Here is a 115343-nt window from a genome sequence, read left to right as displayed (position 1 = left end):
AGAACTGAGGAGGTTGCGTTTAGAGGACGAGGCAAAAATGAGAGAACGGCACTCGTCATCAACAGCCTCCGAGGAGAATTCAAACTAAAAGACCTTCTCTCTTATATAGGCATGCCTAAGGCAACATATATGTATTGGCAAAAAAGAATTAATAGAGAAAATCCTGACAAAGAAATCGAGGAAAAGATACTTGAGATTCGAGAACTTAATAAGGATTATGGATATCGTCGAATGTTAGCAGAATTAAGAAATCAAGGCTATAGCATTAATAAAAAGAAAGTACAACGTATAATGCAGAAGCTAGGTTTACAGGTTACATCGTTCACTCGCAAAAGTCGGAAATACAGTTCTTACAAGGGAAAAGTCGGAACTGTTGCTCCTAATCGAATAAAGAGACGGTTTAACACACATATCCCACATCAGAAGATTACAACAGATACTACAGAGTTTAAGTACTATGAAGTAGATTCTAAAGGACATATGACAATGCATAAACTTTACTTGGATCCATTTATGGATATGTGCAATGGAGAAATCCTAAGTTATGGAATTGATAAACATCCTTCAGCTAAGAACATCATGGATGCCTTGGAACATGCAATTGCAATAACTTCTGATTGCCCATATCGAAGAACATTCCACTCTGATCAAGGTTGGGCATATCAGATGAAGGCATACTCGCATCGTCTTAATGAAGAAAGAATTTTCCAAAGTATGTCACGCAAAGGAAACTGTCGTGACAACTCTGTTATGGAAAACTTCTTTGGTCTCCTTAAGCAAGAAATCTATTATGGTGTTGTTTATTATAGTTATGAAGAATTAAAGTTAGAAATAAAACGATACATTAAGTATTACAACGAGCAAAGAATAAAAGAAAAACTAGGATGGATGAGTCCTGTACAATACAGGCAAAGTCTCTTAGCTGCATAAAAAATGCGTAACAGATATTAGAATCTGTTACGCAATAAAAGTCTAACTTTTTGGGGTCACATCACTTTTTTGATTATAGCAATATTTTTTTCTATAGCGCTTGTGATAGCAATAACAAAATTTTTCGGGCAACCATTAACACAGATTGTGTCAGATAGGAATTTAACAAGAATTATTATAATTATACCTGCTGTCGCCGTGATTATTTCATTAATCGTTATAGGAATAAAAAGAAAAAATAGTAAAGATGATGATAATTAAAACAGAATCACTTTATATGAAAGTTAGATAAATACACAGGATTTTATGCAGTACTTTAAAAAAGAAACGGTAGATAGTAGCTGACATTAAATCAAGATGTTGAACGATAAGATAATGGCGGACTATAGTTACCACGCCATTATTTTTATTATCTATAAGCTATCAGTGACTCTTGAACGAAAATAATAGGAACGAGCGAATATTTCTTATTTGCTTATCTATAATTTCATCTTCTTGTATTCCATTAAAGAGAGCTGAATTTGATAGAAATGAATAGTTCATGAAATCTCCTTTTGTTGTTTTAACAACGTAATATAGGTACTACGGTAATGTAATTAGAGTGAAAAGTCAAGGCAGATGTTAGAAACAAATAATGAGAGAAGAAGTAGTAATCAAAGATATGAAACCTTATACGAATATGCTATAATACCATCAACAAATTTTGGTGGAAATTTAATTTTAAAGCCGATAAGTCGAGGGAAAATATGAAAGTCAATATGAATGTTATTGTTGGAGGAATGGATAATGTGTTAGATAATATATTATCTGCTGCAAGAACAGTAAGAAAAGAATTGAAAGCTTCTTTTGAAAGCATTGAGATAGAGGCACTGCAGAAGATGGATATTTGCGTTTGTTTTAGCGGAAATGTATCGAAATATTATCCTGAGTCTGGAATTTATCAGGTAAGATATTATTCTAAAACTAAGAAGTTTATTGTATATGTTCATTTCAGCTCTAATGAGTGGAATTCCAATGAGAAAGAAAACGTAAGTAAGTTTATTAAATTGTATAACGACTATCTTTTACAGCTTTCGGATATCATCAAGATGAAGATGGCAAAATCTAAGTTGGGATTTGATAACAAGTCTTATGAAGAGATGGTTAAAAGAGCCTTTGAAAATTTGGAAGTATATGTTTGATATTTAAATCTTAAATTTTTGGAGGTGTGGGTATGGCTTCAAGTAAACAATATGAAGATAAAGGTTATGTAATATCAGAATTTATTATGAGTGGAACTCACGAAGGTGAGCTTATATGAATAACACCCACAAACAAAGTTATAGAAATAACAGGTATAAATAGTGATAAAATTATTGATGGTAAGATTGTTGAGCATAGTGGTGATTGGAGACAGCAAACCGGAGAATGCGTAACACTGCTTGTACGAGCAACGAAGTAGCGTAGTAGATGTAACCTCTCTTGTAAAGATTTCCTACAATCAGAGAGTGGCATGAAATAGTCTACTGAAAGCATAGAACATAGATAAAAAGCGAAATAGAGAAAATCCTTCATTTAAGCAGTGAAGAAATTTTATTTTTTGTAGAAGAAGGAGAAGTTGAGACGGTATGGGTAAAAAAGTAGTAATTATTGGAGCAGGTGTTTCGGGGTTGAGTGCTGGAATATATGCATTGCAGGCTGGATATTCAGTAGAAATATATGAAAAAAACAAAATGCCTGGAGGTGAGTGTACAGGGTGGAATAGGCAAGGATATCATATAGATAATTGTATAAATTTTCTTGTTGGATGCAATAAGGATGAACAACTATATAAAATGTGGGAAAATCTAGGAGTTATTTCTGATAGTTTGAAGATCTATCGTGAGCCATATTTTTATTGTATGAATATGGATGGAATAACACTACATTTGTGGAGAAATTTAGAGAAAGCAAGAAAAGAGTTTTTAGAGCTTGCTCCAGAAGATACCAAAGAATTAAATTTGTTTTTTGACTGTGTTAAAACCTTAGAGTGTATAAAGCCACCATGTGATATTTCAATTGCTCATATGAATTTAATACAGTTTATTAAACTAGGAATGAGCATGAAAGATGCTAATAAGGCTATAAAGGAATATGGAAAACAGCCGATGGAGGAGTTTGTCAATCGCTTTAAGAATCATTACATTAGAGCAATGTTTAAAAATTACTTTAATAGCAATTTTAACGCTCTTTCCTTTGTTGCATCATATGCTTTTTTTACAAGCAACACAGCAGCTATACCAGAAGGAGGTTCTGTTGGCTTGGTTGGTAGAATGCTTGCTAAATTTGAATCCTTAGGTGGGAAGTTGCATCTAGGTATTAATATTGTAAAAATAAATATTGTAGATAGTCAAGTTGTTAGTATTCTAGGTAATAATGGAGAGGTAATCAAATCAGATAACTATATTTGGTGTGCAGACCCACATTATCTTTTCTATGACTTAATTGATGAAAAATATTTAGATAAAAATCTTAGGTACATGTATGATAATCCACAGGGCTATGTTTCTAATACATGTTATCAGGTTGCATTTGGAATAGCTACTGAGAAAGATTTGAAATTACCTAAAGGAAGCATTATTTTCCCTTGTGATGAATATGATGTTGCAGGGGAAACACATAATTTTTGTGGAATGCGAGTTTTTGATTATGATGAGACACTATTTCCAATGGAAAAGAGAGTCATTCAATGTAATATTTTACAAAATGATGAAAATTATGCCTATTGGTCTGGACTAAAAAATAATATTAGCTTATACAATCAAGAAAAACAGCGTCTTGCAGATGACTTGAGATTAAGAATTGAAAAAAAGTATCCACAGCTTGAAGGGAAACTCATCGTACTTGGAACATATTCTCCAGTTACATTTACAACTTGGTGTAATGCATATAAAGGGGGTTACATGAGTTTTAATCCACAGAAAGGATATAAAAACAAGTATGTTAAGAGCACTATTAAAGGTTTAAATAATTTATACCTTGCCAGTCAATGGATTCAAACTAGTGGAGGACTTCCTATTGCTGCAGCAAGTGGAAAGTTTGCTATAGATATTATGAAATCTAGTAGATAAAGCGTAGTTTGTGTAATTGAATATAATAGTTTTAGCAACAGTAAATCAAAAAAGGTTTACTGTTTTTTGTTACTCAATTTTCAAAATACAAGCATCAATAAATCAAAAAAGGTACTTGACGAAACGCTCTCTGAGAGGACGAGCCCTATCTCGTGTACTCTATTGCCGGCATGGCAAATTACTTCACTCTTTGTATACGTCTTTCTACTGACGTTTAAGCAGGATATCAAATGTTCAATCTCGTCTTCTCGTATTCCATTAAAGAGAGCTGTCTTTGACGGAAAAATAATTCATAAAATCTCATTTTTGTTGTTTAAACAACATAAATATAGGTATTACAGTAATATAATACAAGTGAAAAGTCAAGAAAGAACTGTTAGAAAGGGGAATGCCTATGAAGGAAGTTGTCGGAAAGGTCTTTTCAATAGCAAAGGAAAACGCCTACATCCCAGGGTGCACGGTATCAAAGTCAATCTTTGATGGAGAAAATTACATAATTTACTTCTCCATGGCACCTGAGACAGACATAAGCGCTGAGATATTTCCGTATCACAAGCTGATAATCGTCGAGGAAGGAAGCCTCGAGGTTTACGGCACAGACGGATATCAAAGAGCACTTTGTGCAGGCGAAGCAGTTCTAACACAGACGGATAAACCTATTGGGATGCGTACCGAAGAGGGCGCGATATATACAGAAATATCTATTTCAAAGGAGGATAATATGAACAGTGCAATCAAAGCAGGTGAAGTTTTTAAGCTAGCCGATTTAATCCCTTACCAAGAGGGTAAAGTAATAAACATGGATATAGCTCACAATGACAAGATGAAGTTTATCATCATGTCTTTCGACAAAGGAACGGGTCTCTCAGAGCATGCAGCGCCTGGAGAAGCGCTCATCTTCGCACTAGATGGAGAAGGTGTTATAGGCTACGAGGGAACAGAGCACACAATCAAAGCGGGTGAAGAATTCCACTTTGCTAAGGGCGGAGCTCACTTTGTTAAGGCAACAGAAAAGTTCAAAATGGCACTCTTGCTAACGCTAGAGTAATCTAAGTATAAATAGAAAGTAGGGAAATCAAAATGAAATATGTTGTAAATGACAGCTGCATCGGATGCGGATTCTGTGCTGGAACATGTCCAGAAGTATTTTCAATGAACGACGAGGGTATCGCAGTAGCTATCGAAGCTGACGTACCTGATGATGCTCTAGACACTGCAGCAGAGGCAATGGACGGATGTCCTGTCGGCGCAATCGAAGAGGCATAAATCGACGGGCCGGCTAATAAAAATAGAAAGAGGATGATATATGAGTATGTTTTTGGGGCCAATTCACTATTGGCTATATAACAAAATCAACAATCAGGAAAAGCTCACTGCAGCAATCGCTGCTGAGGCGTCAAAGAATGGCTGGATTTCAAACGCTTCTGAGTACACAAAGGAGCTTCCTGCACTAGAGTCTGTAATCGATGAAAGCAACATCCACGGATGGCTCCAGTCACAGATTACAGATGCAGAGATGCGCTACGCATCGTTAATTGCTTTGCTAGGTGATAATTTTGATGAGGTCAAAGCACTTGCTTTTGACTTCGGAAAGAGCAACGCAGTAGATGCAAAGGCTGACGCTGAAGGAATCTACAAGTATTTTGAGGACTTCTTTGTAAACGGAATGCCATGCGATCACGTAAACTCGGTTGTGGCTCAGGGTGAGAATTCGCTGACATGGAAGATGTCTCAGGACATTCACGCGCAGTACTGGAACGGCGGAGATACATCAAAGTATTACGCAATCCGCAAAGCTGTAATGGACGGAATGCTCGAGGCTAGCGATTATGCTTTGACAGAGGGCGATACTTTTCAGTATACGATTGCGAAAAAGTAAGCATCCAAAAGCTATTTAAACCAAAGTATCAATACAATTCAATAAAAGGTGAAATCTATACGAAATGGACAGTCTAAGAGCTGTCCATTTTTGTTGTACTATTGAAAAAGTAAAAATTTTCATATAGAATCGATGTATAGGAATTTAACGAGGATGGGAACAGAGTATGAAACAAAAAAGCAAGTACCTGAATTTGAGGTCGATATACTATTTAGCTGCTATTATGACCGTTGCACTACCTATTTTGAGCTTCGTTATTAGTCAAAGTGGTATGTATCAGAGCTATGAGGCAAGTGGTGGAAGAATAGATCTTGACTATATAGGTCTTTTTATACCATACTGCCTTTCTTTTTGGTTAATTATAATAGGTATTTCATTTTTGAGAACTAGTAAGCTTGCTATCTCGATATGTTTTTTCTACATAATCGTTCATGCGATAGTAATTTATTGGCTTGTTGTTAACCTAATGGAGAATTTTTCACAGTTTGTATTCTGGTGCATGGCTGTTTTGACTTTTGGACTTTCAGGATATTTTTATCCGTATTAGACGAGAAAAAGCTGCGCTGTAAAAATGTAAGGATTAGGGTGTAAAGTATGAAATCGAAGAAAAAGTATCTTAACATGAGGTCAATATTTTACTTTTTGATAGTTTCAGCAGTAGCGCTGTTTTTGATAGGGCAGATTTTGTATCAATTGTATTTCTGGGACCTATACATGAACAACACGATAGATAACGAGAAGATGAATTTATATGACACAGTGACCAGCTTTATACCCTATTGCATTTCTCTTTGGGTATTGATAATAGGAATTTTCTTTGTAAAAAAGAATAAGCTTGTCGTAGCAATATGCATAGTTACAGGCATATTACATCTTGTATGGTTTTATGTAATTTGGTTCTATTCAGATAGAAGTTTATATCCTGTTTTTGACTGGCTTGTAGAGGCTTTGACCTTTGGACTTATAAAGTTGCCGGGAGGATGGAGATAAATAGGTAAAATTCATTTTGATATAGAGGATTATAGTATGGAAATCGAATCACAATCTAGCAACATAATATTGTTTCCTATGTACGAAGAATTGAAATCAGAGGTCGAGGAGCTTCGTGCCGATTTATCAAAGTTATATTTTGAATATGATGAGCTTCGCTTTGTCATATGTCCAAATATAGAAATGCAATATATGCTAGCGCTTGGGGCACTCGAATATAAGCTATATGAAACTCAGTGCAAGATGCTTAGACTTAAGAGAAAAATAGAGCTTATACAAGCAAAGCTTAACAGGCAGGAGAAGCCTGATGTCTCAGAAATAGAAGAGCAACTAGATGAGGAATTTGCCGAGTACCAGGACTTTCTTGAAATACAAATAGAGGCTATGAACGAGGCTTTAGATAGAAGCAAGGGTAAAGTTCTATCTGGTGAGGATAAAAAGAAACTAAAATCTTTATACAGAAAGATTGTAAAAGCTCTTCATCCTGATCTAAATCCTGACTTATCTAGGGCAGAAATTGACCTGTTTATGAATGCTGTTGAGGCATATAAAAACGCAGACCTAAATGCTATTAGAATCATCGCTGAAATGTTGGATGATGGTGAGCTTCCTGATGAATCGGACAATGCGCTAGCATATTTGGCGAAGGAGCGAGAGCGCCTGCAAGCTTTGATAGAGCATATTAAAGAGGAAATTTGCATTACCAAAAAATGCTTTCCATATAACAGGAGAGATATCGTAAAAGATAGTGCTAAAATTGAGGAAATGAAACAGGAGTTTAAACGCCTCCAAAAACTATATGAAGAAGAAATAGAATTATATAAAGCAAAAATAGCTGAAATGTTGGAGTAGAAAATGAGCAATCTTGTTAAGGTGGATGCATCGGGTCTGATGAGCCTTATGCATAACAATAAGGATATTGATATACCAAAGCCATTTGAAAGGGAAATTTATCTCTTTGATACACATGTTGCGGGAACGATGCATGTGGAAGGAATAGAGGAAATAGAGCCAAAGCTAGCTATAAATGACAAGCTTAGCTTTTACCGTGAACCCGAAAATGAATATGACAGCAAGGCCATTGTTATAAAGACAGCTGATGGCATCAAAATAGGATATGTCCCCCAAATGGATAATCTCATATTTTCGAGACTGATGGATGCAGGCAAACTTCTCTTTGCAAGAATTCAGATGAAGGAGCAAAGAGGAAAGTGGATTAAAATTAATATTAAGGTTTTCTTGCAAGATTAGCTGTATAGGACTCGCTCATAGTAGGAGAACGAATTGAGCGAGTTTTTTATGTGAAATATGGGTGTTTTAACAGGACCATTTGATTAGAGCTTATTTGACTTCTGATTACTCGTTTTATACCACCTATATCGCCATATTGACCACCTATCGATAATCGCTTGAAAAAGCATTTCGTTTTTCGTAAAATCAAATCAACCTAAGGGGAGGTTGAAAAAATGCAAGTAGAAATCAAAATTGACAAGGACTGCAAGGAGCCGAAGCTCATCATCATAACAGATGAGATGACGGAAGAGCTAGATGCAATCGTAAGGCAGGCTTCGAGCACAGGGCCAAAGCTAATAACGGGCTTTAGGGATGGCAATGCAAAAATTCTTGAGCCTAGCGAAATCTATCGCATCTATGCTGAGTCTGGCAGGGTAATAGCTGAATGCGAAGATGGAAGATATGCTCTTAGGCTAAGGCTCTACGAACTAGAAGAAATGCTAGGAAAACACTTTGCGCGTATATCAAACTCAGATATTGTGAATCTGAAGAAGGTCAAAGAGTTTAATCTCAGCATTGTCGGAACGATTTGCGTCAAGCTTTCAAACGGTACAGTAACCTATGTATCAAGGCGCTTTGTTAGCAAAATCAAGCAGATTTTAGGAATTTGAGGTGGTAAAGATGAATATTAATATTAAAAAAGAAGCATTTGTCCGCGGATTAGCTGGATTTCCAATAGGTGTAATGATTGGCTGCATACTTTCAATTGTATTTTCCTTCATGTATGCAGATGGAAGTTTTCATGCGGTTGTACCTAGTTTGACAGAGAAGATGGGAAATGAGCTGAATGCAGTTATTTTCCAAACTATTCTTTGTGGGGTTATCGGCTCAGCCTTTGCTGCAGGCTCAGTAATCTGGGAAATAGATTCATGGAGCATTGCAAAGCAGAGTGCGATATATTTCCTAGTCGGAGGTCTTGCGCTACTACCAATTGCGTATTTAACAGACTGGATGGAGCACTCAGTTAAAGGTGCGATAAGCTACTTTATCGTTTTCGTATTTATCTTCGCTGTAATCTGGATAGCTAAATACTTAATCTTAAGATCAAAGATAAAACGCCTAAACGGAGAGTTCAAAAAATAGATACCAAAAGGAAATCAAAATTAAATGCGGATTTATGGGAGCAGGATAGCCTGCTTCCTGTTTTTTGTTTGGGGAAAAATATATTTTGATTGTCAAATCGCAAGGGATTTGTTATTATATATGTAGAACATTTGTTCGTTGTGGACATCGCAGATAGGCGATGTTTATGATTGATATAACTGAGTTTGAGACAAACACCTAAGGAGGATGAGGATGAGCAAGACATATATTTCCATAGACCTAAAGTCATTCTATGCCTCCGTAGAATGCATGGAGAGAGGGCTAGATCCTCTTAATACCAACCTGGTAGTAGCTGATGCATCGCGCACCCAGAAGACTATTTGTCTTGCAGTGTCTCCCTCGCTTAAGGCCTACGGGATTCCAGGCAGAGCTAGACTTTTTGAGGTTGAACAGAAGGTCAAGGAGGCTAATGCGAGGAGGCAGACGAGGGCACCTAAGAATATCCTTGACGGCAAGTCTGTATTCGCTACTGAGCTAAACGAGAACCCCTGCCTTGCTATTGACTATATAGCGGCTAAACCTAGAATGGCTTTATACATGAGCAAAAGTACGCAGATTTACGATGTGTACCTTAGATTTATTGCTCCCGAGGATATCTATGCTTATTCAGTAGATGAGGTTTTCATTGATGCGAGTGGATATCTTAAGACCTATGGGTTAAACGCACATGATTTTGCAAGGCTTCTGGTTAGGGAGGTTTTTAAGGAGACTGGGATTACAGCAACTGCAGGCATAGGTCCTAATCTCTATCTGTGCAAGATAGCGATGGACATAGGAGCTAAGCATACAGAGGCAGATGCTGATAGTGTTAGAATTGCTGAACTAGACGAATACTCGTATAGGAGACTCCTTTGGGATCATAGGCCTATTACAGACTTTTGGAGAGTGGGCAGAGGCTATGCCAAGAAGCTCGCTAAGAAGAGCATATTTACTATGGGTGATATTGCAAGATGCTCACTAGGCACTAGCTCTGACTACTATAATGAGGATTTGCTTTATAAGATGTTCGGTGTCAACGCTGAGCTTTTGATTGACCATGCTTGGGGGTACGAGCCGTGTACTCTCGCCGAGGTTAAGTCCTATAGGCCGCAGCGTAAGAGTCTCGTTTCAGGACAGGTTTTACAGAATGCATATACCTATGAGAAGACTAGAATCGTAGTTAGAGAAATGATGGAGCTTCTAGCTCTTGATCTGGTAGATAAGGGACTTCTCACTAACCAGATAGTATTAACGGTAGGCTATGACATAGAGAATCTATCTGACCCTGAGAGACGAAAGGCTTATAAGGGTGAGATAACGGTGGATGGTTACGGAAGAGAGGTACCTAAGCATGCACACGGAACAGGTAATTTGCCATTCAGCACAGCATCTACTAAGCTCACAACAGACTGTGTTTTAGAAGTTTTTGATAGAGTTGTTGATGAGTCGCTTTTGACTAGGAGAATAAGCATAACGGCCAATAATCTTGTATTAGAGTCTGAGTACAAACGAGAGAGCGAAGTTGCTAGTGCAGAGCCTGAGCAGATAAGTATGTTTGATATGCTTGCAGGGGGAGGTGCGCCTCAAGAGAGAGAGCCTGCGTCCAGCAAAGACAATTCTTCATATTCGGAACGAGGAGAGGAAAAACCAAGGAATTCAGTGGTGGCTGAGTCTATTTCAGGCAGTGCAGCTAATGACAAAAGTGAAGATACACTAGAGAAGGAGAAGCAGGTTCAAGAGGCCATGCTCAAGATTAAGAAACGCTTCGGCAAGAACGCCATTCTAAAGGGCACCAATCTTCAGGAGGGCGCAACAGCAAAGGAACGTAACGCCCAAATTGGTGGGCACAAGGCTTAGAGTAGTCTAGATTTAAGAGGATAAGGAATTCATGGGTAAATACGACGATATAATAGATATGCCATACAAAAAGTCAACTAGGCATGCTCATATGTCAACGCATGATAGAGCAGCTCAGTTCGCACCATTTGCAGCTCTTACGGGTTACGGAGAGGCGGTTGAGGAGACAGCTAGATTTACTGATTCCAAAATTGAGCTTGCGGAGGATAAGATTGCCGAGATAAACGAAGTTCTCGCTGAACTAAAAATCGCCCTAGATAGGCCTTTGGACGAAGATGAGCTCCCAGAGGTTAAGCTTGACTATTTCGTCCAAGATAAGCTAAAACAGGGCGGTAAATACATAAGTTATAAAGGTGCTGTCTGTAAGATTGACGAGCATGAGAAAAAACTCAGGCTGAGTAAAGGCACTTGGATAAGGATAGAGGATATATTTGATATAAAGCTAAGGGAATAAGAGTATGGCAGTGATGTATTTATCTGTACTTCTTCATAATGTATTTCAATACCGGCATTTCGATTGTTTCATCAATTTCAAATCCAAGCCTATCATAAAGTTTCTTTGCTCTTTGATTAGAATTAAAAACCGTTAGAGAAATGCTTCGGATGTTCTTATCTCTAAAAATTAATTTAATAAATACTTTCATTGCCTCTGTACCAAGGCCAAATCCTGTTTTCCGGGGGTCTAAAATAAATCTTCCTATATGGATATTATCTTTGTCAATGCGAATTTCTTGTATCATTCCAATGAATTTGTTTTCATAAAAAATAGAAAATGTGTTTTCTAACTCTTTTATTTTGTCATAGTTCAATGGGTAAGAAATCATATGACCCATCCACTGTTCCTGAAATGATTTTCCTTTTGCATTTGACCATTCGCATAAAAGCAAAGCATTGAATTTATTTATCCCTTTTTCAAAGCGGATATACATATTAAACCCCATAACAGTTGTCTCAAAGTTTTAAATTTAATTTTAACTAATTGTATAAGTTCATGTCCCTTAACCAATATCTGTAATAATGGCTCTGCCATCTTCTGGTGGGAATAGCGCGCACAGCTTGTCAATGAGTACATCCAGTTCACCTAAATTTGTGCTTTTTAGTATAATAGTTCTGCCGTCCATCGCATTTATCTTATATCCGAAGTGTTTTCCAATAATAAATAGCGAGTGAACTAGTAGAGGCTCTATATCATATATCTCTGAGAATAGCATAGGGATTTCCTGATTTTTTCTTATTATGACGATACCGTTTTCGTGTAAATCAACCTGTGCCCAGATATTTTGATCCCACGGAAGCATAACCTTCTTTATTGTATTTGATGTAAATATGCGCTTACCGAGTTCACCTGTCTCGTTAATAACATTAGGGTCTATGTTAAACTGTATTAACTTAAGCCTGTAATGAGGTCCTCGTGGAGCGTTAAACTTCATATAGATGAAGAATAGCACAAGTGCTAAAAGTACAGCCAAAAAAATAAGTCTAGTTGTAATCATATTTAAAAATCTCCTTATGGGTAATTTTTGATGGTATATCTTTCAACATTATATCATCAAAAGCGTAAGAGTAAATTACTTTTATTTGCAAAGAGCAAGGGATTATGCTTAATTGTGCAAAAAGTGTGTAAATATAATATATATACTTTTAGTATAATATAATATAAATACGGCATATGCCAGCGATGTAAATGTCGAATTAGCTGGCACTTGAACATCGTAACTAAACGATGGGAATTGATCTGATGGAAAGGAGCCTATAATGGAGTACATGAGATTTTTTAGAGAAACGATTATGGAGAGACAGTCGTGCAGAAAGTTTTTGAATAAGGAGATTGAGATTGAGGAGCTAGTTGAGGTAAATCGTGTATATGATAACCTAGAGCGACTTGTTCCAGGTATTGAAACAGATATTAAGTTTACTGGTGCAGAGGCAGGCAAGAAGTTTGGAGATAGCGTAGGCTATAACGGATATTCAATAGAGGCACCTCAGTATATCATTTTGCTATCAGAGGTAAAAGAACACTATTTAGAGAACATTGCATATCTTGCTCAGGCAATGACGCTTAAGCTTACAGATCTCGGAATTGCTGCATGTTGGCTTACAGTGAATAATTCAGATAAAGTTAAGGCAGCAGCTGATCTAGATTCCAAACTAGAGGTTGCATGCGTTATCGGAATAGGATATCGCGACAAGGATACTAAGGAGACTAGACTTGATATTGTCAGTCCATCCAATGTTACAATGACTAAGACTGAGCTAAGAGCTGCTCCAAAGATTCATCTAGGATGCATGCTATTTGATAAGCAATACGGCAAGGCGTTCAATACAGATGAGCTATACACAGAGCTAGAAGATTCACTTCTTGCAATAAGCCATGCGCAGTCATTTTTCAACAGACAGCCATATAGAGTAATCGTTGGGGATAGCGAGATTTACCTAGTTGGAGTGCCTGATGAGATGACATGCGAAAACGACAGACATCTAAACTACGGTATTGCAATGTTTAACTTCGTTGCAGTAATTGGTTCGCTAAGAGCAGAGGCACCTAAGTGGAGCTTTGATGCACCTACAGTTGACCTAGCGCTTCCAGAAGATGTTTATTATGTAGGAAAGTGCAGAATTTAGTGAAGATACCATTAGGAAGCTAACGATTTTTAGTATATTCGAATAGCAAGAAATTTGTGGGAGGAAGTGCAAATGAAAGTAACTTTGAAAGTAGAAGGAATGTCATGTAGCATGTGTGAGGCACATATATGTGAAACTATTAGAAAGGTAGTTCCAGATGCAAAGAAGGTGAAGGCATCAAAGCGTAAAGGGACGGCGACCTTTGTAACGGATGACAGTCTGAACGAAGGTAATTTGGCCAAGGCTATCGAGGAAACCGGTTACACATGTACAGGCATGGATGTCGAGTAGACATCTAACAGTAAATATAAATATCGTTATAGATAAAGCCTACTACAGCTGAAAGGTTGCAGTAGGCTTTTTATTGAAGTGTTTAAATAGGTTTGATATTCTGTATATGAATATATTAAAAAGACTAAAACTAAATGTACCATTTTTGTCACATTGAAAGAATTAAATTTAAAATAGATTTGTTAGACCTGTGGATTTTTGAGAAAGAAAAGACACGAGTTCGATAATGGGGAATTTTGAGCCAAAGAAATTAGACCTAATAAGAATTTGGGAAATACTAGAGAAACTTAAGATTTCTTATTGCTGTGTTAACATTTTTGTTCTTATCATCAGACCCTGTTCCGCCGGTTGCTCCTGGAGTAGATCTAACGATAACCGGCTGTGTGTCATCATTAAAGAGATAATCGTTATTCTCTCTGATGGTTTTTAGCTGCTCATCAAGACCGACAATGCTGTCGCCATTAAGCTTAAGCCCTGCCTCATCAAGTAGTGCTCTTACTGCTTTGCTGTTCTTTGCACCTGTAGTTCTAAGCGCTCCGTCAAGAGCATATCCGAATTGCAGCCTTTCGATTTCGGCTTTGTTATTTGACTCTGCCTCGGCAGCTGCATCCTTGTACTTTTGCACTTCACCTTTAAGGAGATTTTCAATAACTTCTCTTTTCATGATGCTTTCCTTTCTCGGTACGCTTTTATACGAGGTTGCTTCTCCTCCGTGTACATGATTACGCCCTGTACTAAGCTAATTTTTTGTATAACAAAAGACAGCTATATAGCTGCCTTAAGTATCGTTATTTGTTTACTAAAAAACACACCCTGCCCGAGTGTGTTTATATCATAAATTTATTCGAAATATGGGCTAATATCAAAGTCGGATTCTATACATACTTCATCAAGGAAGAATGAATTCTTCAGAACCACCTTCCCTCTTTCATGTATCATAATACTGAATTTTGATTCATCTACATCTACCAACTCTTCTACAAACGTTAGCCCCGGAATATTTTTAAGTAATAATTGTCTTTGTTTTATGTATATTTCTTCGTCGGGGTGCCTACACACACCATATTCAAAAGCCTTCATACCTTTAATCCACTTTGAAAAATTTATCTACTAAGAGTTCAAATACTATCCTGAAATAATCATCCCTTGGCATTGTATGCTCATTTCTAATTCATATAGTAAATATTGTCATATATTTCCTGGAGCTTTTTACCCTCGTCATTATAAAATTCTAACTTATCATCAAAACCCACTTCAATTATTTTTTCATTTAGTGCGTCTAGAATATTCGCGTCGCTATTCAAAAAGTCAACATCAAAATATTTTTGTAGATACTTAAAATCTTCTGCTTTATATTTCCAAACACTTTCCATACATTTGTCTCCTATCTTTTAACGAGTTTTCTTGGGTTGCATTGAATCAATGTTTTTGTATCCGGATTAATTGCTATATTGCATTTATCATTTTTCAAAAGAATGCTACGTTCTCCCGCTTTGTTTACTTGTTCTTTTCCTACTCTTCCCGTTTTCAAACAATCAAGTAAATCTTCTATAGAAACGTCGGGTCTATTATATTTTCGGTTTAGTGCCGAATACCCAATCACTCTACTGACAAAATGAGATGTATATCCTTCTATCTGCAACCCCAACGGAGTGGGCACCCCCACCAAATTATTTTGCACTGCTCTACTATATGCATCATACACTTTATAACTTAGTAATGGGCTTATTTCTCCTTTACTTACTAAAAATCTATAATTTATTAAATTCTTATAGGCAGGAGAATTATTATATTTTGCAGCATAGTATTTGTCAAGCACTTTTAATTCGCTGCTTTCAGCTCCGATTGATTTTAACCAATCTATATGGTGCTTAATTGCTACATTCCTTGCTCCTTGTGCAGCACTTCTATCAAATCCTACAATCTTACCGGATGCATCCTTTATGGCATGAACTTGAGATCTAGTCGTATCAACGCGCCTATCAGTAGCTTTGCAGAAATGTTTTAGCTCTGCTTCCTTACGCTTTAAATTAACCACAGAGCTCTCCATCTCGTATTTTAGGCTCTGCCTTAAGGTATTGTCTTTTGTGTAGATAGTGAGGAATATGAAAAGCAACTGACATTTGAATAAACTGATAAACTTAAAGATAAGTGCAAAATAGTATTGGTGAGACTAGGTTTTTTAACAATCTACAAGGGCCACAAAATATGTGGCTCTTTTTGTGTCATGGATTCAGAGCGGCAAGGGGGTGACCGTATAGATTTAAGATATTTTTTATGCATTTTTTTGAAAGATTATGATAAAAATAAAACACGAACGTTTTTTGTTGCATGCGCATATAATGTTATGGGAATAACCACTTTTGATGTATATGCGACTAAGTTATTAGGTAAAATTACGTCTTAGTGTGTTGACGGTATTTTTAGCAGTATAGTATTGTTAACTTATCGAAGAAGATGAAAGGAAGTTGATTTATGGAAATGACAATTGAAAGACTTAAGGAGAGAGTTAAGGCTGGCAGAGGACTTGTACCTGCACATAAGGTTATCAAGGGCGGAATGCTAGTAAATGTAATGTCTGCAGAGGTTTATCCTGCTGATGTTGCTATATATAATGAAATGATTGCTGCTGTAGGAGATGTTAGCGACTACATTGGCGAGGATACAGAAATTATCGATGCTAAGGGACGCTACCTAGTTCCTGGAATGATTGACGGGCACATCCACAGCGAGTGTAGTAAGCTAAGTATCACAAGCTATGCTAAGGCTGTAGTTCCAAGGGGTACAACAAGCATGGTTTCAGGTCTTGATGAATATATATCCGTTTCAGGACTTGAGGGACTTCGTGAGATTTTTGAGGAAGTGAAGCAGAGCCCGCTTAAGGTTTTCTGGGGCGCTCCTTTTAAGACTCCATACACTATTCCTGAATCAACTGTTGCATATAACTTTACTAAGGAAACTCATGAAGAAGTTCAGAAGTGGGACGAGTGCTACGGCGTTTGGGAGACCGTTCGTGAATTTGTTCAGGAAGAAGATGAGAACACTCTAGGCGCAATTGCTACAGCGTATAACAATAGGCTTCCAGTATTCGGATGTGCGCCTATGGCTCGCGGAAACGACCTAAATGGATATCTTTGCGGAGGAGTTAGACTCGACCACGAAAGCTACGACCACGAAGAGGTTGTAGAGAAGATGCGTAAGGGCATGCATATGCTGATTAGAGAGTCTTCAGTAACTCACTTCCTTGAGGAAAATATCAAGGCAGTTACAGAGGTTAATCCTTACTTTGCTAGAAGAGTCAGCTTCTGTACAGATGATGTTACAGCAACTGACGTTTTGAACAAAGGTCACCTAGACAATGTCGTTAGACTTGCTATGAAGGCTGGAGTTGATGCTATGACAGCTATTCAGATGGCGACAATAAACAGCGCTGAAGCTTATCACATCGACCACCTTGTTGGCTCAATTTGTCCAGGAAGAATCGCAGATATTCTCTTTGTTGGATCACTAGATGACTTTGATGTAGATGAAGTTATGACAAACGGAAAGATGGTTGCTAAGGGTCACAAGCTAAGCTACGATCTAAAGGCTCCAGAGAGAAGCTCAGTTCTAAAGGGCAAGCTAAAGTGTGATTTGACAACAAAGGCTGATTTTGAATTCAAGGCTCCTATAGAAGAAGGCAAGGTAAAGGTGCTTTCTATGGACGTTAAGGGTCCTTTTGTAAGAAAGAGAAGAGATGTAGTTCTTGAGGTTAAGGACGGAATTGTTCAGCCAGATGCAGGTCAAGATGTGGTAATGGTATCAGTTCTTGAGCGCTTTGGCAGAAATGGAAATAAGTCACTTGCATTTGCTTCAGGATGGAAGCTTAAGAAGGGTGCTATGGCATCATCTGCTGCTCCAGATGACAATAATCTAGTGGTTATGGGTGCTAGTGCAGAGGATATGTCAATTGCTGCTAACTATTTGATTGAGCAGGGTGGCGGACAGGTCGTTGTTTGCGACGGAGAAATAATGGAATTCCTGCCACTTCCAGTTGGCGGAATCGTTACAGATCTTGAACCTGAAGAGGTTGCAGCTCGTGAAAAACTCATTGATAAGGCGGCTAGAGACCTAGGTTCTGACTTGCCAGACCCAATGATGTACATGTTCTTCCTTCCAATCACTGCAATTCCTGACTATGCGATAACAGATGCAGGTCCTGTGGATTACGTTAATTTGACAACCTTTGATCCAATTATCGAAGTGGTTAAGTAAGAAAATCAAAGTGCAAACGAAAGGCATATAAAATGACAAAAGAAAGTCTAAAGAATTTGATAGATGTAGCAGCTGGAAGAATTCCAGCGGACACCTTAATCAAAAATTGTAAGATAGTAAATGTTTTCTCAGGAGAAATTACTGAAGGAAATATCGCGCTGACAGATGGTATGATTGCGGGAATCGGTGATTACGAGGCGAAAAATATTGTAGATGCAGAGGGTGCATATGCTGCTCCAGGCTTTATTGATAGCCACATTCACATCGAATCATCCTATCTTTCACCAGAGGAGCTCGGCAAGCTTTTAGTTCCACACGGGGGAACGACAATAATCGCTGATCCTCACGAAATCGTAAATGTATGTGGACTAACAGGTCTAAGCTACATGATAGATGCAGCAAAGAATACGAAGCTTGATGTTAAGTACATGCTTCCTTCTTGCGTGCCAGCGACTGTTTTTGAGCATTCAGGCGCAGTTATCGATGCAGAGAAGATGAAGGAATTCATAGATAACGAGGCAATCCTTGGTATCGGTGAGTTCATGGATTTCCCTGGCGTAATCGGTGCTCTAGATGGAGATCTAGACAAGCTTATGCTATCAAAGGAAACCGGAAAACCAGTTGACGGTCACGCACCAGGCGTTTCAGGAAAGGCGCTAAATGCCTATTCTTCAACAAGAATTGTCGCAGATCACGAGTGTGCTTCAATAGAGGATATGCAAAACAAGATCGCTTGCGGAATGTACGTAATGCTCAGGGAGGGCTCTGCGTGCAAGGATCTTCAGAGACTGATAAAAGGGGTTACATCATATAATGCAAGGCGCTGCATCCTTTGTTCGGATGACAGGCAGCCTAAGACTATCCTCAAAGAAGGACATCTCGACAATCATCTGCGCATGTGCGTAGCTGAAGGACTAGATCCAATCGAAGTTCTCAGAATGGCGACAATAAACGCTTGTGAATGCTTTGGAATCAAAGATAGAGGAGCTATAGCTCCAGGCTACAGAGCCGATATTGTTTTGTTTGACAATCTAAAGGATTTCAATGTTGGCAAGGTTTGGGTAGAGGGTGAGCTTTGCGCGGATAATGGAGATTATTTACCAGAGATGAAGAAGCACTCCATAGACTCTGTAAAGGGCAGCGTACACCTAGCTGATTTTTCAAAGGATAAGCTCAAGATGAAGCTCAAGAGCAACAAGGTTAATGTAATTGAGATTCTTCCCGGTGGCGTAGTAACAAAGAAGGCTACAGCTGTCGTAAATGTAGATAAGGACGGCGACTTCATCAGAAATCCAGAGGTTGATATCGTAAAGGTCAGCGTTGCAGAAAGACATCACGCTCTCGGAAACGTTGCAAATGGCTTCCTCGCAGGATACGGAATCAAGCACGGAGCAATTGCAGTAACAATCGCTCACGATTCACACAATATAATCGCTGTTGGAGCAAGTGATGAAGATATGGAATTTGCAATCAATGCACTGGCAGAGCAGGAAGGCGGAATCGTTCTCGTCAAGGACGGTAAAGTCATAGAGAGCATGCCGATGCCGATTGCAGGACTTATGAGCGATCAAAGCGGTGAATGGGTCGATGAAAAGCTTTCAGCTATACATAAGCTCGCTCACGAGGAGCTTGGAGTCAATGAAAGCGTTGAGCCAGTCATGACTTTGACCTTCATGTCGCTTGCAGTAATTCCAGAGATAAAGCTCACAGATATGGGGCTGTTTGATGTAACAAAGTTCGAATTCATTGAGCTTGAGGCAGAATAATCAAAACGGAGGCAATAGCTCCACAAACAATCAGCATCGCGATATGCGATTAACAAAATGTCATAATGGAGAATAAAATGAACGACAAGAAAACTTTAGTACCATGGTTTAAAAGAGGAGATATCGGTGGAGTTACATACCTCGTAACAAATAACATCGTTAACTATCTTATTGTAATTGCAACGCTGTCAGGCGTTCTTAAATGGCCTGACAAAATTGTCTTTGGCGCGGTAATTCCTGGAATGTCTGTAGGTCTTATGCTAGGATGCCTATACTATGCTTTTATGGGACGCAGGCTATCAAAAAAGGAAGGCAGAGCCGATGTAACCGCTCTTCCTTCAGGTGTCTCAACACCTGCCATGTTCGTATTCCTATACGGCGTAATCATGCCACTTCACTTTGCACTCGGAAAACCTGAACTGGCTTGGTCAGCAGGTGTTGCAGCTTGTTTCATCGGCGGATTTGTTGAATTCTGCGGAGGTATCATCGGGCCTTGGCTAAAGAAGAGAATTCCAAGAGCTGCTCTACTTGGAACGGTTGCTGGTATCGGATTTATCTGGATGGCAACTCAGGGTGTGTTCGATATCCTCGGAGATCCAATGATTGGCCTTCCAGTTCTATTTGTAGCAATCCTTGGTCTATTCGGTGGCTATATGTTTCCAAAGCAGATTCCACCACTAGTCATCGCTATCGTGGGAGGAATAGTTTATGCGCTATGTCTTGGCCGTATACAGCCTGACTTCAGTGGTATCGGATTCTACATTCCAAATCCAGTAAACAGCATTGAGCACCTTATCGATGGATTTGCTATCGTAGCTCCTTACCTAACAATTATCATTCCAGTTGAAATTTATAACTTTATTGAAACACTAGATAATGTTGAAGCTTCAAATGCGGCAGGTGACAACTACAATGTTCGTGAAGCACAGTTTGCGGATGGAATTTGTACAATGCTCTCCGCACTTTGTGGTGGTGTTATCCCTAACACTGTATGGCTTGGTCATGCAGGACTTAAGAAGTCTGAGGCTGGCATCGGATACTCTTTGATTTCGGGAATTGTGCTTGGACTTTCTGGTATATTTGGACTATTCACCTTCCTCAACAGCGTTGTGCCACCAGCAGTTTGTGCAATCACCTTCCTATGGTGTGCAGTTGTAATGGTAGCTCAGGCATTTAAGGATAACGATAGAAAGCACTATGCGGCAATTGCCGTTGCAATGGTTCCTCCAGTAGCTGATTATCTTTACACTCAGGTTACAGGCGCTTTGAACCTTGCAAATTTGCAGACTGCAGTTCAAAACTCAGGACTAAACGAGTACGCAGCTGATGTTACACAGATGATAAAGGATGCTGGTGTAATGTGGAACGGTGTTCCAGCAACAAAATCAGGTGCCATAATAATTGGTATCTTGCTTGGAACCATGGTGACATTCGTCATAGATAAGAGATTAGATAAGGTTGGAATAACAGCATTAATGGGATATATTCTCTCTTGCTTTGGATTCATCCACAGCGCTTCGCTCGGATTTTATCCACTTTCACCTTTTGCAATAGGATATTTGATAATCGCAGTTTTATCTTTCATATTCCATGCAGGAAGAAATACATGGTTCAAGGGTCCTGATGATTTCGACTATGTATAAAGTCTAAAGATTGGAGTTTTATATGCCTAAAGAGGTAAAGAGGCCAGGCGAAAGCGCTTTGATGAAAGTAGCGCTTGTAGAATTCGATGATAATCAAAATGCGGTGATAATGCCTAGGCATGAGAAACTTGACATCGAGCTTCCTAAAAAACTTGTGTATGTATTTCTTGACGAGTGTATAGATAGATATGCTAATAAAATAGGTGCAAAGTGCGTTGCAAAGTATGATTCGCTAACAAAGAAATATCCCGTATACGTCACGGAGATTAGGGGCGAGAAAATTGCTTTCTGCCAAGCTCCGGTCGGTGCTCCTGCGGCCACAATGGTCATGGACTGGCTTATAGGCTACGGCTCTCAAACCATATTGGCTTCGGGTTGCTGTGGAGCGCTTGAGGATATAGACGAAAATGTTTTCCTGGTTCCATCAAAGGCGTTAAGGGATGAAGGAACATCATTTCACTATGCTCCTCCATCGCGATTTATCGAGCTTGATGATAAAATGAGAAACCTCATTAAAGAGGGTATGGAAAGACGTAACATAAACTATCGCGAGTGTATCACTTGGAGTACGGATGCTTTTTATCGAGAGACGCCTGCAAAGATCAAAGCGAGAAAAGCAGAGGGATGCTCTGTGGTGGATATGGAGTGCTCCGCACTTGCAGCCTGTGCAAAGTTCAGAGATGCAGATTATGGTCAGATAATATTTACGGCCGATTCGCTAGTTAATCTTGATAGTTATGATGTTAGAGGTTGGGGGAAGGACTCTTTTGTAAAGGCACTTGAGCTTTGTCTTGATTTGATAAGAGATTTTTAGGCTAACAAAATAAATTTAAAAAATCCACGGTTTATTCCGTGGATTTTTGTATGTCATTTATCTCTTTATATCAAACCCATCAAATGCTGCATAATTATGCTCACAACAGTGATTGCAGCCCAACAGCAGGCTCCGAGGATCAAAGGTTTTCCACCAGTCTTTACTAACTTTACGATGTTGCTATTAAGACCTATAGCCGCCATCGCCATTACAATGAAGAATTTACTTAGGGTTTTAAGCGGTGTGAAGAAGCCTGCACTTACGCCTAGATTTACAGCAATTGTGGTTACAACTGATGCGAGGACGAAGTAGAGGATGAACATTGGAAATGCTCGCTTTATGCTAAAGCTTGATTGTTTCTGCGAGCTATCAGCACCTGCCTGCTCTTTCTTTGCTCTATAGATTGCTAGAATCAAAGTGATAGGGATGATTGCTAGAGTTCTAGTCAGTTTAACTGTTACCGCCTTGTCTAGAGTCTGTGTGCCTAGATTCCACATACTGTCCCAGGTTGCAGCAGCTGCCGTTACTGAAGATGTGTCGTTTACTGCTGTTCCAGCAAAGATTCCAAAGGCGTCGCCTGACAGAGTATCAAAACCGAGTGCTTTACCGAGGATTGGAAATATTATAGCCGCTAGCACATTAAAGAAGAATATTACGGATATGGATTGCGCGACCTCTTCATCGTTTGCATCTATCACAGGTGCAGTGGCTGCTATAGCAGAGCCTCCGCATATCGATGAACCGACGCCTATGAGCACGGATGTGTTTTTGTGAATAGATAGGGCCTTATGAAGAAAAAAGGCAGTCACTAGCGATGTAGAAATCGTGCAGACTATTATAGGCAGCGACTGCTTTCCTGTTTGCATTATGACATTTAGATTAAGGCCGAAGCCGAGCAGAACGACTGCTAGCTGAAGTACAAACTTTGATGTGAACTTAATGCCTAGTGCAGCCTTGCCTTTTTCCTTCCAAAATGTTGCTATGACCATGCCAATCAAAATAGAAAAGATGGCGCCTCCGACTACGGGCACGAACTTGCCGAGCAGGTATGACGGAATTGCTATGGCTAGGCAGATTAATATGCCTGGCAACTTCTTATGTAATGATTCCATATTTCCTCCGAATCTTTAAAAACAAAATACAATTCCATTTTATATTAGTGAAAACAAAAAGTAAAATGCGTATTTAGGCGAGTTCGTTTTGACGAACCGAAGGCAACTCATAAAAATATCAATTTGACAATTTTGGTTCACTGAGGTTATAATACTAATGTTTGTTTTAACCTTTTTGGTGTATAATGACAAAGATATCATCTTATGATAAGATGATTTTACAGATATTATGAAGAGGAAAGTTTAGTAAATTTTACGAAAGACGAAAGATGATATACCCATATAAGACAAGAAAAGGCGGAGCAACGATAACGGTCTTCACGCCTTACGACTGTGGAAATCATTGCCCATTTTGTATTAACAAAGGAGAATACGCAGATACTACAGGCTTTGATGTAAATAAAATAGTAGAATCACTCAAGTTGATGAACGAAATCACCCCCAAATGCGACATCGTGTTTACAGGAGGGGAGCCTTTCGCTGATAGAGAGGCGCTTCAGACATTGCTCGATGCGGTTCCTAATACACATAGAGTATTCATAAACAGCACCCTGCCGGTTTTCGAGGGTCAGACTGAAGAGGACATAATTGCCTTCACTGAACATAACAAGGATAAGATTACTTGTATTAACGTTTCAAGACATTTGAGACACTATGTTACTGAGTCGAGCGACGAGCTTCTTTCTAAGCTTGCAGTCCCAACAAGGGTAAACTGCGTACTCTACGATGATTATCCAGCTGACAAGCTCGAGGACTATGTAGAGCGCTGGCTAAAGTACGGCATACCTGTCCAGTTCCGTTATGACTATACTGAGACAACGCTAGACAATCTCTACGATACGGAGAGCGATCCAATCATCGCTGACCTTGAGAAGTTCTCGGAGTACAAGGGGCTAGACGGATGCAGAATGCGCTGCGGATTCCACTATGAGTACAAGGGCCTTGAGCTCACATACCATAAGACGCTTCCATATAGCACAATCCTTGAGAAGGACGAGGAGGATGGCAAGACATACGCTATACTCTACGATCTGATCATCAAGCAGAACGGTGATATCCACTCGGATTGGGACGATAGAGTCATGGATTACAACCTTGATATCGAGGCATACAGAAATGTTAAGTATGAGCCATACGATATGCGCGTAATCGAAGGCGACATAAAGCTATAGAAATAGTAAGAAACCCCTTATCGGAATGATAAGGGGTTTTGTGGTTTTTAGGTTTATCTAAGGTCTTCTGTTAGATCAAAGGCAACTTGAGATGCTATTATCAGCCCAGCAGCTGAAGGTACAAAAGCTGTTGAGCCAGGAACTGACTTAGCTCTAGTCTGACCTGCTGCTGCGACCTGTGAACTAGTCATTATTTTTTGACCATCTTCATCAAAGTCCATAGGTTTTATAGGCTCCTCCGTCGAATAAACAACCTTGAGCTTTTTGATTCCACGTTTTTTTAGCTCCTTGCGCATCACCTTTGCGAGTGGATCCATCTCAGTTTTATAGATATCTGTTACTACAAGCTTTGTTGGATCAAAACGATTTCCGCAGCCCATGGCTGAAATAATGGGAACTCCGTGCTCATGCGCCTTCTCTATCAAATCAAGCTTTGCTGAAACAGTATCTATCGCATCGACTATATAGTCAAAGCTTGCAAAATCAAACTCATAGTCTGAATCCGGAAGATAGAATACATTGTGCTTATTTACTATTATTTCGGGGTTTATATCCTTTGCTCTCGCTTCGGCTACATCGACTTTATTCTCGCCGATGCTGCTGTGAGTTGCGATGATCTGGCGGTTCAGATTGCTGAGCGCTACAGTGTCATTATCCACGATATCTATACAGCCTATGCCTGAGCGAACAAGTGATTCCATGACATAGCCGCCGACACCTCCAACACCGAAGATTGCAACTCTGCTGGAAGAAAGCCTTTCGATAAATTCCCTGCCCAATATTCTTTCTGTACGTGAAAACTGTGTTTCCATAGTAATCTCCATTCTTTGATTGTATAAAAAAGTTAGCACTATTTCGCTTTGATGTCAAATGTGTATATTTTGATGGGCGGAGGTGATATAATATATTTATAAATTAATGAGTTAGGCAGTAGGAGGTTGTTATGCCACAGGTAACATCGTTAAACATTGAAAAGGACCCGGAAACAAGGCCCTATGTAGCTTGGGATTTAGTAGAGAATTTTATGATTGATGCGTTCAAGGCAGTTGGTGTGCCAGAGGAGGACGCTAGGATATGCGCAGATGTACTTCTTGAGAGTGATAGGCGCGGAATCGAAAGCCACGGATGCAATAGATTTAAGCCTATTTACATAGACAGAATCAATGCGGGTATTCAGAAACCTGTAACAGAGTATGAGGTGATCAAAGACACTCCAACGACTTTGGTTGTAGATGCTCACGATGGTATGGGCATGGTTGCTTCTTACAAGGCGATGAAGTCTATAATCGAAAAGGCTAAGACCTACGGCATGGGTATGGCGGCTATCAGAAACTCCACACACTATGGAATTTCAGGATATTGGACAGGTATGGCTGCTGATGAGGGAATGATTGGTATCTCGGGAACAAATGCTAGACCTTCTATTGCGCCTACATTTGGTGTAGAGAATATGCTTGGAACAAATCCTTTGACATTCTCACTACCTACAGACGAGGGATTCCCATTCTGTATTGACTGTGCAACTTCAATCACTCAGAGAGGTAAGATTGAGTATTTTGCACGCTGCGGCATGGATACGCCAGCTGGTATGGTTATCGGAAGAAACGGTGAGGCTATGACAGATAGCGAGGATATTCTAGAAGCTTTGACTAGCGGAAGAGCTGCACTTGCACCTCTTGGAGGAATAGGCGAGGAGCTTGCTGGATACAAGGGATATAGCTATGCGACTGTTGTCGAGGTTCTATCAGCTGCGCTTCAGGGAGGACACTTCCTAAAGGCGCTATCTGGTTTTGATGCAGATGGAAAACGCAGGCCTTATGGACTTGGTCACTTCTTCATGGTTATCAATCCTGATTTCTTCGTTGGCGAAAAGGAATTTCGCAAGACTTGTGGAGATATCTTAAGAGAGCTGAGAGCATCAGAGAAGGCTCCTGGACACGACAGAATCTACACTGCCGGCGAGAAAGCATATATGACTTCCGTATTTCGCAAGGACAAGGGAGTGCCTATCGGAGAGGCTGTTCAGAAGGAGTTTATCGAAGTTAGAGATAAATACAACTTGGATTACAAGTTCCCATTTGAGAAATAGAGCCTATCAAAGGCTTTACAAAAAAACCAAAAGGCCTCGGTCACCCGAAGCCCTTTGGCGCGATGTTATTATTAAGAAAGAACGTTCAAAAGAAACTGTTATTGGCGTATGCTCTTTTGACAATTATGAGTATACACGTCTTATGTGATAATTTTGTTAAGGTTTCTTATCACTATTGTGCATAGTTGTGGTTGAAACTGTCAAAGTTATGTATATTTATAGATGGTCAGTCAGGCATCAGGATTGAAAAATAAGTTGCGAGCGTCTTTGGGGAAATCTTCGATTTGATTGACCGGGGAAGAATCAAGTGATAATATGATATCGTAAAATAAGTGTAACGAAGAGGAGTAGTGCCCGTGGTGCTGCTCCTTTTTTCGTACCCAAAAAGGAGGTAATTTTGATAAGAACAAGGGTAAAGAGATTAAGAAGTTTGGTGATTGCAGTGCTGGTGATGTCAATTTTGATGGTTCAGCTAGCATTTTCACCTATTGCAAGTGCACAGACTGATGTGACAAGGAAATCTGGGAGCAACGAGTATCTGATTTCTACAGATAATGGGGCGTGGATAGGGCATGCTGCTCACGATTTTGTAAACGGTAATAATGAAGCTGTTTATTGCGTTCAGCCGTCGGTTCCATCAAAGGATTCTGTGAAGAATGTCGAGGATGCTCTAAACTACTTGCCACAGGATGTGATAACAAGGATTGCACTGGGGCTAGAGAGTATAAGAGGAGCAAGCATTGACGATTACACTAAGTCGGCTCTGCTTCAGGCATGGGTCTGGATGAATGTCAATGGTCACAAGGGATGTTTTACTGATAATAGAGTAGATGAAATGTACTCTATGAGAGGGGCTAGCCGCGAGACTCAGAGAGCTGTAATAGCAGAGGCAAGAAGGTATGCTGATGAAAATGCGGGAAGCTTTATTGGGAAAGGGCTATATTACAAAGGACCTAGCGCTGAGCAGTCGCAGGTTTTGTTTACGCTAAACGCACTTGAAGGAACTGCAGAGCTAAAGAAAGAAACTGGCGGAAGATCAAAGCTTTTCAGTGCATGTCCGAAGGTATATAGCCTTGCTGGGGCGATTTATCATGTGGTTGATTCTAGTGGAAAGCTTGTTGCAGAGCTAGTGACTGACGAAAACGGTAATACCGATACTAAGGCGCTCAAGCCTGGCAAGTACAAGGCTAGGGAGATTAGTGCACCTAATAATATGGACCTAGATCCTAATGAATACGAATTTGAGGTTAAGGCAAATGAGAACTTTGTCATTCGTTCAAATGACGAGCCACTTGCTGCAGAGCTTGATGTTTTGATCCAAAAGAAGTCCGCGGCTGGAAACCTTGATAAGTCACTTTCGCTAGCTGGCGCTGAATTTACTGTTGAGTATTTCGCTAGTCTAGAGGAGTCTAGTGAAGTAGAAAGGACATGGATATTTACTACAGATGAAGAAGGAAAGGTGAGGCTAGATGCTTCATATTTAAAGGATGGAAGTGATGAACTTTATACTAATGATGACGGCAAGGCTTTGCTACCTATAGGAACCTATAGAATTAGAGAAACCAAGGCTCCAAAGGGATTCTGGATTAATGGAGAAGTTAAGGTGGTTAAGCTAAAGCCTGTTAAAGATGAGAATGGAAAGCTATCTATCAGTGAGTATGAAGTTCCTAGCTTTGATGAGAAAGAGCAGACCGTCAGAGTTAGAGTTAGAAAATTTGGGGAAAGCGAAAATAAGGCTCTTGCTGGAGCTCATTTTGAACTAAAGAGAATTGCTGATGCAGACGGAAAATCGCTTAAGCAAGGAGAAGAAATACGTGTAGAAAAGATTGTTACAGATGAGAATGGAGTCGCAGAAAAGGGTGGTCTTCTTCCGGGAATTTACGAACTAAAGGAAACGAAATCTCCAGATGGTTACGCCCTTAGCAAGGAAGCATACAGAATTGAGGCTATGGGAGCTGAAGACGATACCATAGTTACTAGAGATGACGGCGAAAAGGAATTTTTATATGAATCGCAAATAGGCAATGCGTTGATAAAGCTTGAAATATCAAAGCTAACATTAAGCGATGGTAAGAAGCATTCTCTAAGCGGAGCAGAACTTTTGCTCAAGGATTCCAATGGGAAAATTGTAGATAGATGGATCAGTGATGGAAATCCACATAGAATTGAAGGAATAAAGGAGGGAAAGTACACTGTTGTTGAGGAGAGAGCGCCTCAGGGCTATGAAAAACTTCAAGATCCGGTAGAAATAAATGTTGAAAATACTGCAGAGCTTCAGCATTTTGAAATCAGAAATGAAAAAACTCCAGATAGACCAAATACGGGTGACGTTTCTAACATAGGAGGATACGCTCTCAGTTTTATTTCAGCATTTATACTGTTTTGGATTTTGACAGGATTCGCAGGCAAAAGGGACAGGCTATAATTATGAAGATAGACCAATTAAGTAGTGCTCTTAATGTAAGTATTATAGAGCATGTGCAAAAACAGTACTTGCAATTAATTTGAGGCTGAGATATAATATTCGTGCTTGTATTTTAAGCACGGTGGGCAGGATGTTAAGCGTCCGTCACTCACCACCTAAAGTTATTTTAGTAATGTCGAACAACTTGCAGAGCAAGCTAGTAGGCACAGCCGAAACAGATTTGTTGTGCAAATCCCAGTAGGTGGAAAAGGAGAAGGTATGAAGTCATACATTGCAAAGCCAGCAGAAGTAGAACGTAAATGGTACGTTGTAGATGCTGAAGGTAAGACTCTCGGAAGACTAGCATCAGAAGTTGCTATGGTACTGAGAGGAAAGAGAAAGCCAACTTACACACCACACGTTGACTGCGGTGACTACGTTATCGTAATCAATGCTGAGAAGGTAGAAGTTACTGGCAAGAAGAGAAAAGAGAAGATCTACAAGAGACACACAGGATATCCTGGTGGACTTCGTGAGGTCACATTTGAGAAGCTACAGGCACGTAAGCCAGAGGAAATCATCAGACATGCAGTTAAGGGCATGCTTCCAGATGGAAGACTTGGCAGACAGATGTTCAAGAAGCTAAAGGTTTATGCAGGACCTCAGCATGAACATGCAGCACAGAAGCCTGAAGAGTTGAATTTCTAAGGGAAGGGAGGAATAAACAATGGCAAAAATGCAGTACCTAGGAACAGGTAGAAGAAAAGCTTCAGTAGCTAGAGTTAGATTGATTCCCGGAACAGGAAAGATAACAATCAATAAGAGAACCCTAGATGAGTTCTTTGGCATGGAGATGGTTAAGAGAGAAATCGAAAGACCATTTGCAGTTGCAGGATGCGAAGGCAAGTACGATGTTGTCGCAACAGTTAGAGGTGGCGGCTTCACAGGACAGGCTGGCGCTCTTAGACACGGAATCTCAAGAGCTCTTTGTCAGGCAGACAAGGAAGCTTACAGACCCGCACTTAAGGCAGCTGGATTCTTGACAAGAGACCCAAGAATGAAGGAAAGAAAGAAGTATGGACTAAAGAAGGCAAGAAGAGCTTCACAGTTCAGCAAGAGATAATATATCTTATGTCTTTCAAAAGCTTACAAAACCCCAAGACTTATGTTTTGGGGTTTTTTCGTGCAAAATTTGCTCAAGGTGTAGAATGGCTTACTTTAAGTTATAATCCCAGCCTATATCTAAATATAAAAGTATAGTATTATACTAAATCTATTTTTAGTGATAATATTGGATTATCGAAAACAGAAAAACAAAATTTCAGATATAGGGGGAAATAATAATGAAGAAAATAAAGGCATTAATTTTGATCGGTGTGCTATCAATTACAGCAGTAGCACTTGTAGCTTGCGGAAGCAAGAAGGATAACGTAGTTACAATCGCAGTTCCTAATGACACAACAAACGAAGCGAGAGCGCTTTTGCTCTTACAGTCAAAGGGTTACATCAAGCTTAAGGATGGAGCTGGACTAGATGCAACTATCAGAGACATTGAAGACAAGAATGGAATCGAGTTCAAAGAAGTTGAAGCAGCTCAGGTTCCAAACACACTTAAGGATGTTGACTTTGCAGTTATCAACTCAAACTTTGCTATCGATGCTGGTCTAAATCCAGTTAAGGATTCTCTAATCATCGAGGACAACAGCGCAAAGTATGCAAACATCGTTGCAGTAAAAGAAGGACAGGAGAATACAGATAAGATTAAGGCTCTTGTTGCATCACTAGAGAGCAAGCAGGTTGCTGATTATATTAAGAAGAAATACAACGGTGGTGTTGTAAGCGTAGTAGAAAATCCTGGCGATGGATACGACAAGTCAGTTGATTACGATGCACTAAAGGGAACAACAATCACTGTTGCAGCATCACCTACACCGCACGCAGACGTACTAAAGGTTGCTAAGGAAATCCTAGCAAAGAAGGGCATCACTCTAGATATCAAGGAATTCACTGACTATGTTCAGCCAAACAAGGTTGTTGATAGCGGAGAAGTCGATGCAAACTACTTCCAGCACCTTCCATACCTAGAAGCTTTCAATAAGGAAAATGGAACAAAGGTTGTATCTGTTGGAGCAATCCACAATGAGCCAATGGGTCTATACGCTGGTAAGACAAAGTCACTAGATTCACTAAAGAAGCTAAAATAATCGAAGCTATGCGTGAATATGAAGTCGAGTAGTTAATATAATATGATTTTAATAGAGCGAGCAAATGAATGATTGAATTAAAGAATATATCAAAAACATTTGAGACAAAAGACGGAAAAGTAGAAGCACTAAAGGATATCGCCATCAAAATTAATGATGGCGATATTTATGGCATTATAGGAATGAGCGGAGCCGGAAAGAGTACGCTGGTGCGCTGTATCAATCTACTTGAAGTTCCAACATCAGGAGCTGTCCTAGTGGATGGCCAAGACCTGACTAAATTTACACCTAGGGAGCTTAGAGCGGCTAGGAAGAGAATCACGATGATCTTCCAGAGCTTTAATCTTTTGATGCAGAAAACATGTCTGCAAAATATATGCTTTCCACTATTGACGAGCAGGGTTAAGCGAAAAGTAGCGATAAAGAGGGGTAGAGAGCTGCTCAAGCTTGTAGGGCTTGCGGATAAAGAAAATGCTTACCCTGCTCAGCTTTCTGGTGGACAAAAACAGAGAATTGCAATAGCGAGGGCTCTTGCAACAGATCCTAAGGTATTGCTTTGCGATGAGGCGACAAGTGCGCTTGATCCAAAGACAACAAATCAGATTCTTGATTTGCTATCCAAGATTAACAGGGAACTTGGAATCACTGTAGTCATTATTACACATCAGATGTCTGTAGTCGAAAGAATTTGTAACAAAGTTACAATCCTAGATAATGGGCGCATAGCAGAGAGCGGTAGCGTTACAGAAATCTTTGCAAAGCCTGAATCCGAGGCGGGTAAGAGACTTGTATTTCCTGATAAGGCTGAACAGGGGCTAGCCACATATAGGGATGACAGGTCTGTTATATCCGTTTCATTTAATGACTCTGAGACAACGGAGTCGCCACTTATTGCTGACCTTGCGATTACGCTTGGTATTCCTGCAAGCATTCTCTATGCGTCGACAAGATCCCTAAATGGGAAGGCGTTTGGCAAGATGCTTTTAGGCGTAAAAAAAGAAGGGGATAATGTAGATAGAGTTCTCGAATTCTTAAACGAGCACGATGGTGTACTAGCTGAATTAGAGGATGTAAGCAAGCTAAGAAAGGAGGTGGACTCTGATGAGTGATTTAATTAACAGCATGGTTGCAGATGGGAAACTTCAAGAAGCACTAGAAATCATCAGGGATGAAATGCCTCTTGCCATTTGGGAAAGCTTTTACATGACAGTTATCGCAACGGCTGCAGCTATCGCAATAGGCTTACCACTAGGCATCATTCTGGTTACGGGTGAGAAGGATGGCATCATGCCGATTCCTACGATTCTGTACAAGGGCATAAATGCTTTGATAAACCTTTTGAGATCCGTACCATTTCTCATTTTGATTATCATGGTAACTCCAATTACAAGGTTCATAGTCGATACCGTAGTTGGTACAGGAGCTTCGGTTGTACCGCTTGTCGTTGCATCGTTTCCATTTGTAGCAAGACTTGTTGAAACTAGTATCAGAGAAGTGGATTCCAACGTTATTGAGGCTGCAGTTAGCATGGGTGCAACTCCAATGCAAATCGTAAAGAGGGTTCTAATCCCAGAGAGTCTTCCTTCACTGATTTCAAACTTTACAATTGCAATCACGACAATCCTAGGATACTCAGCAATGAGTGCAATACTCGGCGGAGGTGGTCTTGGTAAAATCGCAATCAACTATGGTTACTATAGACGTAAGACACTGGTTATGATCGTTGCAGTGGCACTTATTGTACTAATGGTTCAGCTATTTCAGACGATAGGGTCAAAGCTTGCTTCAATGTGCGACAAGAGATTATAACTTTGATGTAAAATAAAAACAAAATTAGTAAATATATGTGTTACAATGTTATCGATATAAAATTTTTAGGAGTGGCTGAATGAACTTCGAGTTTACATTTATAGAGATAATGGATATGATAGGTACAATTGCCTTTGCACTTTCAGGTGCTGCTGTTGCGGCGCGTAAGGGCATGGACATATTCGGTATCAATATCCTTGCACTAGTAACAGCAACTGGCGGGGGAGTTATACGCGATGTTATCGTAGGTATGAATCCTCCTCTTTCATTTCAAAATCCAATATATTTGGTTGCGTCGCTAGTTACTGCAAATATAGCTTTCATCATCATGAGTTTGAGAAAGGGAAAGACTGAGGACCACTTTGTGGTAGTACCTGAGAGGGCGCTATTCTGGTTTGATACAGTAGGTCTTGCCGCTTTTACTGTCGATGGTGCGATTGTGGGATATAGTTCACAAGAGGTAGCACATCTATTTTTGATAGTATTCCTTGGCGTTGTTACAGGTGTTGGTGGAGGCGTTCTAAGAGATATGATGGCTTGCGAAATGCCTTATGTATTCGTAAAGCACGTATACGCTTTTGCGTCAGTTCTTGGAGGAATCCTGACGGGATCGCTTTTGATTATGGATTTGACGAGCAAGAACATGGCGATAGCTGCTGGTTTTGCTCTTACAATTTTGATTAGAGTTCTCGCTGCACATTTCAGATGGAATTTGCCGCGTATTGAAGAAAGGGAATAATATGGCTAAAGTTTCACTAAAACCTGGAACTATGTTGAATCCACTTCCGGCAGTCATGGTTAGCTGTTCAGACGGAAAAGTTGATAATGTACTGACAATTGCCTGGACAGGCATCATTAATTCAGACCCGCCAATTACCTATGTTTCAGTAAGAAAATCGAGGTATTCACACCAGCTGATAGAAAAATCAGGAGAATTTGTTATAAATCTCGTAAACGAGGATCTCGCACGTTCAGCTGACTATTGCGGAGTGAGAAGTGGCCGAAATGAGGATAAGTTTGCTAAATGCAATCTAACAAAGAGTCCTGCTGACCATGTTAAGGCACCACTGATTGAAGAGTCTCCAGTCAACCTAGAGTGCAAGGTGCTCGAGGTTAAAGAGTATCCGACCCACGATATGTTTATCGCAGAAATTGTTGCGGTACATGCAAATGAGGAGCTTTTCGATGAGGACAACAAAATTCGCCTAGATCTTGCAAATATGGTAGCCTTTAACCACGGAGAATACTTTGGGATAAAGAGAAAACCTCTAGGAAGATTTGGCTTCTCGGTTATGAAAAAGAGCACCAAGAAGCGCTTAAATCGAGAGGCAAAGGAAAAACGCCAAAAGAGAAATGAGGGTAGAAAGCGCAAGGGTTAGACCCATCGCCTATTTACTATGGACATAGTCGTTATAAGAAGTGATAGAAGAAGCTTTGCAATAGAAATCGGCATGGACAAAAAAATCAAGGTCAGAGTCCCAAGGCGAGCGAGTAAAGCTCAGATTGAAGAAATGCTAAAGGCAAAGCATGACTGGATACTGAAAACTCTCGATAAAATAGAGCAAAGAAATACGGCTGAAGCTCGCGAGTATGAAGAGGCTGAACAGTTAAGCTCAGGAGAGGTAAAAAGGCTAAAGAAAAAGGCGAGAAATCATCTAACCAGCTTGACTGAATATTGGGCTGAGAAAATAGGGGTAAGCTATGGGCGTATTTCTATCAGAGGCCAAAAGACAAGATGGGGAAGCTGTTCATCAAAGGGAAACCTAAACTACAATTATCTACTCATGCTCTGTCCGGATGAGGTTGCTGAGTATGTAGTAATCCACGAGCTTTGTCATAGGGTGTACATGAATCACTCTAAGAGGTTTTGGGAAAAGATAGAGGAGTTTTGCCCAAATTATAGGCAGGCGCGAAAATGGCTTAAACAAAACGGAAACAGCCTTATAGCAAGACTTCCGCAAGGAGAAATTTAAAAGCACTGAATCAAATGATTTCAGTGCTTTTTAGATGCATATATTAGTTTGATGCAGCCTTGACTAGTTGCTCAAATATCCTGTTTTGCTCTTCTTTGCCCTTTCTCAGCGTTTCTGGGTGCCACTGGAAGCCATAGCAGAACTTCTTCTTAGGTACGTAAATCGCTTCGATAATTTCTTCTCCCTGCGAACGAGCTATTACCTCAACACCATCTGCGACCTTCTTCAAAACCTGATGATGGAATGAATTGACCTCAAGCTCAGTAAGCCCATCATACCAAGCTGAAAGAGGAGAGCCTTCTACTATATCGATCTTATGTGTTGGAATGTAGTTGGGTTCTCTCTGATCGTGATTCGTAATTCCTGGGAACTGGCTTGGCTGATCCTGCCATACAGAGCCACCAAGAAGTATGTTCATAAGCTGCATGCCTCGGCAAATTCCGATGATAGGCATATCCTTAGCGTAGGCATGTTTGAAATAAATGCTTTCGGTCACATCGCGTATTGGCGCAGTACTGCCTAGTTTAAGAATAGGTTTTTCTCCGTAAAGCGCAGGGTCGCTGTCGGGACCACCGGTGAATATGATGCCATCGAGCCTTTCTATATGCTCCTTAACAACATACTCATCGTCTGTAAAAGGAAGCATTACAGGAGCTCCGCCTGCGGCTATCACTGCGTCAAGATATCCTGGTATTATCCACCAGCTGTTGTAGTTATAGTCATAGAGTGGTGTCACTCCTATAAGTGGCTTTCTCATTCTTCCTCCTTAATTAAGCCCAGCGACGAAGGTGTCAAAGTCCGTCGTATTATAAACACCTATTCGCTTCAAAATCGTCGGATCATCACCCGGGTAGACCTTGCCTCGCTTTGTTGTAAAGCTACATAGAACGCCTGTCTCTCTCAAAGCACTCTGTGCATCAGCAGTGTAATCGCCATAAGGGTATGCAAATGCATGGTTGTTTCCGACTATATCTGTATTTGCCTTTAAATCGGCTATGATTTCTTCTTTTGATAGATTGCCTATCTGATGGTGCTTAGCGCCAGATGCTAAATCGTCTGGGAAATGCATGTTGTAGCTGTGCGACTGAAATGAAATATATGGACCTGCATAGGTGCACATCTTCGATAGAGCATCGTACTTTCCAATCATGAACTGAGTAGCGGGAATCTTGTATTTATTAAGTATAGGAAGGCCCTCCTGAAACATCGAAATTCCGCCATCATCAAAGGTCACAATCACGCTATTTGCTGGAAGTGAAATCTTACCGTCGATATAAGCCCTAAGCTCAGAAAAACTTGGGAAATAGAAACCCGAATCGTGAAGATACTTCATATGTGCGTCAAGCTGGCTGGCTGAAACGCACCACCTACTCCTAAGAGACACTGCATCGATATCTGGGGCAACATAGTGATACATCAAAACGGGAACACCATTTGTATCAGCCTCAAACTTATCGGCCTCAACAACCCTAACCGTCCTTGAAATACTACGCTTTGCACTTCCGACAACGAAGCTATACTTTATCTCGTAATCCCCAGGCTTTTGGGTATTTACCTTGCCAGTAATCTCGCACTTATGCACATAGCCGGATCTGTTATCCACGCAGTATGCGCCAGATTCAATATATGGCTCGCCCTGCTTGACCAAAGTAAGTGAACTTCCGAGAAGTCCCATCCTCATATGGCTAGCATCCTGAGCCTCGGTAACGCTCATAGCAAACTGTGATTTTGCCTTAGATGTAGTCACGTTAATCTGATTCTGTGTTATCTCCCTCTGCTTATCGGTCCTTATCTTGTAAACTAACGCAAGGAACGCGCCTATCAAAACTAGAATGATAAGTACAAGAAGAGCTATCTTTGTCTTCTTGGTCATTGCCTCTCCTAAATATTACTAATTACAGTTGATTCAGTTTTTACAATAACGCTTGTGTTCGGCTCTATCGAGCGTGTTACAAATGCGCTACCTCCGATTATGCTATCGTGTCCAATTACAGTGCTTCCGCCTAGAACTGTTGCACCCGCATAAAGCGTTACATTGTCCTCAATGGTCGGGTGCCTCTTGACCCCATGAAGGAGCTGTCCGTCCTTGGTGGAAAGCGCGCCTATGGTCACGCCCTGATAAACTTTGACATGTTCACCTATAATCGAAGTCTCACCGATTACGATGCCTGTTGCATGGTCGATAAAGAAGTACTTACCAATAGTTGCACCAGGGTGAATATCAACTCCGGTCTTGCTGTGAGCATGCTCAGACATAATCCTTGGGATATACGGGATATTCATCAAATATAGCTCGTGCGCTATACGGTGAACAGTAATTGCATAAAGACCAGGATATGCGAGAATTATCTCGGTTCTATCGCTAGCTGCAGGATCTCCATCAAAGGCTGCATCTATATCTGTATCAAGATGCTCTCTAATCTTTGGAATCTTGGAGAAAAAGTCGAGGCAGATGTCCTGCGCAACTTCCTTGCGATCAGCTCTATCGATGTCGCGGAATCGCTCGTCGTTTACGAGCACAATCTCAAGTTGTTTGCGAAGATTGTACATTACGTCCTCGATAAGAACTGCAACCCTATTCTTGGCTGTGTGAGTGCGATAAATCTCATCTCTATAAAAGCCTGGGTAGATTATCATCATGAGCTTCTTCAGTACATCTATAATAACGTCCTGATCTGGCTGTCCAAAGAACGCCATCTCGTCAATGGCTCTGTCATTATCGTAATCAGCCAAAATCTCGCATACTATGCAGTCAACCTTATTTGTTGGCTTATTGTGCTTGCAATCCATAATAGTTGCCTTTCTATATATTCAAAACTGATATTTACCTGCTAGCAGCATCTACAGCAGATGCTAAAAGCGATTACTAGCAAGGCATGGGCTCAGCTATCGAAAAACCGTTGAATTTTCGCCAAATATAGCTGTTTATATCATCTAAATATTATCATAATCAAGCGGTCTATTCAAGGAGTTGTATTAGAGGAACTCAGTATTTTTTGGATAAGCCCAAATAATAGTCATACTATTCGAAAATGCGTTGAACTATCTGCCTGCATTTGATATAATCTAATCAATTTAACCAAGGAGGTACACTAATGAAGGGCTATACAAGTGAAACTATCAGAAACGTTGCATTGTTAGGGCATGGAGGATGCGGTAAGACTACATTCTTGGAATCGGCTTTGTACGAGACTGGCGTAATCAAAAAGCTAGGTAAGGTCGAGGACGGAAACACTGTATCTGACTATGATAAGATGGAAGTAGAAAAAGGATATTCCATCAATACATCAGTAGTTCCAATCGAGTGGAAGGGTAGTAAGATCAACTTTATCGATACGCCAGGATACTTTGACTTTATTGGAGAAGTCAATGCAGCTCTTCGTGCTGCTGAAGCCGCAGTTATCATGGTTGACGCAGGATCAGGAATCCAGGTAGGTACCGAGGCGGCGTGGAATGCTTGCGAAAGATATAGCATGCCGAGATTTATTAGCATAACCAAGCGTGATAAGGATGAATTTGATTTCTATAAAACCTTTGATGAGCTAAAGGCAAAGTTCGGAAATAAGTTAGTGCCACTATCATGGCCACTTTCAGCTGAGATTGACGATGAGCTAAAGGAAGCTATTGCTGAGTCAGATGAAGAGCTCATGGAGAAGTATTTTGATGGTGAGGAATTCACTGACGAAGAGATCAAAAAGGGAATGGTAAAGGGTATTTCCGAAGGAAATATCGTACCAGTTTGCTCATCTGCGTTCCAGCTAGGACACGGAGTTGAGGGCCTTTTAGATCTTCTTCTAGAATACGTTCCTACGCCACTTCAGCATGGTCCATATAGAGGATTTAACGATAAGAACGAGCCGGTTGAGAGAATATCTGTAACCGATGCACCTATGTCAGCATTTGTATTTAAAACAATCGTTGACCCATTCGTAGGTAAGATTTCCGTTATGAAGGTTATCACCGGAAAAATTAATTCTGGAACAGAAGTATATAACGAGAGAATAGGTAAGACAGAAAAGCTAGGAAAGCTATTCTTCCTAAGAGGTAAGGAACAGCTAGAGCTTAACTATGCAGAAGCTGGGGATATCGTTGCTGTTGCAAAGCTACAGAACACCAAGTCAGGAGATACTCTCTGTGACAAAAGCGATGTAATAAGATATCTTCCACTAGACTTCCCATCACCAACATTCTATATTGCTATCGAAGCACTAGATAAGAACGATGATGAGAAGATGGGCGTTGGTCTTGCAAGACTAAGAGAAGAAGATCCATCTTTCGTAGTAGAGAGAAATAACGAAACTCACCAGACACTTCTAGGAGGTCAGGGAGATATTCAGCTTGGAATCATCCTAGCTAAGCTAAAGGACAGATTTGGCGTTTCCGTTAAGACAGTGCCTCAGAAAATCGCTTACAGAGAGACTATCAAAGGTAACTCAGACGTTCAAGGAAAGCACAAGAAGCAGTCAGGCGGTGCTGGTCAGTATGGTGACGTTCACATCAGATTTTCACCTTCAGATAAGGAATTTGAGTTCTCCGAGGAATTATTCGGTGGATCCATTCCAAAGAACTATGTTCCAGCGGTAGAGAAGGGCTTGATTGAAAGCTTGGAGAGAGGACCTCTCGCAGGATGCAAGGTAGTAAACATCAAAGCAGTTCTATACGATGGTTCGTACCACGATGTAGACTCAAATGAAGTGTCCTTTAAGATTGCAGCTTCACTAGCTTTCAAGAAGGGTATCGTTGAAGCTAACCCTTGCCTACTTGAGCCAATTATGCATGTTGAAATTACAGTTCCAGACGAATACATGGGAGATGTAATCGGTGACATGAATAAGCGTAGAGGTAAGATTCTAGGTATGGAACCACTTCAAAACGGCGGACAGAAGGTCGTTGCAGAAGCACCTCAGGCAGAGCTATTCGATTATGCACTTGGTCTACGTTCAATGACACAGGGTAGAGGTGTATTTGAGATGAAGTTCGAACGCTACGAAGAGCTGCCAAAGCACCTTGCAGAGAAGATTATCGCTCAGCATGCTGCTGAAAACGAAGCAAAATAGCTGCTTTAAGTACAACTAAATAAGATTCAAGCCTCCGTGTAGCTTTGCATATATAATGTGCATAACTGGCGGAGGTTTTTAGGTATTTATTGACATGTGTTTGGGGAAAAGATATACTCTAAATAAGAACAAATGTTTGGAGAGTGGATATGGCTAAGAAAGCAAAATCGGTATACGTTTGTCAAGAATGCGGATATGAGACGCCTAGATGGCTTGGACAGTGTATTTGTGGTGCATGGAATTCCTTTGTAGAAGAGAAGGTTGTAGATGTCAAGGAAGACGATGCGAGAAGGCGAAGTGGAATAACAAGTGCAGATGGGAGTAAGAGCAAGGCGTCCAAGCTCAATGTAATAGGAAGTGCCGAATACAGGAGAATAGATACTGGTATAGGTGAGCTAAATAGAGTTTTGGGTGGTGGAATAGTCAAGGGATCGTTGACTTTGATTTCAGGGGAACCTGGTATAGGTAAGTCAACCATCATAATTCAGGCTGCAAATCACATAGCTAAGACTGTGGGAAGAGTTCTTTATGTTTCTGGAGAGGAATCTGAGGAACAGATTAAGATGCGTGCAGATAGAGTCTGTGGTGAGATTGATGACAATCTATTTATCTTAGCTGAGACCAACATGGAGAACATAATGGCTGTGTGCGAGACTCTTAAGCCGGAATTTGTCATAATCGATTCCATTCAGACCATGTATACGGTAGATATAGATTCGGCCCCAGGCAGTGTATCTCAGGTGAGAAGCTGTGGCAATCTTTTAATGAAGATAGGAAAGAGCTGGAGCATACCTGTGTTTATAGTTGCACATGTAACTAAGAACGGAGAGCTTGCAGGACCTAAGATAGTAGAGCATCTCGTTGACTGCGTTCTTCACTTTATGGGTGAGAGGAACCATGAACTTCGTATCATGAGAGCTTTTAAGAATAGATTTGGTACGACAAGTGAGATTGGTGCATTCAGCATGGAGGAGGCAGGACTTAAGGAGATACATGATATTTCGGCTAGCTTCCTTGACAGCAAGGGCATTAAGCCTGAGGGCTCGGTAGTTTCTGCCATATATGAGGGCAGCAGGCCAGTGTTCATGGAGATTCAGGCGCTTACTGTTGCGTCCAATGTCGGCTTTGCAAGAAGAACCTCTATAGGTATAGATAACCAGAGGCTTGCTATGCTACTTGCCGTTCTTGATCGTAAGGCAGGGATAAACACAATTAGCCAGGATGTCTATGTTAATGTAGTTGGTGGTCTTAAGCCTGATAGCACATCAGTAGATCTAGGAGTTGCACTAGCTGTCTATTCTTCAGTTAAGAATATTAGATGCAGATACAGACTCATCGCCTTTGGAGAAATCGGACTTACGGGCGAACTCAGGTCTGTTTCTAACGCAGACAAGATTATAACAGAGGCTTCTCGTATGGGATATGAGAAGGTGATAATGCCTAGAAAGAATGCAGCAAAGCTAGGTGATAAGTTCAGCAATTGCAAAATTATAGGTGTTAATAATATCTATGAGGCAATAGAAGCTTTCAAAGAGGAATAGCCATAATCTAAAATATAAAATGAATAAAATTTAAAAAAAGGCTTGACAGAAGCATACTGATTGCGTACAATTACAATGTAAACAATAATAAATCACGCAATCTAATATACAAAGTTTAATTCGGAGGTAAGAAAATGGGATTTTACGATTATTCAGTTCTAAATAGAGCTGGTGAAGAAGTTTCAATGAAGAATTTTGAGGGTAAAGTAGTTCTGGTAGTTAATACAGCTACAGGATGTGGATTCACACCACATTATGAGCCGCTTCAGAAGATGTATGATAAGTACGCTGACAAAGGACTTGTAATTTTAGACATTCCTTGCAATCAGTTCTGGGATCAGGCTCCAGAGAGCGATGATGACATCCACAAGTTCTGCACACTTAACTACAACACAAAGTTTGATCAGATGAAGAAGTCAGATGTAAATGGCGAGAATGAACTAGCGCTTTACACATATCTAAAGAGCCAGAAGGGCTTTGAGGGATTTGGCGAGGGCGAGCTTGCTGAGAAGATGGATGAAATCCTAGAGAGTATCGACGCTGATTACAAGAACAACGCTAACATCAAGTGGAACTTCACTAAGTTCGTTGTTGATAGAAAGGGTGAGGTTGTAGCGAGATTTGAGCCTACAGCAAGCCTAGAAGATGTAGAAAAGTGCGTAGCATCACTTCTATAATAGGGCAATAATAGATTAGGAATAGAGAAAATGTAACACGTGGAATCTGCTAAATGCTGATTCGGCTAAAGGGGTATTGGGCTTAAGCAATTAGCAGATTCCGTTTACATAAATAAGCTGCAGCTTTAAGAGCTACAGTTTTTTTATAGGGACAAACGCATCTTATTTTCTTATACAAGATGTTTTTATATACACAAATGTTAATGTAAGTAAATTAAGCGAGGTAAAGAAATGGCTAGAAAAACAAAGTTACTTATGAAAAGAAGTCTAATGCTTATTATGAGTCTTGCAGTTGCGCTGACAATACTTCCTAAGGTGGGTCAGAATGTATACGCAGCAGAAGAGTCAAAGATGGAAAATGGTACAGTTGATGTAACAGTAAACGATGCTCCAGAAACTACTACGGTAGTAAACTATGGTGGGTATAGCTGGTATGTTATCAAGGACGAAAATGGTAGTCTTAAGTTGTTTTCTAAGGATGCTGATTTTGGCACAAGTCCATTCCGTGCTGGTCAGGAAAATCCAGGCCCTGGATATGCAAAGAATGTTCAACCTGATAGAGGAAACCCAGATTATCCAGGAGAGGTGTGGTATTTCGCAGTTAATCCAGGTAAATCAGACGAAGATCCCGGCTGGACAAGAGCAAATGAGTATGAAGGAAGCACTATAGAACAAAAGCTATCTGAAATACAAAGCGGAACAAACAGTACATTCGTTTCAAAGGAACAGAAAACTGCATCAAGGCTAGGCCTTCTGACTTGGGATGAAGCAGAGAATATTACAACGGCATTGAAGAACAATAGAAGCATAGATGGCGAAAATTTCTGGTGGGTTTCATCTCCATATACTGGTGAGCTAGGCGACACTGTATCAGTTTTTGGGTGGGGCGAAGGTGAGCAAGGCGCTGACCGCATAGACTTTGAGCATATTATTCGTCCTACTTTCAGCCTAAACAAAAGCTTGGTTCTATTTACATCTTCAGCAAACGGAGGAAAGGAATCAGCAACAGTAGGTGGCGGACTAGCAAGCATCAGAGCTATTGCTGGTACAAATGCAAATAGCCCTATTAAGTTCACATTTAAGGATGATGACAGAAGTGATTTTGCACTAAAGCCATCAAAAAAGAATGGAAATGTACTAAGCATTCGCTATGAGAATGCTAAGACGGGAGCTAATGAGTTTATCTCTGCAATCATTAAGGACAAGAATGGCAATCTAAAATATTACGGAAAGCTTGCAGTCGCAAATGCAAGTGGAATAGCTGAGCTTGTTCTTCCTGCTGATTTTGATGAAGCAAACGATAAGCTTTACATATTCAACGAGCAGGCAAATGGAGGAATGAATTCTGACTTTGCAAGTGAAATGAGAGAAGTTGAGATAGAAAATACTTCGGCTCAGAGCGTAAGTGCTAGTGGAGCTGCCGTTCCACAGAATAATGTAGCAAGTGTAAAAGCTAAAGCACCAAATACAGGTGATAACAGTGGACTTGATGCATGGCTTATGATTATGGGTCTAGCGAGCGTAAGCGCTATGGGAACCATGATATATAGAAGAAAGCTACAGAAATAATATAACAAAAGGGAGACTGTATAATCTCCCTTTTTCTGTGCATTGCAAAATAAAAACCACCCGGTAAGGGTGGTTCTGCTTGTTATTTCTTAGGGCTGTCTACCTCGAACTTAGATGCCTCGTAGATGTCAGGATGTTCATTCTTAGCATGCTCCTTGATAATCTCAAAGCTCTCCTTGCTGAGGGCGTGCTCAACTCTGCAAGCATCCTCTCTAGCAACCTTCTCGTCGACGCCGATTGAAATTAGCCAATTTGAAATTAGCACGTGTCTTTCGTATATCATTCTTGCCGTAGCAAAGCCTGACTCTGTCAAAGTTATATATCCCTCATCGGAAACCTCGATGTCGTTGTTCTCGCGAAGCTTCTTCATCGCTACGCTAACGCTGGACTTCTTAAAATCAAGGTAATCTGCAATATCAACAGAACGAACTACAGGATGTTCCTTGCTGAGAATCAATATGGCCTCGAGATAATTCTCAGTTGATTCGTTAGATTTCATATATTACCTCCATCCAATAGATAGTTTTAACTAACTTAGTTTATATAAAAACAAGTATACCATAGATGCGCATAATGTCAATACATAGAGGTTTTGGGTAAAAAGTATAAAAATTAAGTTAAAATAAGATGTGTATAAAAATGGGTGTAATATCCATTCAAGTTTATATTGCAGTAATAAATGTTAAAAATCCTAAAACCACACCTGCAGCGTTAGGGATTATTAGAATGTAATCCTTCTTAGGCTCCTTGGTCCAGCCGTATATTACCCAAATGAGGCAAGAAAAGGCGGCGGTTAATGGTTGCCATGGCTGGCCTTTAACACCATTTAGATTTGCTATAATCTGAGGTATATAGGTTATGAAAACAAATACTCCTATAAATGCGCCTATTGATCCGACTATCATGTTGATTTTCTTCTTCATAAAGATTACCTCCTAAAAATTTACTTACATAATATAACAAGTCTGTGCTGAAATCAAACAAAAAATATAGAAAAATAATTTTTAAAAAGGGGTTGACATTATGAGTTAGTTAGGTTAAACTAACCACAGATAAGCAAATACACATGCTGGACCAAGTAAGCAGGGTTCAGCGCGCAAGCCGTTATGCCGGCGGCGATAGCGTTTCTCCGGTGTTTTTGCATGATTTCTCTATATTTCATTTATTATTGCCCGCTTCCTAAAAAGAAGCGGGCTAATAACCCCATAAGGGTTAGACTGGACTAACTGATTAAAGTGAGTGCTTTATGAAATAGCTATGAGAATAGGCTAATACAAATAAATTCAACTAGGAGGGCATATGTGCGAAGAAGTCAAGAGAATGTTATTCAGACTTGATATGAATGACCTTATGACAAAGTTAGCTCTTCAGTGTTCACCAGTCATTGCCGGGGTAAAGATGTCAAACCTAATCGTTGTCAAAAAGGCGATGATTCCTCAGGTAAAGAAGATATTTGCAGGAACAGGATTAGAAATATTCGTGTTCTGTAGCTTTAATGAAAACAGCTACGCTTTGATATACAGAGAAGAAGAACTTATAGATTGGCTAAATCAGGATGATGTTCGCAAGCTCCTAGGGGACTTCGGATATTTTGATTTGGACATTAAAAATATTTTGAGTACAGTTAGCAAGCGTTACCGTCAGTATTGCCGTAAGGAAATTGATTTTCCGCATGAACTTGGTTTGCTTTTGGGTTTTCCAACTGAGGATGTTGTCGGTTTTATTGAAAACGATGGTAGAGACTTTCTGCTTTGCGGATACTGGAAGGTTTATAGCGATATAGAAAGAGCGAATAGACTGTTTAAAACCTTTGATAGAGCAAAGGAAGATGCGATAAGACTGATCTTCGGAAAACGAGACATACTTGAGCTTCTCGATTCCGCTTCAGATATTAAAAAACAAAACTTGAACAAGCTTCAAATTGTACAGTAGGAGGAAAATTATGAAGAAGTCAATGGTAGTATACTGGTCACAGACTGGAAACACAGAAGCAATGGCAAAGGCTATAGGCGAAGGTCTAAAGAGCACATGTGAAGATTCATGTGTAAAGACTGTTTCAGAGGTATCAGCTAGCGATCTTAAGGATCTAGAAGGATTCGCGCTTGGATGCCCTGCTATGGGAGATGAAGTTCTTGAAGAGACTGAGTTTGAGCCATTCATCGAAGAAGTTGAGCAGTTCGTAGGTGGAAAGAAGATTGTTATCTTCGGTTCATACGGCTGGGGAGACGGCCAGTGGATGCGTGACTGGAAAGACAGAATGGAAGCTGCAGGAGCACAGATTATAGGTGGAGAAGGCCTAATGATCAACGATGCTCCAGACGATGCAGGTCTTGAGACATGCAAGGAATTAGGCGCAAATCTTGGACTCGCTTAATCCTCTAATAAAATATCAAATCATATAAAATTCAATCTAGAGAAATCGCCTGTTCTGCAGGCGATTTTCTTGTGCTTTTTATTTTTTTGAGAGGAGCTGGTTAGGGTCTATCAAAAGGGGCAAATATCTTGTCAAATCGTCGCAATCAGAATTGCAAAAACACCCTATTTATAGTATAATAGAACAGAATATCTTTAGGAGGATAGCGCATGAATGCTATAGGAAAAATTGGCGCAATAATCATCAAGTATCAATACCAAATCGAGATAGCACTTCTATCACTTTTGGCATTGATTGTTTTGATTGGATTAATCAAGTTAATCATCAGCGCATTGAGGCGAAAGGATGTACTATCCGAGATTAAAGTAACTGTGACTGACATTGATAGCACAGTTAAGGAGATTAACCAGAAGCAAGAGGTTTTGATAGAGGGAAGTCTGGCTTCTAGTGGTGAGACGGCAAAGAAGGCTGAGCCTGATAATAGCTGTGATATGGTGAAGGTAGAAGATAAGACAGAGACAACTGACCTTAAGGCCGAGCAAGCGCCTGAGGTGGCTGTTGAGGAGACGGCTAATGAATCAGCTTTGATAGAGGCAGAAGCTTCTGAGGAGAAGCTGGAACTTGAGACTGGCTTTGGAGAGGATAAACGGTTCGAGAATGTACTTGAGAACCTTTTGATAAAGAATAGGGACGGAGATGTGCACTGCGCAGAGGACGGCGAAGTTTCCAAGAAATTCGCAAGCAGAGAATGTGGAACGGACAAGCATGGCAATGTGTATACCGAAGAGTTTTTGAGCAAGCAAATAAAGTAAACTGCCAAGGTGCGGGAGGTAATGATGTATTGCAAAAAGTGTGGAAAAAGATTAGCTGATGGAGATAAGTTCTGTGGAAATTGCGGAACCAAAATCGATGTCTCAGAGATAAACATAGGATTCGCAGAAGATGAACCTAAGCCGAAGAAGAACTTTGACTTCGGCGCTTTTAATTGGGATCTTGACGGATACCCAGATGAGGACAAGGCTAAGACTGAAGATGTTGACTTCAATTGGAACACTGTTCTAGAAGAGAAGAAGCGTAAGGACATCGAGGAGAAGTCATTCACAGAGACAATCATGACTGAGAATGAGCTTTTTGACAGAATTCAGAACGAAGACAATGCTAAGGATGCTTCTGAGATTTCATTCAACTGGGAACTAGGAAGCACTACGCGTGTAGAGAAGGCTGATAGATTCGAAAGCATTATTCCTAAGGTAGAGGAAAAAGCTGAGCTTGATATTCCTGTTGAGGTTTCAGAGGACCACGAGGAAGTCAAGGACTTAGTCGACATAGATGAGGCTCTTGCGGCTGGCATTGCTGCGGCATCATCGCCAAGAAAGAGCATAGATAAGTTCTACACTTTTAACCAAAAGAACGAAGAATTCCAGGCTCTTCTCGACCAAGAGTACGAGAGACTTCGTAACAGAATCCGTGAGGATAGCGAGGCTGAAGCTATAATCGCAAATAAGGAAGAAAAGCTAGAGCAGGCAAGAGCTACTTGGTCAAAGGAACCTCTTGAGGAACCAGTTGAGGAAGCTGAAGAAACAGTAGAAGTGACTGAAGAAACCGAAGCTCCTGTTGAAGTGGCAGTGGAATCAGAAGTTGAAGCAACTGAAGTTGAAGAAGCAGAAGCTGAAGCAGTTAATGATACAGAGAATACTGAAGAGGCTCAAGATACAGAAGTAGAAACCGAGGAAGCCCCTGAAACTGAAGAGACGGATGTAGAGACTGAATCAGAATTTGAAGAAGTAGAAGAGACCGAAGAAGCTACTGAAGAAGATGAGGAAGCTGTTCAAGAAGTAGAAGAGCCTGCTATTCAGGAAGAAGCATGCGCATGTGAAGCTGAAGATGAAGTAGCATGTGATATTTCTAGCGAAGATGCAGAAGAAGCATGTGTAGTTGAGACTCAAGCTCAAGCAGAAGAAGTTGAAAAAGCTGAAGAGGCTGAGGCTGAAGATACCTATGACGATACCGAAGAAGCAGAGGCTGAAGAAACTCCTAGCAAACCAGAAAGTGGGAATCCCCCCAGTGATGAGGAGAAGAAGGAGGAAGATGCAAGCGGAGATGAAGATAGTAAAGAAACTAAGCTTCATTACAGCGATATCTTTGCTAACGACGATGTCCATGATAGTGATTCAGGGAATGAACAGAAGACAGGACGATGGAAGATAATCGTTTTAGATATAATTATAGTTATACTTGCGATAGCTGTAATCTGCTCGGGCATTTTAGTATTTGCTAAGGGATCTGCACCTGCTAATAAGATTTCACAGGGAATCTCATGGGTGACAGAAAAGTTCTCAGGAAGCAGTGACAACTCCAAGGATGATAAGAAATCTGAAGAGAAAGCTGAGAAGACTAAGTCCATGGAGGATGTAGTTGCAGCGGCAAAGAAGAACTATGTGAACATAGGCAAGGTTCAGTATGACAGCAAGTTAAAGTTCGATACATCAAAGGACTACGGCATCAGTGAACTAAAGAATGCGAAGAAATTCAAGGATGGAGAGTTCTCTGGCGGAAAGCTATTCAGCGAAGCAATCGTTAACCTTTCACTTGGATATTATTCAGGGCTTACAGATAAGGTGAATAGTGGTTCTGACGATGTTCTAAAGCTTATCAATGAAGATTCAGAGCTTTATGGACATGTTAAGGCTATAGCTGAAGGTGATGAAGAACAGCAGATTAAAAATATCAAAATCGGCGAAATCAAGAATAGCGGCAGCAACTACTATGTAATTTTGCAGATTACTGAGGGAAAGGCTAATTCATCAGACACTAGCACAGAAACAAAGATCCTTTCAATCTTAAACAAGGGGAAAGAGCTTAAGGTTACTGCAGCTACTGATGCTGAGTAATCGCTTTTGATGAGCAACTAATTATTTTGATAAATTTGTGGGAGTAACTTTTGATGGCAGCAAAACCAAAGAACGTAGTAAATGTAAAGCCTAAGAAAGAGAGAAGAGCTAGGAATATAGCAATTTTAGTCGCAGTGTCTTTTATACTATGGGGCTTCTTTTCGCTTATTAACTTCTTCACTGACTGGATGTGGTTTGATGAACTAGGATACGTGAGTGTATTTCTGAAGAAGCTGACCACTCAGCTGAAGTTTGGCATACCTATGTTTGTGGTGCTCAGTGGCCTTATGTACCTGTATTTGACAGGACTTCGTAGAGGCTATTTCAAGAAGATAATCTCACACGAAGCAACTAACCAAAAGAGGCTTGGCATAATTACTTTGCTGGTTTCTGTTCTTTTCTCAGGATGGGTTACCAAGTATGTTGTGGGCGGACTTTGGTTTGAATTTCTCAAGTTCCTTAAGAGCACAAGCTTCGGCAAGAAGGATCCGCTCTTTGGGCTTGATATATCGTTTTACGTTTTTAAGTACGAGTTCCTAAATGGGCTTAACACCATGCTTTTAGGGATAGTCGTATTATTTGTAATTGCAACGATTTTTTACTATGCAGTTTTGATAATAATGCACAGCCCAGATGCTTTAGAAGAAGATGAGGCTGAGCCTATAGAAGATGGAAGATATTCGGGTGCGCAAGCTGGTGAGGATGCTGGTGCTGGAGCAGGATATTCGAGTAGACCTTTCGTTAATCCGTTTGGAGAGAATACACAGGCAGGCAAGATATTTGCAAATATCTTTGATCCTAACAAGCGAAATGCGAGAATGCAGAATGTAAGAAACAAGGCTGACCGCAGGGTTTCTAAGTCAAATATGGAACAGCTTCTCCACATCGCATCGGGCAAGCTATCTATTCTTGGAATCATTTTCTACGTAATGCTAGCTTTCCACTTCCTGCTAAAGCAGTTTGATTTACTCCATAAGCACACAGGCGTTGTGTATGGAGCAGGTTACACAGATGTAAATGTTACTCTTTGGATTTATAGAGTTTTGATTGTGCTTTGTGTTCTAGGCGCACTTACGATAGCCTTATTCATTGCAAAGAAGATGATGAAGCAGATTGTTTTGATTCCGATAATCATGCTCGTTGTGATTTTGATTGGAAGCGGTGCTGAGATTCTAGTTCAGAATGTAATCGTTGCACCTGACGAAATAAACAAGGAATCAAAGTATCTAGCAAGAAATATCGAGTTTACTCAGTATGCATATGCGACTGATAAGGTCGATGTCAGAGACTTTGCTGCATCAAATGATCTTGATGCTAGTGCGATAGCAAACAACGACGAGACGGTCGGAAACATAAGAATTAACGACTACGAGCCTGTGGAGAAATTCTACAATCAGACTCAGAGCATCAGGCAGTACTATAAGTTTAATGATACTGACGTAGATAGATATTATCTGAACGGTGAGTATGCTCAGACCTATCTTTCAGTCAGAGAAATCGATGAGAAGAAGATAAACGATACCTGGCTCAACAGACATATCAAGTATACGCACGGATACGGTCTTGCAGTATCAAGGGTTAACAAGATTACTGCTAGTGGACAGCCAGATGTTGTAGTCAAGGACATACCACCTAAAAGCAGTGCCAAGGAAATTAGTATCAAAAGACCAGAAATCTATTTCGGAGAGCTTTCAAGAGACTATATTGTCATAAACACAAATGAGGATGAGTTCGATTATCCAGATGGTCAGTCCAATAAGTACACGAGATACAAGGGAAGTGCCGGAATCAAGCTGACGCCGCTGAAGAGGCTGATGTTTGCGGTGAGAGAAGGAAGCTTTAAGCTTCTGGTTTCCTCCAATATAAACAGTGAATCTAGAATCATCATCAACAGAAATATCGAGGAGAGGGTAAAGAAGATAATGCCTTATCTGAGCTATGAAGATGATCCGTATGGAGTAGCTGTTGATGGTAAAATTTACTGGATGATAGATGCTTACACGACAAGCTCGCTCTATCCATATTCAGAGCCTTATAGCAAGGATGAAGGAAATACAAATTATATCAGAAACTCAATCAAGGTCGTTGTTGATGCTTATAACGGCGATGTGAAATACTACATCACTGACAAGAACGATCCGATAGCAATGACATACAAGAAGATGTTCCCTAAGCTCTTCAAGGATATTGACGAAATGCCAGCATCTCTGAAGTCGCATGTCAGATATCCACATTCGCTCTTTAAGATTCAGGCAGATGTTTACGGCAGGTATCACATGAACGACGTCAAAGTATTCTATCAAAACGAGGACCTTTGGGAGGTTTCTCACGAAATCTACGGAACTCGCGAGAGAAAGACAGAGCCTAACTACCTAGTTACTAGAATTCCTGGTGAGGAAAAGGCCGAATTTGTGAGCATGCTTCCATATTCGCCAAAGTCTAAGCAGAATATGACCGGTATTTTGATGACGAGAAACGATGGCAAAAACTATGGAAAACTAATGCTTTACAGGTTCCCTAAGAATAGGACAATTTACGGACCTATGCAGATAGAGGCACAGATAGACCAGAACACTAAGATTTCTCAGGACTTTTCACTATGGAGTCAAGCTGGTTCAACATACAGCAGAGGAAGCCTGTTTGTGGTTCCAATCAATAACTCGCTGCTATACATAGAGCCTATATATCTTGAGGCATCCAATTCTGCTATTCCAGAGGTTAAGAGGGTAATCGTAGCCTACGAGGATAAGATCGCATATGAGCCTACTCTTGAAGCTGCGCTAGAAAGTCTATTTGGAGAAGGCGAAATCAGTAGTAATGATCCAGAACCTAAGAGCGAAAGCGAAAAGCAGAGCGTAAAGGACTATATCCAGAAGGCTAACGGCGCGTACCAAGAGGCTCAGGAAGCACTTAAGAGCGGCGACTGGAAGACTTACGGTGAGAAGATGACAGAGCTAGAGAAGGCGCTTAAGGACCTCCAGGATAGCTCAGATAATAATGCTAGCGATAGCAAGAAAAGCAAATAATTAATTTTGATATACTAAACAACTCGAAAATTCAGGAGGAAATATATGCTGGGATTCGATGTAGATAAAATGCTCTTTACGATCCCAAAGGGCGAACACTCAAAGGAAAATATTATTAAGGTTTTGAATGCCCATCCTGAGGTTCAATTCGTATCACTTGTAGGTATCGATATCGGTGGACACGATACAGACGAGAAGATACCCGTAGAGCTTTTCATAAAGGACATGGACAAGCTGCTAGAGCACGGAGTTCAGACTGATGGTTCATCGGTAGCGCTTCCGCACATAGCAGTGCTAAACAACGCAAAGGTCGATATTATTCCTGACCTAGATTGCAACTGGTACGTAGACTATAACTTCAGAAACATCGATAGAAAGCTAGAGCTTCCTGTCGGAACTCTGAGAATTCCATCCTACCTCTTGCACAACGAGAATTTCGAGTGCGGATCAAGAGTAATGCTTAGAGATGCACTAAAGCATTTTAAATCAGAACTTAAGAAGTCTTTAATTGAGCATCCATATGTATTTGATTACATTGATGGTGCAGATAGCATGGATGATATCGAGGAATTCGTAATAACAAGTGCAACTGAGCTAGAGTTTTGGGTAAAGACGCCAGACGATAAGGGCGATAGAGAGCAGCTCTTTACTGCTCAGGTACTCAAGGAGCAGTACTGGAAGAGAACCTACGGCGAGGTCAGAACTGCGCTTGAGGAAACTTTGATGATTCTAGATAAGTATGGCTTTGGAGTAGAGATGGGACATAAGGAGGTCGGAGGAGTTAAGGCTCAGATGGGTAACTCCGGTCACTACGACCACGTTATGGAGCAGCTAGAGATTGACTGGGCATATACAGATGCTATGCAGGCTGCAGATAATGAAAACCATGTTAAGTATATTGTTAGAGATATTTTTACCTTGCATGGACTTGATGTAACCTTCATGGCTAAACCTTTTGATGGAGTGGCAGGAAGCGGTGAACATACTCACCTAGGACTTGCAGCAAAGCTAAAGAATGGTAAGATGACAAGTGTATTCGCACCTAAGGATATGAGGGCTGAGTTCCTAAATCCTATCGGATACGGCGCTTTGATGGGTCTGCTAAAGAACTACGAGGTTGTTAATCCATTCGTAAGCTCAAGCATTGACTCTTTGAAAAGATTAAAACCAGGATATGAAGCTCCTGTTTGTATAGTTACTTCTCTAGGACGATCTCCGATGGAGCCTTCCAGAAACAGAACGGTTCTCGTAGGACTTATCAGGGATATGAATAATCCGCTGGCAACGAGATTTGAGCTTAGAGCGCCAAACCCTAAGAGCAACACATATCTAGTGCTTGCGGCAAGCCACATGGCTATGATAGATGGAATAAAGCATGTGCTAGATGCAGAGAAGACTCCAGCAGAGCTTGAGAAGTCTATATCAAAGGCTTACGGCGATGAGGACTTCTACCTAGATACAGATAGAGAGTACCGAAGCGAGAAGGAAGTCTTTGAAGACTACACTGAAGAAGAAAGAGCAAAGCTCTTTGGACATGCGCCGGCTACGGTTTGGGAAAACATGCAGGCTTTTGACCACTACCCTGAGAAGCTAGAAATCTTCAAGGCTGGCGATGTGATGAAGCAGAAGGTCCTTGATTCCTATAGAGAGCAGGTAATCTCACAGTGGAAGACAGAGCTTCACGATAGAGTTATTCCACAGAACATGGCTTTGATTAGAAGCTGTGTAAAGCTTCACTCAGATGATGATTTTTCTGATTTTGATGTGAAGAACTGGATAGAAATAGACAAGCTTAGACATGAGCTAGGAAAAGACACCATTACCGAGAAATCCATTCTCACAAGAGCAAAGGACGCACTTGATGATGGAAACTACAGCGAGGCATCTGAGATGCAGAAGCTGATACAAAAAAAGGTAGCAACTTTGATAAGCCTATACACTAGGTACAAGAAGAATATTTTATAGAGGTGAGACAGATGCTAGATATTAAGAAGATAAGAGAAGATTACGAAGGTGTTAAGAGCCGCGTCGAGTTTAGAGGTAAGGGTGACTTTGGAATCTCAAAGGTCAAGGAACTAGATGAGAAGAGAAGAAGCCTCCTAGCTGATGTTGAGGTAAAGAAGAATAAGCAGAACACAGTTTCAAGAGAGATTCCTAAGCTAAAGAAGGCTGGTGAGGACACAACCGAAATCATGGCTGAGATGAAGGTTCTTTCAGATGAGATCAAAGCTCTTGATGCTGAACTTTCAGAAATCGAAGCTGAGCTAAAAAGCGCTCTACTAAACGTTCCAAACACTCCATATAAGGATGTTCAGTTCGGAAACGATGACAGTGATAATGTAGAGATTAGAAAGTTTATGGAGCCTAAGGAATTCGATTTTGAGCCTAAGGCACACTGGGATATAGGTGAGGATCTAGATATTCTAGACTTTGGTCGCGCAAGTAAAATCAGTGGAACAAGATTCACTGTTTACAAGGGTCTTGGCGCTAGACTTGAGAGAGCGTGTATTCAGTTCATGCTTGACCTTCACACAATGGAGCAGCCATATACGGAGATTCTTCCTCCTTTCATGGTAAATAGAGATGCGATGACAGGAACAGGACAGCTTCCTAAGTTTGAGGAGGATATGTTCTACATTCCGCAGAAGGACTTCTTCCTAATTCCGACTGCAGAGGTTCCGGTTACAAACCTAAGAGCAAACGAAATAATGGACGAGGCAGAGCTTCCAGTTTACTACACAGCGTACACACCTTGCTTTAGAGCTGAGGCGGGTTCTGCAGGTAGAGATACTAGAGGTCTTATACGCCAGCACCAGTTCAACAAGGTTGAGCTCGTTAAGTTCGTAGATCCAGAGACTTCTTACGACGAGCTAGAGAAGCTTACTGCTGATGCAGAGGAAGTTCTAAAGCGTCTTGGAATCCCATATAGAGTTGTAAGACTAAGCTCAGGAGACCTAGGTTTCTCATCAGCTATGACATACGATATTGAGGTTTGGATGCCAAGCTACGGAAGATATGTTGAGATTTCTTCATGCAGTAACTTTGAGGATTACCAGGCAAGACGTGCGAATATCAGATTCCGCAGAGGAAAGGAAAAACCAGAGTTCGTTCATACTTTGAACGGTTCAGGTCTTGCAGTCGGAAGAACCGTAGCAGCTATCATGGAGAATTTCCAGCAGGCTGACGGAAGCATTGTAATACCGGAAGCATTGAGAAAATACATGGGCGTTGATGTTATCAAAAAATAGTTTTCTTTCTAAGAGTCCGGACTTCCGGACTTTTAGTTTTTGAAGCTATGTAATAGGACAATAGGATATGAGATTTATAAAAAGTTTATTCGGCAGGGTGTTCAGCCGCATGACCATAATGGGAATTTTGATACTCATTCAGTTTGCATGGATGGCTCTTATGGTGATGAGGTTAGGTGACTACTCTAGAAGCATCACGCTAGTGTTTAACATCTTTGCTATAATGGTAGCCCTATTTATCATATATAGAGATGAAAGCTCGGCCTACAAGCTAGGCTGGATTATGATAATATGCATTATGCCTATTTTGGGAACGGCTATGTACTGGTTCTTTGGTAATAAGAGGCCATCAAAGAGAATCAAAAACAAAATCGAACCGACAAGGGCAAGACATAGAGATGATGTAAAGCAGGAGAACTGCCTGTCAGAGCTATATAGCGATAGACTCGCAGATACAATCAAATACATAGGAGATTATGGTCCATATCCAGCTTGGACGGGCACAAGGACTAAGTACTACGACCTTGGGGATAAGGCTTTTGTCGATATGTTAGAGGATCTAAAGCGTGCCAAACACTATATTTTCATGGAGTACTTCATAATAGAAGAGGGATACATGTGGGATTCTATCTTTGATATACTCCAGGAAAAGGTCGCAGAGGGTGTAGATGTAAGAGTTATGTACGACGACATAGGCTGTATAAGTAAATTGCCGCTGAATTTTGCATCAAAACTAGAGCATGCCGGAATAAGAGTTCACGTATTCAATCCGCTTCGCCCATTGCTATCGCTGGTATATAACAACAGAGACCACAGAAAAATCACTGTAATAGATGGATATATTGCACACTCAGGTGGGTACAACTTAGCAGATGAATACATAAACAAGGTGCAGTACTTCGGGCATTGGAAGGATACGGGAATAAGGCTAGAAGGCATGGCTGTTTGGAACTTCACCGTTATGTTCCTAAATATATGGAATTCCTTTATTCCGACAGAGGAGGATTACAGTAAATTTAGACCACATGTGCATCATCCACAGCCATTTGATAGCGACGGAATCGTGCAGCCGTTTTCTGATACACCACTTGATGATGAAAACCTAGGCGAAAATGTTTACCTTGAGATAATCAATCAGGCTGAGGACTATGTGTATATCTATACGCCATATCTTATTCTAGATAACGAAATGATCACAGCACTTAAGCTCGCATCAAAAAGAGGCGTAGACGTAAGACTTATAACTCCGGGAATACCAGACAAAAAGATAATTTTCAGGCTTACGCGTTCTTACTATTTGCCTCTAATTAGAGCAGGTGTAAAAATCTACGAATACAAGGAGGGATTTGTTCATGCTAAGAACTTCCTCTCAGATGATAAGCTTGCAGTGGTAGGAACGATAAATCTCGACTACAGAAGCCTCTACCTTCACTTTGAGTGTGGAACCTTTATGGTGGGATGCAGTGCTTTGAGGGACATCAAAGAGGATTTTAACAGGACAATAGGAAGGTGTACTCAGATACTAGAGGAAAACTGCAAGACAAGCTTCTTTGGACTTTTGTTTGACGGAGTTTTGCGAGCGCTAAGCCCGCTGCTTTAACTTTAATAAAGCCTTGAAGATTTTACATGACCTACGGCTTAAGTGTGGAATTGCTTGGGCTGTGGGTCATTGATTTTATGGGAGAAAAAATGGATAAGCAAAGAGAATCAAAGGGACTAATTGAATTCATCAAAGCGCATCGCGACAGGGAGCACGCTAGCTTTCACATGCCTGGACACAAGGGGAAAGCCTTCTTTAAAGAAAATGGCTATGAGGACTTCGTAGATTTAATGATAGACGGAGATCTGACAGAGATTGATGGAGCTGATAATCTATTCAAGGCGGAGAGCATTTTGCGGGAGGTCATGAATCGCTATAAAGCGATGTATGCTGCGAAACAAGCATTTATGCTAGTTGGCGGAAGCAGTGCAGGCATCCTAGCATCTGTATTAAGTGTCATATCAAAGGGAGATACTTTGATTATGGCATCAAACTGTCACAAGTCTGTCTACAATGCTTTGATGCTGAGCGTCGGAAAGGCGGTCTTTGTTGCACCTGAAACATTAAAGGACTATGGACTTGCAGGCGAGGTGAGCGCAAGCCATATTGAAGAAGCTCTGATAAAGCACCCTGAAGCCAAGGCTGTTCTCATAACTAGCCCAAACTACTACGGAGTTTGCAGCGATATAGAAAAGATATCCGAAATAGTGCATGCGCATGGGAAAATCCTAATTGTAGATGAGGCCCACGGAGCACACCTAGCTTTTATGGATAAGATAGCGCCATTCAGGGGCGATATAAAGAATCAGCACAGCAAAGCCCAGAAGCTTGCAGCCGAAGCAAGTGGTGCAGATATAGCTATACTTAGCACGCATAAGACGCTCGCTTCATTTACACAGACAGCAATACTGCTCGTTTGTAGCGATAGGGTGGATGTAGATACAATTGCTAATAATTTGCAGATTCTGCAGAGCAGCAGTCCTTCATATATTTTGATGGCATCGCTAGATTTGAATGCGAGGATAATCGAGGAGTATGGAGATGCATTATTTAAAGAGTGGCAGGCTGACCTTGACTATGCATATGAGGAGCTAAGAAAAATCCAGGGGCTGGAGCTTCTTGAGATGGAGCTGCTTGATCGAACAAAGCTGGTCTTTGGTCTTAGTGAGATTGGAATAAGCGGATATGAACTTGATGCTCTTTTGAGAGAAAGGGGCATATTCTGTGAGCTTTCAGATTCTCGTTTTGTCATGGCAATGAGTGGAATTGGAAGCAAGAGGAAGGATTATGAGCTTTTAATATCAGCGCTTAATGAAATAGCTGAGCAGGCTTGCGAAAGCGGTAGGAACAGCGTGAGCCGTGAAGAGGATGAAATCGTTTTGATGGAAGAGCTATATAGGCATGGCGAAATCTCTGATGTCCCAAGTGAGACTGAAAGGCTAGTAGCTAGAGAGTGCGATGGTAAAATTTCTGCTCAAGCACTGATTCCATATCCACCAGGTATTCCGATTATCGTTCCAGGAGAACGCATAGACTCCGAGAAGATTAGAGTCCTCGAAAAGCTGCATAAGGACGGGGTTAGCGTGATTGGACTAGATGAAAATGGCAAAATCCTATGTGGAAGATAAGGGACTTTGGACTATAAAATAAACAATATATTGGAGTAAATCCATCTTGACTATACTATATATAGATATTATAATGAATGAGCAAGCAAGATAGGGGGCTTTCTATGAAGAGTAAGAAAGAGAGCGTTTCTATAGCTGGAGTCAAGAAACACACCACCGTAAATGGGCCTGGAGTAAGGTATACGGTGTTCATGCAAGGCTGTGAGCATGGCTGTAAGGGATGCCATAATCCAGAGACGCATGATTTAGGTGGCGGTGAAGAAATTTCAGTTAAAGAGCTCATTGATGACATTTTGGCAACAAAGTATATCGACGGAGTTACGCTTTCAGGCGGAGATCCTCTTTTGCAGGCTGAGCAGTGCAGAGATATAGCAGAGGCACTAAAATCTAGTGGATTAGACATCTGGCTATATAGCGGATTCACTTTTGATGAGGTAGTAAGTGGCAAGGCAGGCGAGGCTGCGCGAGAGGTTTTGGACTTTATAGATGTGATGGTAGACGGAAGATTTATCGAGTCACTGAAGAGCGAGGAACATATCTGGCGAGGCAGCAGCAATCAGAGGCTCATAGATGTGAGAAAGAGTCTAGATGCTGGCGAAATTATAAGCTTTAACGATGAATTTGTACTTTAGAAAGCCGAGAGGGCTTTATCAAGTTATTTAATCTATGTATGTGTTAAGCGGAGGGATAGGATGAACAATGTAATCAGAAGAGATGGAACGGCGGTTGCTTTTGACCCAACCAAGATTGAGAATGCGGTCGCAAAGGCCTTTATGGCGACGGATGAACTTGACGCAAGGGATATTTCGTCAGTATCGAGAGCTATTTGTCTAATCGTCACAACCACGCTTAACGGACGCAAGCTCGATGCTGCAACGGTAGAGGAAATCCAGGATGAGGTTGAGTCCGCTTTGATGAACTGCGGATATGCTAAGACCGCAAAGGCGTACATCCTATACAGACGTCAGCACGCTAATGTGCGAGAGACAAAGGATACTCTGCTGGACTACAAAAAACTTATAGATGGATATATCGGAACTGAGAAGGACTGGCGTGTTAAGGAAAACTCAACTGTAACTCTTAGCGTTGGTGGACTCATTCTTTCAAACTCAGGTGCTGTAACAGCTAACTACTGGCTTTCAGAGGTTTATGATGAGGATGTTGCAGATGCTCACAGAAACTGCTTCATGCACATTCACGACCTTTCAATGCTAACAGGCTACTGCGCAGGATGGAGCCTTAAACAGCTTATACAGGAAGGTCTAGGTGGAGTTCCAGACAGAATTACATCTGCGCCAGCAAAGCATCTTACAACACTTTGCAATCAGATGGTAAACTTCCTAGGAATCATGCAGAATGAATGGGCAGGAGCTCAGGCTTTCTCATCATTTGATACATATCTAGCTCCTTTTGTTAAGGTAGACAATCTATCATACAAGGACGTAAAGCAGTCAATACAGTCATTCATCTACGGTGTAAATACTCCATCAAGATGGGGAACTCAGGCACCGTTCACTAACGTAACACTGGACTGGACAGTTCCAGAAGACATGATTAACATGCCTGCTCTCGTTGGTGGCAAGGAGATGGATTTCACATATGGCGATTGTAAGGCTGAGATGGACATGGTTAACAGGGCTTTCATCGAAATCATGATAGAGGGCGATGCTAACGGACGTGGCTTCCAGTATCCAATCCCTACATATTCAATAACCAAGGACTTCGACTGGAGCGAGACAGAAAACAACAAGCTTCTCTTTGAGATGACAGCAAAGTACGGTACTCCATACTTCTCAAACTACATCAACTCAGACATGAACCCATCAGATGTAAGATCAATGTGTTGCAGACTTCGTCTCGACCTTAGAGAGCTAAGAAAGAAGGGTGGCGGATTCTTTGGATCAGGAGAGAGCACAGGCTCTATCGGTGTAGTAACGCTAAACCTACCAAGAATAGCTTACCTCTCATCAACAAAGGAAGAATTCTACAGCATGCTCGATAAGTACATGGATATCGCAGCTCGCTCACTCGACACAAAGCGTAAGGTAATCAACAGACTTCTTGAGGAAGGTCTATATCCATACACAAAGCGCTACCTAGGTGCTTTCAACAACCACTTCTCAACAATTGGACTTGTTGGAATGAACGAGACCATCCTAAATGCTAAGTGGATAGATAGCGATATAACAAAGCCAGAGGGTCGTGACTTCTCAATCGAGGTTCTAAACCACATGCGTGATAGACTATCAGATTATCAGGAGATGTACGGAGACCTCTTTAACCTAGAGGCGACACCTGCTGAATCTACAACCTATAGATTTGCAAAGCACGATACAGAGGAATTCGCTGATATCATTACAGCAGCATGCAAGGACCAGGCTCCATATTATACAAACAGCACACATCTTCCAGTTAACTATACAGAGGACATCTTTGATGCACTTGAGATGGAAGATGAGATGCAGACTCTATACACATCAGGAACTGTATTCCACGGATTCCTTGGTGAGAGAATGCCAGATTGGAAGGCTGCAGCAAACCTAGTTAAGAAGATTGCATATAACTTCAAGCTGCCTTACTACACGCTTTCACCTACATATTCAATATGCGAATCACACGGATATATCGCAGGAGAACATTTCTCTTGCCCACACTGTGGAAAGGCAACAGAGGTTTACTCAAGAATTACAGGCTACTATAGACCAGTTCGCAACTGGAATGACGGTAAGTCAAGCGAGTTTGAGAACAGAAAGACCTACGAGCCAGAAGAACTTTTCTCAGTCAATAGAAACCTTCTTGAAGAGGCTGGAGTGGAGATGCCAAGAGTTGGAACTCAGACACTAGGAAGAGCAAACAGGGTAGAAGCCCCTAAATCAAATTCAGATGCTGAAAAGGTGATACTAGTAACAACAAAGACTTGCCCTAATTGCCAGGCAGCAAAGAACTACCTTAACCAGGCAGGAATTGAGTACGATGTAATACTTGCAGATGAGGCAGACGGCGCTGAAATCGCAGTTCAGTACAACATATCTGCTGCACCAACGCTGATAGTTCAGAGCGGTGAAGAGGCTGAGCTTTACAGCAATGTAAGCAACATAAGAGCATATATAGGAAAGAGAAGCTAATCAAAGCTTTTAGGAATATGCGATAGCAAATAAAAACCGATATGGCGGAAATGAAGTGCACTTCAAAGCGTCATATCGGTTTTGTGTTTTTTGATATAGTTAGAAATGCTAAAAAGTCTTAAAAACAAGTATTCTGAAGCTGTTTAGTAGCTTGAGCCCGTAGAACATGATAATCAGGCCGCATACTATGTTTATAACTCTTAGCATCTTATCGTTTATCTTGGTTCGTATGAGCGATACTATGGTTGTCATACCAAACCACCATGTTAGAGATGCGATAGAAACTCCAAGGATAAATAAGAAGGCCTTGCCACTTGGGAGCGATGCATGAAAAGCACCTAGAAGAAGTGAGCCATCTATCAAAGCCTGAGGATTGAACCAGGTTACGACGCAGGCTGTCCAGATAACCCTCGTGAGAGGCAAACTGACATCCTTGGTTTCGGACATGGTATCCTTTGATCGAAATATACTTAGTCCTATCCAAAATACTACTAGAGCGCCTATGCCGAGTATGGCAAGCTCTATCCAAACGGACAGTTTAATGAGAGCACCAATACCGAAGAAGCAGGCAATAGATAGCGTTATATCAAAGAAGGCTATGATGAAAGCTGTCGCTAGTATTCTACTTCGCTTCTGGGTCAAAGCGGTGTTTATAGCAAAGATATTCTGAGCTCCAATCGGCATGACATACGCAAAGCCGAGCATGAGACCTTGGAATAAGATATTCATTAATGTTATGTCCTCCCATAGTTAGCCTTTTCTAACAATATAATTAATTTAATTGCGTGCAAGCATAATTTTAACTTATTTTTGAACCGAATTAGGTTCGATAAAAAAATAACAATTGGAGCAAACTGTGATAGCTTATAATTACTTGCTCTTTTTTTCTTACCTACTATAATTATAATCGAAAAGAGAGAAATCGCAATAACACAGTTTTTTATTAGTTAGTAAGGAGAAAGTTATCGTGGTAGAGACGGACTATAGCTGCCCATGCCTAGATACATGTCCGCTGAGTAAATCAATGGATGTGATCGGTGGCAAATGGAAGATGCAGATTCTATGTACGCTGAACACCAGCGGTCCACTTCGATATAACGAGGTGCGTCGCAAGATGGAAGGAGTTTCAAACACTGTTTTGGTCAAGGCTCTTAGAGAACTGACTGAAGCTGGACTTGTAAGAAGGAACGAATATATGGAGGTTCCTGTGAGAGTTGAGTATGAGACGACGACAATATGCGACGATCTAATTCCAATCCTTGAGAATTTAAGCAATTGGTGCGAAAAAAACTTGCTCTAAATTGCTAACAAGCCGGGATGGAATCCCCTAATAAGTTTGTAATTGCAACATTCCAATGCGAACCAAAACGAACTCAAAAACTTAATTGATGATAATCGAAAAAATTGTTAAATTTTTGATGATTTTTTGGTGAATGTTGCGTTATAATATATCTGTATGATTATGATATTTTTTTAGAAAGGAAGGTTTCAGATATGAGTTCAAGTGCAAAGCATTTGCGTAGTATCGACGCAGGTCACTATAAGAACACTGCTCAGTGTGCTACTGAAACGGCTCCTATCCCTGATATCGTTAAGATACCAATGTCACAGCACATTGGTAAGCCATGTCAGCCATTGGTTGCAAAGGGCGATACAGTTAAGGTAGGACAGCCTATTGGTGATGTCGATGCTTTCATAAGTGCACCGATTCATTCCAGCGTTTCAGGTACCGTTAAGGGTATAGAGACACAGCGTAATGCCATGGGTGGATACGATACGCTTGTTGTTATTGAAACAGACAAGAAACAGGAATTATGGGAGGAACTAAAGGTTCCAGAAGTTCACAATCTAGCTGAGTTTGTTGCAGCTGTAAGAGACAGTGGACTAGTAGGTATGGGAGGAGCGTCCTTCCCTACACATGTAAAGTACAACCCTAAGAATATAGATGAGGTTGATACTTTGATAGTAAACGGTGCAGAGTGTGAGCCTTTTATCACATCTGACCATCGTTGCATGCTCGAGGACACACAGGACATCATCGATGGAATGAAGCTCATCATGAAGTACCTAGACCTTAAGGTAGCATATATCGGAATCGAGGCTAATAAGCCTGATGCGATTGAAAAATTCGATAGAATGTTCAAGGAGCAGGGCATTACCAACATGCATACATTCAAGCTTCTTTCAAGATATCCAAAGGGTGCTGAGAGAGTTTTGGTTTATGAGATTACAGGTAAGCCAATGAAGGCAGGCGTACTTCCTGCAGACCTTGGAATCATTCTTTCAAACGTTTCATCAGTAGCATTTGTTGGACAGTACTTCCGTACAGGAATTCCACTAACAATGAAGAGACTGACAGTTGACGGAGACGCAATCACAACACCTAAGAACATCGTGACACCTATCGGTACACAGATCAAGGACGTTGTCGCATTCTGCGGTGGCTACAAGACAGAGCCAAAGAAGATTATCATGGGTGGACCTATGATGGGTAGAGCTATTCCATCAGATTCATTTGGAATAATCAAGAACAACAATGCTATCCTAGCATTCTCGTCAACAAAGACAAACATTCCAGAAGAGACACCATGTATCAACTGCGGAAGATGTCATATGGGATGTCCAATCAATTTGTTGCCTACAGGATTTGCTGATGCATATCTAGCTGGAGATGCTCAGAGACTATCTGACCTTCAGATTATGCAGTGCATGGAATGCGGCAGCTGCTCATTCGTATGTCCGGCGAGAAGACCGCTGGCCTTTTATAACAAGTTGGGCAAAGCCCTTGTAAGGGAGGCTGGAATCAAGTAATGGAAAAGCAATATTACGATAATCTAACAGTATCATCCGCTCCTCATATAGTAACAGCGCTTGATACACAGAAGACCATGCTTTATGTACTTATCGCACTAGTGCCATCACTATGCGTGAGCACATATGTATTTGGTCCAAGAGTACTTCTTTTGACAGCTGTCTGTATCGTTGCCAGCGTATTATTCGAAATGGGATATCAGAAGCTATTCAAGAGACCAGAAACATGGACAGATCTAAGTGCAGTAGTTACAGGTACACTGATCGCATTCAACGTACCATCAAACTTCCCACTTTGGATGGCTATCCTAGGCTGTTTCACAGCTATAGTTATAGTTAAGCAGCTTTACGGTGGACTAGGACGCAACTTTGCAAATCCTGCAATCGTTGCTCGTATCTTCCTACTACTTTCATTCACATCAAGAATGACAACATGGCCACTACCAAATGGCGTAGACGGAAAGACAGGTCCTACACCTCTTGGTGTCCTAAGCGAGACACCTATCGGACAGATCTCAAAGGCAGATCTTCCATCAAACATGGACCTATTCCTAGGTACAGTTGGTGGATCACTTGGTGAAGTAAGTGCTATAGCACTTATAATAGGTGGAATCTTCCTAGTATGGAAGAAAATCATCTCACCAGCAACACCACTTGCATTTATCGGTACAGTATTTGTAATCGCATTCATCTACTACTCAGTAGCAGGCGGAGATGTAAGTGCACTAAAAATGGCAATATTCCATGTATGCGCTGGTGGCGTAATGCTCGGTGCAATCTTCATGGCAACAGACTATGTAACATCACCTATCATGCCTCTCGGTAAGGTCATAATGGGTATAGGATGCGGATTCTTCACAATGGTAATTAGGTTGTGGGCTGGATATCCTGAGGGTGTATCGTTCTCAATTCTTTTGATGAACATATGCACACCACTCATCGATATGCTCTGCATCAAACTAGCATATGGAGGTGGCAAGAAAAATGAAAAATAATGACACTTTCAAAAAATACGTAGTACCTGTAATTGTACTAGTAGCAATCTGCTTTGTTATATCAGCTGCTTTGGCACTGACATTTGGAGTTGCAGATCCTATCATAAAGAGAAATACAAAGGCTGAAGCTGATGCAGCTCGTAAGGAGCTTCTAACTAAGGCCGATGGATTTGATCAGTATAAAGGAAAGCTTATAGCTACTTCCGATGGCAAGGTAACAGTAAATGATGTTTACATCGCCAAAAATGGCGAAGGTATGGTTATGACAGTTGGAACTAAATCATTTGGTGGAACACTTATTGAAATGATTGGTATCGACAAGAATGGTAAGATTACTGGAGTTAAGATTCAGGATCATAAAGATACACCGGGTGTAGGTACTAAGGTATTCACACCTGAGCATCTAAAACAGTACAAGGGAGTTAAAGAACTGAAGGATATATCTGCGAAGAAGGATCCTACAATAAACCATATCACTGGTGCTTCTGTTTCATCGAACGCAGTTCATTATGGAGTATTTGAAGCTCTCCTACAATACAAAGAAATAGGAGGTGCTAAGTAATGGAAGAAAAGAAATCAAGACTAACGATACTAACGAACGGTCTAATAAAAGAAAATCCGGTACTTGTACTTTTGCTAGGTTGCTGTTCAGCACTTGCAACAAGTTCAACGGCTATCAACGGACTTGGAATGGGAGTATCTTTCTCAGTAGTAATGATACTTTCTAACATAGTTATCTCGCTTCTACGTAAGATAATTCCTGATAACGTAAGAATTCCTTGCTACATCGTAGTAATCGCAGGATTCGTAACAGTAGTTCAGCTGATGCTTCAGGCTTATGTGCCAAGCGTATACAAATCACTTGGACTATTTATTCCGCTAATCGTTGTAAACTGTATCATCCTTGGTCGTGCAGAGATGTTTGCAAACAAGAATGGAGTTATAGACTCAGCTCTTGATGGAATCGGAATGGGACTCGGATATACAGGCGCCCTAGTAATCATGGGTATGATTAGAGAGTTTATCGGAAGTGGTACACTCTTTAACATTCCTATCCTAGCAGGCAAGATTGATGGAGTAGCAATATTTAACCTTGCACCTGGTGGATTCTTTACATTTGCAATACTAGTTGCAGCTGTAAACTTCATCACACGTGATAAGGAACGTAAAGTTAGAGACTTCGGCGAGGAAGAAATAACAATCCTAGGTGCGAAGGAAGAAAATGAAGAGAAGAAAGGAGCATAGACATGTTAGCAGTATCAATTATTTTGAGCATGATTTTAGCTAATAACTATGTTCTTGCTCAGTTCCTCGGAATTTGTCCATTCCTAGGTGTATCAAAGAAAATGGACTCAGCTGTAGGTATGGGTGGCGCTGTAGTATTCGTAATGGTACTAGCAACAGCAGTTACATGGCCTATTCAGCAGATTTTAAACAAGTTCCATATCGATTATTTACAGACAGTAATCTTCATCCTTGTAATTGCTGCTCTTGTACAGCTAATCGAAATGATGTTAAAGAAGTATATGCCAGCGCTTTACAGCTCACTTGGAGTATTCCTACCACTGATCACAACGAACTGTGCAGTACTTGGTGTATGTATCGCTAATATTGACGCAGGATATGGCTTTGGTCTATCACTTGCAAATGCATTTGGTGCATCTGTTGGATTTACTCTAGCCCTAATCCTATTTGCCGGAGTAAGAAGCACAAAGCTTGTAAACGAAGAGGGAGTTCCACAGCCATTCAAGGGTGTTCCACTAACACTTATATCAGCGGCTATACTCTCACTGAGCTTCATGGGCTTCAGCGGCATGTTTTCGTAAGGAAGGAGGCGAAGCAAAATGATAATAGCTATTTTAGTAGTAGTTGCAGTAGGAATCATAGCTGGAATTATGCTATCCTTTGCATCAAAAGTTTTCTTTGTTCCTGTAGACGAAACAGCTGCTGCGCTTAGAGAAGTGCTTCCAGGTGCAAACTGTGGTGGTTGCGGATTCGCAGGTTGTGACGCATATGCGAGTGCAATGGCAGAAGATCGCGATATGCCATGTAATAAATGCCCTGTAGGTGGACCTGCAGTAGCAGCAAAGCTTGCAGCTATATTAGGTGTAGAGGCAGGAAGCGAAGATAGAAAAGTTGCAGTTGTAATGTGTAACGGAAACAAGGACGTTTCAAAGTCACTCCTTGAGTATCAGGGACCAAAGAGCTGTAAGGCTGCAAAGCAGTTATTCGGCGGACTTAAGGAATGTCAGTTCGGATGTCTAGGTCTTGGAGACTGCGTAGACGCATGTAATTACGATTCAATTCGTGTTATAAACGGAGTTGCAAAGGTTGATAGAGATGCCTGCGTAGCTTGTGGAGCATGTGCTAAGGCTTGTCCTCAGTTCCTAATCCGTATTTCACCTGTTAAGAACATGGTAATCTGCCACTGTCACAGCACAGAAAAGGGCGGAGTTACTCGTAAGGCATGTGAAGTTGGATGTATCGGATGTAAGAAGTGTGAGTCAGTATGTAAGTTTGACTCAGTTCACGTTACTGATAACCTTGCATTCATCAACCCAGATACATGTAAGAACTGCGGAGCTTGCGCAAAGGTTTGCCCAACAGGAGCAATCCAGAACTTGCGCCTAAAGAAGAAAAAGCCAGCTGCTCCAGCACCGGCAGCAGAAAAGCCTGCAGAGAAAGTAGCTGCTGAAGCTTAAACTTCGCAAGTAAATAAGAACAAAAATGCTGTATCCGAAATGGATACAGCATTTTGATTTTTTTGATATGTGCTTGCACAGGGCAATATGCTAATTTGCCCATGCTAGCTTTGAGCTGGACTTTATAAACTGCTAAATTGCAGCAGTAACCTCTCTTAGCCAATCTCTTACATTTGGCTCAAGAAGTGGAGCCAGCTTTGAGTAAACCATCTTGTGGTACTTGTTTAGATAGTTTCTTTCTTCCTCGCTCAGCTTGCTTGCAATTATTGCTTCTGGCTCGTAAGGGCAGAGTGTTAGCATTTCGAAGCATAGCTCATCTGACTTGCTATCAGCTTCCATGCAGAGGATTTCGTTTTCTATTCTGATACCAAATTCACCTTCAATGTATACGCCAGGCTCGTCACTAGTTATCATGCCGGGTTCTATCGCATACTTGTTTGGAACCTTGCTTATTCTCTGAGGTCCCTCGTGCACGGAGAGTATGTGGCCAACGCCGTGGCCTGTGCCGTGGTTATAGTCAAGACCAATTTCCTGAAGAGCTTTTCTTGCAAGAGGATCCAGATCGTAACCAGTGGTACCTGCTTTAAACTTTGCCATAGCAAGATCTATATGTCCGCGAAGCACTGCGGTGTAGCACTCTTTCATCTTATCTGTAAGAGCTCCAAGAGCGATGGTTCTTGTTATGTCAGTAGTTCCTTTGAGATACTGCCCGCCAGAGTCAACTAGCATAAAGCCGTCTGCCTCTAGTGCAGTGTCACTTTCAGGAGTAGCGCTATAATGGATTATAGCGCCGTTTGACATATAGCCTGCAATTGTATCAAAGCTTAGATCAACAAAGCCTGGCTGAGCAGATCTGAGGCTCTCAAGGTGGTCTGAGGCATATATCTCGGTGAGAGCTTGCTTGCCAACTGTATTTTTTAGCCAGTAGATAAAGTTTACCATCGCAAGGCCGTCATACATATGGGCTTCCTTTGTTGCAGCAATTTCTATATGGTTCTTGATTGATTTGAACATGCTAACTGGAGAAAGGCCGTCGACGATTTTGCAAGCGCTCGGGATACTTTTAATCAGCGAATATGATGCTGCATCAAAATCAGCTAGCACTTTAGCGTTATCTGGTAGCTTCTTTATATCCTCAAAGATATTAAGGTAGTGTTTAACTGTAATGCCATTTTCTTTTAGCAGATCATCGAAGTCTTTACCGAACTTGTAAAGAGTTACGGAGCCAGGGCTTATGAGCGTAAAGGAGAAGAAGATAGGGCTTCTATCAACATCACTACCGCGAAGGTTGTAAAGCCATGCATTTTCCTCTAGTCCAGTGATCAGGTGGTAGTCAACTGAGCCCTTTGCCATTTCATCTCTTAGCCTTGCAAGCTTTCCTTTAAAGGACTCCCCATATGAAGTTTCAGGAAGTGCCCAAATGCTGTTTCCTGAAAGCTTTGGTCTATCTGTCCATACAAGACCTGGAAGATCGATATCAAACTTTGTTACAGCGCCACACTTATCAGCTATCTGTTTGTATTTGTCTCCGATACGGCAAGCGAGAACTCTTCCATCAAAGGCTAGAACATCGCCTTTTTTTAGATTCTTCTCTAGGAAATTCTCAATCTCAGGAACACCAGGTTCACCTGTCTTCATGAGCTCTATACCGCTTCCTTCTAGCTGGATTGATGCCTGAAGAAAGTATCTACCATCAGTCCAAAGGTAGGCAGAGTCCTCACAAACGACGAGTGTTCCTGCAGAACCAGTAAAGCCCGAAATGAACTGCCTGCTTCTGAAGTATTCATTTATATATTCTGATCCGTGAAAATCATTGGTAGGAACGATGCAAATCGCCACTCCATGTTCACGCATTACACCTTGTAGTAATTCTAATTTTTTTTTCATACTTACTCTCCTCCTTACTATCTTATATTTGCGAAGCGCCCTTGTTTGCATTAAGTGAGCGCTGAACATAGTAGGCGATGACGCCTATGATAATTCCACTTATTATTCCAGAGAACATCAAAACGGGTAGATACATAAACATGCGCAAATCTGAGACGAGAAGCGATGCGACTAGAATCTGTCCCATATTATGCGCTACACCTCCGGCCATGCTTACACCTACTATGCTAAAAAGATTGGTTTTCTTTAGAAGCCACATAACGATGAGACTTAACACGCCACCGGACATTGCGTAAAGTGCACCGAAAAGTCCGTTAAACAGAAGTCCACTAACTATAATTCTTATCAAATTGATAGATAGGGCGTACCTGAAATCAAATCGGTATAAAGCGATTAGTACTGCGAGGTTTGCAATTCCAAGCTTGACGCCAGGCACGGCAATAGGCATTGGTATTATGGCCTCAACATAGGAAAATATGAGCGCAAGAGCAGCAAGAAGAGCAGTTGTAGCTATGCGGCTTGACCTTGAGTGGGCTCTAGATGACATTTTATTGTGAGATGACATCGTACTCACCTCCCTTACCCTCTATGCTCACTACAACTTTGTTAGGTATACAAACAATATTTTGGTGAGTTGTAGAAATCGAGCCTTGCTTAACACAAACCTGATTCTTGCAGTTAGATTTGCTAACTTGCACCTTACCGCCTTTTATGGTAATCTTATTCATGTGTCCGTCCCTGTTTACGGTGATGGTTCTATCCTTTGTAAGGCTGTATTTTCCGTAGACTTCGCCGTTGACTTTGACAACGACAAGATCTCCGGTTGAGCTACCCGAAAAGGCTAGGTAGGATAGCGCTCCACCTATGAGAATGAGACATATGAATAGTATAATATCTGCTTTTTTTATAATACGGAACAAATTGGTTCTCCTTAAGGATTAACAAAATGAGTAAAAAAACTAAAGTAATACCAGTTATTATTCTGGTGCTGAGTCTAATTATATCACAGACAGCTTGCAGCAAAAAGACAAATCAGAGCACAGATCCTGTGCAGAAAAGTGGCTTTTACCTCGATACAGTTTGCAATTTGACCATTTATGACATGAAGGATATGTCAGAAGAAAATGCAAGCAAGGTTATCGAAGATGCCTATAAGCTTTGCGAAAAATACGAGAACATGTTGAGCAAGACGCGAGAGTCTAGCGATATCTACAAGATAAACCATGCAGGTGGAGCAGAAATCAAGTGCACAGACGAGACATTGTTTGTCATCAAAAAAGCAATCAAATACGCCGAGCTTTCAGAGGGAAGATTCGACGTTACGATAGGTCAGGTTACAGATTTATGGAACTTTCAGCCTGAAGGTGGAGAAGGTAAGATTCCTGAGCAGGAAGCCCTGAACGAAGCTTTGACACATGTAGATTATAGGCAAATCAAGGTTAACGGAAATAAGGTGAGTTTAAGTGACCCTAAGGGAGAGATTGACCTTGGCGGAATAGCAAAGGGATATATTGCAGACAAACTTGCAGAATTCCTAAAGAAGAAGGGTGTGAGCAGTGCAGTTATTGACCTTGGCGGAAACATTTCCGTTGTGGGAAAGAAGCCTGATGGCAAGGATTTCAGAATAGGTGTGCGTGACCCATTTAGCACGGATGGCGGAATCGTAGGTGTTGTAGAGGCACATGACAAGAGCCTTGTAACATCTGGAACCTACGAGCGTTCATTCACAAAGGATGGAAAGGTATATCACCACATCCTTGATGTTAAGACAGGATATCCAGTTGAGACGGGCCTTGACTCCGTAACTATTATCGGTGCGGGTAATGAGGGCATAGATTGCGACTCGCTTGCAACAACCTGCCTAATTCTAGGAGAAAAGGATGGCAAGAAGCTGATAGAGTCACTCGACGGCTACGAGGCTATCTTCGTTCAGCACGATGGCACAATTACAACGACTAAGAATATCAAGGGTTTTGAAAAGACAAAATAAGAGGGCGCCGTTTAGGACGCCCATAGCTTGGCAAGACTTTTGATACTATCTTCAAGCAAATCAATAGGTATCTGATTGTAGTAAAAAATCAGCTGCCTATTTTTTTGTTCTGTTTCTGAGTTCTGATTTAGCGTTGCCACATATAGCCTTAGAGACTCTGCTTCTTGGCAAAGCATCTCGGCACTCTTTTCGGATTTGACATCGAGGATGATGTTGATTCCAGATTTTGTGTTCTTTGCATCTATGAAGCCCATGCCATATTTAGCAAAAGATGATATTGCAAGCTGAAGCTTCTGAGCATATAGGCTTCTTAGACGCCTGATATTTGTGTAATAATAACCGTTTTCCATAAATAGTGCAAGTGTAAGCTGCTCTGTCTTGGAACAGGTCTGGGTGTAGTTTGCTTTGATACTAGCAAAGATTTCCGCCATATTAGGAGGAAGAATCATGTAGCTGACTTTGATTGCAGGAAAAAGCGTCGATGAGAAGGACCCAAAATATACGACTCTATGATTATTGTCTAAACCTTGAAGCGCAGGTATCGGCTTTCCGAAATATCTGAGCTCGCTGTCGTAGTCGTCTTCAAGGATGATGCTGTTGTTTTGATTTGCCCAAGCAAGAAGCTTGTACCTGCTTGCAATGGACATGACAGAACCAGTAGGAAACTGGTTCGCTGGGCTAACATAAACTGCTGATGCTATGTTTGCAGGGAGCATATCTATGCGTATTCCGTCGCTCGAAACAGGAATTTTATTTATACCAAAGCCATTGTCATGAAAAATCTTCTGAATTGGAACATAGCCTGGGTCTTCTGCGCAGACAAAACCGATGTCCATATGCCTTAGTATATGGCAAAGGTGAGTCGTAAGCTGCTGAGTACCTGCACCGATTACAATCTGTGAAGGGTCAGCTATAACGCCACGCGAGGAATATACATATTTGGAAATTTCATAGCGCAGTGCTTGCTCTCCTTGAACATCACTTTCGAACAAAAGGAGATGAGGGTATTCATTGAAGACTCTAGATGTGCACTTCTTCCACTTTTGAAAATCAAAGGCAGATAGGTCATAAAGGTACCTAGAGTTATCAAAGCTTTGAGTTGTTAATTCGAAGATATCGTGGTCGCTATCCCCCTGAACATCTGAAAAAGCATCAATCTTAGATACATAGTAGCCAGACTGAGGCCTGCTTGTTATATAGCCCTCGGTGAGTAGCTGGTTGTAGGCCTGTTCAGCAGTCGTAATGGAAATCTCGTTGAGCTCAGCTAGCTTTCTCAGAGAAGGTAATTTTTCACCGGTTTTAATATTTCCACTTAAAATATCGCTTCTTATGTGGCGATAGAGCTGAATGTATAGCGGCGTGCTCTTGTCATTCTTTTTACTTGCAACAAATGGCTTCATATACCCTCCAACTGTATATCAAAATAATGTGTAATTCATCTTTTTAATACATACACTTTAAGTTTATTATACCCCTGCATGGGGCAATGTCAAATGGAGCTCATAGTATTGCAAGAATAGGTGTTTTGTTGTAGGATAATAATGTTGAATTATGTTTATTTTTAGGGCTACTGTATATGTATATATATGGAGCATTTAAAAGTATTAATGGCAATAAAATGCTATAGGATGGAATAATGGAAAATATAATTAAAATAGATAATCTTTATTTTCAGTATCCACATGGGGAGGACGAGGAGCCGAAGTTAGCTATAAAGGGCGTGAGTCTAGAGATCGAGGAGGGGTCATTTACTGCAATTATCGGTCAAAACGGCTCTGGGAAATCGACCCTTGCCAAGAATCTTAATGGACTTCTCCTGCCTAGCCATGGTGCAGTCTATGTTTCTGGTATGGATACTAGGGATGAGGATAAGATTTGGGATATAAGACAGACTGCTGGAATGGTTTTTCAGAACCCTGATAATCAGCTCGTTTCTGCAATTGTTGAGGATGACGTGGCTTTCGGACCGGAGAACATAGGAATTGATCCGGTCGAGATTAGAGCGCGGGTCGACGAGGCGCTTGACGCCGTGAAGATGGGGAAGTACAAGAGGAAAGCGCCTCATCTGCTTTCGGGCGGCCAAAAGCAGCGCATCGCCATCGCGGGCGTTGTTGCCATCAGGCCTAGGTGCATCATTTTTGACGAGCCGACAGCGATGCTCGACCCGCGCGGGCGCAAGGATATCATGGAGATAATTGAGAAATTGCACCGTGAGGGAATAACTGTGATACTCATAACACACTTTATGGATGAGGCGGTAAAAGCAGATAGAGTAGTGATTATGAATAAGGGAGAAATACTGCTAGACGGAACACCAGAGCATGTATTTTCTCAGGATGAGCTGATTAGATCAGCAAGGCTAGATGTGCCGATGTCCGCAGAGATTGCCATATATCTCAGAGAAAACGGCATAGATGTGCCACCAGAGGTGGTTACAGCAGAAAGGCTAAAAGAATTCGTATGTCAATACAAGTAAAGAATTTAACACATATATATAGCAAGGGTATGCCGGATGAACAGCTCGCCTTAGATAATGTCAGCTTTGAGATAGCAGATGGCGAAAAGGTGGCAGTTATAGGGCATACGGGCTCAGGCAAGTCTACTTTGATGCAGCACCTGAACGGTATAATTAAGCCAAGTTCAGGTAGTATAATCATCGGAGATACGGATATAACAGATCCGAAGACTGTGATGAAGGATGTTAGACGCAGAGTTGGCCTCGTTTTTCAGTACCCTGAATACCAGCTATTTGAAGAAACCGTAGCAAAAGATATCGCCTTTGGCCCTAAGAATCTAGGGCTTAGCGAGGAAGAAATCGATGTCAGAGTTAGAGAGGCTATTCAGCTTGTCGGACTCGACTACGATGATATCGCTGAGAGGTCACCTTTTGAGCTTTCGGGAGGACAGAAGAGAAGAGTTGCTATCGCAGGTGTTATTGCGATGGAGCCAGAAATTTTGATACTGGATGAGCCTACTGCAGGTCTTGACCCGGGTGCGCATAAGGAAATCCTAAGGATGATAGAGAAAATCCACAGTGCGCAGAAAAATATAATTATCTTCGTAAGCCATAATATGAGTGATGTCGCCGAGATGGCAGACCGCGTGCTGGTTATGGATGAGGGTAAGATTTTGATGATGGATACACCTGAGGTCGTATTCTCAAGGCATGAAGAACTAAATGCAATAGGTCTTGATATTCCGCCAGTGACTGAGCTGATGAACGACATTGGAACTTGTGGCGTGAATGTACCAGCAAATGTTCTCAATATCGAGGATGCAAAGACGGCGCTCCTAGCATATCTAAAAAACAAGAATGCAGGCGTTGATTCATCAAAGCCAGAGAGAGGAGAGTCCAATGATTAGGGATATAACCTTAGGACAGTACTATTCTGCCGACTCAATTCTCCACAGACTCGACCCGCGAACAAAGATATTGGCAACGCTAATCTTTATAATTGAGCTATTCCTTGTAAAGGGATTTATCGGTTTTGCAGTGTGCGGAGCAGCGCTTGCTATTTGTGTTGCGCTATCAAAGGTGCCAATTTCATTTATCTTGCGTGGCCTGAAACCGATATTTATGATTTTGGCGTTTACCTTCTTTCTGAATATCTTCATGGTCGATGGACACGAGATTTTCAGATGGAAGTTCATCAAAATAACTACAGAGGGAATCTATCTTGCGCTCTTTATGAGTCTTAGATTGATTCTGCTGATAATAAGCTCATCTGTTTTGACGCTTACAACAAAGCCTATCGCTTTAACAGATGGACTAGAAAAGCTTATGGCACCTCTATCAAAGCTAGGCGTGCCTTCGCACGAAATTGCAATGATGATGTCCATAGCTTTGAGATTCATACCTTTGCTTCTTGATGAGACTGATAAGATAATGAAGGCTCAGCAGGCGAGGGGGGCAGACTTTGAGAGCGGAAATATTCTAAGGCGTGCAAAGTCAATGATTCCGATCCTAGTACCGCTATTTGTAAGTGCATTTAGAATAGCTCAGGACCTTGCAATGGCAATGGAAGCTAGATGCTACCGTGGTGGAGCCGGAAGAACGAGAATGAACGAAATCAAATTTGATAAACTTGACTTCATGGCGATAGCTGCCTGTCTGATTTTCCTAGGCGTAGTTATCTCTATGAGAATTTTCCTATAGGTTGGTTGTATGAGACAGAGAAAAATCAAAGATATAGATCAAAAGCTTAGCGATTTTGATGATGTAATAGTTCCAAGCTCGGAAGGGCACAGCGGAAGCTGGAGAAAGCTATTTGAGAATGGAACAAATAAGCCACTGTTTTTAGAAATTGGTTCGGGTAAAGGCAGATTTATAACAAGCAGTGCAAGTCAAAATCCAGATGCACTTTTCCTTGCTGCAGAGGGACTTGCGAGCGTAATCATACGCGGAATGGTCAAGAGTAGGGAGATGGAACTTGATAATATCAGATTTATAACTACATACATAAATGACATGGAGAGAGATTTTGCTGAAGGAGAGCTTGATGGCATATTTATGAACTTTAGCGATCCTTGGCCTAAGGCCAGACACGCAAAGCGCAGGCTCACACATAAGGATAGACTGCTTCAATATCTAAAGGCATTAAAGCCTGGCGGCTTCATAAGGTTTAAGACCGACAACGACGATCTCTTCGATTTTACACTTGAGCAAATCGAGGAGTGCAAGGAACTTGCAAACTTTGATGTCACTGGATTAACGCGTGACCTTCATGCAAGTGAGTTCAGCAAAATAAGCCCGATGACAGAGTACGAAGAAAAATTTTCTTCACAAGGAAAAAATATAAATTATGTGTCTATACGCAGACAATAGGTGTATAATATAGTAGTACATTGATTATATAATAACTATAAAAAGGCTGAATTAGTAGTTAAATTCGTGGGATTATTCCCTTAGACTGCCAAGAGAAGAGAGCTTGATATGGGATTATTCGATAAGAATATAAATAAATATATAGAAGAATTTAAAGCTGAAGATGGTATATTGCTCGTTGATGTCAGAGAGGCTGACGAGTATGCTTTAGGGAGAATTCCAGGGAGCATCAATGTGCCACTTAGCAATATTAAAGAAATCGAAGATGCCGTACCAGATAAGAGTGCTAAGATTTATGTTTACTGCTTGTCAGGTGGTCGTAGTGATATGGCAGAAGGATTCATGAAGAGCAATGGATACAGTGATGTGACAAACATCGGAGGCATTGCTCAGTACAAAGGAATGTTAGAGAAATAGTCAGGAAGTAAGTTAATTTTTGAGGGGGAAAGTTATGAAGATTCGTCTCAATTATAAACAGAAGGGAAGAGGCAAAACCCTTATTCTTCTACATGGAAACGGAGAAAACAACAGTTATTTTAATGCGCAAATGGAATTCTTTGCAAAGAAATACAGAGTAATTGCACTAGATACAAGAGGTCATGGTAAGTCGCCTAGAGGAGAAGGCCCTTTTACAATTAGACAGTTCGCAGATGATCTTGCTGATTTCATGAAGGAACACTCAATTAAGAAGGCTACCATACTTGGTTTTTCAGATGGTGGAAATACTGCTCTTTGCTTTGCAGCAAAGTATCCTGAACTTGTAGATAGACTAATCGTTTGGGGGGCAAATCTATATCCATCGGGTGTTAAGAATATAGCTATGATACCAATTAGGATATTGCGTAAGATAGTAGATTTGTTTTCCAAGATCGATATTCGTGCAAAGCTGCACTCAGAGAAGCTGGCTCTAGTTACAAATGAGCCGTATATAAGTGAGACTGAGCTTGAGAACATTCATGCTAGGACCTTAATTCTTGGCGGAACGCACGATATTATCAAAACTGAGCACACAAGGCTCATTAGTCGCTGTATACCAAAGGCTAAGCTTTGCTTGATTCCTGGAGGCCATTTTATATCATCAAGAAAGCCTAAGATTTTTAATAAAGCAGTGCTTAATTTCCTAGAAGAAAAGTAAACAAATAAGCCGTTTTGCATAAGCAAAGCGGCTTTTGATTTGTATTATGTTTTGACGAAGCTATGCGAGTATAAGCTTAAAGTATATAAGCACGATTGCGCCTAGAGCTATGCGGTACCAACCGAAAACCTTGAAATCGTGTTTCTTCACATATGCCATCAAGAACCTGATGCAGAACAGTGAAACTAGGAAGGATACGACTATTCCCACAAAGAGTATTCCAAATTCCATGGCAGTAAAGTGAAGTCCAAACTTGAGAAGCTTTAGAAGACTTGCACCAAACATCACTGGGATTGCTAGGAAGAAGGTGAACTCTGCAGCGATAGTTCTATCGATTCCGATAAGAAGTCCGCCTATGATTGTAGAACCTGAACGCGATGTTCCTGGAAGAACGGCAGCGATAAGCTGAAAAGCTCCGATTATCAAAGCATCCTTATATGATATATCGCGAAGGCTTGTAATCCTTGGCTCTTTATTTACATTCTTTTTCTCTACAAAGATGAAAGCGATTCCGACAAGAATCAGCATGATTGCTACTGTTGTCGGATTGTAGAGGTGTTTATCAACCCAATCGTCTAGCAAGATACCTACTATCGCAGCTGGGAAACATGCTACAATGATCTTAACCCATAGCTGCATTACATCATATCTTATAAAGGACTTGCCTTTAACCTTTGTATTAAATGGCCATATCTTGTTCCAAAAGTAGATAACTACCGCAAGGATTGCGCCTAACTGGACAACAACAAGGAAAAAGTTCCAAAAGTTATCCGAAACCTTCATCGGCATTATGCTCTTTAGTAAAATAAGGTGTCCTGTGCTGCTGACTGGCAGCCATTCTGTAATTCCTTCGACTATACCGTATATCACGGCTTTTATTAATTCTAACAAAACGACCTCCTAAATAAATCTGTAGTTATATAAATTATAAGCGAATTGGCATAAAGATTCAAGTTTAGGCTTTTTCATGCTGAAAAGCGTATGTGAAAAAGTCGACTGAAACAAAGTATTTTATGTATAATAACATAAAATATAGAAAAATATTATCTTTTTAAACAAAAAAGCTTGACGCATACACCGATTTGGTGTTATTATGAAAAAAATCACTTTGAAAGGAGCAACAAAAATGAAAATGTGTAATGTTTTGACAGAAGCAAATATGCAGGATAAACATTTTTCTTGCTGCGGTCAAAAGTGCTATTACTATTATTATAAGAATTAGAGAGTCCTAAGATACTTAGTGGCTCTGTTTGCATTGTGTATGGAGCCTCTAATCACCAAAGGATTTTACCCGGCTTCTGACGATGCAAATTGTAAATCGTGAGAAGTTTTTTATTGCGCAGAAGATTATTTAGAAAGAATTTTAAAGGAGAAAATCATGTTTGATCTTAAGCAACTCAGAAAGCCAGGAATTGTAGAAGCCCTGGTCATCACAGCAATTATTTTATTCATGCTGGGCTTTCCTATTATCACAATAGAGGGAGTTTCAGCTCACATCCCAGTTCTTGTAAGTATCATCTTTCTTCTGATCTACGGACTTTTCCGCAAAGTTAAGTTCTCAGATATGCAGGAAAGCATGGTTCAGTCCGTATCGACAAGTATGGGTGCAGTATACTTATTCTTCTTTATTGGAATCCTAATTTCCGCTTTGATGATGTCTGGGGCTATCCCAACGCTGATATTCTACGGTCTAAATATAATCTCAGCTAAGACCTTTTACCTATCAGCCTTCTGCATCACTGCAATCATAGGTATTTCAATCGGAAGCAGCTTAACAACAGTTGCAACTTTAGGTGTTGCGCTTATGGGCCTTTCTGGTGTATTTGATTTAAACCCTGCAATTACAGCAGGTGCTGTTGTATCAGGTGCATTCTTTGGAGATAAGATGTCTCCTCTATCAGATACAACTAGTATATCGGCAAGTATTGTGGGAATAGATCTCTTTGATCACATCAAGAACATGATGTACACCACAGTTCCAGCATTCATAATTTCAGGTGTTTTCTTTACAGTAATGTCACCTTGGAACTCAAATGGAGATGTTTCGGCAATCGATGCATTCAAGAAGTCGCTACTTTCAACTGATCTTGTTCACGGATATGCTTTGGTACCATTTGTGCTTTTGATAGTGCTTTCGATATTCAAACTTCCAGCAATTGTTAGCATGATTATCGTAAGCGCACTCAGCCTAGTAATCGCCCAGTTTAACACTGGATACAGCCTAGGTGAAATCGCAAACATCTTCTATAGCGGTTTCAACAAAGAAGGTGTTCCTGAAAATATCGCTTCACTTATCAACCGTGGTGGAATAAACAGCATGTTCTTCACAATTACAATTGTAATTTTAGCTTTGAGCCTGGGCGGTCTACTGTTTGGACTTGGAATTATTCCAACCATCTTAGAAAACATCGCTCACCTATTAAACACAAGATTCAAGGCAACACTAGCTGTTGCAACTACAGCTTTAGGTGTTAACTTCATAGTTGGAGAGCAGTACCTAAGCATCTTGCTGGCAGGAAAGACATTCCGCCCAATTTACGATAAGCTAGGTCTTCACCAGAAGAATCTCTCACGCGCACTTGAAGATTCCGGTACAGTTATTAACCCACTCGTACCATGGAGCGTGTGTGGTGTCTTCATCTCAAACATGCTAGGCGTGCCTACAGTTCAGTACGCGGTATTCTCGATATTCTGCTACAGCTGTATCGTGCTAACTGTTCTATCAGGACTATTTGGTAAGAAAGGCACAGCGGAAGCTAAATAAGGTAAACAAAAAGGCTGATGGTGTGTCCCGACCCCCAAAAGTTAGACCAAAATCTAACGATTAGGAGGTCGGGACAGTGATATCAGCCTTTTGCATTATCAAAACTATTTGCTTTTAAATGTATAATACATTCCTGCAGCACCTGCAAGAGTCATCAGACTTCCGATGATAAGAACTACATTCAAAGGAAATTCATATAAATAGTCAATGCAATTAGCATGTGATTCCCTAAATGAAATAAAGCTAAGCTTCTGAAATATAAATGAGCAAATCAAAGATGTTACGATAAACTGACATCCCATGATGCACAAAGCTAGATAGATGATTTCTTTCTTCATTATTATTACCTCTGTTTTAAATATAGAAAAAGTAACAATCCGACTAGAATGGATGTAGCAGAAACAGATATTATTGAAATAAAACTGTATTTACGCCTGGAAATATTATAATCAGCTACCCAAATTTCGCCTGCAATAGCAAGTATTGCAAAAAGTATAACTGCTAGTAATGGAACTGACGGAAGATCCTTGTCCCTCGAATATCCGTAGTAGGCGAAAAGCAGATAAATAGGCAAGGTGCAGAGCGACTGTACAGTGAGCATTATTCTATTTTCTTTACTTGCTAATTTCATATTATCACCATCCTAAAATAATTCTATAAATTTGTGCAAATGACGAATGAAGCTAGGCAGGATGTAGCAGATAACTGAAATAGGTGAACCTTGACATGCTTATTATTGGAGATTAAGTTAGAAGCAGCCCAAATACTTGTTATCGTACAAACTACGCAAATAAGTAAAACTATCAGGTTTGGCAACTCATGGAAAAATTCATATTTATCCTGAAGCTGTGCAAATAGAAGAAGCACAAGAGATGAAAGCGATGCAAGTCTAGCTGCTCTTCGTTCTTTTTTGGTATTCTCATTCATATGATACCTCCCTAGTCCATTTAGAAATTTATATACTTATAAAGCAGTATTTTGTCTATCTATCTTCATAATATGTCTGAATTTTACAAAATACAAGTGTTTTTTCTTGGATACACCATGTTATGATAAAAGTTAAGTGTGTTATATCATTTTGATGTATTTTATAAGTGGCTTCTCTCTTTGATATAGCCTTGTAATTAATCTCTATACAATGATGCATTTACAATATGTATAAAAAAGCATAAAATATAATAGGATAATAGTACTTGACAAGGAAGGAGTTTGTAGGGCTATGAGTCGCGCAATTGATGAAGCTTACTTTAAATACAGTGTACATAGCGCCATGGAATCTGGGATGCAGGTTAAATGTCCTAAATGTCAAGGTTTAGGGATGATAACTGCAGATGAGGATAATGTATATTTTAAGTGTACAAGTTGCAATCATCAAAAACGCCATGATCGCACAATTTATCGCTACAATGTTCATAACAAGTGTATAAATTGTGGCAGATATTATAAAGTGGATATTGAAGACGAGACAAAACAACACTTCTCTGTCCTAAATGTAGCATGTCCTCACTGCGGAACTCAAATGCAAGGGAAAGTTCATAAAACTGCCGAGGCATTTTCATACACTGCTGAAATTCAGGATGGAAAAGAACCATATTTTGGACTAGAGCTGTGGTTTTTGACGTTTTTTCAGGGCAAGCCTGTCTGGGCCCTGAACCGCAAGCACCTTGGGTATTTAATTCAGTATCTCAGCGCAGACCTGAGGTTAAAGCCATTTAATATCACAGGAATGTCTCAATCTGACCATCTCCCTACTTTTATGAAAACGGCAAAGAACAGGGAAAGAATAGTAAAGTTACTAAAGCAAATGCAGAAAAAATAGATATAGATCAAAAATGCTAGGAGAATAAGATGTGTAATGTTATTTTGGAAAAATACTATGATAGGATTAAGGCAGCTTATGAAGCAAGCGCATTCACAGAAGGTATCCGACCTGAAACAGAGGACGATATAAAAAAGTTTGAAGCAAATTATGCTTCCATACCATCAGATTACCGCTGGCTGCTGCTTAACTTAGGTGGATGCTATTTAGTAGAACCATGGATATTTGACTTGAAAGAGCTTGATGAGAATTATACAATTTTTGAAGATGCATACGAGGAGTATATGAGCGAATATGAACATGGTCCAGTGTTTCCTATCGGAGGATTAGGTGATGGAAGCATTGTATTCATAGACGTGGAAAGCGGTAAAGTGCGTGGGTATAACAATGACTATGCTGACCTTGAGGACATTGCAGAGAGCTTCCCGGAGCTGGTTTTGAATCTTGTAGAACAGGTGGAATACCTTGCTGATAAAATATAAGCTTTGAGGGGTATGTATTAAATGGCGTGTTTACAATGTGCGCTTAAGATATGTAGTATATTAAGAAAGTAATTGATCAAAAGGAGAAAATATAGATGAAATTTGTTTCATGGAATGTTAATGGACTAAGAGCAGTTCTCAAAAAGGGATTTGAAGATATAGTAAAGGATTTTGACGCAGATTTCTTTTGCATTCAGGAGACCAAGATGCAGGAAGGACAGGCAGATGTTGATTTGCCAGGATATCAGCAGTACTATTCATATGCTGAGAAGAAGGGATATTCGGGAACTGCAATCTTTACTAAGCATGAGCCACTAAGCGTGACATATAATTTTGAGGGGCATGACGATGAAGGAAGAGCGGTGCTTCTAGAGTATGATAAGTTCTACCTGCTTAATGTGTATGTTCCTAATGCACAGCCTGAGCTGAAAAGACTTGAGTACAGAATGAAGTGGGAGGACGACCTCAGAGCAATGGTAAGCGAACTTGCGAAGAAAAAGCATGTTGTAATGTGCGGAGACCTAAACGTTGCCCACGAGGAAATCGATCTTAAGAATCCAAAGACAAATCGTGGAAATCCAGGTTTCTCTGATGAAGAAAGAGCAAAGATGACCGAGCTTCTTGGAGCGGGCTTTACTGATACATTCAGACATCTCTATCCAGAGCAGGAAGGGGCTTATAGCTGGTGGTCATACAGAGGAAATGCCAGAAAAAACAATACAGGGTGGCGTATAGACTACTTTGTTGTTGACGAAGGACTTAAAGACAAGATTAAAGAGGCAGCAATCCACCCAGATGTTTTAGGAAGCGATCACTGCCCAGTAAGCCTTGAGCTTGATATATAAGTACTAGGTGCATCAGATGAACGATGAAGGATATAGTAAAATAAAAGGATATATTTATATAGCATTTGCAACAGTGCTATTTAGCACAATGGAGATAGGGCTGAAATATACATCAAAGAGATTCAATCCCATGCAGCTCACGATGATAAGATTTTTGATAGGCGGCATTGCATTGCTGCCTTTTGCTTTGATGAAGCTCAAAAAGGATAACCAAAGTGTTACTGGAAAACATTTTATAAAGCTTACTTTGATTGCTTTTATAGGGATATTTCTAGGCATGAATATCTTTCAGATGGCAGTTATATATACCAAAGCATCAGTTGTATCAGTGCTATTTAGTACAAATACCGTATTTGTAACCATACTTGCAGTACCGATTTTAGGAGAAGCGATAGAGAGGAAGACTATTTATGCACTTATCTTCCAGATTGCTGGAGTTTTAGCAATTATACAACCTTGGGATGCTCATATTAGTGTCGTGGGAGCGAGCCTAAGCCTTCTTTCTGCACTTGCATTTGCATTATATGGTGTCTTAGGCAAGGAGGAGAGCCAAAAATATGGTGGAGTCGTTACGACATGTATTTGCTCTTTGACCGCAGCTATTCAGATGGCTATTTATATGGGTTTATCACATATGAAAATTTTAGCGAACTTCTTGGATAGAGTCGGACTTGAAAGCTTTGCTAAAGTACCGTTTATCAAAGGAATAGGTATAGATGCTATTCCAGGTATTATCTATGTATCAATTGCAGTTACAGGATGTGGATATCTATGTTACTTCCTCGCAATGGAGTACTGCGAAGCTCAAACTGTCTCTCTTGTTTTTTTCATTAAACCTATACTTGCACCAATACTCGCAGTAGTTATTATCCACGAAGTAATTCCACTTAATATGGTGCTTGGAATTACACTTGTCTTGATAGGCTCAGTAATTTCTATTGCCTCTGATATATTCCACAGAAATAAAAAAAGCAACTATGAATAATCACATGTTTATTCGTGGTTAAAGGAGTTGTGAGGTGTTATTAAAAATTTATGATTGTTCTAGGATGTAAAAGTGAAGATAATACGTACAATAAAATAGACTTGATTTCCAGGAGGTAATTGTGATATTATAACATGTGTTAGTTTAGACTAACTATGTTAGCGTAACTAATATATAAGATGGTTATCTAACATTAAATATCTCGATTTAACTACACAGGAGGAATTTTATGGTAAGAATGCGAAAGAGACCTCTGGCGATCTTGCTTTCATGCGCAATGCTTGTAAGTGCAGGCGTTCAGGGCGCGTATGCTATAACTGGTGATGAGGTTGCAGCTGATAAATCATACACTGCAGATCCAGTTAGAGCAGAAAAGCCACATGGCAGCTGGGAAGGATATAGCGTTAATGTAAGCTTTGATGTAAGAGATGGTAAGCTTGCTAACATTAATACTACATCTCCAGATATGGAAAGTTATAACAAAAGGTTCAAGAGCAAGGCTGATAAGAGAATCAAGACACTTGAAGGACAGCCCGCAACTCTAGCTACGGTAAATGGACTAGATGCTAAGACTGGAGCTACATATACAACTAAAGCATATCAAACTGCGATTTTAGCGGAGCTTTCCAAAGCAGATGCAGCACCTACGACAAATCCAGTTGAAGAAGCTAAGACTCTATATGGAAAGGTAAATCTTCCATATGCAGATTTCTATTATGGAGAGCTAAATAACCTTACAGCAGTATCAAATGATCTTAATGCAGATGCTGTTGATAAGGCAGCAAGCCTAAGAGCAGATGGAATGTACGATGCGGTAACAAGCTCAACTAAGAATAAGTTCAAGAGCTTCTTCCCAACTACATATAACTCAGTAAACGAGGATGGCTCAGGTAAGATCCTAGGTGTTAAGGATGTAAATGTTGCAATAGACAAGGCTCTTTACGACAAGGTTAAGAAGGCTATTGCTGATGGCAAGACATCTAAGAACCCGCTATTTGATATTGTAAAGAATATGACGCTGAATGAGGGTAACGCACAGCCTAAGGAGTACAAGGTAATCAATGGCGATGGAACCCTAACAGCAACAAAGGGTGACGGAACAGTTGTAAACCCTGCTACAGCAACAATTAGCACAATAAATAGATACGGAAACTACGGTATAAAACTAAGTGGAGAGGGAATACCTGCAGCTAAGGATGTAGATGGAGTTATCCTAAAGACTTCTGACGGCAGCATGTACGCTATGAAGCATCTTGAGAACATCTGGGTTAAAACATATGAGATTTCATTTGCAGTTAAGCCTGACTTCGTAGAGCCACATGGTAACCATGTAAACTACAAGGCGTATACAAGCATCGAGGGTAAGACAATTACTGAGATTAGATACATGGTGCATGATGGAGACGATGTAGTTGTAAATACTTCGCTTCTCTGCAAGAAGATTCCAGGCGCAGATGCTAGTGCAAGTGTAAACAATGCTGTATTTAGCGAGGGTGTAGCAGTTACAACTAAGGTAAATGCACCAGCTGATGCAGCATATAAGCTAAGCGCAGTTAAAAAGGGTAAAACTGTTCTAGAGGAAGGTAAGGATTACACTGTTTCAGGGGATAAGATTACATTTAAGAAGACTGATAACACTGGTATAGGTGCATACACTGCAGTATTCACATCTGAGAAGTATGGTGATTTGCAGGCAAACTTCCAGCTAAAGTCAAATCACGCAGATGGATCCGTTAAGATTGAGGGTAACAAGCTTGTTCTACCGGCTGACCTTGATAAGGATACATACTATGCAAGCATTTCAAGTGTGCTTGTAGACGGACAGCCACTAAGAGGTCGTGACCTTGCTAAGCTAATCTTTGGAGATGATCAGACAGTTAATTTCAACGCTGAAATCTCAGGTAAGGGTGGTGTAAAGACTCCTATCTTCACTAAGGGAGAAGACGGAAGCTATGAAATCGAGCTTGTTTCAGATGGTTATCCAAGTGTAAAGGCAACAGTTTCACCTAAGAAACAGCCTGAGCCAAAGCCACAGCCAAAGCCAGAACCAAAACCTGAGCCACAGCCACAGCCACAGCCAGGCAACAATGATAATGTGCAGCTAACAGCTAAGATTGTAAAGGTAGAGAAGGATCTTAAGGGATACAAGGCAGGCGAATACGAAGCATACGATATTTACTTTGTAAATGCAAATGGCGATAGAGTTAAGCCAAATGGAAAGCAGCGCGTAACTGTTGAGCTTAAGAATCTTGAGCCAAAGAATCTACACATCTTCCACGAGAAGCATGATGGAACACTTGAGGAGATTCCAGTTACTTCAATAAGCGGCAAGACTGTAACATTTGAGAACGATGACTTCTCGGTTTACTACTTTGCAAATGTTAGCCCAAGAGCAAACGGATCAGGAAATGCTAACAGACCAGGACCTAACACATTTGATGGAAGCGGTCTTGCAGGATTCGCAGTGCTAGGAGCTGGCGCAGCTATTGCTTTTGCTGCACTTTCAAGAAGAAAGAAAGCTGCTAAATAGCCTGTACAAAAACTAAATAGTTAAATACATCAGAGCCTTGCCGGCGGAGAGGATTTCAAGAAAAGGAGTGTTTAATACATGACACCGTTTATCTTTTGAAGTTTATTCGATTGGTCAAGGCTCTTTTGAAACTATATATATTATTAATTAAATATATTTAACTTAAATTGGAAACTAAATATTCAAAAAGCACTCCAGTTATTTTCCACTTGAAGTGCTTTAATTACATTGCCATAATGTTATATTTAATTGTGTTGCTTCTATTCTATTTTATATAAAGGTTAACTATATCCATTTTCTCATCGAGAATGATGGTGAATACCGCGCGGCCATTCTCGTAGTCGCACTTCAGATTGCACATATATGTGCTTGTCTCAGCATGTCTTTCTCTAGAAATGCTACCGCCCTTGAACTCCTCAAAACTACCAAGGAATCCAAGTATAGGATCTAGCATAGCATGTAGTCTTTCTATACTTGTCTTCTCCTGCATGTCAGAAGAAAGGCTGTTATAGCATGCATCAAAATCACCGCGGTTGAGATTATGCACAAAGTTCTTGGAGCGAATTGCAATCTCTATGCGTTCAGATGCCAAAAGTCCGTCTGATTGTTTGCTAATTAAGTAAAGTCCACCGAGCAAAGCTAGAGCGGCCGGAACAACAAAATATCTTTTCTTTTTCATATCTATCACCTACTCGTATTTTTATTCAATATTTATCCAGTTTAAATCATCTACACCTTTTAAAGTCATACTGTTTCCATCAAACCTATTTTTAAGTACAACGTCATTTTCCACAGATATATCAGTATACCAATTTCCAAGACTTGCATATTTTCCCGTATGAATATTTATAATTACAGTTGTTATAGGATCCCAGGTTTTCTTCTCAACCATCTCTACCAAAACATAGTATGCATCTAAAAATACAAGCTTTCTTCCATACATCCAAAAAGGAATTTCTCTATTCAATAAGGGAAGTTTGGCCGAAAAAATAAAATCCCCCATTGGCGGCTCAGTCTCATAGTTTAATACAATCTCACTTCCATAATATACGATTTTCGCTCCATATGCACCTACACTTACAGGTACACCTTCTTCGGCTACTATAAAATCCATATATTTCCTTTCTTATTCTATACCTTCAGCTCTTATACGAATAGCAAAAAATTCTTTAAATGAATCAGATTCATTTTCTATATTTTCTTTCAGATGACATCACACCGCTGGACTTTAGGCATATTATATATTTTGTTATATCTTTAATCAAGTGAAGAATTATCCATAAAAGCTCGCATGTGCTGAATTTACATTGTTTGGGGAATTTTGTTATTTGCTTGACCGTCTATGGGGAAGTTGATATTAATATCATAGGGATGAGAGAATGCTAAGAAAAGGAGAAATAAGATGGCAGGAACACCTATTAAATTTGAGATAGTAAAGCACATTGGAGTTATAAACAGAAATGATAGAGGTTGGACTAAGGAGTTAAATATCGTATCATGGAATGATCAGCCGCCCAAATATGATATCAGAGATTGGGACGAGCAGCACGAGAGAATGAGCCGTGGAATCACTTTGACAAGACAGGAGATTGAGAGCGTTGTAGAGGCGTTTCAGAATGAATCAGAATAGTTAGTTTTGCAAGTATTTGAGCTGTGTGCTGGGACTGAGAATATAAGAATACTTTGCTATAAAATTCACTTGCTTATTTAGAGTTTATTGTGATATGATATGGATGTTAGTTTATGCTAACGAAAGTTTCTAGAGGCAAATAATAGTTACCTAAAGATAACACAAGTTAAGGATAACTAACAATAAGTATCTCGATTTAACTACACAGGAGGAATTTTATGGTAAGAATGCGAAAGAGACCTCTGGCGATCTTGCTTTCATGCGCAATGCTTGTAAGTGCAGGCGTTCAGGGTGCGTATGCTATAACCGGTGATGAGGTTGCAGCAGATAAGTCATACACAGCAGCACCAACTAGAGCGGAAGAACCAGGCGGTGACTGGGACGGATATAGAGTAGATGTAAGCTTTGATGTAAAGGACGGAAAGTTTGCAAACATCAATATTGATACTCCAGGAATGGACAACTCCAACTGGGGATTCAAGGTAAAGGCAAAGAATAGAATTAAAACCCTTGAGGGTAAGCCAGCAACCCTAGAAACAATTAATGGACTAGATGCTAAGACTGGAGCTACATATACAACTCAGGCTTGCAAGGATGCTATTAGAGTAGAGCTAAAGAAGGCTGATGCAGCAACTAAGGCTGAACCAGTAGAAGAAGCTAAGACTCTATATGGAAAGGTGAATCTCCCATACGCAGATTTTTATTATGGAGAGCTAAAGAACCTTACAGCAGTGTCAAATGATCTTAATGCAGATGCTGTTGATAAGGCAGCAAGCCTAAGAGCAGATGGAATGTACGATGCGGTAACAAGCTCAACTAAGAATAAGTTCAAGAGCTTCTTCCCAACTACATATAACTCAGTAAACGAGGATGGCTCTGGTAAGATTTTAGGTGTTAAGGATGTAAATGTTGCAATAGACAAGGCTCTTTATGACAAGGTTAAGAAGGCTATTGCTGATGGCAAGACTTCTAAGAACCCACTCTTTGATATTGTAAAGAATTTGACGCTGAACGAGGGTAACGCACAGCCTAAGGAGTACAAGGTAATCAACGGCGATGGAACTCTCACAGCAACAAAGGGTGATGGCACAGTTGTAAACCCTGCTACAGCAACAATTAGCACAATAAATAGATACGGAAACTACGGTATAAAACTAAGTGGAGAGGGAATACCTGCAGCTAAGGATGTAGATGGAGTTATCCTAAAGACTTCTGACGGCAGCATGTATGCTATGAAGCATCTTGAGAACATCTGGGTTAAAACAAATGAGATTTCATTTGCAGTTAAGCCTGACTTCGTAGAGCCACATGGTAACCATGTAAACTACAAGGCGTACACAAGCATCGAGGGTAAGACAATTACTGAGATTAGATACATGGTGCATGATGGAGACGATGTAGTTGTGAAGACTTCGCTTTTCTGCAAGAAGATTCCGGGTGCAGATGCTAGTGCAAGTGTAAACAATGCTGTATTTAGTGAAGGGGTAGCAGTTACATCTAAGGTAAATGCACCAGCCGACGCAGCATATAAGCTAAGCGCAGTTAAAAAGGGTAAAACTGTTCTAGAGGAAGGTAAGGATTACACTGTTTCAGGGGATAAGATTACATTTAAGAAAACAGATAACACAGGAATTGGCGCATACACTGCAGTATTCACGTCTGAGAATTATGGTGATTTGCAGGCAAACTTCCAGCTAAAGTCAAATCACGCAGATGGATCTGTTAAGATTGAGGGGAACAAGCTTGTTCTACCGGCTGACCTTGATAAGGATACATACTATGCAAGCATTTCAAGTGTGCTTGTAGACGGAAAGCCTCTAAGAGGTCGTGACCTTGCTAAGCTAATCTTTGGAGATGATCAGACTGTAAACTTCAACGCTGAAATCTCAGGTAAGGGTGGTGTAAAGACTCCTATCTTCACTAAGGGAGAAGACGGAAGCTATGAAATCGAGCTTGTTTCAGATGGTTATCCAAGCGTAAAGGCAACTATTTCCCCTAAGAAGCAGGAGGAACCTAAGCCTGAACCAAAACCTGAACCACAGCCACAGCCGGATCCATCAAAGCGCTGTGGCTCTGGCTGCGACTGTGGCTCTGGCTGCGACTGTGGCTCTGGTTGTGGCTCTGGCTGTGACTGTGGCTGTGACTGTGGCTCTGGCTCTGGCTGTGGCTGCGGCTGTGCAGGCGAGAAGGAAGAGCTTAAGCTAACAGCTAAGATTGTAAAGGTAGAGAAGGATCTTAAGGGATACAAGGCTGACGAGTACGAAGCATACGATATCTACTTCGTGAATGCAAATGGCGATAGAGTTAAGCCAAATGGAAAGAAGCGCGTAACTGTTGAGCTTAAGAATCTTGAGCCAAAGAATCTACACATCTTCCACGAGAAGCATGATGGAACACTTGAGGAGATTCCGGTTACTTCAATAAGCGGCAAGACTGTAACATTTGAGAACGATGACTTCTCAGTTTACTACTTTGCAAATGTTAGCCCAAGAGCAAACGGATCAGGAAATGCTAACAGACCAGGACCTAACACATTTGATGGAAGTGGTCTTGCAGGATTCGCAGTGCTAGGAGCTGGCGCAGCTATTGCTTTTGCTGCACTTTCAAGAAGAAAGAAAGCTGCTAAATAGCTTGTACAAAAACTAAATAGTTAAATACATTAGGGCCTTGCCGACGGAGAGGATTTCAAGAAAAGGAGTGTTTAATACATGACACCGTTTATCTTTTGAAGTTTATTCGAACGGTCAAGGCTCTTTTGATAGAAGACAAAATAGGCCTGAAATCTTGTTCATTTTGCGCTTTGTGGTAAAATATTATCTAATGGACAGCAAATTTTACGGGATTCAGGATGTGGTAATATGAAGATTAATTTGATAACAAAACCAAAGGGCGAGATCAGGGAATGTGATGTAAGACAAGGTATATCAATAGAGAACCTCTGCTATGAAATAAAGGGACTTCCCTATAGGATTCTTGCGGCTAAGGTTAATAATAGAATTGTAGATTTAAATTATACGCTTGATGAGCCATGTACAGTTGAGCTTCTCGATATGAGGACTGAGGTAGCTACTATTTTATATCAGGCTAGTCTATCTTTGATTTATGTCAAAGCGGTCAGCGATGTGCTTGGAGATGAAGCAAATGTTAGTATAAGAAACTCTTTAAACAAGGGATTTTATACTAAGATAAATACCAGTAAAGAGCTTACAGCTGAGCTTATATCTGATATTGAGACTAGAATGCGAGAAATTGTTGAGGCTGACCTTCCTTTTAGAAAAGAAGTTTTATCTAGGGAGAGCGCTATAGAGTGCTTGCATAAGGATGGTAGATTTGAAAGAGCTAGACTAATTGAAACTGCTCCAAACCTCACGCAAGTCTTTTTCTATGAGCTTGATGGCTATCGTGATTTCTATTACACTTTGATGGCACCGTCATCTGGATATATTGACCTATTTGAGCTTAGAAAGTACAGAAATGGTATTTTGCTAAGATTTCCACATCCGTCAAATCCAAGCGTCGTGCCTGAGTTTGTCGATGAAACAAGGATGTATCAGGCGTTTGCAGAACAGACTGTTTGGGAAAGGCTCCTAGGAGTTAGCTATGTAGCTGACCTAAATGAGAAAATCGCAAACGATGAGGCTAAGGATCTGATTCAGCTTTCTGAAGCGCTTCATGAGAAGAAGATTGCTCAGATTGCGGACATGATTAATAAGGGGCACAAGAGAATTATTTTGATTGCTGGTCCATCATCTTCAGGCAAGACTACCTTTGCTCAGAGACTTTGTGTACAGCTTAGAGTAAATGGACTAAATCCATTGTACCTTGGTACTGATGACTATTTTGTGAACCGTGAAGATACACCGCTTGATGAACATGGCGAAAAGGATTACGAAAATCTCGAAGCACTTGATATAGAGCTATTCAATAACAATATGAATGATTTACTTGCCGGAAAAAGCGTAGACTTGCCAAGTTTTGATTTTATGACGGGTAAGAAGATATTTGGTAAGAGAATCACCTCGATTTCTGAGAATCAACCTATTGTTATAGAAGGTATTCATGGACTTAACGAAAAGCTCACGCAGTTCATACCAAAGGAAGAGAAATTCAAAATCTATATTAGCCCACTTGCACAAATAAACATCGATGTTCACAACAGAGTTCCGACGACTCTTGAGAGAATGCTTAGAAGAATAGTTAGAGATAATCTATTTAGAGGGCACAGTGCAAAGGATACTATCGCAACATGGCCAAAGGTGAGAGCGGGCGAGGAGAAAAATATCTTTCCTTACAGTGGGGAGGCTGATATCTTATTTAACTCCTATCATATATATGAAATTTCTGTTTTGAGAAAGTACGCGGAACCGCTGATTAGAGAGATTACTCAGCAGGATAAAGAGTATGCAGAAGCACAAAGGCTATTGCAATTTATGCAGTTTTTCCGTATTATAGAAAACGATGATATTATAGTTAATAACTCGATAATAAGAGAATTCATCGGCGGAAGCGTATTCGTAGACTAAAGCGATGTTTTATGGAGGATAAGCTATGCAATTTTCGGTCTTTTTAGGCCTTATGGGAGGACTTGCCCTATTCCTTTACGGCATGCAGATGACCAGCACCGGTCTTGAGGCGGCAGCTGGTGACCGCATGAAAAATATTTTAGAGAGGCTTACATCCAATAGATTCATGGGAATCTTAGTAGGTGTGGGAATCACAGCATTGATTCAGAGTTCATCTGCGACAACTGTCATGGTTGTTGGATTTGTAAACTCGGGGCTGATGAAGATTACTCAGGCTGTTTGGATTATAATGGGTGCAAACATTGGTACCACAATCACTGGACAGCTGATAGCCTTGGATGTAGGCGAGATAGCACCGCTATTTGCAATGGCGGGTGTTGTGCTCCTAGTGTTTTTCAAGAGAGAGAAACTTCACAACTACGGTTATATAGTTGCAGGCCTAGGATTCCTTTTCCTAGGAATGAACCTAATGAGTGAGGCGATGGAGCCACTCAAGGAAGTACCTGCATTCAAAGAAATGCTGACATCCTTCCAGAATCCACTGTTTGGACTTTTGTTTGGTCTTGTATTTACAGGAATCATTCAATCATCAGCTGCATCGGTTGGTATCCTTCAGATTTTGACAACTAGTGGAGCGTTAAGCTTCCACAGTGCCGTATTCGTTTTGTTCGGTGGAAACATTGGAACTTGCGTAACGACACTCCTTGCATCTATTGGAACTAATAGAAATGCTAAGAGAGCTATGCTTATTCATATGATGTTCAATGTGATAGGGGCAGTGCTGTTTTCGGTAATATGTATTGCAACACCGCTCACAGACTGGGTTGCATCATGGACTCCAACTAAGCCAGCAGCACAGATTGCGAATATGCATACTTTCTTTAATGTAGTAACAACATTGCTACTTCTTCCTTTCGGAAGTTACCTCGCTATTCTATCAAAGAAATTACTGCCAGAGGTTGAAACCGAGGAAGTAGATACATTCAGACTAAAATTCCTAAATCCTTCAATGAAACACGAGGAGCACTTTTCGATTGGTGCATCGGCAATCATCATGACCGGTATCAGAAACGAGCTTCTTCGCATGTATCAGATGGTTAAGGATAACGTGATTGCAAGCTTTGATGTAGTCATAAGTGGCGACACAAAGATGCTAAAGAAGATAAACGATAAAGAGGATTACATAGATTATCTGAACAAGGAAATTTCTAAATATATTTCCAATACTATGGTCTATGAGACAAATGTCAAAGATAGCAGGCTGATAAATGCCTACTTTAGAATATGTACTAACTTAGAGCGTGTGGCTGACCATGCGATGAATATAGCAGAGTACTCACTTAGACTAGCTGAGAACAAAGTTAAATTCACAAAAGAGGCCTACGAAGAGCTAGAGACCATGAAGAAGTACAGCGTACTTGGAATGGAAACAATTAGTGCACTCGATAAGATGAATAGCGAAGAGGTTGTTAAGACTGCTGCCATAGAGCAGAAGATAGACGATTTGACGAGAGAGTATAGAGCAAATCACCTAAGACGTATGCACAAGGCTACTTGCAGTGAGGATACTGCAGTGCTTTATACTGAGCTCTTGATCGACTTTGAGAGAATAGGGGATCACCTTCTGAACATAGCTGAAGCGCTAAATGTTGCAGACAAGGTGGAATAGTATAATGAAAAAACCAAAATTTGATAAGCTAAAGAATCTAAAATTTAAGAGACTGAACAAGCTCAAGGGTATGGTCAGCGGAAGCAACCTAATCGGATTTGAAACCGCAGTTATCGGTGCAGTGATTGTCTATGTAGTTGTTCTTTCGGGCATGATAAAAGTCACGAGCCTTTTAACGGGTCTAGTGCTTGTAGGTGCAGGAACAGCGCTTCTATTTGGAGACTCTGCTACTAATACCTCTGATGATTGCGAGGCAGATAAGATGAACGGTAAGTATAAAGCAAAGGGCGAGAGCCTAGGAATGTTCATCTTGCATCAGTGCTGCGTACTAGGGATGGCAGCCATGCTAGTTCTTGGTATAATATATGATAACCGCGCTGATTTCTTTAGCTGGATTCTAGCCATATTTGCGGCGATAATGCTAGTTAGCATATTTGCGCAAAGGATAGTGAAGAAATACAAGGCAAGCTAGTTAAGGCTTGAAAATCAACTATAGAATGAATTAACCAGTGTCAATTTGCACTGGTTTTTTGATATAAAAAGAGGTGTACAAATATTAATATCCGTACACCTATGTTGGCATTTATCTTATTTTGGATCAAAGAATATACTCTGGCTAGAATATATTCAGATTTGTTTATATGTTAAATTAAGTATTTGGATTAAAGCTCTTTCTTCCAAAGTCCGTGTAGGTTGCAGTACTCGTAAACAGCAACTGGCTTCTCGCCTTCAGCAAGGGCAAATACTGCTTCTGGCTTACCTGTGTGATCTAGATCCTTACGAGTTACACCGTTCTCTGTCTCTAGGTAGATGAATGCGATGTGATGCTCCTCTGTCATTGGGTGCTCAACGCTTCCAACCTTAACCTTTACTAGGTTGCCTTCTACTGAAACTTCTGGAACGTGCTTTTCCTGAGCAGCGTCTGTTGTGTTTGCCTTAAGCTCTCTCATTGGCTCGCCGCAACATGAAGGAACTTCATTACAGCTATTTATTACTTCTACAATAGTTTCGCAGTGATTACTTTTAAAAATCCTTAACATTATTAAATCCTCCTAATTAATTGAGCTCAACGCTCTTTCTCTATATCGTAATTATATTATACCCCATTATTTGATTTTAAACAATATAATTTGAAAAAATAATTTTAAATTTAGCTTGACAAGGGAATTACAGGATGATATTATAATGATAATCGTTATCAGTTATGTTCAGAAGGGTAGGCAATATTGAAGTATTCGAGGCAAAGAAACATCATCCTCGACATCGTCAAGAACAGTTATGATCATCCTACCGCAGAAACGGTTTATAAGCTAGCTCGCAAGGAATTGCCAAGCATAGGTATTGCGACGGTATATCGCAACCTAAATCAATTGGTGGATTCTGGTGAAGTCATAAGGATTTCACTTCCGGGCGGAGTAGACCGCTTTGATGGACACCTTGATAAGCATTATCATTCGATATGCCCAGATTGCGGAAGACTTACGGACCTTAATGGGGCGGATGAGCATAGCCTGACGAAACTCAAGGATGATATGAGTAAGGTATTTGGTTTAGATGCTGCAAGCGAAATTAAATTTCGTTCAGTTATATTGGAATGCAAGTGTGACAAATGCAGAATGCAAACGGAGAAACGCAATTTTATGGAGTCACGCCTGCAGTTGAGTGTTTAATAGTTATTTAATTTAAATGAAATGAAAATGGAGGAAAATCATGAAGGATCTAAAGGGAACAAAGACATTAGAGAATCTACTAGCGGCTTTTGCTGGTGAGTCACAGGCAAGAAACAAGTACACATACTATGCATCAAAGGCTAAGAAGGAAGGATATGTTCAGATTAGCAACATCTTCCTAGAGACAGCTGCTAACGAGAAGGAGCATGCAGAGCTATGGTTCAAGCTTGCTCACGGAATCGGAACAACAGAAGAGAACCTACTTGATGCAGCTGCTGGTGAAAACTATGAGTGGACAGATATGTATAAGGAAATGGCTGCTACAGCTAGAGAAGAAGGTTTCCCAGAAATCGCTGCTCAGATGGAAGGCGTAGCTGCTATCGAGAAGGAGCACGAGGAGAGATATAGAAAGCTTGCTGCTAACATCAAGGAGGGCAAGGTATTTGCAAGAGAAGAGAAAGTTCTATGGCAGTGTAGCAACTGTGGACATCAGGTATATGCAGAGAAGGCTCCACAGCTTTGCCCAGTATGTAAGCACCCACAGGCTTACTTCCAGATTAAGTCAGAAAACTATTAATAAGCTGACCGCCTAGTTACGGTCAATATTAAGAAGTGAATTTTAGGATAGAGTTCAGATAGAGCTCTATCCTATTTTATTTTGATGAATTCTTGTGCCTCAAAGAATTGTAATCAAAAGGGGAGAGGTATATAATGAAAACATATTTATAAAGATATGGAGGCAAGTATGAGAAGTATATTTGAGAATGGTCCAATAGAGATAACAGGAAAAAACGATAGAGTGCTTATTGTGCGTAAAGATGGATTTAGCCTAAATACGGGGAAGAAGGAAGTCAGCGTATTATTTGATGATGTTAGATATACTAATGTTACAAGATACTGCAATGCAAACAGTAGCTACATAGTTATGCTAGTAATGAAGGATGGCAAGAATATTGAGATTGATACAGACATTACACCTGTAGGGGGCGGACATAATATACTTGAGACAAAGACTCTACTAATGGCCTTTGCAGCAAGCAGACTAGGAAAGGATTTTCCTAACAATCTAAACACTCTTGATATAGAACTGGCACATTCGCTAAAGGAAAAACAGATCAGCATATCAAACGGTGTAATTAAGGGTGCTAAGAGCAGCGTAAGGATTGATGATATTCATACCGTTAAATGCGTTAGCAACGGCGCCTTGACAAGATTTGCAATCTACGCAGGCACTAAGAAGAGATTGTTTAACGCTCCGGATTTTGCAGTAGTTTGTAATGAATTAACTGCACCTTTGCTCGAAGCTATTGTAACAAGAAATACCGGCAAGGGCATAGATTTTAGCAGAGGGGATGGCTTTGAACAAAAGACATCTGAGTACGCACTTATTCGCTACATGGACTCTGACTTCTTTATTAACGAGGACGGAACTTTTAGCGAGCAATGGCAGGAGGATGCATATTACAGAATAGCTCAGTATGGCTATGATGTTAAGAATCTGATGAGTCAGTTCGTATAAGTAAGGGCTTAAGATAAAAGTTAAAGCATAATTACTATAAAATAATAAATGCAGGGGGGTGATATTGTGCTTACACTTGATAGGGCAAAAGAAATAAATGATACAATGGTGACAGGTGATCAGCTTAGAATCCATGCGATGAATGTTATGGCATCAATGGGAGCTATGGCCGAACATTTTGGTGAAAACAAAGAAAATTGGATGGCTATTGGATACTTACATGATTATGACTACGAGAAGTATCCAGACGAGCATTTGCAGCATACAGAAAAGGCCTTGCTGGATTTAGGTGTAGAGGATTGGGAGGTCAGAGCTATTCTTTCACATGGATACGGTCTATGTAATAGTGTCGAACCTTTGACGAACCTCGAAAAATCATTATATACGGTCGATGAACTTACAGGCATTATTCAAGCTTGTGCACGCATGAGACCTATGGGAATTAGGGACTTAACGGCAAAGAGTGTCATGAAGAAATTTAAGGATAAGAGATTTGCAGCAAAGTGTAACCGAGAAGTGATTTTGGATGGATGCGATCGTCTTGGAATGGAACTTAAAGACGTGGTTGAAGTCTGCATAGAGGGAATGAAACCATATGCTGAAGAAATTGGACTTATGGGAACAGAAGGATGAGTTCTAAATCGAGGCTATAGCAAAGATCAATAAGGTTAAGAAAAAATGCACAAGCGATTACTTAGATAATCGCCTGTGCATTTTGTTATTGCGTATTATTTCTTTGTTTTAAAAATCTCAAGCTCAAACCAGAATGTGCTACCCTTACCGAGTTTACTGTTTACGCCATACTGGGCTTTGTGCAGATTAAGAATCTCTCTAACAATCGATAGTCCAAGTCCGCTTCCGTCAGTTTGCCTAACGTGGTGGGTGCTGGATTTGTAATATCTTTCCCAAACGTGACTTACCTCATCTGGTGCAATGCCCTGACCGTGGTCAATTATCTCGCATCTTACCTTTGATCTTGCTACGCGCTTCACATTGATTATTATCTCCTTATCCTCCCCACAATATTTAACGGCATTGTTTATGAGGTTTGAGATAACCTGCGTAATCTTAGCTTTATCGGCAAAGACTGGCAGTGCTTCGCTGTTGTTATATATAAACTTATAGCCCTCGTTTTCTGCGAGAATTTCGTAAGATGTGAGCAAAGTGCGCACGCTATCAGATAAATCAAATTCGCTTTTCTCAAGTACTATCTTGCGCTGCTGCATTCTAGATAGGTTGAGCATATCATTTACAAGAATGTTGAGCCTGTCTGATTCCTCAATGATTACGCCAAGGTGTTGATTTCTCTTAACCGGATTATCGCCAGATAGGTCTCTAATCATCTCTGCGTAGGATCTAATCATAGTCAGTGGCGTTCTCAAATCGTGACTGACATTAGCAATCAAGTCCTTTTGATACATATCGGTCTTTTCTAACTCTCGCGAAGCCTTGGTCAAAGTCTCGGAGAGATTTTGAATCTCAGAATATGCGCTTGGTCTAAACTGAACTCCATAATGACCTTTACCCATTTCTTCTGCAGATTTCGTGATATTTTTGATTGGCCTGCTTATCATATTTGCCATGTATAGGGCCATCGAAAGCGCTAGGAACATAGCTATGAATGTGATATAGACTAGCTGAGCTCTCAAAATAGAAATCGTAGATTTTACTGGTGAAAGCGGTGCAAACAGATAGAGTATATAGCTATTTGCCATATTCTCTTCTTCGCTATTCGAATCCTCCGCCTTGTAAAGGTAGGTCGCGTATGCTAGTAGCTGATTATCCTGATAAGGAACTATGAGCGATACGCTAGGAAATGTGCTGCCCTCTAGCTGCTGACGCAGATTTGAGGATTGAAGACTATACAGGTATTCCTGTTTATATCCGTTGTACTCAGGCAGAATAGCAACTCTACCGTCGCCCGTCTCAACCCTGATGTAAGAGTCTGTCTCAGCACTGATTTCGTTTATCTTCCGGCTCATTGCTTCTTTGCCATTATGCTTATATTCATCTATGAGTTCCTGAGCCATTCGCTTTGTCTCTCGAAGCTTCATGTCCTCGTAAAATGAATCCATGAAGTAAATCTGAAGTAGCCAAATCAAAACGACTAGGAGTGCAGCAAAGAGTATGAAATAGCACCAAAGTTTGAAGCTAAGGCTCCTGATATCAAACCGTTTCTTATTATTTCTCATACTCAAACTTGTATCCTACTCCCCTGAGGGTTACGATGAAATCACGGTAAGGGCCTAGGTTGTTACGCAAGTTTTTGATGTGCGTATCTATGGTCCTGTCGTCACCGAAGAAGTCGTATCCCCAGATGTCGGATAGTAGCTTGTCCCTGGAAAGTGCGATGTTCTTGTTCTTAATTAGATAGAAAAGAAGATCGTATTCCTTTGGTGTTAGTTCTACACGCTTACCGTCGACTGAAACAGTACGCGCTGCGATATTGATTTCGAGTCCATCAAAGGTGAGCACGCTGCTATTATCCTTTGATACAGAATTTCTTCTCTCTAAAACAACGTTTACACGAGCCATTAGCTCCTTAGGGCTGAAAGGCTTAACGATGTAATCGTCAATTCCAAGCTCGAATCCGAAGAGTTTATCGTACTCTTCGCCACGTGCTGAAAGCATGATGATAGGCACATCAGAAATCTTCTTTATCTCCTTGCATGCTGTGAAGCCGTCGAGCTTAGGCATCATTATATCTAAAATAACAAGATCATACTTGTTTAGCTTGCATAGTCCGACAGCGCTCATTCCGTCCTCTGCCTCGGTTACTTCATAACCGTTGAACTCTGCATATTCTCGAATCACTTCTCTGATTTTAGGTTCGTCGTCTACGACAAGTAACTTGTACATAATATATTCCTCCCATTTTCTTTGTATGATAACGCGCGTAGGTGAAGTTTTAATGTGATTAGTGTTATAATTCTATCATAATTATCACAAATATAAAAGCAAACTACATAATATGACAAGGCGGTGAAAAAGCCTTGAATTCCCCATTGTTTTAAGCCTTGGAAGTATTGACGACGGGCGGGTATAGGACTATACTGTAATATGTATAGAAATAGCTATTTTGAGCTTGTAGCTTGTATAAAAATACGAGCAAAATGAGCCAAAATAATTAAGAAAGGAGGTGCAATATGCTCAAGAAGTTATTGAGAATCGCTCTAGCTATCATAGGAGCCTTGATAGGATACGGAATTTCCATTGGGTCCAAGTATCTTTTAATACACTCAGACTCATCATTCGAGGCTTATTTCAAAAGTAATTATCAATATATTCTAGCGGTATTTATTTCTTTATTATTTGCAATTATGTTTTATCGTTTAGCGCCGCTAATTTCAAAACAGAGCGTCAAGGTTGCTGGCAAGATTGAAGACGACCTTCAGGGAGTTTCCGGAAATGATATTCTTGCAGGAGCTATAGGCCTAATCTTTGGACTTATCATCGCATTCTTTATAACTCAGATTTTCGCAGGAATTACAAATCAGTATTTATATGTTATCATCACGCTAATCGTATACATGATTATGGGATTTATCGGCGTGGTTGTTGCGAACAAAAAGGGTAAAGAAATAATCTCACAGATGTTTATCGCAAGAAGAAACAGCGATGCAGGACCGAATGCTAATCCTGCTCAGGCGACACGTTTTTCTGTAGGAGGCAAGGGGCGCAAGCAGAGCAACATCATTCCTAAGATACTAGATACGAGCGTAATAATCGATGGACGAATTGCCGAAATTATTAAGACCGGATTCCTAGAGGGTCCCATTGTCATCCCTGAGTTTGTTTTGGTCGAGCTGAGACATATAGCAGACTCGTCTGATTCTCTGAAGAGGACGAGAGGGCGCAGAGGCCTTGATATTCTAAATAGGATTCAGACTGACTATGGAATTGATATCTACAATACTGAGAGCGAGAAAGGGCTAAAGGAAATTCCAGAGGTCGACGTTAAACTTCTCAAGCTTGCGCAGATTATGGGTGGTAAGGTTGTGACAAACGACTTTAATTTGAACAAGGTGGCCAGGATTAATGGCGTAGATGTTTTGAATATCAACGAGCTAGCCAATACGCTAAAGCCAGTGGTCATTCCTGGTGAGAAGATGACGGTTACCCCAGTTAAGCAGGGTAAGGATTCTCAGCAGTCAATTGCCTATCTCGATGATGGAACCATGGTAGTTTTAGAGGATGGCAAAAACTATATAGGTAAGACTAGAGAGATAACTGTAACCAGCGTGCTACAGACTTCAGCAGGCAGGATGATTTTCGGAAGAGTAAGGGTATAAGATGTTTCGTGATAGAAGAGTCTATGCCGTAATTGTGGCAGGCGGAAGGGGCACTCGTATGAAGGCACCAAAACCGAAGCAATTCCTGTATATAGGTGGCAAGACAATTTTAGAAAAGACGGTGGATAAGTTCAGAAGAAGCTCTTTGGTAGATGAGATAATCGTCGTAACTGCGCAGGATTACCTTGAGCAGACAGAGGAGCTGTTCCGTGGCTTCAGCAAAAGCATGAGCATAATCTCGGGCGGAGAACGAAGGCAGGATTCTGTTGCAAATGCGCTCAAATTATTGAGACAGAAGAAGGTTTCAGATGACGACATCGTACTGATACATGACGGAGTTAGACCGTATATAGAGCTTGACATCATTGCTTCAGTCACCAAAGAGGCATCAGAAGCAGGGGCAGCAATTCCTTGCATAATGCCAAAGGATACAATTAGAGATATAAATAAGGGAACCCTTGAACGCAGTGATTTACGCTGCGTTCAGACTCCTCAAGGCTTTTCCGCAGGACTTTTGATGGATGCATATGCCAAGGCTTTTACAGATGGCAGCGATTTCACAGATGATGCAGGCATTGTAGAAGCCTTTGGACACAAGGTGTCGTTGGTAAAGGGCAGTGAGGATAATATCAAAATTACAACGCCGGAGGATGTCGTTTTGGAAACAAGGATAGGAAAAGGCTTTGATGTGCATAGACTTGTTGAAGGCAGAAAGCTAATTCTTGGAGGAGTAGATATCCCTTATGAGAAAGGGCTTTTGGGACACTCAGATGCTGATGTATTGCTTCATGCTTTGATAGATGCGATACTAGGTGCTGCATCTATGGGAGATATTGGAAGGCTGTTTCCGGATACAGATCCCGCATTTAAGGATGCTTCGAGTCTTGTTCTTTTAGAGAGAGCATGGAATGCAGTCAAGTATAGAGGTTATGATTTTATAAATACAGACATAACTGTGATTTGCGAAAGACCTAAGCTTGCTCCACATATAGACAAGATGGAGGATAACATCTGCAATGTGCTAAACATAAGCAGAGAAAGAATAAATATAAAGGCGACTACGACTGAGAAGCTAGGCTTTACAGGAAGAGGCGAGGGCATTGCAGCTGAGGCTGTTTGCATTTTGTCCTGCAGCCCTAAGTAGAAGCTATTTGTGAACTTTGATGAATACTGTGGCGCTAGCTACGGCAGAAATATAGATTGAATAGAATGGAGATATAATTTCAATGAGACTATCTAAAATGTATGTCAGAACTCTGAGGGAGTTACCAGCTGAAGCGGAAATTCCAAGTCATATTTTGCTGCTTCGTACGGGAATGATACGTAAGCTTGCATCAGGAATCTACGGATTCATGCCCCTTGGATGGAGATCGCTTCACAAGATTGAGAATATAATCCGTGAGGAGATGGATAAGAGCGGAGCGCAGGAGATTTTGATGTCTGCGATTCAGCCTGCAGAACTTTGGGAGGAATCAGGAAGGTGGAGTGCCTACGGCCCTGAACTTTGGCGTATCAAAGACAGAAACGGCAGAGACTTCTGCTTAGGACCTACGCACGAGGAAATATTTACAGATATAGTTCGTGATGGAGTTTCATCATATAGACAGCTACCACTGAACCTATATCAGATTCAGCACAAGTACAGAGATGAGGCTAGACCTCGTTTTGGTCTTATGAGAAGCAGAGAGTTCATCATGAAGGATGCTTACTCTTTTGACAAGGATCAGGAGGGCCTCGATAAGAGCTATGATGATATGTATGATGCGTATACGAGAATCTTCACTCGTTGCGGATTGACATTTAGACCAGTAGAGGCTGATAGCGGTGCGATTGGCGGAAATGCATCACACGAGTTTACAGCGCTTTCAGAGGTCGGCGAGAGCGATATTGCTTATTGCGAGAGCTGTTCAATGGCGGCAAATGTAGAAAAGGCTGCTTGCAGGGATGCTGAGCCATCACCTGAGAGTGAGGCAATGCTTGAGCTTCAGGAAGTTCACACACCAGGAACAAAGACAATCGAAGAGGTTGCAGGATTCCTGAACATAGATAAGACAAAGACTATCAAAGCACTTCTATTTGAGAAGTATGACGAGGATGGTAAGGCTGATGGATATGTAGCTGCCTTTGTTAGAGGCGATAGAGACCTTAACATGATTAAGTTAGTAAATGCCCTAAACATCCCAGAGCATGCGATTGCCTTTGCTGACGAATCAAAGCTAGAAGCTGCAATAGGAGCAGTTGGTGGATTCACAGGACCTATAGGGCTTCACGACTGTACAGTTGTTGTCGACAGCGAGCTAGTGGGACTTAAGAACCTTTGCGCAGGTGCTTGTAAGCTAGACCACCACATTCTCAACGTGAACTACGGAAGAGATTACGAGGGTGACATAGTTACAGACCTCAAGGTTCTCAAGGAGGGTGACCCTTGCCCAGTCTGCGGCGCCCCAATAAAGCACACTCGCGGCATCGAGGTTGGACAGGTATTTAAGCTTGGAACAAAGTATTCAAAGGCTATGAATGCTATATATAAGGACGAAAATCAGCAGGATCATCCGCTTGTTATGGGTTGCTACGGAATCGGAGTAAGCCGTACGCTTGCAGCTGTTATCGAGCAGCACCACGATGAGGATGGAATTATTTGGCCAGTTTCAGTCGCTCCATACCATGTGATTGTAACACTTGTTAAGCCTAAGGATGAGGAACAGGCAAAGCTTGCAGAAGAAATCTACCAGAGCTTGCTAGTAGCTGGTGTTGAAGCGGTTATAGATGACCGTGACGAGAGGCCAGGTGTTAAGTTCAAGGACGCTGACCTTCTTGGATTCCCAATCAGAATCACAGTAGGTAAGAGGGCTGGAGAAGGAATCGTGGAGTACAAGCTACGTAGAGACAGCGAAAAGTCAGAGCTTAGCGTAGCAGAAGCAATAGAAAATGCAATCAAATTAGTAAATGAGGAGAAATAAGATGAAAACAGTAACAATAGAAATGGAAAACGGCAAGGTAATGAAGGGCGAGCTTTACGAGGACCTAGCGCCAATCACAGTTGAGAATTTTGAGAAGCTAGCTAACAGCGGTTTCTACAACGGCCTAACATTTCACAGAGTTATTCCTGGATTTATGATTCAGGGTGGATGCCCTAACGGAAACGGAACAGGTGGCCCTGGATATACAATCAAGGGTGAGTTTGCAATGAATGGCGTAAAGAATGACCTAAAGCACACAACGGGCGTGCTATCAATGGCAAGAACCATGGTACCTGACTCAGCAGGATCACAGTTCTTTGTAATGGTTGCAGATGCTCCTCATCTAGATGGACAGTATGCTGGTTTTGGAAAAATCACAGAAGGTATCGATGCGGCTCTAGAAATTGCACAGGTAAGACGCGACTTTCAGGACAAGCCACTTGAACCAGTTGTAATAAAAACTGTAACTGTAGAGTAAAAGCAAAACAAAGTTTAACTAACGACATGTCGCATTCGCACTAAGGATTAGCTACAATGCGACAAAAGGAAAAGATATGAAGATATATAACACACTAACAAGACGTAAAGAGGAGTTTGAGCCTATTCGCAAGGGCCAGGTTAACATCTACGTTTGCGGACCAACGGTTTACAACTACATCCACATCGGAAACGCTAGACCGATAGTAGTCTTTGATACACTTCGCAGATACATGGAGTACAGAGGCTATAAGGTTAAGTATGCACAGAACTTCACAGACGTGGACGATAAGATTATCAATAGAGCAAAAGATGAAGGCGTTAGCGCACTTGAAATCTCAGAGCGCTTCATCAAGGAGTATTTTGATGATGCAGATGCCCTAAATGTAAGAAGGGCTGATGTTCATCCTAAGGTTTCAGAGCATATTGATGAGATAGAAAACTTTGTTGACACTTTGGTAGGCAAGGGCTTTGCTTACGAAGCTGACGGAGACGTATATTTCTCAACAAGAAAGTTCCCTGAATACGGAAAGCTTTCAGGTCAGAATATAGAAGATCTCGAGGCCGGTGCAAGAATTGCAGTCGGTGAAGTCAAGGAAGATCCAATAGACTTTGCACTATGGAAGGCGCGTAAGACTGAAGATGAGATTGCTTGGGAATCACCATGGGGCATGGGAAGACCAGGCTGGCACATAGAGTGTTCAGCTATGGCAAGAAGACATTTAGGTACAACTATCGATATACACGGTGGAGGTGAGGACCTTCAGTTCCCACACCACGAAAACGAAATTGCTCAGTCGGAGTGTTGCAATGGCGTAACCTTTGCTAACTACTGGATGCATAATGGCTTCATAAATATCGGTGGATCGAAGATGTCAAAGTCTGCAGGAAACTTTTTCACTGTAAGAGATATCCGCCAGAAATACACAGGCGAGGAAATCCGCTTCTTGCTCCTATCAGGACAGTATAGAGGACCGATAGAGTTCAGCGAAGAAATGATGCAGCAGTCAAGGTCAAGCTTTAACAGAATCAAGAACTGTCTAGATGACATAGAGTTCATGATCAAAACTGGAACAGACGGCGAACTTTCAGCTGAAGAGGAGAAGTCAATAGCTAGCTTTGATGGATTCAGACAGGCCTTCATAAAGGCTATGGATGACGATCTAAATACTGCTGATGGAATCAGTGCGGTATTTGAGCTCGTTACAGAAATCAACACAATGCTTCGTGGAGGAACTAGCAAAGCTTATGCAAAGGCGGCTTTAGAAATTTTCAACGAGCTTACTGGTGTTCTTGGAATAATCAAAGCTAAGGAAACTAGTATCGATGCTGATATCGAAGCGCTAGTTGAGGAAAGACAGCAGGCAAGAAAGAATAAGGACTTCGCTAGAGCAGACGAAATCAGAGATGAGCTAAAGGCTAGAGGATATACTCTAAAGGATACACCTCAGGGCGTTCAGATTATAAAGGACGAGTCCATATGAATTCTGCTCAGGCAAATGTAACGGCGCTGGCTTTTGTCGGAGATGCTGTTTATGAGCTTTATATCAGAAATATGATTTGCAGTGATTTGAGCCTAGGCGGAAATGCTGATCTCATGCACAAAAAGGCGATAAGATATGTAAGAGCTGAGAGTCAAGCAAAGGCAATAAAGCACATGATGAACGGCTTTCTCACAGAGGATGAGCTTGGACTTGTTAAGCGTGCAAGAAATCATAAGACGCCCAACAGGAGCAGGAGCGCTGGAGCTGTTGAATATAAGCTTGCGACTGCTTTTGAAGCACTTATTGGATTTTTACATGCAAACGGTGATGAGGAGCGCGTATTGGCAATCATGTCAAAGGCGGTAGAGATAATCGAAGAGGAATAGGAGAAGAGGCGATGAGCAAAGCAGATAAGATTTTCAAAAGCATGTGCAGAGATATCTTAGATAATGGATTTTCAACAGAAGGGGAAACCGTTAGAGCTCGCTGGGAGGACGGAAGCCCTGCATATACTATAAAGCGCTTTGGCGTTGTAAACAGATACGATTTGTCAGAGGAGTTTCCAGCTTTGACCCTCAGAAAGACTGCAATTAAGACAGCAGTGGATGAACTTCTTTGGATTTGGCAGAGAAAGTCAAATAATATCAATGAACTAAAGGGCAAAATCTGGGATGAGTGGGCTGACGAAAGCGGTTCAATTGGAAAGGCTTACGGCTATCAGATGGCTCAGAAATACAAGTTCGCTCAGGGTGAGATGGACCAGGTTGACAATGTAATTTGGCAGCTAAAGAATACTCCTCAGTCAAGAAGAATAATGACAAATATCTATAACTTCAGCGACCTAAGCGAGATGCATCTAGAGCCATGTGCGTATAGCATGACCTTCAATGTGACAGGCGACAAGCTAAATGCAATCTTAAATCAGCGTTCACAGGATGTGCTTGCTGCAAACAACTGGAATGTGTGTCAATACTCTGTTTTAGTGATGATGCTTGCTCAGGTTTGCGGATACAAGCCAGGTGAATTTGTTCACGTTATCGCAGATGCTCATATCTATGATAAGCATGTGCCTGCTATAGAGGAATTGATTTCAAGAGAAGAGTTCCCAGCACCAAAGGTAAGACTTAATCCTGAGATTAAGGACTTCTATGACTTCACAACAGATGATCTAATCATTGAAGACTATCAGAGTGGCGAGCAGATCAAAAATATTCCAATTGCGGTATAGGTGCGATATGAATTTGATAATAGCAGTAGATAAAAATTGGGGAATCGGCAAGGATGGCGGATTGCTCTGCCACCTTCCTGGTGACCTAGAATACTTCAAGAAAATAACTCTAGACAAAACAGTAATAATGGGCAGGGTGACGCTAGAGAGTCTTCCCGGATCAAAGGGACTTCCTAAGAGAAGAAACATAGTTTTGACTAGGGATACTTCCTATGAGGCTGTGAATGCAGAGGTCGTTCACTCCTACGAGGAGATTGATGAGATTGTTTCAGGTCTCCCTGAAGAGGAAGTCTTTGTAATAGGTGGTGCACAGATATATAAAGATATGCTTCCTAAGTGCAGCACATGTTATGTAACCAAAATCTATAAGGATTTTGATGCGGATAGACATTTTGAAAATCTTGATGCCTCAGGTGAGTTTGATTGCGAGCCGGTTGGAGAACTTATGGAAGAAAACGGCATAGAGTACCGTTTCTATAAATATACGAGGAAAAAATGAGTAAAACGGATTTGATAATAGGTAGAAACCCCGTGATTGAAGCACTCAAAAGCGGAAGGGGCGTCTCCAAGGTCATCATTCAAAAGGGTGCATCTGGATCAATATCAAAACTCTATGATCTAGCCAAAAAGAATGGCATCAAAATAGAACAGGCCGAAAAGGACGAGCTAGATAGACTCTGCAAGAGCAAGGGGCATCAAGGAGCTGTAGCATTCGCCGCCGCACATTCCTTTGCAAGCATGAAAGACATCTACGCCCGCGCAGAAGCAGGTGGCGAGGACGCTTTGATTGTTATCCTAGATGAGATAGAAGATCCACATAACCTTGGCGCAATAATGCGTAGTGCAGAGTGTGCAGGCGCATGCGGCATAATTATCTCAAAGCATAATAGCTGCGGTCTCACCGAAACTGTAGCAAAGACTTCGGCAGGTGCTATAGAATACATGCCTTGCGTTCAGGTAACGAATATTGCAAAGACCATAGACGAACTAAAGAAGGATGGCTTTTGGATTGCAGCTTGCGATATGAACGGAAGCGTTTACACTGAAGCAGATATGCGCGGAAAGCTTGCTATAGTAATAGGAAACGAAGGCAAGGGAATCAGGCAGCTTGTTAAATCAAAATGTGATTTTGTAGTATCAATTCCACTATTAGGCCAGATTAATTCGCTTAATGCATCAAATGCAGCAGCCATAATAATGTATGAAGCACTTAGACAAAGGAGTGAGAAGCGCTGATGCTATCAGACGAAATGAATATTCTCTCAGACGAAAGCCTTGTGAGAATGGCTCAAGAGGGAAGCAGTCTAGCATACGAATTACTTATTGATAAGTATAAACATACGGCAAAAATTAGCGCGAGAAAATATTACATAGCAGGAGCCGAAAACGAGGACGTAATACAAGAAGCTATGATTGGAATCTTTAAGGCTATTAGGGATTTTGATGAGAACGCTGGTGCTAAGTTCTCGACCTTCTTACAGCTATGTATGGAGAATCAAATAAAGACAGCTATAAATGCTGCCAACAGGCAGAAGCATAAGCTCCTAAATGAGTCGCTATCCATCTTTGATGAAGGAAGGGAGCAAGTTGACTTTGATGGGGGAGATACAGCTTCGAACAAAATTTGCAGTTCTCTTTTGGCTGATAAGGACCTAAGTCCAGAAAAGCTTGCCATGCTGAAAGAAGCCATTAGAGATATCGAATCAGGGGACTCCGAAAAGCTCAGTAACTTTGAGCGCGAGGTGTGGGCGAAGATACGTCAGGGAATGAATTACAGAGAAATTGCAACGGCCCTCGGAAGAACTCCTAAAGCTGTTGATAATGCAATGCAAAGACTGAAGAAAAAAATTAGAATAAACTTACTGGATTATTGACAAGGTGTAACAAAAATAGTACGATAATAACAATGCGTGATTGGGTGAATTTGCACTGTCAGTCGGGCATGCATACGCTGCTGTAGCTCAGTCGGTAGAGCACTTCATTGGTAATGAAGAGGTTCGGCAGTTCAATTCTGCTCAGCAGCTCCAGATTAAATTTGTTGTTATGAATAAGGAGAGGGAATAATGGCAAAACAGAAATTTGAAAGAAACAAACCACATATCAATATCGGTACAATCGGACACGTAGACCACGGTAAGACAACACTTACAGCTGCGATCACAACAACACTAAACCAGAGATATGGACTAGGTGAGAAGGTTGAGTTCGACAAGATCGATAAGGCACCAGAAGAGAAGGAAAGAGGAATCACAATCTCAACATCACACGTTGAGTATGAGACACCAAACCGCCACTACGCGCACGTTGACTGCCCAGGCCACGCTGACTATGTAAAGAACATGATCACAGGTGCTGCACAGATGGACGGAGCTATCCTAGTAGTAGCAGCAACAGATGGACCAATGCCACAGACAAGAGAGCACATCCTTCTATCAAGACAGGTAGGCGTACCATACATCATCGTATTCCTAAACAAGTGCGATATGGTAGATGACGAAGAACTTCTAGATCTAGTAGAGATGGAAGTAAGAGAACTACTATCAGAGTATGACTTCCCAGGAGATGACACACCAATCATCAGAGGATCAGCGCTTAAGGCACTAGAAGATCCAGCAAGCGAGTGGGGAGACAAGATTGTAGAGCTATTCGAAGCAGTAGATAGCTACATCCCAGAACCAGAAAGAGATAACGATAAGCCATTCCTAATGCCAGTAGAGGACGTATTCTCAATCACAGGAAGAGGAACAGTAGCAACAGGAAGAGTTGAGAGAGGCGTACTAAAGGTTGGTGAGGAAGTAGAAATCATCGGACTCACAGAAGAGAAGAGAAAAGTAGTAGTAACAGGTCTAGAGATGTTCAGAAAGCTTCTAGATGAGGCAGAGACAGGAGACAATGTAGGAGCACTACTAAGAGGTGTACAGAGAAACGAAATCGAAAGAGGACAGGTTCTAGCAGCACCAGGAACAATTCACCCACATACAAAGTTCAAGGGACAGGTATACGTACTAAAGAAGGAAGAAGGCGGAAGACATACACCATTCTTTAACGGATACAGACCACAGTTCTACTTCAGAACAACAGACGTAACAGGAGACCTAAAGTTACCAGAAGGAACAGAGATGTGCATGCCTGGAGATAACGTAATCATGGAGATTGATTTGATCACACCAATCGCTATCGAAGAAGGCCTAAGATTCGCTATCAGAGAAGGTGGCAGAACAGTAGGTTCAGGTGTTGTAACAGAGATTATCGAGTAATAGGTCAAATTACAAGTAGACATAAGATGCCGGCACAACAGTGCCGGTATTTTTTCGGAGAGGCTAATTTAATAGTCTAAATCAAAGCTATTTCATGTAAGTATAAGAGAGGTGTTAGTATGAATAAGATAGAAAAAAGAGATATACAAAGGATATCTGTCGACATTCTCTTCGATATCATAGGTGGTATCTTTATAGCCTTAGGTGCATATAATTTTGCTGCTGCGTCACATTTCCCGCTCGTTGGATTTACAGGTATAGCTTTGATATTTAACCACATGTTTGGACTTCCAATAGGTGCGGTGACCATTGCGCTTAACATCCCGGTTGCCTTGCTTTGCTACAAGATACTTGGCAAAAGATATTTCTTTAATTCAATCAAGTCTCTGATTATAACATCAGCGATAATTGACTATATTGCACCTAGATTTCCAATCTATTCAGGGGATACAATGCTAGCTGCAATATGCACTGGAGTGTTCTCGGGAATCGGATACGCTTTGATTTATATGAGAAACTCATCAACTGGTGGTGCGGACTTCATAATACTTAGCATCAAAGCAAAGAAACCGTACATGACTATAGGTAAGATTTCATTTATAATGGACTGCTTGATTGTAATGCTCGGCGTAGCTGTCGTATCAAGAAGCATAAACGGTCTGATTTACGGAATCATAATAAGCTATATAATATCTGTAGTAATCGACAAGTTCCTATTTGGTCTGACATCAGGAAAGATGGCTTTGATAGTCACCGATAAGCCTAGCGAGGTTGCGGAGAAAATAGATGCAGTAATAGATAGAGGTGCGACCTTCCTCAAAGCGAAGGGAAGCTATTCTGAGGAAGATAAGTCGGTGGTTATGTGTGCTTGCGGAAACAAGCAGGCATTTCAGCTAAGTGAAATCCTTAAGGAGACTGACCCTAAGGCATTTATGATTATAGTAGAATCACATGAGGTGTTTGGAGAAGGCTTTAGAGTAAAATAGCAGATTTTATCTAAGGTTAATTTGCTGTCTAATTGAGCAAATCTATTGGTGAACAAAGGGAACCAGTGTATATAATCTTATTTTTCCATATTTAGCTATACACCTCGACAAAGTAAAAGCTGGGATGTAAAATTATAGAGCAAGGAAAATAAATAATAGAAGAGAGAAGAAAATGGAAGAAGCTAGAACGCATCGTAGAAGAACAGTAACAAAGTCGCCACTAGGTAAATTTACACGGCTTTTATCAAGACTCTATTTGCTTGTGACCCTGATTTTCATGGGCCTGCTTTGTTATTCTCAGTTTTTGACTACTAAGACGCTGATTATAGTAGCAGCTACACTTTTTGTGGCCTTCCTTTTGATATTTCCAGCACTTCATTCGTATAGATTTAAGAAATCGAGAAAGTTTATATGCATACTTCTCGCTTTGATTATGGGCGGGTCCATGTGCGTGGCAAGCGTGTACATTGTAAATACGCTCTTGTTCTTTGATAAGATAACATCAGACTCGTCAGGTAAGGATAGAGCTGAGGCTAAACGCGTAGACGTAAGTGAGGAACCGTTTAATATCTTGATAACAGGACTTGATGTCGAGGGAGATATTTCTCAGAGCTCAAGATCTGACGTTAATATGATAGTCACAGTTAATCCAAAGACGAGGAAGATTCTTTTGACGTCAATACCAAGAGATTTCTACATAGAATACCCTGATGTCGAAGGTGAATACGATAAGCTTACACATAGCGGTATCTATGGAGCAGATGAAACAGTTGCTTCTGTTGAGAAACTCACTGGACTTGAGATGAACTATTATGTCAAGGTAAACTACTCTACAGTTAAGAGTATGGTGAATTCGATTGGCGGAATAGATGTGAACTCTGACTTTGATTTCGAGACACATGGACAGGCCTACTACAAGTTTGTTAAGGGATATAACCACATGAACGGAGAAGAGGCACTTGCCTTTGCTAGAGAGAGGAAGTCCTTTGAGGATGGAGATTTCCAGAGAAATAGAAATCAGCAAAAGGTGATGAAAGCCATGATCAAAAAGGTGACTTCGCCTAAAGTGCTCCTTCTAAAGTATCCAGATATCTTGAATTCTGTTAAGAGCTATATGGAAGTAAATATGAATTCTTCTGATATAAAGGCGCTAGTAAGAATGCAGAGCTCGGGACTAAAGGGATGGACGGTCACAACTCAGAACATGAAGGGCGATATCGACCTTAAGCCATGCTATGCGCTTGGTGGGGAATACGCGTCTGTAGTAGTTCCTGATAGCGAAAGCGTAAATAAGGCAGTAGATAAAATCAGTGAGGTAATGTCTGAATAACCAGGTTAGCCTCGGTAATAATCGCTAAATAGTAATGTACGCTAAGATAGGACAATGTAATTTTCAAGTTTTTTTGGAAATGGTTTGACATTGACAAGTGCTTAGGGTACAATTAATAGGCAACTTTATGCTTAGACATTCAGGGCCGGAGCTAAACGGCTCTGAATTTGAGTATTTAATAAACGAAAGGACATAAAGATATGAGGGTTAAGGTTACACTTGCGTGTACAGAGTGCAAGCAGAGAAACTACAATACCATGAAGAACAAGAAAAACGATCCTGATAGAATCGAACTTAAGAAGTATTGTAAGTTCTGCAAGAAGGAAACACTACACAAGGAAACGAAGTAAGGAGGCGGCGATGGCTACAGCTAAGAATGCAAATACACCGCGCAAGCAAAGTCTAGGTGAATACCTTAAGGGCGTTAGGAAAGAGATGGGAAAGGTTGTATGGCCTACTCGTAAGGAACTTGGCGCTTACACTGTTGTTGTGGCGGCAACATGTGCTGTATGTGCACTTGGATTTTGGCTTGTAGACCTAGGAGTTCTAGCTCTTCTTAAGAATATCCTTGGCGTAACTATGAATTAATTGTCAAAGA

Annotated in this window: 109 protein-coding genes, 1 tRNA gene and 10 pseudogenes (1 of these 120 running past the window's edge); 92 read left to right on the top strand and 28 right to left on the bottom strand. The window is 40.8% G+C overall.

All coding sequences use genetic code 11. From position 1 onward, the window contains the following. From ADJ67_08150 to ADJ67_08075, 16 genes and pseudogenes are all read left to right on the top strand, one after another. Positions 1-88: the 3' portion of a transposase gene (locus ADJ67_08150; GenBank protein AKT47590.1), read on the top strand. Its footprint begins 491 nt before the window's first position; the window shows 88 of its 579 coding nt (coding positions 492-579); the start codon falls outside the window, past its left edge; its stop codon occupies positions 86-88. A gap of 41 nt (positions 89-129) precedes the next feature. After that, positions 130-930, top strand: a complete 801-nt coding sequence (locus ADJ67_08145; GenBank protein ID AKT47726.1) for an integrase — start codon at positions 130-132, stop codon at positions 928-930. A 746-nt stretch (positions 931-1676) separates the two neighbouring features. Beyond that, positions 1677-2111 carry a hypothetical protein gene (locus ADJ67_08140; GenBank protein AKT47589.1) on the top strand — a complete coding sequence of 145 codons (435 nt, stop codon included), beginning with the start codon at positions 1677-1679 and terminating at the stop codon, positions 2109-2111. A 44-nt stretch (positions 2112-2155) separates the two neighbouring features. Further along, positions 2156-2371, top strand: a pseudogene (locus ADJ67_08135) (hypothetical protein). A 166-nt stretch (positions 2372-2537) separates the two neighbouring features. Beyond that, positions 2538-4019, top strand: a complete 1482-nt coding sequence (locus tag ADJ67_08130; protein AKT47588.1) for an FAD-dependent oxidoreductase — start codon at positions 2538-2540, stop codon at positions 4017-4019. A 394-nt stretch (positions 4020-4413) separates the two neighbouring features. After that, positions 4414-5067, top strand: a complete 654-nt coding sequence (locus tag ADJ67_08125; GenBank protein ID AKT47587.1) for a cupin — start codon at positions 4414-4416, stop codon at positions 5065-5067. A gap of 32 nt (positions 5068-5099) precedes the next feature. Beyond that, positions 5100-5285 (top strand): 4Fe-4S ferredoxin, encoded by a 186-nt coding sequence (locus tag ADJ67_08120; protein AKT47586.1) that lies wholly within the window; start codon positions 5100-5102, stop codon positions 5283-5285. 40 nt (positions 5286-5325) lie between these two features. Then, positions 5326-5898: a hypothetical protein gene (locus ADJ67_08115; protein ID AKT47585.1), complete on the top strand. Its 573-nt coding sequence runs from the start codon at positions 5326-5328 to the stop codon at positions 5896-5898. Between the two features lie 166 nt (positions 5899-6064). After that, on the top strand, positions 6065-6445 hold the full coding sequence (locus ADJ67_08110; protein AKT47584.1) for a hypothetical protein: 381 nt from the start codon (positions 6065-6067) through the stop codon (positions 6443-6445). A 47-nt stretch (positions 6446-6492) separates the two neighbouring features. Then, positions 6493-6888: a hypothetical protein gene (locus ADJ67_08105; protein ID AKT47583.1), complete on the top strand. Its 396-nt coding sequence runs from the start codon at positions 6493-6495 to the stop codon at positions 6886-6888. 36 nt (positions 6889-6924) lie between these two features. Then, on the top strand, positions 6925-7740 hold the full coding sequence (locus ADJ67_08100) for a hypothetical protein (protein ID AKT47582.1): 816 nt from the start codon (positions 6925-6927) through the stop codon (positions 7738-7740). Between the two features lie 3 nt (positions 7741-7743). After that, positions 7744-8139, top strand: coding sequence for a restriction endonuclease (locus ADJ67_08095; GenBank protein AKT47581.1), 396 nt, complete (start codon positions 7744-7746; stop codon positions 8137-8139). A gap of 215 nt (positions 8140-8354) precedes the next feature. Next, positions 8355-8792, top strand: coding sequence for a histidine kinase (locus ADJ67_08090; GenBank protein AKT47580.1), 438 nt, complete (start codon positions 8355-8357; stop codon positions 8790-8792). A 22-nt stretch (positions 8793-8814) separates the two neighbouring features. Then, entirely contained in the window at positions 8815-9264 is a 450-nt protein-coding gene (locus ADJ67_08085) for a hypothetical protein (protein AKT47725.1), read from the top strand. Positions 9265-9471: 207 nt separating this feature from the next. Beyond that, complete coding sequence (locus tag ADJ67_08080) at positions 9472-11121, top strand: DNA methylase (protein ID AKT47579.1); 1650 nt, start codon at positions 9472-9474, stop codon at positions 11119-11121. A gap of 31 nt (positions 11122-11152) precedes the next feature. Beyond that, positions 11153-11575: a hypothetical protein gene (locus ADJ67_08075; GenBank protein ID AKT47578.1), complete on the top strand. Its 423-nt coding sequence runs from the start codon at positions 11153-11155 to the stop codon at positions 11573-11575. A 19-nt stretch (positions 11576-11594) separates the two neighbouring features. Here ADJ67_08075 and ADJ67_08070 read toward each other — a convergent pair whose 3' ends face one another. Beyond that, on the bottom strand, positions 11595-12050 hold the full coding sequence (locus tag ADJ67_08070) for a GNAT family acetyltransferase (protein AKT47724.1): 456 nt from the start codon (positions 12048-12050) through the stop codon (positions 11595-11597). A 69-nt stretch (positions 12051-12119) separates the two neighbouring features. After that, positions 12120-12614: a hypothetical protein gene (locus ADJ67_08065; GenBank protein AKT47577.1), complete on the bottom strand. Its 495-nt coding sequence runs from the start codon at positions 12612-12614 to the stop codon at positions 12120-12122. Between the two features lie 262 nt (positions 12615-12876). On the opposite strand from ADJ67_08065, the gene ADJ67_08060 reads away from it, so the two are divergent. Together ADJ67_08060 and ADJ67_08055 are read left to right on the top strand one after the other, a co-directional pair. Beyond that, positions 12877-13743, top strand: a complete 867-nt coding sequence (locus tag ADJ67_08060) for a hypothetical protein (GenBank protein AKT47576.1) — start codon at positions 12877-12879, stop codon at positions 13741-13743. 72 nt (positions 13744-13815) lie between these two features. Next, entirely contained in the window at positions 13816-14034 is a 219-nt protein-coding gene (locus ADJ67_08055) for a cation-transporting ATPase (protein AKT47575.1), read from the top strand. Between the two features lie 382 nt (positions 14035-14416). Here the strand turns inward: ADJ67_08055 and ADJ67_08050 are convergent. From ADJ67_08050 to ADJ67_08035, 4 genes and pseudogenes are all read right to left on the bottom strand, one after another. Beyond that, a pseudogene (locus ADJ67_08050) lies at positions 14417-14662 on the bottom strand (hypothetical protein). 212 nt (positions 14663-14874) lie between these two features. After that, a complete protein-coding gene (locus ADJ67_08045) occupies positions 14875-15114 on the bottom strand; it encodes a hypothetical protein (GenBank protein AKT47574.1) in 240 nt (79 codons plus the stop codon). An 86-nt stretch (positions 15115-15200) separates the two neighbouring features. Next, positions 15201-15407, bottom strand: coding sequence for a hypothetical protein (locus ADJ67_08040; protein ID AKT47573.1), 207 nt, complete (start codon positions 15405-15407; stop codon positions 15201-15203). Positions 15408-15418: 11 nt separating this feature from the next. After that, positions 15419-16072, bottom strand: a complete 654-nt coding sequence (locus ADJ67_08035) for a hypothetical protein (protein ID AKT47572.1) — start codon at positions 16070-16072, stop codon at positions 15419-15421. A 437-nt stretch (positions 16073-16509) separates the two neighbouring features. Here ADJ67_08035 and ADJ67_08030 point away from each other — a divergent pair, with 437 nt between their 5' ends. The 4 genes from ADJ67_08030 (at position 16510) to ADJ67_08015 (ending at position 22511) form a co-directional block, all read left to right on the top strand. After that, positions 16510-18288 (top strand): adenine deaminase, encoded by a 1779-nt coding sequence (locus ADJ67_08030; GenBank protein AKT47571.1) that lies wholly within the window; start codon positions 16510-16512, stop codon positions 18286-18288. Positions 18289-18320: 32 nt separating this feature from the next. After that, the gene (locus ADJ67_08025) at positions 18321-20054 is read left to right on the top strand and encodes an adenine deaminase (GenBank protein ID AKT47570.1); all 1734 of its coding nucleotides are present in this window, start codon (positions 18321-18323) and stop codon (positions 20052-20054) included. A 77-nt stretch (positions 20055-20131) separates the two neighbouring features. Continuing rightward, entirely contained in the window at positions 20132-21697 is a 1566-nt protein-coding gene (locus tag ADJ67_08020; protein ID AKT47569.1) for a xanthine/uracil/vitamin C permease, read from the top strand. Positions 21698-21758: 61 nt separating this feature from the next. Continuing rightward, on the top strand, positions 21759-22511 hold the full coding sequence (locus ADJ67_08015; protein AKT47723.1) for a phosphorylase: 753 nt from the start codon (positions 21759-21761) through the stop codon (positions 22509-22511). Positions 22512-22576: 65 nt separating this feature from the next. On the opposite strand, the gene ADJ67_08010 is transcribed toward ADJ67_08015, so the two are convergent. Beyond that, on the bottom strand, positions 22577-23623 hold the full coding sequence (locus ADJ67_08010; GenBank protein ID AKT47568.1) for an AraC family transcriptional regulator: 1047 nt from the start codon (positions 23621-23623) through the stop codon (positions 22577-22579). Between the two features lie 269 nt (positions 23624-23892). On the opposite strand from ADJ67_08010, the gene ADJ67_08005 reads away from it, so the two are divergent. Beyond that, positions 23893-24795 carry a hypothetical protein gene (locus ADJ67_08005; protein ID AKT47567.1) on the top strand — a complete coding sequence of 301 codons (903 nt, stop codon included), beginning with the start codon at positions 23893-23895 and terminating at the stop codon, positions 24793-24795. Positions 24796-24848: 53 nt separating this feature from the next. On the opposite strand, the gene ADJ67_08000 is transcribed toward ADJ67_08005, so the two are convergent. Further along, positions 24849-25607 (bottom strand): thiamine biosynthesis protein ThiF, encoded by a 759-nt coding sequence (locus tag ADJ67_08000; protein AKT47566.1) that lies wholly within the window; start codon positions 25605-25607, stop codon positions 24849-24851. Between the two features lie 131 nt (positions 25608-25738). On the opposite strand from ADJ67_08000, the gene ADJ67_07995 reads away from it, so the two are divergent. The 10 genes from ADJ67_07995 (at position 25739) to ADJ67_07950 (ending at position 35274) form a co-directional block, all read left to right on the top strand. Further along, a complete protein-coding gene (locus ADJ67_07995) occupies positions 25739-26884 on the top strand; it encodes a lactate dehydrogenase (GenBank protein AKT47565.1) in 1146 nt (381 codons plus the stop codon). A gap of 397 nt (positions 26885-27281) precedes the next feature. Continuing rightward, positions 27282-29309, top strand: a complete 2028-nt coding sequence (locus tag ADJ67_07990) for a hypothetical protein (GenBank protein ID AKT47564.1) — start codon at positions 27282-27284, stop codon at positions 29307-29309. A gap of 258 nt (positions 29310-29567) precedes the next feature. Next, positions 29568-29996: a 50S ribosomal protein L13 gene (locus tag ADJ67_07985; GenBank protein ID AKT47563.1), complete on the top strand. Its 429-nt coding sequence runs from the start codon at positions 29568-29570 to the stop codon at positions 29994-29996. Positions 29997-30015: 19 nt separating this feature from the next. Further along, the gene (locus tag ADJ67_07980; GenBank protein ID AKT47562.1) at positions 30016-30411 is read left to right on the top strand and encodes a 30S ribosomal protein S9; all 396 of its coding nucleotides are present in this window, start codon (positions 30016-30018) and stop codon (positions 30409-30411) included. Between the two features lie 220 nt (positions 30412-30631). Further along, the gene (locus ADJ67_07975) at positions 30632-31492 is read left to right on the top strand and encodes a methionine ABC transporter substrate-binding protein (protein ID AKT47561.1); all 861 of its coding nucleotides are present in this window, start codon (positions 30632-30634) and stop codon (positions 31490-31492) included. A gap of 68 nt (positions 31493-31560) precedes the next feature. Next, positions 31561-32601: an ABC transporter gene (locus ADJ67_07970; GenBank protein ID AKT47560.1), complete on the top strand. Its 1041-nt coding sequence runs from the start codon at positions 31561-31563 to the stop codon at positions 32599-32601. A gap of 64 nt (positions 32602-32665) precedes the next feature. Further along, a complete protein-coding gene (locus ADJ67_07965) occupies positions 32666-33301 on the top strand; it encodes a methionine ABC transporter permease (GenBank protein AKT47722.1) in 636 nt (211 codons plus the stop codon). A 79-nt stretch (positions 33302-33380) separates the two neighbouring features. Continuing rightward, complete coding sequence (locus tag ADJ67_07960) at positions 33381-34040, top strand: hypothetical protein (GenBank protein AKT47559.1); 660 nt, start codon at positions 33381-33383, stop codon at positions 34038-34040. A 1-nt stretch (position 34041) separates the two neighbouring features. Continuing rightward, positions 34042-34680, top strand: a complete 639-nt coding sequence (locus ADJ67_07955) for a flavin reductase (protein ID AKT47558.1) — start codon at positions 34042-34044, stop codon at positions 34678-34680. An 18-nt stretch (positions 34681-34698) separates the two neighbouring features. Then, positions 34699-35274, top strand: a complete 576-nt coding sequence (locus ADJ67_07950) for a hypothetical protein (protein ID AKT47557.1) — start codon at positions 34699-34701, stop codon at positions 35272-35274. 43 nt (positions 35275-35317) lie between these two features. Here ADJ67_07950 and ADJ67_07945 read toward each other — a convergent pair whose 3' ends face one another. The 3 genes and pseudogenes from ADJ67_07945 to ADJ67_07935 all read right to left on the bottom strand — a co-directional run bounded on the left by ADJ67_07945 (position 35318) and on the right by ADJ67_07935 (position 38064). Beyond that, on the bottom strand, positions 35318-36031 hold the full coding sequence (locus ADJ67_07945; GenBank protein AKT47556.1) for a hypothetical protein: 714 nt from the start codon (positions 36029-36031) through the stop codon (positions 35318-35320). A gap of 9 nt (positions 36032-36040) precedes the next feature. Beyond that, positions 36041-36955 (bottom strand): annotated as a pseudogene (locus ADJ67_07940) (hypothetical protein). Positions 36956-37155: 200 nt separating this feature from the next. Beyond that, on the bottom strand, positions 37156-38064 hold the full coding sequence (locus tag ADJ67_07935; protein ID AKT47555.1) for a serine acetyltransferase: 909 nt from the start codon (positions 38062-38064) through the stop codon (positions 37156-37158). 305 nt (positions 38065-38369) lie between these two features. Between ADJ67_07935 and fusA the strand changes: the two genes are divergently transcribed. The 4 genes from fusA (at position 38370) to ADJ67_07915 (ending at position 44118) form a co-directional block, all read left to right on the top strand. Continuing rightward, positions 38370-40331, top strand: a complete 1962-nt coding sequence (gene fusA / locus ADJ67_07930; protein ID AKT47554.1) for an elongation factor G — start codon at positions 38370-38372, stop codon at positions 40329-40331. 149 nt (positions 40332-40480) lie between these two features. Continuing rightward, a complete protein-coding gene (locus ADJ67_07925; protein AKT47553.1) occupies positions 40481-41872 on the top strand; it encodes a DNA repair protein RadA in 1392 nt (463 codons plus the stop codon). A 134-nt stretch (positions 41873-42006) separates the two neighbouring features. Continuing rightward, on the top strand, positions 42007-42549 hold the full coding sequence (locus ADJ67_07920; protein ID AKT47552.1) for a glutathione peroxidase: 543 nt from the start codon (positions 42007-42009) through the stop codon (positions 42547-42549). Positions 42550-42780: 231 nt separating this feature from the next. Then, a complete protein-coding gene (locus ADJ67_07915) occupies positions 42781-44118 on the top strand; it encodes a hypothetical protein (GenBank protein AKT47551.1) in 1338 nt (445 codons plus the stop codon). Between the two features lie 82 nt (positions 44119-44200). On the opposite strand, the gene ADJ67_07910 is transcribed toward ADJ67_07915, so the two are convergent. Then, positions 44201-44617 (bottom strand): DNA-binding protein, encoded by a 417-nt coding sequence (locus ADJ67_07910; GenBank protein AKT47550.1) that lies wholly within the window; start codon positions 44615-44617, stop codon positions 44201-44203. Between the two features lie 163 nt (positions 44618-44780). Further along, positions 44781-45041: a membrane protein gene (locus ADJ67_07905; protein ID AKT47549.1), complete on the bottom strand. Its 261-nt coding sequence runs from the start codon at positions 45039-45041 to the stop codon at positions 44781-44783. A 376-nt stretch (positions 45042-45417) separates the two neighbouring features. On the opposite strand from ADJ67_07905, the gene ADJ67_07900 reads away from it, so the two are divergent. The 11 genes and pseudogenes from ADJ67_07900 (at position 45418) to ADJ67_07850 (ending at position 61950) form a co-directional block, all read left to right on the top strand. Beyond that, a complete protein-coding gene (locus ADJ67_07900; protein AKT47548.1) occupies positions 45418-46050 on the top strand; it encodes a hypothetical protein in 633 nt (210 codons plus the stop codon). Positions 46051-46060: 10 nt separating this feature from the next. Continuing rightward, a complete protein-coding gene (locus tag ADJ67_07895) occupies positions 46061-46492 on the top strand; it encodes a flavodoxin (GenBank protein AKT47547.1) in 432 nt (143 codons plus the stop codon). Between the two features lie 209 nt (positions 46493-46701). Next, the gene (locus ADJ67_07890; protein ID AKT47546.1) at positions 46702-47304 is read left to right on the top strand and encodes a hypothetical protein; all 603 of its coding nucleotides are present in this window, start codon (positions 46702-46704) and stop codon (positions 47302-47304) included. 681 nt (positions 47305-47985) lie between these two features. Further along, positions 47986-48621, top strand: a pseudogene (locus tag ADJ67_07885) (hypothetical protein). 896 nt (positions 48622-49517) lie between these two features. Then, complete coding sequence (locus ADJ67_07880; GenBank protein ID AKT47721.1) at positions 49518-52409, top strand: membrane protein; 2892 nt, start codon at positions 49518-49520, stop codon at positions 52407-52409. Between the two features lie 45 nt (positions 52410-52454). Further along, the gene (locus ADJ67_07875) at positions 52455-54374 is read left to right on the top strand and encodes a glutamine synthetase (GenBank protein ID AKT47545.1); all 1920 of its coding nucleotides are present in this window, start codon (positions 52455-52457) and stop codon (positions 54372-54374) included. A gap of 11 nt (positions 54375-54385) precedes the next feature. Further along, entirely contained in the window at positions 54386-55657 is a 1272-nt protein-coding gene (locus ADJ67_07870) for a seryl-tRNA synthetase (GenBank protein ID AKT47544.1), read from the top strand. Between the two features lie 67 nt (positions 55658-55724). Continuing rightward, a complete protein-coding gene (locus ADJ67_07865) occupies positions 55725-57257 on the top strand; it encodes a hypothetical protein (protein AKT47543.1) in 1533 nt (510 codons plus the stop codon). A 242-nt stretch (positions 57258-57499) separates the two neighbouring features. Then, a pseudogene (locus tag ADJ67_07860) lies at positions 57500-58825 on the top strand (hypothetical protein). A gap of 104 nt (positions 58826-58929) precedes the next feature. Continuing rightward, positions 58930-59457, top strand: coding sequence for a hypothetical protein (locus ADJ67_07855; protein ID AKT47542.1), 528 nt, complete (start codon positions 58930-58932; stop codon positions 59455-59457). A gap of 60 nt (positions 59458-59517) precedes the next feature. Continuing rightward, positions 59518-61950, top strand: coding sequence for a ribonucleoside-triphosphate reductase (locus tag ADJ67_07850; protein AKT47541.1), 2433 nt, complete (start codon positions 59518-59520; stop codon positions 61948-61950). A 108-nt stretch (positions 61951-62058) separates the two neighbouring features. Here ADJ67_07850 and ADJ67_07845 read toward each other — a convergent pair whose 3' ends face one another. After that, on the bottom strand, positions 62059-62679 hold the full coding sequence (locus ADJ67_07845; GenBank protein AKT47540.1) for an L-lysine permease: 621 nt from the start codon (positions 62677-62679) through the stop codon (positions 62059-62061). A 235-nt stretch (positions 62680-62914) separates the two neighbouring features. On the opposite strand from ADJ67_07845, the gene ADJ67_07840 reads away from it, so the two are divergent. The 7 genes and pseudogenes from ADJ67_07840 to ADJ67_07810 all read left to right on the top strand — a co-directional run bounded on the left by ADJ67_07840 (position 62915) and on the right by ADJ67_07810 (position 68458). Next, positions 62915-63250, top strand: coding sequence for an HxlR family transcriptional regulator (locus tag ADJ67_07840; protein ID AKT47539.1), 336 nt, complete (start codon positions 62915-62917; stop codon positions 63248-63250). 194 nt (positions 63251-63444) lie between these two features. Beyond that, positions 63445-64761: an electron transporter RnfC gene (locus tag ADJ67_07835; protein ID AKT47538.1), complete on the top strand. Its 1317-nt coding sequence runs from the start codon at positions 63445-63447 to the stop codon at positions 64759-64761. Then, a complete protein-coding gene (locus ADJ67_07830) occupies positions 64761-65756 on the top strand; it encodes an NADH:ubiquinone oxidoreductase (protein ID AKT47537.1) in 996 nt (331 codons plus the stop codon). Before ADJ67_07835 ends, ADJ67_07830 begins: the two co-directional genes overlap by 1 nt. A gap of 220 nt (positions 65757-65976) precedes the next feature. After that, a pseudogene (locus tag ADJ67_07825) lies at positions 65977-66318 on the top strand (hypothetical protein). Further along, entirely contained in the window at positions 66318-67001 is a 684-nt protein-coding gene (locus ADJ67_07820) for an electron transporter RsxE (GenBank protein AKT47536.1), read from the top strand. The pseudogene ADJ67_07825 and the gene ADJ67_07820 overlap by 1 nt, the downstream one beginning before the upstream one ends. A gap of 2 nt (positions 67002-67003) precedes the next feature. Continuing rightward, complete coding sequence (locus ADJ67_07815) at positions 67004-67582, top strand: electron transporter RnfA (GenBank protein AKT47535.1); 579 nt, start codon at positions 67004-67006, stop codon at positions 67580-67582. Positions 67583-67600: 18 nt separating this feature from the next. After that, the gene (locus ADJ67_07810; protein AKT47534.1) at positions 67601-68458 is read left to right on the top strand and encodes a ferredoxin; all 858 of its coding nucleotides are present in this window, start codon (positions 67601-67603) and stop codon (positions 68456-68458) included. Positions 68459-68590: 132 nt separating this feature from the next. On the opposite strand, the gene ADJ67_07805 is transcribed toward ADJ67_07810, so the two are convergent. Genes ADJ67_07805 through ADJ67_07795 form a run of 3 tightly spaced genes read right to left on the bottom strand, consistent with a single transcriptional unit; the run spans position 68591 to position 71253 of the window. Further along, entirely contained in the window at positions 68591-70345 is a 1755-nt protein-coding gene (locus ADJ67_07805; GenBank protein ID AKT47533.1) for a hypothetical protein, read from the bottom strand. Between the two features lie 22 nt (positions 70346-70367). Beyond that, positions 70368-70910: a heptaprenyl diphosphate synthase gene (locus tag ADJ67_07800; GenBank protein AKT47532.1), complete on the bottom strand. Its 543-nt coding sequence runs from the start codon at positions 70908-70910 to the stop codon at positions 70368-70370. Continuing rightward, positions 70894-71253, bottom strand: a complete 360-nt coding sequence (locus tag ADJ67_07795) for a hypothetical protein (protein AKT47720.1) — start codon at positions 71251-71253, stop codon at positions 70894-70896. Before ADJ67_07795 ends, ADJ67_07800 begins: the two co-directional genes overlap by 17 nt. 38 nt (positions 71254-71291) lie before the next feature. Here ADJ67_07795 and ADJ67_07790 point away from each other — a divergent pair, with 38 nt between their 5' ends. Then, positions 71292-72335: a thiamine biosynthesis protein ApbE gene (locus ADJ67_07790; protein ID AKT47531.1), complete on the top strand. Its 1044-nt coding sequence runs from the start codon at positions 71292-71294 to the stop codon at positions 72333-72335. Between the two features lie 119 nt (positions 72336-72454). On the opposite strand, the pseudogene ADJ67_07785 reads toward ADJ67_07790, so the two are convergent. Continuing rightward, positions 72455-73735: pseudogene (locus ADJ67_07785) on the bottom strand (hypothetical protein). Positions 73736-73971: 236 nt separating this feature from the next. On the opposite strand from ADJ67_07785, the gene ADJ67_07780 reads away from it, so the two are divergent. From ADJ67_07780 to ADJ67_07755, 6 genes are all read left to right on the top strand, one after another. Next, complete coding sequence (locus ADJ67_07780; protein ID AKT47530.1) at positions 73972-74811, top strand: cobalt transporter ATP-binding subunit; 840 nt, start codon at positions 73972-73974, stop codon at positions 74809-74811. Continuing rightward, the gene (gene cbiO, locus ADJ67_07775) at positions 74796-75698 is read left to right on the top strand and encodes a cobalt transporter ATP-binding subunit (GenBank protein ID AKT47529.1); all 903 of its coding nucleotides are present in this window, start codon (positions 74796-74798) and stop codon (positions 75696-75698) included. The genes ADJ67_07780 and cbiO overlap by 16 nt, the downstream gene beginning before the upstream one ends. After that, the gene (locus ADJ67_07770; protein AKT47528.1) at positions 75691-76491 is read left to right on the top strand and encodes a transporter; all 801 of its coding nucleotides are present in this window, start codon (positions 75691-75693) and stop codon (positions 76489-76491) included. Before cbiO ends, ADJ67_07770 begins: the two co-directional genes overlap by 8 nt. Positions 76492-76500: 9 nt before the next feature. After that, positions 76501-77160 carry a hypothetical protein gene (locus ADJ67_07765; GenBank protein AKT47527.1) on the top strand — a complete coding sequence of 220 codons (660 nt, stop codon included), beginning with the start codon at positions 76501-76503 and terminating at the stop codon, positions 77158-77160. Positions 77161-77268: 108 nt separating this feature from the next. Beyond that, positions 77269-77577 carry a hypothetical protein gene (locus tag ADJ67_07760; GenBank protein AKT47526.1) on the top strand — a complete coding sequence of 103 codons (309 nt, stop codon included), beginning with the start codon at positions 77269-77271 and terminating at the stop codon, positions 77575-77577. 34 nt (positions 77578-77611) lie between these two features. After that, a complete protein-coding gene (locus tag ADJ67_07755) occupies positions 77612-78295 on the top strand; it encodes an alpha/beta hydrolase (protein AKT47525.1) in 684 nt (227 codons plus the stop codon). A 60-nt stretch (positions 78296-78355) separates the two neighbouring features. Here the strand turns inward: ADJ67_07755 and ADJ67_07750 are convergent, their stop codons facing one another. Beyond that, a complete protein-coding gene (locus ADJ67_07750) occupies positions 78356-79186 on the bottom strand; it encodes a UDP pyrophosphate phosphatase (protein AKT47524.1) in 831 nt (276 codons plus the stop codon). 487 nt (positions 79187-79673) lie between these two features. Between ADJ67_07750 and ADJ67_07745 the strand changes: the two genes are divergently transcribed. Next, positions 79674-81059, top strand: a complete 1386-nt coding sequence (locus tag ADJ67_07745) for a sodium:proton antiporter (protein ID AKT47523.1) — start codon at positions 79674-79676, stop codon at positions 81057-81059. A gap of 104 nt (positions 81060-81163) precedes the next feature. Here the strand turns inward: ADJ67_07745 and ADJ67_07740 are convergent, their stop codons facing one another. From ADJ67_07740 to ADJ67_07730, 3 genes are read right to left on the bottom strand one after another with little or no spacing between them, the layout of a single operon-like run. Beyond that, positions 81164-81397 carry a hypothetical protein gene (locus ADJ67_07740; GenBank protein ID AKT47522.1) on the bottom strand — a complete coding sequence of 78 codons (234 nt, stop codon included), beginning with the start codon at positions 81395-81397 and terminating at the stop codon, positions 81164-81166. 5 nt (positions 81398-81402) lie between these two features. Continuing rightward, complete coding sequence (locus ADJ67_07735; protein AKT47521.1) at positions 81403-81690, bottom strand: hypothetical protein; 288 nt, start codon at positions 81688-81690, stop codon at positions 81403-81405. Between the two features lie 23 nt (positions 81691-81713). Beyond that, positions 81714-81986, bottom strand: a complete 273-nt coding sequence (locus tag ADJ67_07730) for a hypothetical protein (GenBank protein ID AKT47520.1) — start codon at positions 81984-81986, stop codon at positions 81714-81716. A 292-nt stretch (positions 81987-82278) separates the two neighbouring features. Between ADJ67_07730 and ADJ67_07725 the strand changes: the two genes are divergently transcribed. The 5 genes and pseudogenes from ADJ67_07725 (at position 82279) to ADJ67_07705 (ending at position 86634) form a co-directional block, all read left to right on the top strand. Beyond that, positions 82279-82878 carry a hypothetical protein gene (locus ADJ67_07725; protein ID AKT47519.1) on the top strand — a complete coding sequence of 200 codons (600 nt, stop codon included), beginning with the start codon at positions 82279-82281 and terminating at the stop codon, positions 82876-82878. Positions 82879-82907: 29 nt separating this feature from the next. Continuing rightward, the gene (locus ADJ67_07720) at positions 82908-83360 is read left to right on the top strand and encodes a hypothetical protein (GenBank protein AKT47518.1); all 453 of its coding nucleotides are present in this window, start codon (positions 82908-82910) and stop codon (positions 83358-83360) included. 95 nt (positions 83361-83455) lie between these two features. Beyond that, positions 83456-84205 carry an exodeoxyribonuclease III gene (locus ADJ67_07715; protein ID AKT47517.1) on the top strand — a complete coding sequence of 250 codons (750 nt, stop codon included), beginning with the start codon at positions 83456-83458 and terminating at the stop codon, positions 84203-84205. 16 nt (positions 84206-84221) lie between these two features. Beyond that, the gene (locus ADJ67_07710) at positions 84222-85190 is read left to right on the top strand and encodes a hypothetical protein (protein ID AKT47516.1); all 969 of its coding nucleotides are present in this window, start codon (positions 84222-84224) and stop codon (positions 85188-85190) included. A gap of 625 nt (positions 85191-85815) precedes the next feature. Beyond that, positions 85816-86634: pseudogene (locus ADJ67_07705) on the top strand (hypothetical protein). A 1351-nt stretch (positions 86635-87985) separates the two neighbouring features. Here the strand turns inward: ADJ67_07705 and ADJ67_07700 are convergent. Further along, positions 87986-88399: a hypothetical protein gene (locus ADJ67_07700; protein AKT47515.1), complete on the bottom strand. Its 414-nt coding sequence runs from the start codon at positions 88397-88399 to the stop codon at positions 87986-87988. 21 nt (positions 88400-88420) lie between these two features. Further along, the gene (locus ADJ67_07695) at positions 88421-88834 is read right to left on the bottom strand and encodes a hypothetical protein (GenBank protein ID AKT47514.1); all 414 of its coding nucleotides are present in this window, start codon (positions 88832-88834) and stop codon (positions 88421-88423) included. A 288-nt stretch (positions 88835-89122) separates the two neighbouring features. Here ADJ67_07695 and ADJ67_07690 point away from each other — a divergent pair, with 288 nt between their 5' ends. Beyond that, a complete protein-coding gene (locus ADJ67_07690; GenBank protein ID AKT47513.1) occupies positions 89123-89350 on the top strand; it encodes a seryl-tRNA synthetase in 228 nt (75 codons plus the stop codon). A 1966-nt stretch (positions 89351-91316) separates the two neighbouring features. On the opposite strand, the pseudogene ADJ67_07685 reads toward ADJ67_07690, so the two are convergent. Then, a pseudogene (locus tag ADJ67_07685) lies at positions 91317-91505 on the bottom strand (hypothetical protein). 703 nt (positions 91506-92208) lie between these two features. Here ADJ67_07685 and ADJ67_07680 point away from each other — a divergent pair. From ADJ67_07680 to ADJ67_07670, 3 genes are read left to right on the top strand one after another with little or no spacing between them, the layout of a single operon-like run. After that, positions 92209-93873 carry a phosphoglycerate transporter gene (locus ADJ67_07680; GenBank protein AKT47512.1) on the top strand — a complete coding sequence of 555 codons (1665 nt, stop codon included), beginning with the start codon at positions 92209-92211 and terminating at the stop codon, positions 93871-93873. A 25-nt stretch (positions 93874-93898) separates the two neighbouring features. After that, the gene (locus ADJ67_07675; GenBank protein ID AKT47511.1) at positions 93899-95542 is read left to right on the top strand and encodes a Na/Pi-cotransporter; all 1644 of its coding nucleotides are present in this window, start codon (positions 93899-93901) and stop codon (positions 95540-95542) included. A gap of 4 nt (positions 95543-95546) precedes the next feature. Then, on the top strand, positions 95547-96014 hold the full coding sequence (locus ADJ67_07670) for a hypothetical protein (GenBank protein AKT47510.1): 468 nt from the start codon (positions 95547-95549) through the stop codon (positions 96012-96014). 190 nt (positions 96015-96204) lie between these two features. Here ADJ67_07670 and ADJ67_07665 read toward each other — a convergent pair whose 3' ends face one another. Continuing rightward, entirely contained in the window at positions 96205-96546 is a 342-nt protein-coding gene (locus ADJ67_07665) for a desulfoferrodoxin (GenBank protein ID AKT47719.1), read from the bottom strand. A gap of 222 nt (positions 96547-96768) precedes the next feature. Between ADJ67_07665 and ADJ67_07660 the strand changes: the two genes are divergently transcribed. From ADJ67_07660 to ADJ67_07645, 4 genes are all read left to right on the top strand, one after another. Next, positions 96769-97212 (top strand): hypothetical protein, encoded by a 444-nt coding sequence (locus ADJ67_07660; GenBank protein ID AKT47509.1) that lies wholly within the window; start codon positions 96769-96771, stop codon positions 97210-97212. A gap of 40 nt (positions 97213-97252) precedes the next feature. Beyond that, the gene (locus tag ADJ67_07655) at positions 97253-97789 is read left to right on the top strand and encodes a rubrerythrin (protein AKT47508.1); all 537 of its coding nucleotides are present in this window, start codon (positions 97253-97255) and stop codon (positions 97787-97789) included. A gap of 168 nt (positions 97790-97957) precedes the next feature. Continuing rightward, the gene (locus ADJ67_07650; protein AKT47507.1) at positions 97958-98731 is read left to right on the top strand and encodes a hypothetical protein; all 774 of its coding nucleotides are present in this window, start codon (positions 97958-97960) and stop codon (positions 98729-98731) included. Between the two features lie 105 nt (positions 98732-98836). Continuing rightward, on the top strand, positions 98837-99364 hold the full coding sequence (locus ADJ67_07645) for an HDIG domain protein (protein ID AKT47718.1): 528 nt from the start codon (positions 98837-98839) through the stop codon (positions 99362-99364). A 95-nt stretch (positions 99365-99459) separates the two neighbouring features. Here the strand turns inward: ADJ67_07645 and ADJ67_07640 are convergent, their stop codons facing one another. Both ADJ67_07640 and ADJ67_07635 read right to left on the bottom strand, forming a co-directional pair. Further along, entirely contained in the window at positions 99460-100923 is a 1464-nt protein-coding gene (locus tag ADJ67_07640; protein AKT47506.1) for a hypothetical protein, read from the bottom strand. Continuing rightward, positions 100913-101590 carry a transcriptional regulator gene (locus tag ADJ67_07635; protein ID AKT47505.1) on the bottom strand — a complete coding sequence of 226 codons (678 nt, stop codon included), beginning with the start codon at positions 101588-101590 and terminating at the stop codon, positions 100913-100915. The genes ADJ67_07640 and ADJ67_07635 overlap by 11 nt, the downstream gene beginning before the upstream one ends. Before the next feature lie 287 nt (positions 101591-101877). On the opposite strand from ADJ67_07635, the gene ADJ67_07630 reads away from it, so the two are divergent. From ADJ67_07630 to ADJ67_07555, 16 genes and pseudogenes are all read left to right on the top strand, one after another. Further along, the gene (locus ADJ67_07630; GenBank protein ID AKT47504.1) at positions 101878-103023 is read left to right on the top strand and encodes a hypothetical protein; all 1146 of its coding nucleotides are present in this window, start codon (positions 101878-101880) and stop codon (positions 103021-103023) included. 1 nt (position 103024) lies between these two features. Next, complete coding sequence (locus ADJ67_07625; protein AKT47503.1) at positions 103025-104167, top strand: hypothetical protein; 1143 nt, start codon at positions 103025-103027, stop codon at positions 104165-104167. 82 nt (positions 104168-104249) lie between these two features. Beyond that, positions 104250-105983 (top strand): prolyl-tRNA synthetase, encoded by a 1734-nt coding sequence (locus ADJ67_07620; GenBank protein AKT47502.1) that lies wholly within the window; start codon positions 104250-104252, stop codon positions 105981-105983. Position 105984: 1 nt separating this feature from the next. Continuing rightward, complete coding sequence (locus ADJ67_07615) at positions 105985-106461, top strand: peptidylprolyl isomerase (GenBank protein AKT47501.1); 477 nt, start codon at positions 105985-105987, stop codon at positions 106459-106461. Positions 106462-106537: 76 nt separating this feature from the next. Further along, the gene (locus ADJ67_07610) at positions 106538-107944 is read left to right on the top strand and encodes a cysteinyl-tRNA synthetase (protein ID AKT47500.1); all 1407 of its coding nucleotides are present in this window, start codon (positions 106538-106540) and stop codon (positions 107942-107944) included. Then, positions 107941-108330, top strand: a complete 390-nt coding sequence (locus tag ADJ67_07605; GenBank protein ID AKT47499.1) for a hypothetical protein — start codon at positions 107941-107943, stop codon at positions 108328-108330. Before ADJ67_07610 ends, ADJ67_07605 begins: the two co-directional genes overlap by 4 nt. Before the next feature lie 11 nt (positions 108331-108341). Further along, positions 108342-109172 carry a thymidylate synthase gene (locus ADJ67_07600; protein ID AKT47498.1) on the top strand — a complete coding sequence of 277 codons (831 nt, stop codon included), beginning with the start codon at positions 108342-108344 and terminating at the stop codon, positions 109170-109172. Between the two features lie 7 nt (positions 109173-109179). Next, the gene (locus ADJ67_07595) at positions 109180-109671 is read left to right on the top strand and encodes a hypothetical protein (protein ID AKT47497.1); all 492 of its coding nucleotides are present in this window, start codon (positions 109180-109182) and stop codon (positions 109669-109671) included. Beyond that, the gene (locus tag ADJ67_07590; GenBank protein ID AKT47496.1) at positions 109668-110408 is read left to right on the top strand and encodes an RNA methyltransferase; all 741 of its coding nucleotides are present in this window, start codon (positions 109668-109670) and stop codon (positions 110406-110408) included. The genes ADJ67_07595 and ADJ67_07590 overlap by 4 nt, the downstream gene beginning before the upstream one ends. Next, positions 110408-111046 carry a hypothetical protein gene (locus tag ADJ67_07585; protein AKT47495.1) on the top strand — a complete coding sequence of 213 codons (639 nt, stop codon included), beginning with the start codon at positions 110408-110410 and terminating at the stop codon, positions 111044-111046. Before ADJ67_07590 ends, ADJ67_07585 begins: the two co-directional genes overlap by 1 nt. 76 nt (positions 111047-111122) lie before the next feature. Then, positions 111123-111199 (top strand) — tRNA-Thr (locus ADJ67_07580). Positions 111200-111235: 36 nt separating this feature from the next. Continuing rightward, the gene (gene tuf / locus ADJ67_07575) at positions 111236-112429 is read left to right on the top strand and encodes an elongation factor Tu (protein AKT47494.1); all 1194 of its coding nucleotides are present in this window, start codon (positions 111236-111238) and stop codon (positions 112427-112429) included. Positions 112430-112548: 119 nt separating this feature from the next. Next, on the top strand, positions 112549-113415 hold the full coding sequence (locus tag ADJ67_07570; GenBank protein ID AKT47493.1) for a membrane protein: 867 nt from the start codon (positions 112549-112551) through the stop codon (positions 113413-113415). Positions 113416-113950: 535 nt separating this feature from the next. Further along, a pseudogene (locus ADJ67_07565) lies at positions 113951-114745 on the top strand (hypothetical protein). Between the two features lie 200 nt (positions 114746-114945). Further along, positions 114946-115095: a 50S ribosomal protein L33 gene (rpmG, locus tag ADJ67_07560; protein ID AKT47492.1), complete on the top strand. Its 150-nt coding sequence runs from the start codon at positions 114946-114948 to the stop codon at positions 115093-115095. Positions 115096-115105: 10 nt separating this feature from the next. After that, positions 115106-115333: a hypothetical protein gene (locus ADJ67_07555; GenBank protein ID AKT47491.1), complete on the top strand. Its 228-nt coding sequence runs from the start codon at positions 115106-115108 to the stop codon at positions 115331-115333. Positions 115334-115343: the final 10 nt, after the last annotated feature.

The organism is Eubacterium sulci ATCC 35585, assembly GCA_001189495.1.
GTDB classification, from domain to species: Bacteria; Bacillota; Clostridia; order Peptostreptococcales; family Anaerovoracaceae; genus Eubacterium_B; species Eubacterium_B sulci.
The sequence above is the reverse complement of the archived record's forward strand: the minus strand, read 5'-3'. Positions and strand labels throughout refer to the sequence as shown.

Excerpts from the sequence above, each read along its gene's own strand:
- ADJ67_08110 (AKT47584.1), top strand. The coding sequence starts at position 6,065 with ATGAAACAAAAAAGCAAGTACCTGAATTTGAGGTCGATATACTATTTA.
- ADJ67_07895 (AKT47547.1), top strand. The coding sequence starts at position 46,061 with ATGAAGAAGTCAATGGTAGTATACTGGTCACAGACTGGAAACACAGAA.
- ADJ67_07640 (AKT47506.1), bottom strand. The coding sequence starts at position 100,923 with ATGAGAAATAATAAGAAACGGTTTGATATCAGGAGCCTTAGCTTCAAA.
- ADJ67_07630 (AKT47504.1), top strand. The coding sequence starts at position 101,878 with ATGCTCAAGAAGTTATTGAGAATCGCTCTAGCTATCATAGGAGCCTTG.
- ADJ67_07800 (AKT47532.1), bottom strand. The coding sequence starts at position 70,910 with ATGTCATCTCACAATAAAATGTCATCTAGAGCCCACTCAAGGTCAAGC.
- ADJ67_07735 (AKT47521.1), bottom strand. The coding sequence starts at position 81,690 with ATGAAATTAGCAAGTAAAGAAAATAGAATAATGCTCACTGTACAGTCG.
- cbiO (AKT47529.1), top strand. The coding sequence starts at position 74,796 with ATGTCAATACAAGTAAAGAATTTAACACATATATATAGCAAGGGTATG.
- ADJ67_07975 (AKT47561.1), top strand. The coding sequence starts at position 30,632 with ATGAAGAAAATAAAGGCATTAATTTTGATCGGTGTGCTATCAATTACA.
- ADJ67_07845 (AKT47540.1), bottom strand. The coding sequence starts at position 62,679 with ATGAATATCTTATTCCAAGGTCTCATGCTCGGCTTTGCGTATGTCATG.
- ADJ67_07875 (AKT47545.1), top strand. The coding sequence starts at position 52,455 with ATGCTGGGATTCGATGTAGATAAAATGCTCTTTACGATCCCAAAGGGC.
- ADJ67_08045 (AKT47574.1), bottom strand. The coding sequence starts at position 15,114 with ATGAAGGCTTTTGAATATGGTGTGTGTAGGCACCCCGACGAAGAAATA.
- ADJ67_07965 (AKT47722.1), top strand. The coding sequence starts at position 32,666 with ATGCCTCTTGCCATTTGGGAAAGCTTTTACATGACAGTTATCGCAACG.
- ADJ67_07765 (AKT47527.1), top strand. The coding sequence starts at position 76,501 with ATGAGACAGAGAAAAATCAAAGATATAGATCAAAAGCTTAGCGATTTT.
- ADJ67_07570 (AKT47493.1), top strand. The coding sequence starts at position 112,549 with ATGAATAAGATAGAAAAAAGAGATATACAAAGGATATCTGTCGACATT.
- ADJ67_07655 (AKT47508.1), top strand. The coding sequence starts at position 97,253 with ATGAAGGATCTAAAGGGAACAAAGACATTAGAGAATCTACTAGCGGCT.
- ADJ67_08015 (AKT47723.1), top strand. The coding sequence starts at position 21,759 with ATGAAAGTAGCGCTTGTAGAATTCGATGATAATCAAAATGCGGTGATA.
- ADJ67_07835 (AKT47538.1), top strand. The coding sequence starts at position 63,445 with ATGAGTTCAAGTGCAAAGCATTTGCGTAGTATCGACGCAGGTCACTAT.
- ADJ67_07585 (AKT47495.1), top strand. The coding sequence starts at position 110,408 with ATGCTATCAGACGAAATGAATATTCTCTCAGACGAAAGCCTTGTGAGA.
- ADJ67_07760 (AKT47526.1), top strand. The coding sequence starts at position 77,269 with ATGGGATTATTCGATAAGAATATAAATAAATATATAGAAGAATTTAAA.
- ADJ67_08025 (AKT47570.1), top strand. The coding sequence starts at position 18,321 with ATGACAAAAGAAAGTCTAAAGAATTTGATAGATGTAGCAGCTGGAAGA.
- ADJ67_07960 (AKT47559.1), top strand. The coding sequence starts at position 33,381 with ATGAACTTCGAGTTTACATTTATAGAGATAATGGATATGATAGGTACA.
- ADJ67_08000 (AKT47566.1), bottom strand. The coding sequence starts at position 25,607 with ATGGAAACACAGTTTTCACGTACAGAAAGAATATTGGGCAGGGAATTT.
- ADJ67_08090 (AKT47580.1), top strand. The coding sequence starts at position 8,355 with ATGCAAGTAGAAATCAAAATTGACAAGGACTGCAAGGAGCCGAAGCTC.
- ADJ67_07595 (AKT47497.1), top strand. The coding sequence starts at position 109,180 with ATGAATTTGATAATAGCAGTAGATAAAAATTGGGGAATCGGCAAGGAT.
- ADJ67_07935 (AKT47555.1), bottom strand. The coding sequence starts at position 38,064 with ATGGATTGCAAGCACAATAAGCCAACAAATAAGGTTGACTGCATAGTA.
- ADJ67_07695 (AKT47514.1), bottom strand. The coding sequence starts at position 88,834 with ATGGATTTTATAGTAGCCGAAGAAGGTGTACCTGTAAGTGTAGGTGCA.
- ADJ67_07870 (AKT47544.1), top strand. The coding sequence starts at position 54,386 with ATGCTAGATATTAAGAAGATAAGAGAAGATTACGAAGGTGTTAAGAGC.
- ADJ67_07715 (AKT47517.1), top strand. The coding sequence starts at position 83,456 with ATGAAATTTGTTTCATGGAATGTTAATGGACTAAGAGCAGTTCTCAAA.
- ADJ67_07670 (AKT47510.1), top strand. The coding sequence starts at position 95,547 with ATGAAAAAACCAAAATTTGATAAGCTAAAGAATCTAAAATTTAAGAGA.
- ADJ67_08095 (AKT47581.1), top strand. The coding sequence starts at position 7,744 with ATGAGCAATCTTGTTAAGGTGGATGCATCGGGTCTGATGAGCCTTATG.
- ADJ67_07700 (AKT47515.1), bottom strand. The coding sequence starts at position 88,399 with ATGAAAAAGAAAAGATATTTTGTTGTTCCGGCCGCTCTAGCTTTGCTC.
- ADJ67_07650 (AKT47507.1), top strand. The coding sequence starts at position 97,958 with ATGAGAAGTATATTTGAGAATGGTCCAATAGAGATAACAGGAAAAAAC.
- ADJ67_07620 (AKT47502.1), top strand. The coding sequence starts at position 104,250 with ATGAGACTATCTAAAATGTATGTCAGAACTCTGAGGGAGTTACCAGCT.
- ADJ67_08075 (AKT47578.1), top strand. The coding sequence starts at position 11,153 with ATGGGTAAATACGACGATATAATAGATATGCCATACAAAAAGTCAACT.
- tuf (AKT47494.1), top strand. The coding sequence starts at position 111,236 with ATGGCAAAACAGAAATTTGAAAGAAACAAACCACATATCAATATCGGT.
- ADJ67_07810 (AKT47534.1), top strand. The coding sequence starts at position 67,601 with ATGATAATAGCTATTTTAGTAGTAGTTGCAGTAGGAATCATAGCTGGA.
- ADJ67_07605 (AKT47499.1), top strand. The coding sequence starts at position 107,941 with ATGAATTCTGCTCAGGCAAATGTAACGGCGCTGGCTTTTGTCGGAGAT.
- ADJ67_07955 (AKT47558.1), top strand. The coding sequence starts at position 34,042 with ATGGCTAAAGTTTCACTAAAACCTGGAACTATGTTGAATCCACTTCCG.
- ADJ67_07900 (AKT47548.1), top strand. The coding sequence starts at position 45,418 with ATGTGCGAAGAAGTCAAGAGAATGTTATTCAGACTTGATATGAATGAC.
- ADJ67_07770 (AKT47528.1), top strand. The coding sequence starts at position 75,691 with ATGATTAGGGATATAACCTTAGGACAGTACTATTCTGCCGACTCAATT.
- ADJ67_07610 (AKT47500.1), top strand. The coding sequence starts at position 106,538 with ATGAAGATATATAACACACTAACAAGACGTAAAGAGGAGTTTGAGCCT.
- ADJ67_07755 (AKT47525.1), top strand. The coding sequence starts at position 77,612 with ATGAAGATTCGTCTCAATTATAAACAGAAGGGAAGAGGCAAAACCCTT.
- ADJ67_07815 (AKT47535.1), top strand. The coding sequence starts at position 67,004 with ATGTTAGCAGTATCAATTATTTTGAGCATGATTTTAGCTAATAACTAT.
- rpmG (AKT47492.1), top strand. The coding sequence starts at position 114,946 with ATGAGGGTTAAGGTTACACTTGCGTGTACAGAGTGCAAGCAGAGAAAC.
- ADJ67_07910 (AKT47550.1), bottom strand. The coding sequence starts at position 44,617 with ATGAAATCTAACGAATCAACTGAGAATTATCTCGAGGCCATATTGATT.
- ADJ67_07745 (AKT47523.1), top strand. The coding sequence starts at position 79,674 with ATGTTTGATCTTAAGCAACTCAGAAAGCCAGGAATTGTAGAAGCCCTG.
- ADJ67_08055 (AKT47575.1), top strand. The coding sequence starts at position 13,816 with ATGAAAGTAACTTTGAAAGTAGAAGGAATGTCATGTAGCATGTGTGAG.
- ADJ67_07720 (AKT47518.1), top strand. The coding sequence starts at position 82,908 with ATGTGTAATGTTATTTTGGAAAAATACTATGATAGGATTAAGGCAGCT.
- ADJ67_07970 (AKT47560.1), top strand. The coding sequence starts at position 31,561 with ATGATTGAATTAAAGAATATATCAAAAACATTTGAGACAAAAGACGGA.
- ADJ67_07725 (AKT47519.1), top strand. The coding sequence starts at position 82,279 with ATGAGTCGCGCAATTGATGAAGCTTACTTTAAATACAGTGTACATAGC.
- ADJ67_07980 (AKT47562.1), top strand. The coding sequence starts at position 30,016 with ATGGCAAAAATGCAGTACCTAGGAACAGGTAGAAGAAAAGCTTCAGTA.
- ADJ67_07635 (AKT47505.1), bottom strand. The coding sequence starts at position 101,590 with ATGTACAAGTTACTTGTCGTAGACGACGAACCTAAAATCAGAGAAGTG.
- ADJ67_07950 (AKT47557.1), top strand. The coding sequence starts at position 34,699 with ATGGACATAGTCGTTATAAGAAGTGATAGAAGAAGCTTTGCAATAGAA.
- ADJ67_08030 (AKT47571.1), top strand. The coding sequence starts at position 16,510 with ATGGAAATGACAATTGAAAGACTTAAGGAGAGAGTTAAGGCTGGCAGA.
- ADJ67_07590 (AKT47496.1), top strand. The coding sequence starts at position 109,668 with ATGAGTAAAACGGATTTGATAATAGGTAGAAACCCCGTGATTGAAGCA.
- ADJ67_07850 (AKT47541.1), top strand. The coding sequence starts at position 59,518 with ATGAACAATGTAATCAGAAGAGATGGAACGGCGGTTGCTTTTGACCCA.
- ADJ67_07740 (AKT47522.1), bottom strand. The coding sequence starts at position 81,397 with ATGAAGAAAGAAATCATCTATCTAGCTTTGTGCATCATGGGATGTCAG.
- ADJ67_07805 (AKT47533.1), bottom strand. The coding sequence starts at position 70,345 with ATGAAAAAAAAATTAGAATTACTACAAGGTGTAATGCGTGAACATGGA.
- ADJ67_08070 (AKT47724.1), bottom strand. The coding sequence starts at position 12,050 with ATGTATATCCGCTTTGAAAAAGGGATAAATAAATTCAATGCTTTGCTT.
- ADJ67_07690 (AKT47513.1), top strand. The coding sequence starts at position 89,123 with ATGGCAGGAACACCTATTAAATTTGAGATAGTAAAGCACATTGGAGTT.
- ADJ67_08140 (AKT47589.1), top strand. The coding sequence starts at position 1,677 with ATGAAAGTCAATATGAATGTTATTGTTGGAGGAATGGATAATGTGTTA.
- ADJ67_08020 (AKT47569.1), top strand. The coding sequence starts at position 20,132 with ATGAACGACAAGAAAACTTTAGTACCATGGTTTAAAAGAGGAGATATC.
- ADJ67_08115 (AKT47585.1), top strand. The coding sequence starts at position 5,326 with ATGAGTATGTTTTTGGGGCCAATTCACTATTGGCTATATAACAAAATC.
- ADJ67_08010 (AKT47568.1), bottom strand. The coding sequence starts at position 23,623 with ATGGAATCATTACATAAGAAGTTGCCAGGCATATTAATCTGCCTAGCC.
- ADJ67_07920 (AKT47552.1), top strand. The coding sequence starts at position 42,007 with ATGGGATTTTACGATTATTCAGTTCTAAATAGAGCTGGTGAAGAAGTT.
- ADJ67_07615 (AKT47501.1), top strand. The coding sequence starts at position 105,985 with ATGAAAACAGTAACAATAGAAATGGAAAACGGCAAGGTAATGAAGGGC.
- ADJ67_08145 (AKT47726.1), top strand. The coding sequence starts at position 130 with ATGTATTGGCAAAAAAGAATTAATAGAGAAAATCCTGACAAAGAAATC.
- ADJ67_07645 (AKT47718.1), top strand. The coding sequence starts at position 98,837 with ATGGTGACAGGTGATCAGCTTAGAATCCATGCGATGAATGTTATGGCA.
- ADJ67_07905 (AKT47549.1), bottom strand. The coding sequence starts at position 45,041 with ATGAAGAAGAAAATCAACATGATAGTCGGATCAATAGGCGCATTTATA.
- ADJ67_07625 (AKT47503.1), top strand. The coding sequence starts at position 103,025 with ATGTTTCGTGATAGAAGAGTCTATGCCGTAATTGTGGCAGGCGGAAGG.
- ADJ67_07830 (AKT47537.1), top strand. The coding sequence starts at position 64,761 with ATGGAAAAGCAATATTACGATAATCTAACAGTATCATCCGCTCCTCAT.
- ADJ67_07925 (AKT47553.1), top strand. The coding sequence starts at position 40,481 with ATGGCTAAGAAAGCAAAATCGGTATACGTTTGTCAAGAATGCGGATAT.
- ADJ67_08065 (AKT47577.1), bottom strand. The coding sequence starts at position 12,614 with ATGATTACAACTAGACTTATTTTTTTGGCTGTACTTTTAGCACTTGTG.
- ADJ67_07820 (AKT47536.1), top strand. The coding sequence starts at position 66,318 with ATGGAAGAAAAGAAATCAAGACTAACGATACTAACGAACGGTCTAATA.
- ADJ67_08105 (AKT47583.1), top strand. The coding sequence starts at position 6,493 with ATGAAATCGAAGAAAAAGTATCTTAACATGAGGTCAATATTTTACTTT.
- ADJ67_08060 (AKT47576.1), top strand. The coding sequence starts at position 12,877 with ATGGAGTACATGAGATTTTTTAGAGAAACGATTATGGAGAGACAGTCG.
- ADJ67_08130 (AKT47588.1), top strand. The coding sequence starts at position 2,538 with ATGGGTAAAAAAGTAGTAATTATTGGAGCAGGTGTTTCGGGGTTGAGT.
- fusA (AKT47554.1), top strand. The coding sequence starts at position 38,370 with ATGAAGGGCTATACAAGTGAAACTATCAGAAACGTTGCATTGTTAGGG.
- ADJ67_07985 (AKT47563.1), top strand. The coding sequence starts at position 29,568 with ATGAAGTCATACATTGCAAAGCCAGCAGAAGTAGAACGTAAATGGTAC.
- ADJ67_07600 (AKT47498.1), top strand. The coding sequence starts at position 108,342 with ATGAGCAAAGCAGATAAGATTTTCAAAAGCATGTGCAGAGATATCTTA.
- ADJ67_08005 (AKT47567.1), top strand. The coding sequence starts at position 23,893 with ATGATATACCCATATAAGACAAGAAAAGGCGGAGCAACGATAACGGTC.
- ADJ67_07945 (AKT47556.1), bottom strand. The coding sequence starts at position 36,031 with ATGAGAAAGCCACTTATAGGAGTGACACCACTCTATGACTATAACTAC.
- ADJ67_07855 (AKT47542.1), top strand. The coding sequence starts at position 58,930 with ATGAAGAGTAAGAAAGAGAGCGTTTCTATAGCTGGAGTCAAGAAACAC.
- ADJ67_07995 (AKT47565.1), top strand. The coding sequence starts at position 25,739 with ATGCCACAGGTAACATCGTTAAACATTGAAAAGGACCCGGAAACAAGG.
- ADJ67_07780 (AKT47530.1), top strand. The coding sequence starts at position 73,972 with ATGGAAAATATAATTAAAATAGATAATCTTTATTTTCAGTATCCACAT.
- ADJ67_08125 (AKT47587.1), top strand. The coding sequence starts at position 4,414 with ATGAAGGAAGTTGTCGGAAAGGTCTTTTCAATAGCAAAGGAAAACGCC.
- ADJ67_07680 (AKT47512.1), top strand. The coding sequence starts at position 92,209 with ATGAAGATTAATTTGATAACAAAACCAAAGGGCGAGATCAGGGAATGT.
- ADJ67_08080 (AKT47579.1), top strand. The coding sequence starts at position 9,472 with ATGAGGATGAGCAAGACATATATTTCCATAGACCTAAAGTCATTCTAT.
- ADJ67_07890 (AKT47546.1), top strand. The coding sequence starts at position 46,702 with ATGAATGCTATAGGAAAAATTGGCGCAATAATCATCAAGTATCAATAC.
- ADJ67_08040 (AKT47573.1), bottom strand. The coding sequence starts at position 15,407 with ATGGAAAGTGTTTGGAAATATAAAGCAGAAGATTTTAAGTATCTACAA.
- ADJ67_07710 (AKT47516.1), top strand. The coding sequence starts at position 84,222 with ATGAACGATGAAGGATATAGTAAAATAAAAGGATATATTTATATAGCA.
- ADJ67_07915 (AKT47551.1), top strand. The coding sequence starts at position 42,781 with ATGGCTAGAAAAACAAAGTTACTTATGAAAAGAAGTCTAATGCTTATT.
- ADJ67_08100 (AKT47582.1), top strand. The coding sequence starts at position 6,925 with ATGGAAATCGAATCACAATCTAGCAACATAATATTGTTTCCTATGTAC.
- ADJ67_07730 (AKT47520.1), bottom strand. The coding sequence starts at position 81,986 with ATGAATGAGAATACCAAAAAAGAACGAAGAGCAGCTAGACTTGCATCG.
- ADJ67_08120 (AKT47586.1), top strand. The coding sequence starts at position 5,100 with ATGAAATATGTTGTAAATGACAGCTGCATCGGATGCGGATTCTGTGCT.
- ADJ67_07675 (AKT47511.1), top strand. The coding sequence starts at position 93,899 with ATGCAATTTTCGGTCTTTTTAGGCCTTATGGGAGGACTTGCCCTATTC.
- ADJ67_07790 (AKT47531.1), top strand. The coding sequence starts at position 71,292 with ATGAGTAAAAAAACTAAAGTAATACCAGTTATTATTCTGGTGCTGAGT.
- ADJ67_07865 (AKT47543.1), top strand. The coding sequence starts at position 55,725 with ATGAGATTTATAAAAAGTTTATTCGGCAGGGTGTTCAGCCGCATGACC.
- ADJ67_07555 (AKT47491.1), top strand. The coding sequence starts at position 115,106 with ATGGCTACAGCTAAGAATGCAAATACACCGCGCAAGCAAAGTCTAGGT.